This window comes from Flavobacterium franklandianum (assembly GCF_007097365.1).
GTDB classification, from domain to species: Bacteria; Bacteroidota; Bacteroidia; order Flavobacteriales; family Flavobacteriaceae; genus Flavobacterium; species Flavobacterium franklandianum.
The window spans coordinates 115344-230686 of record NZ_VJZR01000001.1; the positions used below are offsets into that span (position 1 = coordinate 115344).

Annotated in this window: 106 protein-coding genes and 3 tRNA genes (2 of these 109 cut by a window edge); 57 read left to right on the forward strand and 52 right to left on the reverse strand. The window is 33.9% G+C overall.

Annotation, left to right across the window (positions count from 1 at the left end):
- Nucleotides 1-1173, forward strand: the 3' portion of a protein-coding gene (locus tag FNW17_RS00560) for a hypothetical protein (RefSeq protein ID WP_144070626.1). It extends 228 nt beyond the left edge of the window; 1173 of the gene's 1401 nt are visible here — the last part of the coding sequence; its start codon lies off the left edge, out of view; it ends in the stop codon at nt 1171-1173.
- Nucleotides 1174-1223: 50 nt separating this feature from the next.
- On the opposite strand, the gene FNW17_RS00565 is transcribed toward FNW17_RS00560, so the two are convergent.
- Entirely contained in the window at nt 1224-1964 is a 741-nt protein-coding gene (locus FNW17_RS00565) for a lysophospholipid acyltransferase family protein (protein ID WP_143390428.1), read from the reverse strand.
- Nucleotides 1965-2139: 175 nt separating this feature from the next.
- Between FNW17_RS00565 and trpS the strand changes: the two genes are divergently transcribed.
- The gene (trpS, locus tag FNW17_RS00570; RefSeq protein ID WP_143390427.1) at nt 2140-3111 is read left to right on the forward strand and encodes a tryptophan--tRNA ligase; all 972 of its coding nucleotides are present in this window, start codon (nt 2140-2142) and stop codon (nt 3109-3111) included.
- Between the two features lie 147 nt (nt 3112-3258).
- On the opposite strand, the gene dprA is transcribed toward trpS, so the two are convergent.
- Entirely contained in the window at nt 3259-4359 is a 1101-nt protein-coding gene (dprA, locus tag FNW17_RS00575; protein ID WP_144070790.1) for a DNA-processing protein DprA, read from the reverse strand.
- 102 nt (nt 4360-4461) lie between these two features.
- Here dprA and FNW17_RS00580 point away from each other — a divergent pair, with 102 nt between their 5' ends.
- Nucleotides 4462-5409 (forward strand): HU domain-containing protein, encoded by a 948-nt coding sequence (locus tag FNW17_RS00580; RefSeq protein WP_143390425.1) that lies wholly within the window; start codon nt 4462-4464, stop codon nt 5407-5409.
- A gap of 42 nt (nt 5410-5451) precedes the next feature.
- Here the strand turns inward: FNW17_RS00580 and FNW17_RS00585 are convergent, their stop codons facing one another.
- Nucleotides 5452-7719 (reverse strand): helix-turn-helix domain-containing protein, encoded by a 2268-nt coding sequence (locus FNW17_RS00585; RefSeq protein ID WP_144070627.1) that lies wholly within the window; start codon nt 7717-7719, stop codon nt 5452-5454.
- 298 nt (nt 7720-8017) lie between these two features.
- On the opposite strand from FNW17_RS00585, the gene FNW17_RS00590 reads away from it, so the two are divergent.
- Together FNW17_RS00590 and FNW17_RS16715 are read left to right on the forward strand one after the other, a co-directional pair.
- Nucleotides 8018-8476 carry a fasciclin domain-containing protein gene (locus FNW17_RS00590; RefSeq protein WP_185965251.1) on the forward strand — a complete coding sequence of 153 codons (459 nt, stop codon included), beginning with the start codon at nt 8018-8020 and terminating at the stop codon, nt 8474-8476.
- A 5-nt stretch (nt 8477-8481) separates the two neighbouring features.
- Nucleotides 8482-8535: a hypothetical protein gene (locus tag FNW17_RS16715; RefSeq protein WP_317129763.1), complete on the forward strand. Its 54-nt coding sequence runs from the start codon at nt 8482-8484 to the stop codon at nt 8533-8535.
- An 83-nt stretch (nt 8536-8618) separates the two neighbouring features.
- Here FNW17_RS16715 and FNW17_RS00595 read toward each other — a convergent pair whose 3' ends face one another.
- From FNW17_RS00595 to FNW17_RS00615, 5 genes are all read right to left on the reverse strand, one after another.
- Nucleotides 8619-9182 (reverse strand): OmpH family outer membrane protein, encoded by a 564-nt coding sequence (locus FNW17_RS00595; RefSeq protein WP_143390422.1) that lies wholly within the window; start codon nt 9180-9182, stop codon nt 8619-8621.
- A gap of 280 nt (nt 9183-9462) precedes the next feature.
- Complete coding sequence (locus FNW17_RS00600; protein ID WP_144070628.1) at nt 9463-10323, reverse strand: class I SAM-dependent methyltransferase; 861 nt, start codon at nt 10321-10323, stop codon at nt 9463-9465.
- A 147-nt stretch (nt 10324-10470) separates the two neighbouring features.
- Nucleotides 10471-12342 carry a tRNA uridine-5-carboxymethylaminomethyl(34) synthesis enzyme MnmG gene (gene mnmG, locus FNW17_RS00605; RefSeq protein WP_144070629.1) on the reverse strand — a complete coding sequence of 624 codons (1872 nt, stop codon included), beginning with the start codon at nt 12340-12342 and terminating at the stop codon, nt 10471-10473.
- Between the two features lie 264 nt (nt 12343-12606).
- Nucleotides 12607-13026 carry an rRNA maturation RNase YbeY gene (ybeY, locus tag FNW17_RS00610; RefSeq protein ID WP_143390419.1) on the reverse strand — a complete coding sequence of 140 codons (420 nt, stop codon included), beginning with the start codon at nt 13024-13026 and terminating at the stop codon, nt 12607-12609.
- Nucleotides 13023-16370: a DUF4175 family protein gene (locus FNW17_RS00615; RefSeq protein ID WP_235893227.1), complete on the reverse strand. Its 3348-nt coding sequence runs from the start codon at nt 16368-16370 to the stop codon at nt 13023-13025. The genes ybeY and FNW17_RS00615 overlap by 4 nt, the downstream gene beginning before the upstream one ends.
- 74 nt (nt 16371-16444) lie before the next feature.
- Between FNW17_RS00615 and FNW17_RS00620 the strand changes: the two genes are divergently transcribed.
- Together FNW17_RS00620 and gltX are read left to right on the forward strand one after the other, a co-directional pair.
- Nucleotides 16445-17254, forward strand: a complete 810-nt coding sequence (locus tag FNW17_RS00620; RefSeq protein WP_144070630.1) for a Fic family protein — start codon at nt 16445-16447, stop codon at nt 17252-17254.
- A gap of 85 nt (nt 17255-17339) precedes the next feature.
- Nucleotides 17340-18872 (forward strand): glutamate--tRNA ligase, encoded by a 1533-nt coding sequence (gene gltX, locus FNW17_RS00625; RefSeq protein ID WP_144070631.1) that lies wholly within the window; start codon nt 17340-17342, stop codon nt 18870-18872.
- A 175-nt stretch (nt 18873-19047) separates the two neighbouring features.
- Here gltX and FNW17_RS00630 read toward each other — a convergent pair whose 3' ends face one another.
- Nucleotides 19048-19686, reverse strand: coding sequence for an outer membrane beta-barrel protein (locus FNW17_RS00630; RefSeq protein WP_144070632.1), 639 nt, complete (start codon nt 19684-19686; stop codon nt 19048-19050).
- An 80-nt stretch (nt 19687-19766) separates the two neighbouring features.
- Here FNW17_RS00630 and FNW17_RS00635 point away from each other — a divergent pair, with 80 nt between their 5' ends.
- Complete coding sequence (locus tag FNW17_RS00635; protein WP_144070633.1) at nt 19767-20738, forward strand: SPFH domain-containing protein; 972 nt, start codon at nt 19767-19769, stop codon at nt 20736-20738.
- A 20-nt stretch (nt 20739-20758) separates the two neighbouring features.
- On the opposite strand, the gene FNW17_RS00640 is transcribed toward FNW17_RS00635, so the two are convergent.
- From FNW17_RS00640 to FNW17_RS00655, 4 genes are all read right to left on the reverse strand, one after another.
- Complete coding sequence (locus tag FNW17_RS00640) at nt 20759-21013, reverse strand: DUF6327 family protein (protein WP_144070634.1); 255 nt, start codon at nt 21011-21013, stop codon at nt 20759-20761.
- A gap of 3 nt (nt 21014-21016) precedes the next feature.
- A complete protein-coding gene (locus tag FNW17_RS00645) occupies nt 21017-21367 on the reverse strand; it encodes a competence protein (protein ID WP_144070635.1) in 351 nt (116 codons plus the stop codon).
- 19 nt (nt 21368-21386) lie between these two features.
- Nucleotides 21387-21737 (reverse strand): YtxH domain-containing protein, encoded by a 351-nt coding sequence (locus FNW17_RS00650; RefSeq protein WP_144070636.1) that lies wholly within the window; start codon nt 21735-21737, stop codon nt 21387-21389.
- Between the two features lie 283 nt (nt 21738-22020).
- Nucleotides 22021-24141 (reverse strand): glutamine--tRNA ligase/YqeY domain fusion protein, encoded by a 2121-nt coding sequence (locus FNW17_RS00655; RefSeq protein WP_144070637.1) that lies wholly within the window; start codon nt 24139-24141, stop codon nt 22021-22023.
- Nucleotides 24142-24259: 118 nt separating this feature from the next.
- Between FNW17_RS00655 and folB the strand changes: the two genes are divergently transcribed.
- On the forward strand, nt 24260-24619 hold the full coding sequence (gene folB, locus FNW17_RS00660) for a dihydroneopterin aldolase (protein WP_144070638.1): 360 nt from the start codon (nt 24260-24262) through the stop codon (nt 24617-24619).
- 116 nt (nt 24620-24735) lie between these two features.
- A tRNA-Cys gene (locus FNW17_RS16225) sits at nt 24736-24806 on the forward strand.
- Nucleotides 24807-25150: 344 nt separating this feature from the next.
- On the opposite strand, the gene FNW17_RS00665 is transcribed toward FNW17_RS16225, so the two are convergent.
- The 4 genes from FNW17_RS00665 to rnr form a co-directional block, all read right to left on the reverse strand.
- Nucleotides 25151-25516, reverse strand: a complete 366-nt coding sequence (locus FNW17_RS00665) for a hypothetical protein (protein WP_143390407.1) — start codon at nt 25514-25516, stop codon at nt 25151-25153.
- 95 nt (nt 25517-25611) lie between these two features.
- Complete coding sequence (locus FNW17_RS00670; protein WP_143390406.1) at nt 25612-26289, reverse strand: LysE family translocator; 678 nt, start codon at nt 26287-26289, stop codon at nt 25612-25614.
- 77 nt (nt 26290-26366) lie between these two features.
- Complete coding sequence (locus FNW17_RS00675; RefSeq protein WP_144070639.1) at nt 26367-27032, reverse strand: head GIN domain-containing protein; 666 nt, start codon at nt 27030-27032, stop codon at nt 26367-26369.
- 36 nt (nt 27033-27068) lie between these two features.
- A complete protein-coding gene (gene rnr / locus FNW17_RS00680) occupies nt 27069-29249 on the reverse strand; it encodes a ribonuclease R (protein WP_144070640.1) in 2181 nt (726 codons plus the stop codon).
- A 108-nt stretch (nt 29250-29357) separates the two neighbouring features.
- On the opposite strand from rnr, the gene FNW17_RS00685 reads away from it, so the two are divergent.
- From FNW17_RS00685 to FNW17_RS00695, 3 genes are all read left to right on the forward strand, one after another.
- Nucleotides 29358-29591, forward strand: a complete 234-nt coding sequence (locus FNW17_RS00685) for a putative signal transducing protein (RefSeq protein WP_143390404.1) — start codon at nt 29358-29360, stop codon at nt 29589-29591.
- A gap of 638 nt (nt 29592-30229) precedes the next feature.
- The gene (rpiB, locus tag FNW17_RS00690) at nt 30230-30658 is read left to right on the forward strand and encodes a ribose 5-phosphate isomerase B (RefSeq protein WP_143390403.1); all 429 of its coding nucleotides are present in this window, start codon (nt 30230-30232) and stop codon (nt 30656-30658) included.
- A gap of 4 nt (nt 30659-30662) precedes the next feature.
- Complete coding sequence (locus FNW17_RS00695; protein ID WP_143390402.1) at nt 30663-31583, forward strand: cation diffusion facilitator family transporter; 921 nt, start codon at nt 30663-30665, stop codon at nt 31581-31583.
- 64 nt (nt 31584-31647) lie between these two features.
- Here FNW17_RS00695 and FNW17_RS00700 read toward each other — a convergent pair whose 3' ends face one another.
- Nucleotides 31648-31932 (reverse strand): DUF1294 domain-containing protein, encoded by a 285-nt coding sequence (locus FNW17_RS00700; protein WP_143390401.1) that lies wholly within the window; start codon nt 31930-31932, stop codon nt 31648-31650.
- A gap of 56 nt (nt 31933-31988) precedes the next feature.
- Between FNW17_RS00700 and FNW17_RS00705 the strand changes: the two genes are divergently transcribed.
- The 3 genes from FNW17_RS00705 to FNW17_RS00715 are packed head-to-tail and all read left to right on the forward strand — an operon-like array spanning nt 31989 to nt 35004.
- Entirely contained in the window at nt 31989-34112 is a 2124-nt protein-coding gene (locus FNW17_RS00705; RefSeq protein WP_144070641.1) for a Tex family protein, read from the forward strand.
- A 20-nt stretch (nt 34113-34132) separates the two neighbouring features.
- Nucleotides 34133-34438: a DUF6922 domain-containing protein gene (locus FNW17_RS00710; protein WP_126563112.1), complete on the forward strand. Its 306-nt coding sequence runs from the start codon at nt 34133-34135 to the stop codon at nt 34436-34438.
- Nucleotides 34393-35004 (forward strand): nucleotidyl transferase AbiEii/AbiGii toxin family protein, encoded by a 612-nt coding sequence (locus FNW17_RS00715; protein ID WP_144070642.1) that lies wholly within the window; start codon nt 34393-34395, stop codon nt 35002-35004. The genes FNW17_RS00710 and FNW17_RS00715 overlap by 46 nt, the downstream gene beginning before the upstream one ends.
- A gap of 5 nt (nt 35005-35009) precedes the next feature.
- Here FNW17_RS00715 and FNW17_RS00720 read toward each other — a convergent pair whose 3' ends face one another.
- On the reverse strand, nt 35010-36392 hold the full coding sequence (locus FNW17_RS00720; RefSeq protein WP_144070643.1) for an alpha/beta hydrolase family protein: 1383 nt from the start codon (nt 36390-36392) through the stop codon (nt 35010-35012).
- A gap of 186 nt (nt 36393-36578) precedes the next feature.
- Nucleotides 36579-36761, reverse strand: a complete 183-nt coding sequence (gene tatA / locus FNW17_RS00725; RefSeq protein WP_126563131.1) for a twin-arginine translocase TatA/TatE family subunit — start codon at nt 36759-36761, stop codon at nt 36579-36581.
- A gap of 204 nt (nt 36762-36965) precedes the next feature.
- Here tatA and FNW17_RS00730 point away from each other — a divergent pair, with 204 nt between their 5' ends.
- The 5 genes from FNW17_RS00730 (at nt 36966) to FNW17_RS00750 (ending at nt 43088) form a co-directional block, all read left to right on the forward strand.
- A complete protein-coding gene (locus tag FNW17_RS00730; protein WP_126563130.1) occupies nt 36966-37469 on the forward strand; it encodes a peptidase in 504 nt (167 codons plus the stop codon).
- A 10-nt stretch (nt 37470-37479) separates the two neighbouring features.
- The gene (locus FNW17_RS00735; RefSeq protein WP_144070644.1) at nt 37480-38967 is read left to right on the forward strand and encodes a GH3 family domain-containing protein; all 1488 of its coding nucleotides are present in this window, start codon (nt 37480-37482) and stop codon (nt 38965-38967) included.
- Nucleotides 38968-38973: 6 nt separating this feature from the next.
- Nucleotides 38974-39855, forward strand: coding sequence for a carboxypeptidase-like regulatory domain-containing protein (locus tag FNW17_RS00740; protein WP_143390397.1), 882 nt, complete (start codon nt 38974-38976; stop codon nt 39853-39855).
- 129 nt (nt 39856-39984) lie between these two features.
- Nucleotides 39985-41667 carry a DUF6909 family protein gene (locus tag FNW17_RS00745; RefSeq protein WP_144070792.1) on the forward strand — a complete coding sequence of 561 codons (1683 nt, stop codon included), beginning with the start codon at nt 39985-39987 and terminating at the stop codon, nt 41665-41667.
- A 68-nt stretch (nt 41668-41735) separates the two neighbouring features.
- A complete protein-coding gene (locus tag FNW17_RS00750; protein WP_143390395.1) occupies nt 41736-43088 on the forward strand; it encodes an exopolysaccharide biosynthesis polyprenyl glycosylphosphotransferase in 1353 nt (450 codons plus the stop codon).
- Here FNW17_RS00750 and FNW17_RS00755 read toward each other — a convergent pair.
- The 6 genes from FNW17_RS00755 to FNW17_RS00780 form a co-directional block, all read right to left on the reverse strand.
- On the reverse strand, nt 43085-44269 hold the full coding sequence (locus FNW17_RS00755) for a glycosyltransferase family 4 protein (RefSeq protein ID WP_143390394.1): 1185 nt from the start codon (nt 44267-44269) through the stop codon (nt 43085-43087). The genes FNW17_RS00750 and FNW17_RS00755 overlap by 4 nt on opposite strands.
- A gap of 99 nt (nt 44270-44368) precedes the next feature.
- Nucleotides 44369-45454 (reverse strand): non-hydrolyzing UDP-N-acetylglucosamine 2-epimerase, encoded by a 1086-nt coding sequence (wecB, locus tag FNW17_RS00760; protein WP_185964802.1) that lies wholly within the window; start codon nt 45452-45454, stop codon nt 44369-44371.
- A gap of 7 nt (nt 45455-45461) precedes the next feature.
- Entirely contained in the window at nt 45462-45992 is a 531-nt protein-coding gene (locus FNW17_RS00765) for an ORF6N domain-containing protein (RefSeq protein WP_143390393.1), read from the reverse strand.
- Between the two features lie 110 nt (nt 45993-46102).
- Complete coding sequence (locus FNW17_RS00770) at nt 46103-47464, reverse strand: phenylacetate--CoA ligase family protein (RefSeq protein ID WP_144070645.1); 1362 nt, start codon at nt 47462-47464, stop codon at nt 46103-46105.
- Complete coding sequence (locus FNW17_RS00775) at nt 47465-47767, reverse strand: HigA family addiction module antitoxin (protein WP_143390389.1); 303 nt, start codon at nt 47765-47767, stop codon at nt 47465-47467. It lies immediately after the preceding gene.
- Between the two features lie 11 nt (nt 47768-47778).
- Nucleotides 47779-48060 (reverse strand): type II toxin-antitoxin system RelE/ParE family toxin, encoded by a 282-nt coding sequence (locus FNW17_RS00780; RefSeq protein ID WP_143390387.1) that lies wholly within the window; start codon nt 48058-48060, stop codon nt 47779-47781.
- A gap of 91 nt (nt 48061-48151) precedes the next feature.
- Between FNW17_RS00780 and purD the strand changes: the two genes are divergently transcribed.
- A complete protein-coding gene (gene purD, locus FNW17_RS00785; RefSeq protein WP_144070646.1) occupies nt 48152-49426 on the forward strand; it encodes a phosphoribosylamine--glycine ligase in 1275 nt (424 codons plus the stop codon).
- A 31-nt stretch (nt 49427-49457) separates the two neighbouring features.
- On the opposite strand, the gene FNW17_RS00790 is transcribed toward purD, so the two are convergent.
- Complete coding sequence (locus tag FNW17_RS00790) at nt 49458-49688, reverse strand: DUF6341 family protein (RefSeq protein ID WP_144070647.1); 231 nt, start codon at nt 49686-49688, stop codon at nt 49458-49460.
- Between the two features lie 135 nt (nt 49689-49823).
- Here FNW17_RS00790 and FNW17_RS00795 point away from each other — a divergent pair, with 135 nt between their 5' ends.
- The gene (locus FNW17_RS00795; protein WP_144070648.1) at nt 49824-50753 is read left to right on the forward strand and encodes a DUF6427 family protein; all 930 of its coding nucleotides are present in this window, start codon (nt 49824-49826) and stop codon (nt 50751-50753) included.
- Here the strand turns inward: FNW17_RS00795 and upp are convergent.
- Nucleotides 50748-51401: a uracil phosphoribosyltransferase gene (gene upp, locus FNW17_RS00800; protein WP_143390381.1), complete on the reverse strand. Its 654-nt coding sequence runs from the start codon at nt 51399-51401 to the stop codon at nt 50748-50750. The two genes, FNW17_RS00795 and upp, sit on opposite strands and share 6 nt — an antisense overlap.
- 125 nt (nt 51402-51526) lie before the next feature.
- Between upp and FNW17_RS00805 the strand changes: the two genes are divergently transcribed.
- Together FNW17_RS00805 and FNW17_RS00810 are read left to right on the forward strand one after the other, a co-directional pair.
- Nucleotides 51527-52132, forward strand: a complete 606-nt coding sequence (locus tag FNW17_RS00805; protein ID WP_144070649.1) for a DUF4254 domain-containing protein — start codon at nt 51527-51529, stop codon at nt 52130-52132.
- Between the two features lie 119 nt (nt 52133-52251).
- Nucleotides 52252-53262: a glycosyltransferase family 9 protein gene (locus tag FNW17_RS00810; RefSeq protein ID WP_144070650.1), complete on the forward strand. Its 1011-nt coding sequence runs from the start codon at nt 52252-52254 to the stop codon at nt 53260-53262.
- A gap of 38 nt (nt 53263-53300) precedes the next feature.
- Here the strand turns inward: FNW17_RS00810 and FNW17_RS00815 are convergent, their stop codons facing one another.
- Complete coding sequence (locus tag FNW17_RS00815; protein WP_185965252.1) at nt 53301-53540, reverse strand: hypothetical protein; 240 nt, start codon at nt 53538-53540, stop codon at nt 53301-53303.
- A gap of 225 nt (nt 53541-53765) precedes the next feature.
- Between FNW17_RS00815 and FNW17_RS00820 the strand changes: the two genes are divergently transcribed.
- Both FNW17_RS00820 and FNW17_RS00825 read left to right on the forward strand, forming a co-directional pair.
- On the forward strand, nt 53766-56549 hold the full coding sequence (locus FNW17_RS00820) for an outer membrane beta-barrel protein (protein ID WP_144070651.1): 2784 nt from the start codon (nt 53766-53768) through the stop codon (nt 56547-56549).
- A gap of 58 nt (nt 56550-56607) precedes the next feature.
- Nucleotides 56608-57369: a GLPGLI family protein gene (locus FNW17_RS00825; protein ID WP_144070652.1), complete on the forward strand. Its 762-nt coding sequence runs from the start codon at nt 56608-56610 to the stop codon at nt 57367-57369.
- Nucleotides 57370-57413: 44 nt separating this feature from the next.
- Here the strand turns inward: FNW17_RS00825 and FNW17_RS00830 are convergent, their stop codons facing one another.
- The 5 genes from FNW17_RS00830 to FNW17_RS00845 all read right to left on the reverse strand — a co-directional run bounded on the left by FNW17_RS00830 (nt 57414) and on the right by FNW17_RS00845 (nt 61359).
- Nucleotides 57414-57722, reverse strand: coding sequence for a hypothetical protein (locus tag FNW17_RS00830; RefSeq protein ID WP_126563227.1), 309 nt, complete (start codon nt 57720-57722; stop codon nt 57414-57416).
- Nucleotides 57723-57789: 67 nt separating this feature from the next.
- Nucleotides 57790-57942 (reverse strand): hypothetical protein, encoded by a 153-nt coding sequence (locus FNW17_RS16230; protein WP_185964834.1) that lies wholly within the window; start codon nt 57940-57942, stop codon nt 57790-57792.
- A gap of 4 nt (nt 57943-57946) precedes the next feature.
- Nucleotides 57947-59128 carry a PAS domain-containing sensor histidine kinase gene (locus tag FNW17_RS00835; RefSeq protein ID WP_144070653.1) on the reverse strand — a complete coding sequence of 394 codons (1182 nt, stop codon included), beginning with the start codon at nt 59126-59128 and terminating at the stop codon, nt 57947-57949.
- Nucleotides 59129-59138: 10 nt separating this feature from the next.
- Nucleotides 59139-59939, reverse strand: a complete 801-nt coding sequence (locus tag FNW17_RS00840) for an alpha/beta fold hydrolase (RefSeq protein ID WP_144070654.1) — start codon at nt 59937-59939, stop codon at nt 59139-59141.
- A gap of 367 nt (nt 59940-60306) precedes the next feature.
- Nucleotides 60307-61359, reverse strand: a complete 1053-nt coding sequence (locus FNW17_RS00845; RefSeq protein WP_143391287.1) for a ferredoxin--NADP reductase — start codon at nt 61357-61359, stop codon at nt 60307-60309.
- A 130-nt stretch (nt 61360-61489) separates the two neighbouring features.
- Here FNW17_RS00845 and FNW17_RS00850 point away from each other — a divergent pair, with 130 nt between their 5' ends.
- The 24 genes from FNW17_RS00850 (at nt 61490) to FNW17_RS00965 (ending at nt 87105) form a co-directional block, all read left to right on the forward strand.
- Entirely contained in the window at nt 61490-61825 is a 336-nt protein-coding gene (locus FNW17_RS00850; protein WP_143391286.1) for a PadR family transcriptional regulator, read from the forward strand.
- A 35-nt stretch (nt 61826-61860) separates the two neighbouring features.
- Nucleotides 61861-62571: a hypothetical protein gene (locus tag FNW17_RS00855; protein WP_143391285.1), complete on the forward strand. Its 711-nt coding sequence runs from the start codon at nt 61861-61863 to the stop codon at nt 62569-62571.
- 63 nt (nt 62572-62634) lie between these two features.
- Nucleotides 62635-62949, forward strand: a complete 315-nt coding sequence (locus FNW17_RS00860) for a GIY-YIG nuclease family protein (RefSeq protein ID WP_126563272.1) — start codon at nt 62635-62637, stop codon at nt 62947-62949.
- Nucleotides 62950-63098: 149 nt separating this feature from the next.
- On the forward strand, nt 63099-64562 hold the full coding sequence (locus tag FNW17_RS00865) for a DUF5687 family protein (RefSeq protein ID WP_143391284.1): 1464 nt from the start codon (nt 63099-63101) through the stop codon (nt 64560-64562).
- A 78-nt stretch (nt 64563-64640) separates the two neighbouring features.
- Nucleotides 64641-65336, forward strand: a complete 696-nt coding sequence (locus FNW17_RS00870; RefSeq protein ID WP_143391283.1) for an ABC transporter ATP-binding protein — start codon at nt 64641-64643, stop codon at nt 65334-65336.
- Nucleotides 65337-65539: 203 nt separating this feature from the next.
- Entirely contained in the window at nt 65540-68356 is a 2817-nt protein-coding gene (gene porW, locus FNW17_RS00875; RefSeq protein WP_235893228.1) for a type IX secretion system periplasmic lipoprotein PorW/SprE, read from the forward strand.
- A gap of 3 nt (nt 68357-68359) precedes the next feature.
- A complete protein-coding gene (locus tag FNW17_RS00880; RefSeq protein WP_143391281.1) occupies nt 68360-68770 on the forward strand; it encodes a bactofilin family protein in 411 nt (136 codons plus the stop codon).
- Nucleotides 68733-68966: an AtpZ/AtpI family protein gene (locus FNW17_RS00885; protein ID WP_143391280.1), complete on the forward strand. Its 234-nt coding sequence runs from the start codon at nt 68733-68735 to the stop codon at nt 68964-68966. The genes FNW17_RS00880 and FNW17_RS00885 overlap by 38 nt, the downstream gene beginning before the upstream one ends.
- 6 nt (nt 68967-68972) lie before the next feature.
- Nucleotides 68973-69371 (forward strand): hypothetical protein, encoded by a 399-nt coding sequence (locus FNW17_RS00890; RefSeq protein ID WP_143391279.1) that lies wholly within the window; start codon nt 68973-68975, stop codon nt 69369-69371.
- 116 nt (nt 69372-69487) lie between these two features.
- On the forward strand, nt 69488-70627 hold the full coding sequence (gene atpB, locus FNW17_RS00895) for a F0F1 ATP synthase subunit A (RefSeq protein WP_143391278.1): 1140 nt from the start codon (nt 69488-69490) through the stop codon (nt 70625-70627).
- Nucleotides 70628-70729: 102 nt separating this feature from the next.
- On the forward strand, nt 70730-70921 hold the full coding sequence (gene atpE, locus FNW17_RS00900; protein ID WP_073367797.1) for an ATP synthase F0 subunit C: 192 nt from the start codon (nt 70730-70732) through the stop codon (nt 70919-70921).
- Nucleotides 70922-71004: 83 nt separating this feature from the next.
- Nucleotides 71005-71505 carry a F0F1 ATP synthase subunit B gene (locus FNW17_RS00905; protein ID WP_143391277.1) on the forward strand — a complete coding sequence of 167 codons (501 nt, stop codon included), beginning with the start codon at nt 71005-71007 and terminating at the stop codon, nt 71503-71505.
- 1 nt (nt 71506) lies between these two features.
- The gene (gene atpH, locus FNW17_RS00910) at nt 71507-72043 is read left to right on the forward strand and encodes an ATP synthase F1 subunit delta (RefSeq protein WP_143391276.1); all 537 of its coding nucleotides are present in this window, start codon (nt 71507-71509) and stop codon (nt 72041-72043) included.
- A gap of 16 nt (nt 72044-72059) precedes the next feature.
- A complete protein-coding gene (gene atpA / locus FNW17_RS00915) occupies nt 72060-73637 on the forward strand; it encodes a F0F1 ATP synthase subunit alpha (RefSeq protein WP_143391275.1) in 1578 nt (525 codons plus the stop codon).
- Nucleotides 73638-73719: 82 nt separating this feature from the next.
- Nucleotides 73720-74580: an ATP synthase F1 subunit gamma gene (gene atpG, locus FNW17_RS00920; RefSeq protein ID WP_143391274.1), complete on the forward strand. Its 861-nt coding sequence runs from the start codon at nt 73720-73722 to the stop codon at nt 74578-74580.
- A 245-nt stretch (nt 74581-74825) separates the two neighbouring features.
- The gene (locus FNW17_RS00925; RefSeq protein ID WP_143391273.1) at nt 74826-77819 is read left to right on the forward strand and encodes a TonB-dependent receptor; all 2994 of its coding nucleotides are present in this window, start codon (nt 74826-74828) and stop codon (nt 77817-77819) included.
- A 154-nt stretch (nt 77820-77973) separates the two neighbouring features.
- Nucleotides 77974-79593 (forward strand): T9SS type A sorting domain-containing protein, encoded by a 1620-nt coding sequence (locus FNW17_RS00930; RefSeq protein ID WP_144070656.1) that lies wholly within the window; start codon nt 77974-77976, stop codon nt 79591-79593.
- Between the two features lie 123 nt (nt 79594-79716).
- Nucleotides 79717-80121 carry a GNAT family N-acetyltransferase gene (locus tag FNW17_RS00935; protein ID WP_144070793.1) on the forward strand — a complete coding sequence of 135 codons (405 nt, stop codon included), beginning with the start codon at nt 79717-79719 and terminating at the stop codon, nt 80119-80121.
- Between the two features lie 94 nt (nt 80122-80215).
- Nucleotides 80216-81679: a lipopolysaccharide biosynthesis protein gene (locus FNW17_RS00940; protein ID WP_143391271.1), complete on the forward strand. Its 1464-nt coding sequence runs from the start codon at nt 80216-80218 to the stop codon at nt 81677-81679.
- Between the two features lie 72 nt (nt 81680-81751).
- A complete protein-coding gene (gene dut / locus FNW17_RS00945; RefSeq protein ID WP_144070657.1) occupies nt 81752-82186 on the forward strand; it encodes a dUTP diphosphatase in 435 nt (144 codons plus the stop codon).
- 225 nt (nt 82187-82411) lie between these two features.
- Nucleotides 82412-83422 carry a sugar phosphate nucleotidyltransferase gene (locus FNW17_RS00950; protein ID WP_144070658.1) on the forward strand — a complete coding sequence of 337 codons (1011 nt, stop codon included), beginning with the start codon at nt 82412-82414 and terminating at the stop codon, nt 83420-83422.
- A 197-nt stretch (nt 83423-83619) separates the two neighbouring features.
- Complete coding sequence (locus FNW17_RS00955) at nt 83620-84969, forward strand: tetratricopeptide repeat protein (RefSeq protein WP_144070659.1); 1350 nt, start codon at nt 83620-83622, stop codon at nt 84967-84969.
- Nucleotides 84970-84977: 8 nt separating this feature from the next.
- The gene (locus FNW17_RS00960) at nt 84978-85775 is read left to right on the forward strand and encodes a DUF4292 domain-containing protein (protein ID WP_144070660.1); all 798 of its coding nucleotides are present in this window, start codon (nt 84978-84980) and stop codon (nt 85773-85775) included.
- Nucleotides 85776-85833: 58 nt separating this feature from the next.
- On the forward strand, nt 85834-87105 hold the full coding sequence (locus FNW17_RS00965; protein WP_235893229.1) for a murein hydrolase activator EnvC family protein: 1272 nt from the start codon (nt 85834-85836) through the stop codon (nt 87103-87105).
- 78 nt (nt 87106-87183) lie between these two features.
- Here the strand turns inward: FNW17_RS00965 and FNW17_RS00970 are convergent, their stop codons facing one another.
- From FNW17_RS00970 to FNW17_RS00980, 3 genes are all read right to left on the reverse strand, one after another.
- Nucleotides 87184-88155, reverse strand: coding sequence for a transglutaminase family protein (locus tag FNW17_RS00970; protein WP_143391266.1), 972 nt, complete (start codon nt 88153-88155; stop codon nt 87184-87186).
- A gap of 4 nt (nt 88156-88159) precedes the next feature.
- Nucleotides 88160-89113: an alpha-E domain-containing protein gene (locus FNW17_RS00975; protein ID WP_143391265.1), complete on the reverse strand. Its 954-nt coding sequence runs from the start codon at nt 89111-89113 to the stop codon at nt 88160-88162.
- A gap of 71 nt (nt 89114-89184) precedes the next feature.
- A complete protein-coding gene (locus tag FNW17_RS00980; protein WP_144070662.1) occupies nt 89185-90621 on the reverse strand; it encodes a circularly permuted type 2 ATP-grasp protein in 1437 nt (478 codons plus the stop codon).
- A gap of 606 nt (nt 90622-91227) precedes the next feature.
- Between FNW17_RS00980 and FNW17_RS00985 the strand changes: the two genes are divergently transcribed.
- Nucleotides 91228-93222: a TonB-dependent receptor family protein gene (locus FNW17_RS00985; protein ID WP_144070663.1), complete on the forward strand. Its 1995-nt coding sequence runs from the start codon at nt 91228-91230 to the stop codon at nt 93220-93222.
- Between the two features lie 114 nt (nt 93223-93336).
- On the opposite strand, the gene FNW17_RS00990 is transcribed toward FNW17_RS00985, so the two are convergent.
- The 10 genes from FNW17_RS00990 to rseP form a co-directional block, all read right to left on the reverse strand.
- On the reverse strand, nt 93337-94461 hold the full coding sequence (locus FNW17_RS00990) for a PQQ-dependent sugar dehydrogenase (RefSeq protein ID WP_144070664.1): 1125 nt from the start codon (nt 94459-94461) through the stop codon (nt 93337-93339).
- 216 nt (nt 94462-94677) lie between these two features.
- Nucleotides 94678-94749, reverse strand: a tRNA-Arg gene (locus tag FNW17_RS00995).
- A 371-nt stretch (nt 94750-95120) separates the two neighbouring features.
- Nucleotides 95121-97982, reverse strand: coding sequence for a type I restriction endonuclease subunit R (locus FNW17_RS01000; RefSeq protein ID WP_144070665.1), 2862 nt, complete (start codon nt 97980-97982; stop codon nt 95121-95123).
- Nucleotides 97982-99517 (reverse strand): Fic family protein, encoded by a 1536-nt coding sequence (locus FNW17_RS01005; protein ID WP_144070666.1) that lies wholly within the window; start codon nt 99515-99517, stop codon nt 97982-97984. Before FNW17_RS01005 ends, FNW17_RS01000 begins: the two co-directional genes overlap by 1 nt.
- 174 nt (nt 99518-99691) lie before the next feature.
- Nucleotides 99692-100984 carry a restriction endonuclease subunit S gene (locus tag FNW17_RS01010; protein WP_144070667.1) on the reverse strand — a complete coding sequence of 431 codons (1293 nt, stop codon included), beginning with the start codon at nt 100982-100984 and terminating at the stop codon, nt 99692-99694.
- Complete coding sequence (locus tag FNW17_RS01015; RefSeq protein ID WP_144070668.1) at nt 100984-101988, reverse strand: virulence RhuM family protein; 1005 nt, start codon at nt 101986-101988, stop codon at nt 100984-100986. The genes FNW17_RS01010 and FNW17_RS01015 overlap by 1 nt, the downstream gene beginning before the upstream one ends.
- 1 nt (nt 101989) lies before the next feature.
- A complete protein-coding gene (locus FNW17_RS01020) occupies nt 101990-103561 on the reverse strand; it encodes a type I restriction-modification system subunit M (protein ID WP_144070669.1) in 1572 nt (523 codons plus the stop codon).
- A gap of 171 nt (nt 103562-103732) precedes the next feature.
- Nucleotides 103733-104974, reverse strand: a complete 1242-nt coding sequence (locus tag FNW17_RS01025; protein WP_144070670.1) for a phage integrase SAM-like domain-containing protein — start codon at nt 104972-104974, stop codon at nt 103733-103735.
- A 224-nt stretch (nt 104975-105198) separates the two neighbouring features.
- Nucleotides 105199-105272, reverse strand: a tRNA-Asn gene (locus FNW17_RS01030).
- Between the two features lie 136 nt (nt 105273-105408).
- The gene (rseP, locus tag FNW17_RS01035; protein ID WP_144070671.1) at nt 105409-106755 is read right to left on the reverse strand and encodes an RIP metalloprotease RseP; all 1347 of its coding nucleotides are present in this window, start codon (nt 106753-106755) and stop codon (nt 105409-105411) included.
- Between the two features lie 199 nt (nt 106756-106954).
- Between rseP and FNW17_RS01040 the strand changes: the two genes are divergently transcribed.
- The 5 genes from FNW17_RS01040 to FNW17_RS01060 all read left to right on the forward strand — a co-directional run bounded on the left by FNW17_RS01040 (nt 106955) and on the right by FNW17_RS01060 (nt 112790).
- Nucleotides 106955-108022 carry an NADH:flavin oxidoreductase/NADH oxidase gene (locus FNW17_RS01040; RefSeq protein ID WP_144070672.1) on the forward strand — a complete coding sequence of 356 codons (1068 nt, stop codon included), beginning with the start codon at nt 106955-106957 and terminating at the stop codon, nt 108020-108022.
- Nucleotides 108023-108090: 68 nt separating this feature from the next.
- Nucleotides 108091-109134, forward strand: a complete 1044-nt coding sequence (locus tag FNW17_RS01045; RefSeq protein WP_144070673.1) for a Gfo/Idh/MocA family oxidoreductase — start codon at nt 108091-108093, stop codon at nt 109132-109134.
- 95 nt (nt 109135-109229) lie between these two features.
- The gene (locus FNW17_RS01050; protein WP_126563074.1) at nt 109230-110441 is read left to right on the forward strand and encodes an MFS transporter; all 1212 of its coding nucleotides are present in this window, start codon (nt 109230-109232) and stop codon (nt 110439-110441) included.
- Between the two features lie 266 nt (nt 110442-110707).
- A complete protein-coding gene (gene hflX, locus FNW17_RS01055; RefSeq protein ID WP_144070674.1) occupies nt 110708-111940 on the forward strand; it encodes a GTPase HflX in 1233 nt (410 codons plus the stop codon).
- A 217-nt stretch (nt 111941-112157) separates the two neighbouring features.
- Nucleotides 112158-112790 carry a hypothetical protein gene (locus tag FNW17_RS01060; RefSeq protein ID WP_144070675.1) on the forward strand — a complete coding sequence of 211 codons (633 nt, stop codon included), beginning with the start codon at nt 112158-112160 and terminating at the stop codon, nt 112788-112790.
- Between the two features lie 287 nt (nt 112791-113077).
- Here the strand turns inward: FNW17_RS01060 and FNW17_RS01065 are convergent, their stop codons facing one another.
- From FNW17_RS01065 to FNW17_RS01085, 5 genes are all read right to left on the reverse strand, one after another.
- The gene (locus FNW17_RS01065) at nt 113078-113581 is read right to left on the reverse strand and encodes a DUF2480 family protein (protein WP_143391251.1); all 504 of its coding nucleotides are present in this window, start codon (nt 113579-113581) and stop codon (nt 113078-113080) included.
- An 84-nt stretch (nt 113582-113665) separates the two neighbouring features.
- Nucleotides 113666-113989: a DUF59 domain-containing protein gene (locus FNW17_RS01070; RefSeq protein ID WP_144070676.1), complete on the reverse strand. Its 324-nt coding sequence runs from the start codon at nt 113987-113989 to the stop codon at nt 113666-113668.
- Between the two features lie 173 nt (nt 113990-114162).
- Nucleotides 114163-114576 carry a GxxExxY protein gene (locus tag FNW17_RS01075; RefSeq protein WP_144070677.1) on the reverse strand — a complete coding sequence of 138 codons (414 nt, stop codon included), beginning with the start codon at nt 114574-114576 and terminating at the stop codon, nt 114163-114165.
- A 110-nt stretch (nt 114577-114686) separates the two neighbouring features.
- On the reverse strand, nt 114687-115112 hold the full coding sequence (locus FNW17_RS01080; protein WP_144070678.1) for a SufE family protein: 426 nt from the start codon (nt 115110-115112) through the stop codon (nt 114687-114689).
- 23 nt (nt 115113-115135) lie between these two features.
- On the reverse strand, nt 115136-115343 hold the end of the coding sequence (locus FNW17_RS01085; RefSeq protein ID WP_144070679.1) for a hypothetical protein. Its footprint extends 227 nt past the window's final position; the window shows 208 of its 435 coding nt (coding positions 228-435); its start codon lies beyond the right edge, outside the window — the gene reads right to left on this strand; the stop codon is at nt 115136-115138.

A 115343-nucleotide genomic window follows, 5' to 3' on the forward strand; every position in this document is an offset into this window, starting at 1 on the left:
ATTGTCTTAACCTCTAAAATTTCAAAAGAATCCTCTAATAAAAAACAAATTGTTAGCAATTCTAAAGATAATTCCAAGTCCAAAAAAGAAATAATTAATACTAATTTTTCAAAATCCATTACTAAAGATGAAAAAAATATTAACTCTTATGGTTCCTCAAAAGTCCTTGTTTACCAAAAAAAGAATCCTAATAATGCTGAAGTTTTTCTACCAAAAAGTAATTTGCCGTTAAAACAATTGGTAACAAATGAAAACAGCAATAATTACAGCTTATTAAATGCCGAGAAAAACAGCGTTACCAATTTAAATTCTTTAGCGAACACACCAAATCATAACCAAGAAAAAAAGGATTTCAAAGAGAAAGAAGGATCTACTAAAGAAGAATCAACAAATCCAGAAACGCCAAACGAATTAGAAGAAATTTTAAAAGCTAAATCTGCACAAAAAAATGCTGTAGCATCTAATTCTAAAAACAAATGGCTAATTACTCCAAACGTTGCCCCAGTGTATCTGAATGCAAATTCTGGTGGCTCTCCTATTGATGAACAACTGTCAGATTACGAAAAAAAATCAGACAAGAGTGTTAGTTTTGGTATAGGAATACAATATGCCGTCGGCAAAAAAACAGTAATTCGAACCGGAATTAATAAAGTAGTTCTAGGTTATAATACGAGTAATGTGTTGTATTCTACAGGATTAACTGCAAATAACTTGAGAAACATCGAATATTCTTCAAAAAATGCCGTCAAATTTGTAAATGAAGCAAATTATAGTTCATTGACAGCAACAGAAAAAGAAATACAAAGCACGAATACAGGCAATTTAAACCAAAAAATGGGCTATTATGAACTGCCAATGGAAGTTTCTTATGCAGTTTTAGACAAAAAATTTGGAATTAATCTAATTGGCGGATTCAGTACTTTATTCCTAAATGAAAATACCATTTCGTTGGAATCATCTCAATCAAATATTGTACTTGGCGAAGCAAAAAACTTGAGTCAAGTCCATTTTAGTTCAAATGTAGGTTTAGGATTTAAATACCAAATTACAAAATCCTTCCAAATTAATATTGAACCGATGGTTAAATATCAATTGAATACATTCTCAAATAACTCAGGCGACTTTAAACCACTATTTATCGGATTGTATTCTGGTATAAGCTATGGCTTTTAATAGGAATCGAAAGGTTTTTTTTCTAGTCGAAATGAATTATTTAGCTACTTTTATCTTCTAAAAACCTGCAATTGTTTGTGGATTATTTCCCAACATTGATCTTTAAGATTGTTTTTGTCTGCCAATGTTTTTCTTTCAGTTTCAACGAAAGAATGTACTTTTACTCTCATCAAACCAGGACTTCCACTCAGAAAAGTAAAGGAGAAACGTTCTTTGTTGTCGCCAAAAGTTATTGGAACAATTGGCAATTGGTGTTCGATAGCCAATCGGAATGCGCCGTCTTTAAAATGGTCTAAAAGTATCGTTTCATCATCTGAAACACCGCCTTCTGGGAAAATACAAATGCTGAGACCTTGATGGATTCTTTTATGGGCACGCTCAAAAACACCGTGTTTGCTTCTAGAATTGGATCTGTCGACCAAAATACAGGTTCGTTTGTAGAAAAATCCGAATATGGGAATTTTGACTAATTCTTTTTTACCAACAAAAACAAATGGTTTTCGAACCGTGACAAGCATCAACATTATATCCACCATCGAAGTGTGATTGGCGATAAACATATAACTTTTGCCTTCTTCAAGCTCCTGCTCTTTCTCGATTTTATAATAAAATCCCATCCCAAAAAGAATAAATTTGCCCCACATTCTCGCCATCTTAAAGAAATACGGATAGCCACTTTCTGTTAAAATAGACAAAACCAAAAAAGGAAACATAACTAAAATAGGAATGGCCATTAAAACACAAAACCAAACCCGCCAAATAGCCCGAAAAATAATTTTTATTCCTCTCATAGATTTCAAATTTACTTTTTTAACCCAAATATTGTGTTTTATTTTAAAAAAAATCTTAAATAATGTAATTTCTCTTCCGTTAAAATGATAAAAATAATATCTCAAAAGAAAGTAATACCGTGCTAATTCTTTATAAAAGCAGTAAATTTGAAAACTTTTTAAGTATAAAATTACAATGGCAAAAATACTCACTGGCGTTCAAAGTACAGGAACACCACATTTAGGAAACTTACTTGGCGCAATCATTCCCGCAATCGAATTATCGAATAATCCTGAAAACGAATCCTTTCTTTTCATTGCCGATTTGCATTCGATAACCCAAATAAAAGACGGAAAAACTTTAAGAGAAAATACCTATAGCACAGCAGCGGCCTGGCTTGCCTGTGGATTAGATGTCAATAAAGTGGTTTTTTACCGCCAGTCTGATGTGCCACAAACGGCTGAATTGTCTTGGTATTTGAGTTGTTTTTTTCCTTTCCAAAGATTGACACTAGCCCATTCTTTCAAAGACAAAGCGGATAGATTAGAAGACGTAAATGCCGGATTATTTTCCTATCCAATGTTGATGGCTGCCGATATTTTATTGTATGATGCCCAGTTAGTTCCCGTTGGAAAAGACCAATTGCAACACTTGGAAATCACTCGTGATGTGGCTTCGCGTTTCAATCACCAAATGGGCGAAACCTTTGTAATTCCTGAAGCCATAATACAAAAAGACAGCAAGTTGATTCCAGGAACCAATGGTGGAAAAATGAGTAAATCAGCCAATAATATCATTAATATTTTCTTGGACGACAAAGCCTTGCGCAAACAAGTAATGAGCATCGAAACCGATAGCACTCCGCTTGAAGCCCCTAAAAATCCAGACACTTGCAATGCTTTTGCCATTTATTCTTTATTGGCTACATCAGAACAACTCGACGCAATGAAAACCAACTATTTGGGTGGAAATTACGGTTACGGTCACGCCAAACAAGCCTTGTTTGAACTGATTGTGGAAAAATTTAAAACCGAAAGAGAGAAATACAATTACTATATAAACAACCTCACAGAAGTAGATGCTCTATTGAAAATTGGAGCCGAAAAAGCAGGAGTTGTTGCAAAAGGTGTTTTGGCAAGAGTTAGAGAAAAATTAGGATTTGAGTAAAAATATAATTAACCATATAAGGCATATAAGTTTATTTAAGACTGTAAATAAATTAGCTAAATGTTAATGGAATTTTTCAACAACTTATAGGAACTTATATGCCTTATATGGTTAAAAATTTAAAAAATGTTTAAATCTTAATTTCTATCAAATCGCCTCAAACAATTTCCCAGGAAGTGGCCTAATCACTCCTTTCAATTCCATATTCAATAACATTCCTGAGATTTTATAAATGGGAAAATCACAACGCAAGGCGATAATATCCATCAATTCTTTTCCGTTTTTTAGGAGGTAATCATATACTTTTTGTTCGTCATTTTCGAGTGTAACAAAAAGTTGTTTTTGAATGGGTTTTGTTTTGCTTTCAATATCCCAATTCAAGATATAAACCAAATCGGCAGCGCTGGTAAGGAGGTTTGCTTTTTGAGTTTTAATCAGGTTGTTGCAGCCTTGACTGTATTTGTCGGTTGTTCGACCGGGAACCGCAAAAACATCACGGTTGTAATCGTTAGCGATATTTGCGGTAATCAAAGATCCACCTCTTTCAGCTGATTCGATGACAATAGTAGCTTCAGAAATTCCGGCTACAATACGATTTCTGCGTACAAAGTTTTCCTTTTCAGGATTAGACGAACTCCAAAATTCGGTCATAAAACCCCCGTTTTGTTCTACTTTAGCAACGTATTTCTTGTGGGTTTTGGGGTAAATTTGGTTCAAACCGTGTGCCACAACTCCGATGGTTTGTAAATCGTGTTCCATCGCCAATTGATGGGCAAAAATATCGACACCATAGGCAAAACCACTAATGATTACAGGATCAAGCGGCGCCAAATCTTCTATCAATTTTCGGCAAAATTCCATTCCGTAGGACGTGATTTGTCGGGTTCCTACAATGCTTATTATTTTTTTGTTTTTTAGGTCAATTTTTCCAGATGTAAACAACAAAACGGGTCCATCGATGCAATGCTTCAGTCGATCTGGGTAATTTTCGTCTTGAAAATACGAAACCTTGATTTCATTTGATTTTATGAATTGAAGTTCCTGTTCCGCTTTTTCGAAAACGGTTTTGTCTTTTATATTTTTCAATAAAACGGATCCAATTCCATCAATGGCAGCCAATTGTGAAGATTTAGTTTTGAAAACTTCAACTGCACTTCCGCAATGATTTATTAGTTTTTTGGCCACAATATCGCCAACTCCTTCTACTTGCTGCAATGCCAATAAATGAAATAATTCTTGTTCAGTCATCATAATTATTTGAGGTTGAAATGTATAAAAATTTATGCGAATTGTTAATAAAAATTGTGAATAAAATTTTGATAACTATTTTCAATGTATAACTTTGTAACTATGAACATCGAACCCTACATCGCACAACTTTTATACCGTTACCAATGTGTAACCGTTCCTGGTTTCGGAGCTTTTTTGACTGAAATCCAGTCGGCTCAATTAATTGAAAGTTCCAATTCCTTTTTTCCTCCGAAGAAAATGATTTCTTTCAATGCTCATCTAAAAAACAACGATGGGTTATTGGCTAATCATATCGCACAAGCCGAAAAAACTTCTTATGAATATGCCATAAGCGCTATTCAATATGAGGTCTTCAATTGGAAAAAAGCGCTTCTTGAAAACGGATTATTCTCTATAAAAAACGTGGGGAATTTTTCGCTTAATGCCGATAAAAATTTGATTTTCACGCCTTATGACCAAACCAATTATTTAACTAATTCTTTTGGGCTGAGTGCCTTTGTTTCGCCATTGGTAAAACGAGAAATTTTCGAACAAAAAATCGAAGCTCTTGAAGAAAATGAAGTAATAGAATTTATTCCTGAAATAAGAAGAACAAGTGCCTATTTGAAATATGTCGCCATTTTTGTTCTTGGATTAGGCATTACAGTAGCTGTTGGTTATCCTGTTTACCAACAACAAATTGCTAATGAAACGATTATTGTAGAGCAATCAGTTCAAAAACAAGTTCAAAACAAAATTCAAGAAGCTACTTTCTTTATAGAAAATCCTGTTCCTGCCAGTCTTCCAGCCGTTACACTTACAGTAAAAGAACAAAAATTATCCTATCACATTATGGCAGGAGCTTTTAGAGAAGAGAAAAACGCACAAAAAGCATTTCAAAAACTTTCAAATGAAGGCTATAAAGCGCGTAGAATTCCACAAAATAAATATGGATTATTCCCTGTTCTTTATGGAAGTTACGCTACTTTTGCCGAAGCTGAAAAAGCCAGTCAGGAAATTCAAAAAACCGATAACCCTGATGCTTGGATTCTGATAGAATCGTTATAAAAAATGAAAGCCTGTTCGAGATGAACAGGCTTTTTTTTTGATTTAATTCAAACTAGCCTTGAACATTCTCAACTCTTCCCAAGTGAATTTATCGCCATATTTTTCTTTTAAAGGCGAAATTGATTCTTCTTTATAACCATAAAAAGCCTCGGTCAGTTCCTGGATTTTATCTTCGGGCAAAACATCATAGATGCTTATAACTTTTTCAATAATTAGCTTGGTTAAATGACTTAAAATGGTTTCTTCGGTAAACTTTCTAATCGCAGCAATTTCTTTAATTGTGTTCTTTTCGAGCCACAATTCATACGTTTCTTGAATAGTCGATTTCTTGGGTTCTTTCGTTTCTTTTTTCTTCTTGGTGTAGCGTTCTACATCAACTTCGTCTTCAATTAAAGTGACATTGATTTCCTTGAATTGACTTTGAATGGCTTCGGTTTTATGAGCAATGTATTTTTTAATCACTTCGGAGGTTAATTTTTCTTTCGAAATTGTTTCTCCTGACACCACGGTTTCAATCAATAATTTGGCTTTCATCAATCGCAAAACGGCCTTGGTTTGCAGTTCTTCCAAAACCATTAATTCATCATAAAAAGCTTTGGCTTTCTTGAGGCGTTTGACTTCTTCTACTTTCCAAAGAATTTCAAAAACCAAATCGTCCATTGGTTTGATAAAATAATTGTAAGCCGCTTGAAATCGCTCCGAAACGTGATTCAAATCGACTGTTTCCGTATTGAAAATTTTATTCAATTGCACAATAAATTTTTGAGATGGATCCAAAAGCCTGTCGATGGCTTCCAATTGTTTTGCAGCCCAATTGGCTTGTTTCGATTTAGTCGAAGCTTCGGAATTATCCAAATAACTAAACTTGTGATTCCGCCATTCTTGTGCCAATTCTGCCCAATCGAAACTATTTATCAAATAGTTATGGATAAAATTCTTGGTTTCAAAGTGCAACGAATTTTTCAATACCTCATCCGAAGCTTTGTTCAATGAATAATCCATCACATCTTGATCGTTCGAAATGCCATTCATTCTGAGCGGAGAAAGTAAAATTAAGCCGTTTAATGAACGTAAACGCGATAAAGCAACATACGCTTGCCCAGGAAGAAAAACCTGTGATACATCAAGCGCAGCTTTATCGAAAGTCAATCCTTGGCTTTTGTGAACCGTGATTGCCCAAGCTAATTTTATGGGATAATGAACAAAAGTCCCCAAAACCTCTTCCTCTATTTCCTTGGTCAATTCATCGACTTTGTAGCGAATGTTTTCCCATTCGTATTTTTCGACTTCGATCGTCAAATTTTCTTCTGGAAAATGAACTAGTATTTCCTTATTTGAAAGTGATTTGATGATGCCCATTTTGCCATTGAAATACTTTTTATCGAAAGACAAATCGTTTTTCACAAACATTACCTGTGCACCAACTTTCAATTTCAATTCCTCGTCAACAGGAAAAATTTTATCTGGAAAATCGCCCACAATTGATGGTTTGTAAACCACCAACTTTCCATCTAAATCTTCCAAAGCCTGAGCATTCATCGAATCGGCTTTGGCATTATGTGTGGTCAAAGTGATGTAGCCTTTGTTCGCTTTCAAATCGAAATCAGGTTTTACATATTGATTCAAAAATTGAACATCGGCAGCTGAAATTTCATTGTTTCGTAAATTGTTTAAAATCGAAATAAAAGTATCATCAGTTTGACGAAAAATCTTGGACAATTCAATATATAAAGGGGGATTTTGCTGAATGACGTGCGAATGGAAAAAGAATTTTCCCTTGTAATACGTTCGTAATGTTCGCCATTCTTCATCCCGAATTACAGGGGGCAACTGCAACAAATCTCCAATATACAAAACCTGAACACCTCCAAATGGACTGCTTTTTTTGCGAACGGTTTGCATCATAAAATCCATAGCGTCCAACAAATCGGCGCGAAGCATACTCACTTCGTCAATGATGAGCAACTCCATATTTCGAATTACCGATTTCTTTAAACCACTCATTTTGAAATGTCTGCGCAAAGTAGCTTTAGTTTCAAACTTGGTATTTTCCGAAAAATGTGGCGATGAAGTATCTGGAATAAATCCGCCGAAAGGCAACTGAAACATAGAATGAATCGTAACTCCGCCAGCATTTAAGGCAGCAATTCCGGTTGGTGCAACAACTACACAATTTTTATGTGTGGTCTGAATAATTTCACGAAGTAGTGTCGTTTTTCCAGTTCCCGCTTTCCCCGTAAGGAAAATAGAACGTTGGGTTTGATTGATAAATCTCAGGGTATAAACAGCGGCTTCGGAAATGGATTGCATAAGGCGTATTAAAAAAACAAATATAAAATATTGTTTGTCAATAGCGTGAAGAAGTGAGGACAAAACTTTTTAGCATTTATATATAAATTTATTTGGTATCAATCTATTTGACAACATAATGATGATTCAAGGTACCTCTTATAGCAATCCAAATACTATTTCACTTGATTTTCAACGAAATGTAATTGTTTAATAGAAATCAAACATCCTATAAATATTTGTTAAACTAAATTTCTCTTTGAATAAATAGCGCAGTTTTGTTTAATAAAATTTACAAAAAATTAAACAAAGTTAAATTATGAAATCTATTAAATTATTAGGTGTAATGTTTTTTACAACTTTAACATCCATTTCCGCATTTGCTCAAAATTCTAAAACAGTGGTTGAAAATACAATCGCGTCTAAAGATCATACCACATTGGTAGCTGCCATAACAGCAGCGGGATTAGTAGAAACTCTTTCGGGAAAAGGTCCATTTACCGTTTTTGCACCAACAAATACAGCTTTTGTAAAACTGCCGAAAGGAACTTTAGAATCCTTACTAAAACCAGAAAACAAGGCAACTTTGCAAGCAATTTTAACTTATCACGTAGTAGCAAGTAATTTAGACAGTAAAGCAGTCATTGCAGCTATTAAAGCTGGAAATGGTTCTGCAATATTGACCACAGTACAAGGCGGAAAATTGATTGGGTCAATCGATGGAAAGAATGTTATTCTAACAGATGAAAAAGCAACAAATCTAAAATTACAGCTGTAGACATTATATCGTCAAATGGTATAATTCACGTTATTGACACTGTTGTGTTGCCAAAATAAAAAATAATGAACTGTTAATTCAGTAAATTGCAAAAAAAACGTTTTCAAAATTTGAAAACGTTTTTTTGTTTTGCTTATGTCTATTACTTTTTAACTTCTTCTTTTACCGCAGGAACTTTGTATTTATCATTCAACAATTTGATAATATCTTTTGTAATGTCTAATTTATCTTCAGCATATAAAATACTGGCGTTAGAATCACCTGTTCCGTATATATAAGTGAAGCCTTTTTCTTTACCGTAGGCTTTGATGGTTTTTTTTACGTTTAAAACTAAACTGTCCATCTCAGTACCTCCTTCTTGTTGCAATTGTTGAGAAAGTGCTTGTTGAGCCTGAGCTAATTGTTGCTCTCGTTTTTGTAATTCAGCTCCTTTTTGTTGTGCCCAAGCTTGTCCATTGGCTTGTGCTTGTGCTTGAAAATTTTGAGCTTCTTGCTTAAATCTGTCTATTTCCGCTTGGAGTTGTCTTCCTTTCTCTTCTCCTTTTGCTTTATACTTGGCATCTAGATCTTTTGTGGCTGTATATTCTTTCATTAAAACCGAAGTGTCCACATAAGCTGTTTTTACTGCTGCAACTTCTGCTGCTTGTTTATTGCAAGAAACAATCGAAATTGCAATTGCAATAATTACTATTATTTTTTTACTCATCTTTTTAATATTTGTTTTTTGGTGTTCGTGAATTTTCAATTTCATTATTATTTTTTTTTCTAATTTTTAAAGATTGACAACAAAAATATAAAAAAATTAGTAGCATTGTTATAAAGTTCGAAAAATGCTACAATATTTATGATATAAGAATTTACTATTAAAACAACAAGTATAATAAACAATCGCTATTAGAAACGAATTTCACAGCTTTCGAATAAGCGATTTTGTAAAAAATCTGAATCATCTACTCCTTTGAACCAAAAACATCGCTTAAAATCGCTTAAAATGAGTTACGCTTGTTTTTCAGGATGTAAATGTGTGACGAATACTCAAAATCTTTCTTCGCTTTCCAATTTGACTGTAATCCTGTAAAAAACGCCTTGATGAAATTCATTTTCCCTGATTTGTATTTTTCAGAAAGCAAACTCACATAAAAGGAATCAAATTTCATTGGAAGCACTTTTTCTAATTTCATTTCTTCTTTTTCGAAAAGTATTTTTATGGCTGTTTTAGAAAAATGCCAAAAGTGAATTGGCACATCAAAAGCTGCCCAAAATTTTCCGTAGTGTTTTGCATCGAAAGATTTAAAATTGGGAACGGCAATAATTAATGTTCCTGTTGGTTTTAATAATCGTTTCAATTCTTTAATTTGTTTGTCCAAATCCGGAACGTGTTCTAAAACGTGCCACATCGAAATCACATCAAAAGAATGACTGTCCAATTCAGATGTTTCTTCTACAAATGAAACGCCTTTGCTTTTTGCAATTGCTTTCGCTCTGTCACTTGGCTCCACTCCTATTGTTTCCCAACCAGCATTTTTTGCCACAGACAAAAAATCTCCTGTTCCTGCTCCAATGTCCAAAATCCTTCCTTTTTGTGGTTGAAGTGAATTGATTAAATTCAGTTTATTTTTTAATGCAATGCCTTTAATAAAATGGTATAATTTTTCAAATAAAGATCTTTTGTTATCCGTATGGGAAATATAATCTTCACTTTCGTAATATTTACCCAAATTTTCTAAACTTGGTTGCGGATGTGTAATTAGCATATCCAAAGTTTCGTCATAATACAAATCGAAAGTTTCTTTCGAAACGGAATAATCTTTTACAATAAGAAAATGTTTTTGGTTTGAAATTTCCATTTTTAGTATTCAGTGGTCAGTTTTCAGTAATCAGCTTAGCACAGCTACCAAAAGGTTTATTTATAAATTTTAACAATAGTTTCACGTGGAACAATTATAATATTCAGTGGTCAGTTAGCTTCTGAAAACTGATTACTGAACACTTTCTCAACGTCCCATATAAATCAACAATACGGAAACATCACTTGGAGAAACTCCGCTTATTCTAGAAGCTTGAGAAATCGTTACAGGCCGAATCTTACTTAATTTCTGTCGTGCTTCAATCGACATCGATTTTATTTTATTATAATCGAAATTATCAGGGATTTTTACATCTTCTAAACGAGTCAATTTATTAGCGTTGTTTCTTTCCTTTTCGATGTAACCTGAATATTTAACCTGAATTTCGGCTTGTTCTAAAATTTCCTGATCCAAATCATTCTCTTCGATATAGGCCGCCACTTTTTCAAATTTGACAATATCTTCCAAATTGATTTGTGGACGAGAGAAGACTTTAAACATTTTATCTCCTTGAGTAATTAGAGCCGTATCCTTTGATTCCAAAATTGGATTGGCTTCAGCAACACTTACACTGGTCTCTTTAAAAAAAGCAACCATTTTTTCGGATTCATTCAACTTGTGCTCCATTCTGCGCAAACGCTTTTCAGAAGCCAATCCAATTTCATAAGACATTGGCGTTAATCTAAAATCGGCATTATCCTGACGCAATAAAGTTCGAAATTCTGCTCGAGAAGTAAACATTCTATAAGGTTCTTCCGTTCCTTTGGTAATTAAATCATCGATTAAAACTCCAATGTACGCTTCATCTCTTTTTAAAATAAGTGGTGATTTTTCTTGAACTTTCAATGCAGCATTAATTCCTGCCATTAATCCTTGAGAGGCCGCTTCTTCATATCCTGTCGTTCCATTTATTTGTCCGGCAAAATACAAACCTTCAACCAACTTTGTTTCCAAAGTATGTTTCAATTGTGTTGGAGGAAAATAATCATATTCGATTGCATATCCGGGACGGAAAAATTTCACCTTCTCGAATCCAACAACAGAACTCAAAGCTTTAAATTGAATGTCTTCAGGAAGGGAAGTAGAAAACCCATTAACATAAACCTCACAAGTTTTCCATCCTTCGGGTTCTACAAATAATTGGTGCCTTTCTTTATCTGCAAAACGATTAATTTTATCTTCAATAGACGGACAATATCTAGGTCCTAGTGATTGAATTCTTCCGTTGAACATTGGCGAACGATCAAAACCCTCTCTCAAAATATTGTGAACTTCAAGTGAAGTGTAGGTCATATGACAAGACCTTTGATGAATCAAAGGAGAAGTTATATCTGAATAAGAAAACTTATCCGGCTTTGCATCCCCTTTTTCTTCATTCATTTTAGAATAATCCAAAGAACGTCCATCAACCCGTGGAGGCGTTCCTGTTTTCATTCTTCCTGATTGAAATCCTGCATTGACTAAATCTTCGGTGATTCCATAAGCGGCACTTTCGCCCGCTCTACCTCCTCCGAATTGTTTTTCTCCAATATGAATCAAACCGTTAAGAAAAGTCCCATTCGTTAAAACAACTGATTTCGATTTAATCTCTATTCCAAGCGATGTTCGAACACCTTTTATTTTTCCGTTTTCGATAATCAAACCTTTGACCATCTCTTGGTAAAAATCAAGATTTGGAGTCCCCTCAAGCATCAATCTCCACTCTTCTGCAAAGCGCATTCGATCACTTTGAACTCTTGGAGACCACATCGCAGGCCCTTTGGATTTGTTCAACATCTTGAATTGAATTGCAGTATTGTCTGAAACAATTCCAGAGTATCCGCCAAGTGCGTCAATCTCACGAACGATTTGTCCTTTGGCAATTCCTCCCATTGCAGGATTGCAAGACATTTGCGCAATGTTTTGCAAACTCATTGTTACCAACAAAGTTTTCGAACCCAAATTGGCAGCAGCAGCAGCAGCTTCACAACCTGCGTGACCTGCTCCAACTACAATTACATCATACTCTTCTAGAAACATTTGATTTTAGATTTCAGATTAACGATTTTTGATTTTAGATTTACAATCCAATCTCATAATCTTTCTTGCATTATTTATTTTTTGTTCCACGTGAAACAAATGATTTTTTGATTCCAACATTCAATCGAAAATCAAAAGCAATTAAAGATTGTTCCACGTGAAACAAAAAATCTAATTAGAATAAGAAAAGAGAATGATAACTAAAAGATTGGATTCTTTACAAACAAATCTAAAATCAGCATTCGTTAATCTACAATCATAGATCTACTGTTCCACGTGAAACATAGCGATTTTTTCATCCTCTTTGCTTCTCATCAAAAGCACGTCTTCTTCTGATTTATCTTTATAGTCACAGTAATGCAACACGCCGTGAACTAAAACTCTCTTGAGTTCTTCTTCAAAAGTCACCTTGAAATCTTGTGCGTTTTCTATAACCCTTTCTATAGAAATAAACATATCTCCGTTGATCTCGTTACCAACAGTGTAATCAAAACTGATGATGTCAGTATAATAATCGTGTTGCAAATGTTCTTTGTTAATCTCTAACAAATACTCATCATCACAAAAGATATAATTGATTTCACCTTCTTTTTTCCCTTCGGATTTAATAACATTAGAAATCCAGTTGCTAATGGCGCTTTCGTTCTCTAGTGTAAATTCGGTTTCGTAATTAAAGTCTATCATTTTTTATTGAAATATTCTTGAACTTTTTGATTAAAATTGGAGCGCAAAGGTAGGGATTGTCTATTTAATATTTCGATACTGTTCAAATAATCTAACAATGCTGATGGTAAGGTTTTAGATTGATTCGAAAACTCCTTTTTATTCGTTTCCGATTGTCGCTTATTTTCTTGTCCTTGTTGCTGAATTGCAGTATTCAATTTTAGTAATTCTTGCTTCACATTCAATATCCTTTGCAAAGTTTCGTTCTTAAAACCTTTGTTCAACAATTGCTTTTCTATCTCCTTCATTTGGTCTAAAGTATTCTGACCGTTTCCTCCAATTCCTTGTTTGTTCAATTGCTTTTGTAATGCTTCACGCAATTGCTTTTGCTCTTTGTAAATTTCCATAATCGCTTTTGCATCACCTTCACCATCTTCTCCATTTTCGCCTTCGGAACCAAGTTTTTTGCCTTCTTTGCCTTTATCTCCTTCTATTCCCTCACCGGGTTTTGGACCTGGCTTCTTCCCTTTAATCATTCCGTCTTTCATTTTCTCCCCAAGACCATCCTGTTTTTTGATAATGTCTGGCAATTGCATTCCCTCTCCTTGACCTGGTTTTGGCTTGCCCTGACCCTCGCCTGCCATAGACATTTGCATATTGTTCAAAATATCAGATAAAAAGTCTGCCAATTTATTTGCCGATGACACGGTGTATTGCTGGTGTGAAACTCCTTTTGGAATTTGAGCATCAGCCAAAGTTTCTAATGATTTGTCCAAATTGTATTGAGCATTTCCTATTTCTTTAGTTATATTTTCACCGATTTTTGGATTACGCAAAGACATTGCAAACAAACTGTCGTCAATATGTTTGAACTGTAATTTTAAGTCTTGTTGGATTTTTAAATTCTTATTAAAAGCTGGAGAACCAATTTTTGAATTTTTGAATTTAGCCATCAAGTCTTCTTGAGAAAAGGAGAACGCTAAAAGATTGTCTAGGATTTGACGCAACATCGCAACATCTTCTTCGAGTTGTTCCATTTCTCCACTTTCCATACTTTGTTCCATTTTCTGGGACATTTGTTTCATTTTTTTAGCAGCACTTTTCTGTTTAGGTTTTGCTGCAGCTTTTTTGTCTTTTTGCAATTCATCTGATGCTTTTTTCAAATCTTCGTCAATGCTTTTTTCCTGATCTTTGTCATTTGGAATATCCAATGGTTTTTTTAACTCCTTATTTTCTTTATTTAAATCTTGTAAATCTTCTTGAATTTTGTCAAATTCCATATTGATTTCATCTTGATTTTCTTTGGTGTTTTCTTTGTCTTTGTTTGATAAATTTTCTTGTTTCGCTGAAAGTTTATCTAATTTATCTTTTAGTTGTTCGGCTTTTTTCTGAACATAATATTTCTTGGTAAGTTCCACCAATTGCTCCAAACTCTTCGATTGGTTTTTTGCATTTTGTTTGAACTTATCCATTTTTTCCATCAAGTCTTCTTGCTTGATTTTGTCATTAAGCTCTTTTAGTTCATCCAATAATTTTTTGTTCTTCTCTAAATCTTTATCCACATTTTCTAATCGCTTTTGCAATTCCTCCTTGAATTCGTCTTTTTTGTCTGTTTTGTTTTTATCCAAATTCTCTTTCATTTTCTCGGCAAATTCTTTCATCATTTTATCCTGCAGACTTTGACGCTTGATAAAATCATTTATTTTTTGTTGGTCTTTAAATTCAAGATTGTCTTTCTCTTTTCCAGATTTTTGTAATTTATCCATCTCTGAAATTTGCTTGTCTTGATTTTTTAATGACTTTTCTAAACCATTAATACTTTCATTTTGCTGTTGAAATTGCTGATCTTCCTTTTCATCATCAGTAGCAATACGATTAGAGAAAACGGAAGACTTTGTGCTTTTGAAATTATGAATAGCATCATTGTCAAAAACCTCAAAATAGTATTCATAAGAAACGCCTTGCTCCACCGGAAGTGAACTTGGAAAAGCAAAAATAAACTGATCGAACAAAGTAGACTTCACGGCAATTGTTCCACGTTTAACCAATTCAGATTTGTTTTTAGGATAATAAACCACCTGAAGCTTAGACAATCCGTAATCATCTGATATTTGTCCTAAAACATAGCTTTTATCGACTTTAAGACTATCTGGGGCGTTGTTTACATTGATAGTCGGAAACTGATCTTTTATTACAGAAATCTGGTAGTTCAATTTCTCATAATTTTTAATTTTAGCATTCGAAGTCAGAATCTGGTATTCTGTATTTTGAGCGATTAGTTTTGATAAAGTAAAATCGTTTTCAGACTTGGCAAAAGAATAGCTAGAAGTCGCATCTTTCCAAACCACATTTTGCGTTGCCAAAGCGTTAATTTTCCAAGTAACACGAGTTCCTTCGGGAAGGATGGCGTTTCCGTTGCCTTTGATAATCTGCTGTTTCTTCTTCAAATACGAAGGGAAATTCAAAATCATTTCAAAATTGGCAATCGATGGAACAGTAACCACATTCAATTCATAATCAGAAGAAGAAACTGAATTTGCCTCCACGTGAAACAATACGTTTAATGAAGGTTTTTCAATTCGATATTGAAACTCTCCCGCTTTGATTGATTCCATAAAATAACTTTCGTCACCAATGAAAATCATCGCGTTTTCAGGAACTATTTTTCCTTGGGTTTTGATGCGTATGATAAAATCTTTGTTTTGTTCCGTTTGCAATTTAGCGTTTAACAACACAAATTGAAAAGGAGCTGGAGGTAAAAATTTTTCTTTGAAATGCACTACCCTATTCAAACTTTGAGAAATAATTTTACTGTTACCTGAAACATAAAAGAAAGCGAAAAGTAAAATAGGCAAAATCGCTAATGGCAAATATTTTCGATTCGCATTGAAATTAATGGCGTTTCCAAAAGGTATTGGCTGCAAAGAATTTGCTTTTTGCTCTATCGAAGCCAACAACAATTCGGATTGATTATGATCATTGGATAATTGAAGGAAATTCGTCAGTTTGTCATTTACTTCTGTGAAATGGTTTCCTATAATAGCCGATGCCTCTTTGTAATCAATTCCTTTTTGGAGTTTGAACAATTTAAAAATTGGAAATAAAATAAATCGGACCAAGAGGAAAATTTCGACAACAATGAAAGTCCAAAACAAAACAGTCCTTCCCATTGGCTTGAGCCAAAGAAAATACTCCACAAAAAGTGTGAACAAGAAATACAACAATCCCAGACCGATGAAGAATATTATTCCCCGAATCAGCTCGTTGGTGTAAAACTTCCTGATGAAAAGTTCCAGCTTTTGATAAATGAAATTTGACTGTTCCAAAATTAATTCATTGATTTTATAACCGCTAAAAGTAACCATTTTTCAATTCTGTTTGATGTTAAAAATTGATTAAAGAAAAAAGCGTATTTTTACAATAGTTAATTTTTAACAAAATGGAAAAACTAATCGAATTATTAAAAAGCTACCAATCCTTAAATGTGATTCCTTCTCTAGAAGAAGAGCAAGCACAATTATTTGAATATGTTTATACCACAAACCGATTAGAAGGCAATCAATTATCACTTTTGCAAACTACCGAATTATTTAAAAGCGACAGCATTTCTGGAAATAACATCCGAAATTCGGATATATTAGAACAAAAAGGGATGTATCGCGCTTTGAAAAGAATGCTATTGGCAGTAAAAAACAAAGAGGAATTGTCTACAAAATTGATTTTAGAATTGAATTGGTTGAGTATTGGAAGCCTTTGGAATGAAGATTATTATAGTAATGCCAAAGAAAAAGGACAACTTCAAAATCAATTCAAAGTTAGCCAAAACGTGATTTCCATAAAACAAAATGGCGTTGAGAAAGAAAAAATAATGCCTTTGAGTTCTACAGATGATGTTCAGAAAAATATGGAAGCTTTAATTGAAAATGTCAATAAAAGTGAGACTTCTGTTTTGGACAAAACTGTTTTCTTGGCACAAGAAATTTGGATTCATCAACCTTTTGTAGATGGAAATAAACGATCAGGACGACTTTTAATCAATTTCCTTTTGATGAAAGAAGGTTTTCCTTTATTCTCTTACGATACCGAAAATCTAAATTATAATAGCTTACTCGTGGAACAATATTATGAATCGAAACCTGATTTAGTAAAAAACTACATTGTGGAAACGCTTTCCAAAAAAATGAGTAATGACATCGAAGCGGTTTCAAAAATCAAAAAAGATTTTAAAGGATTTCGATTGATGTTGTAAAATATCGACTAATTCTCTAAAAAATTCCCACTTCTAACATCTGACTTCTAACTTCTAATTATCTTTGCACCAAAATTTATAAAAAATGTCAAAGCAAGTTCGAGTGCGTTTTGCACCAAGTCCAACGGGACCTTTACATATTGGCGGAGTACGTACTGCCCTATTCAATTATTTGTTTGCCAAGAAAAACAATGGCGTTTTCTTTCTTCGAATTGAAGACACGGATCAAAATCGTTTTGTTCCTGGAGCCGAAGAATATATTATGGAATCCTTGGAATGGTTGGGAATTGCACCAGATGAAACCATTGGAAAGAATGAAAAATTTGGTCCTTACAAACAATCCGAAAGAAAGCATTTGTACCTAAAATATGCTGATGATTTAATTAATTCTGGAAATGCGTATTATGCTTTTGATACTGCAGAAGCATTGGATTTACATAGAAAACAACACGAAGAGCAAGGAAAAACATTTATTTACAACTGGCATAATCGCGAGAAATTAGACACTTCTTTAGTAATTTCAGCAGAGGAAACAGCTAAAAGAATTGCCGCTGGAGAAGAATATGTCATTCGTTTTAAAACTCCAGTTGATGAAACTTTGCAATTGCAAGACATTATTCGTGGCGAAGTAAAATTTGAAACCAATCTTTTGGATGACAAAGTTTTGTTCAAAAGCGACGGAATGCCAACCTATCATTTGGCGAATATTGTCGATGACCATTTAATGGAAACTTCCCACGTGATTCGTGGCGAAGAATGGTTGCCATCGATGCCGTTACACGTTTTGTTGTACCGAGCATTTGGTTGGGAAGCTCCCCAATTTGCACATTTACCATTGATTTTGAAACCTGTTGGAAACGGAAAATTATCAAAACGTGATGGCGATAAATTAGGATTTCCAGTTTTTCCATTAGAATGGAAAACCGAAGATGGTATTTCTTCAGGTTATAGAGAAAAAGGATTTTTCCCAGAAACGGTAATCAATTTCCTGGCTTTATTAGGTTGGAATGATGGAACGGAGCAAGAAATATTTACGTTAGAAGAATTAGTTGATAAATTTGATTTGAATAGAGTTCACAAAGCGGGAGCTAAATTTGACCCGGAGAAAAACAAGTGGTTCAATCATCAATATTTAATGAAACAAAGCGACTCAGATTTGGCAGAAGACTTCGCTCCTATTGTAGCTGAAAAAGGTTTCTCGTCTTTCGACTGCGCTCAAGGTGACACGCTCGAAATGACAAAATTGGAAAAAATAGTTTCTTTAATAAAAGAACGCGCGAATTTCGTTTCAGAATTTTGGGATTTGAGTGATTTCTTTTTTGTGGCACCAACATCTTATGACGAGAAAGCAAGAAAGAACTGGAAGGAAGAAACACCAGCCTTAATGCAGGAATTGATTTCGGTTCTTAGCGAAATAGCCGATTTCACTTCTGTAAACATAGAAACCATCGTAAAAGACTGGATGACAAAAAACGAAATTGGAATGGGAAAAGTAATGCAACCTTTTCGATTGAGTTTGGTTGGTGCTTTAAAAGGACCACATTTATTTGACATCGTAGAACTCATTGGAAAAGAAGAAACGATAAAGAGGATTGAGACAGCGATAGCTACTTTATAAAAATAGCTACTTTATAAAAATAGCTACTTTAAAAGAAGAAGCCCTTTCAAAGTTTAAAACTCTGAAAGGGCTATTTTTTATGGTTCAACTGGAAATGTTGTGAACATTCTTTTTTCTTAACTCTCTTAATGGTTTAAATTATTTGTCTTTCACACAAATATCAGAAGAACCTTTATTATAAATAAATAATCAAATTCCCATTTACTATTCCAGGATTTCCTTTAAAATTATAACCTAAATTTTGGCTGTTCAAATTTCCAAGCATATTATTCAAACCATATTGGTAGGAAACATTCAAGCGAACGTGTCGAACTCCGGCTGTGATTCCAACTGTTGGATAAAAATTAAATTGAGAAATAGCCACAATATCTTTGGCCAATAAAGTAGTTCCAGAAATGATATTATTTTGTTGATCTTTTTCTACATTTAACTTTCCGTTAATTTGTAATAGAGGTCCAAACTCTACACTCAAATGATTTTCGACAATTTTGTAACTCAATTGCAAGGATATTTGAGCAGATGCTAATTTATAATTGGTGTCTTCCGATATAAAAATTCTCTTTGTAGCTACCGAAAAATTGTTTTCGCTAAACTGCATCGCATAAACCATATCCCAATCGTTATAGAAATTTCCTCTCATCGAAAGTCCTCCATTCCAACCTGTTCCTGGTTTTGTTTGAAAATTATTGGTATTTAACGTAAATTGATTAACACCAAAAAAAATCCCAATCCTATTGGCATCTCGATACTGATATTGAGCAAAACCAGCCATCGAAATAAAGATAAAAACTGTTATAAAATATAATCTTTTCATAAAATTAAAACTAAAAAAGAGCAAACCTAAAGTATTTTTGTAATTTAACAGTGATTTTTTTAACTTAAATTAAACTCTTTATGGATCCTTTATTAATTGTTATTATTGTTTTCGGACTATTTATTTTCTTGTCTTCTTTTTTTACTGTTAAACAGCAAACCGCCGTTATCATTGAGCGTTTTGGTAAGTTTTTAAGCATCAGACAATCTGGATTGCAACTCAAAATTCCATTGATTGATAGAATTGCAGGACGTGTAAATTTAAAAATCCAACAATTAGACGTTATCATCGAAACCAAAACCAAAGATAATGTTTTTGTAAAACTAAAAGTATCTGTACAGTTTATGGTCGTAAAAGAAACCGTTTATGATGCTTTCTACAAACTAGAATATCCACACGACCAAATCACTTCTTATGTATTTGATGTGGTTCGTGCCGAAGTTCCAAAACTGAAATTAGATGATGTTTTTGAAAGAAAAGACGATATTGCCATTGCTGTAAAAAGAGAATTGAACGAAGCAATGACGACTTATGGCTATACCATTATCAATACATTGGTTACCGATATTGATCCAGATATTCAGGTAAAAAATGCGATGAATAGAATAAATGCTGCCGATAGAGAAAAAACTGTGGCTGAATTTGAAGCAGAAGCCTCAAGAATTAGAATTGTGGCCAAAGCCCAAGCAGAAGCCGAAAGTAAAAAATTACAAGGGCAAGGAATCGCCGACCAAAGACGTGAAATTGCTCGCGGATTGGTAGAAAGTGTGGATGTTTTGAACAAAGTAGGAATCAATTCGCAAGAAGCTTCGGCATTGATTGTGGTGACACAACATTACGATACTTTACAAGCTATTGGCGCAGACACTAATTCTAATTTGATATTGTTGCCTAATTCGCCACAAGCAGGAAGTGATATGTTGAACAATATGGTAGCGTCCTTTTCAGCTTCGAACCAAGTGGGCGAAATGATGAAAAAAACCAAAAGAATAAAACCCGCAGCCCATCCTACAGATTATGTAGAACCTGAGGAACCCGAAACTGAGGTTTAATATTAAACAAAAAAAGAGGCTTAATCGCCTCTTTTTCTTTTTGTAATCCAATTGATTATCAAAGGTATTGCTATGTTGAGAATAGTACCTGAATAGCCCGATAAGATCGTTTTATAATCTCCAATAAATCCTTTTAACAAGTTTATTGGCAACAGACTTTCTTTTGTCTTTTCAACATTTAAAACAATTCGTTTAAGATTGAGTTCCTTTTCCACTTTCAGAATTTCTAGTTCTAATTCGATTTGTGAGTAGGACGAATATTTTTTAGTCTCCATACTTTAGTCGTTAAAAAAGATTTCTGAAAATTTCTCTAAAATTGGTCCTTCAACGATTTTATCTTTAATTAAAAACAAAAGTCCCGAAATGACTAAATAAATTCCAGCTATAATTAGAAATCCTAATGCATAACTATCCAACGCTGTACCAATAGCAAAAGCTCCTGCAACAGAACAAAAGAATAAAACCATCGTCAATGCCATTGCAATTAACGCAAATTTTAACATCATCGTGGTCGATTTCATCGCCACCTTAAAACCCCATAACTTATAATAAGCTACACTGTTTTCGATATATGCTTGCGCTTCTTTTTGAATGTCTTCGGTATGTTCTTTTAGTTCTTCGAAAGCCATAGATTAGTATTTAGAATATTTAATTTTCGTGATTAGCCATTTGCTTTTTTTGAAGTTTGGCGTTTTGTTCTTTCAAATTAGCCAACTTTGTTTCCAAGAAAGAAATAACATCTTCGGTTTTATGACTCATATTAGAAACCATTTCTTCGTAGGTTTCTTCCATATTGTGTTTTGATCCCGCAAACTTATTTCTCAATTGATGCGTTACATCTTCAAATTTGTGTTTTAAATTATCTTTAGCATCATCTAAACCATCTTTAATTTTTTCTCTGGTTTTTGAACCTTTGTCAGGAGCAAATAAAATTCCTACTCCTGCTCCAATCGCTGCACCTAATAAAAGTGCCAATACTGAATTTGTGTTATTTGACATCGTTTTTAGAATTAAAATTAATAATACCTAAAATTACAAACTTTATCAACACCGCAATGTTAATAAGGCGTTAAAGTGAATTAAATTCGATTCAAAACCCAAATAAGCCACCGTTTTTTAAAGAACTATTTAGAAACAACAAAACACCTGTAAAACTTAAAAAAATCCCTTAAAATCAATTTATGAAAGTCGTTTTTGATTGCTAAAGTTGATGTAATTTACAAAAGCTATCACAAAAACAAATGATAAAAAAAAACGCTCCTAAAAGCGCTTTTGATAGTTTTTATTTATTTAAAACTTGTTCGATAAATTCCGATTCTCTTTCGGTTGTGGTTTTCGTCGGATTGGATTTTAATTTTAAAATTTCGGCTGCAAAGGAATTTACAAAATCCGATTCGTATTCTAAATTCAGTAAATTCAAAAGTGCTCTCGATCGAACAAATGTTGATTCACTTCTAAGAGACATCAAATACAATTTGGTTAAATCTTCTTTTTCAAAATCAGCCGATTTTAAACTGGAATATTTCAAAATAAATTGGGCAAACAACAAAGAAGTTTTATTGTTATTGATATTCTTTTTGAAAGAATTTTGCAATAAACTATAATTAGCAATTCCGGATAAGGTCTCGCCTATCGCTTTTCGTATAACGATACGCTCTTCTCTGGTTCCAACTTTGAAATATTTGTTGATTTCCTTTAAAGCATTATTGATACTGTTTTCTTCTTTTTTTCCTTTTTCTTCCCAAGCATCTTTAAGTCCAACCGTTTTGTTAAACACTAATTTTTCAGCAGTTGAATCTTTATCAACATTAAAATAACCTAAACGTTGAAACTGGAATTTATCTCCAGATTTTGCCGAAGAAAGACTTGGTTCTACAAATCCTTTAATAATTTGCAAAGATTTGGAATTCATAAAATCTAAAAAATCTTTTTCTTTATGACTGTCTGGCGCTTCGTCTATAAAAAGTCGGTCATACAAACGAACTTCTGCTTCCACAGCGTGTTGGATTGAAACCCAATGCAAGGTTCCCGCCACTTTTCTCTTAGCCGCTTCACTCCCACTTCCGCTCAAAGAATCGGTGTCATAAGTGACGTGAATTTCAATACAATTTCCTTCCGAATCTTTTATAATTTTCTCTGCTTTGATAATATACGCATTTTTCAATCGTACTTCATTTCCTAAAGACAAACGGAAAAACTTGGCTGGAGCCACTTCGAGAAAATCTTCTCTTTCGATGTATAATTCTTTCGAAAAAGGTACTTTTCTAAAACCGGCGCCTTCCTCTTCTTGGTTGTTTTCGGCATCCAAAAGTTCTTCCTGTCCAACTGGATAATTGGTAATTATCACTTTTACTGGATCTAAAACCGCCATTACTCTTGGAGCCGTTTTGTTTAAATCTTCACGCAAACAAAACTCCAAAAGTGAAACATCAATGATATTTTCTCTTTTGGCTACACCTATAATATCACAGAATTTACGAATAGAATTGGCTGTATAACCTCTTCTTCTCAATCCAGAAATTGTAGGCATTCTTGGATCATCCCAGCCATTTACAATATTTTCTTTAACCAATTGCAACAGTTTTCGCTTGCTCATTACGGTGTAATTCAAGTTCAAACGGGCAAATTCATATTGGTTCGGTCTTACTTTCTTGTCATCATAAATTTGGTCTAAAAACCAATTGTATAATTCCCTATGCATTACAAATTCCAACGTGCAAATGGAGTGTGAAATTTGTTCGATATAATCACTTTGGCCGTGAGCGAAATCATACATTGGATAGATTTTCCAATCATTTCCTGTTCTGTGATGATGACGGTGCAAAACCCGGTACATCAAAGGATCACGCATCAACATATTAGTTGAAGACATATCAATTTTAGCTCGTAAAACGTGACTTCCTTCTGGGAAATCGCCTTTTTTCATTGCTTCGAACAAAGTCAAATTTTCTTCAACCGAACGATTTCTGTACGGTCCATCCACACCTGGTTGTGTTGGTGTTCCTTTTTGAGTCGCCATATCCTCAGAAGATTGACTGTCAACATAGGCTTTTCCTTTTTTGATCATCAATATAGCCCAATCGTACAACTGCTGAAAATAATCAGAAGCATAACGTTCTTCGGCCCAATTGAAGCCCAACCATTGCAAATCTTCTTTGATAGCATCAACATATTCCTGCTCTTCTTTGGCTGGATTGGTATCGTCAAAACGCAAATTAACTGGCGCATTGTACTTTAGTCCCAAACCAAAATTCAAGCAAATGGATTTGGCGTGACCAATATGTAAATATCCATTAGGCTCAGGCGGAAAACGGAAACGTAATTTATCTTTGGGAAAACCGCTTGCTAGACTGTCTTCAATAATTTGTTCTATAAAATGAAGTGATTTCTCTTCGGTTGACATAATTTTGTTTAATTTTAGCAAAGGTAAAAAAGTTTAAGGTTTAAAGTTTAAAGTTTCATTAGAAACCTATAAAAAGTTAACAACACAACCTTAAACTTTAAACTTTAAACAAAAAATTATGGGAATTATAAAACTAAAAAACATCCGTACTTACTCTTATCACGGTTGCTTAATCGAAGAAGGAAAAATAGGCTCTGATTATTCTGTTGATTTAGAAGTGAAAACCGATTTACGTAAATCAGCTCTGTCCGATAATCTAGAAGATACGGTTGATTATGTGTTTTTGAACCGCATTGTCGAGGAAGAAATGGCTATCAGATCCAACCTTTTGGAAAATGTTGCCCACCGAATTATTAAAAGAATTTTCGATGAAGTGGCGGCTATTTCAAGAATTACTTTAGCAGTTTCTAAACTAAATCCTCCTATTGGTGGTGATGTTGAAGCAGTTACTATAGAAATGGAAGAATACAGGAATTAAGATTTCAGAGTGCAGAATTAATATTTCAGATTGAAGAAAATAGAAAACAAAAATTTTTAAACTTTAAACTTTAAACTTTTAAACTTTTACTTATATTTGCACACCATTAAATAAATGGCGTCGTGGCCGAGCGGCTAGGCTGGGCTCTGCAAAAGCTCCTACTCCGGTTCGAATCCGGACGATGCCTCTAAAACCTTCAAGGAAACTTGGAGGTTTTTTTATGGTTAATTTTTAGTGAAAAATTAGGTAAAGTTATGGTTCGAATCCAGACTATACCTCTGAAACCTTCAAGGAAAATTGAGGGTTTTTTTGTGGTTAATTTTAGAAAAATTAAGTAAAGATAATACTCCGGTTCTCCCGAAGCTTCGGGACGGACGATGCCTCAAGAAGAGATACAGAAATGTGTCTCTTTTTTTGTTTTAGATTAGACAATTTTTAAAAATTTGTCTAATCTTATGGTTGGAATCCAGACAAAGACTCTAAAAACTTCAAGTAAACTTGAGGGTTTTTTAATTTATTTCTATCATTATTTCAATTTTTTAATTCTCTAGAATTAAATCCTGCATTCAATATTTCAATGGTATCTTTGATTTCTTTAGAAAAATCAACAATAATTTTATTTGGATCAATGCTAGAGTATTTTATTGTATAAAATTTATTAATTTTTTCATCATAATTTTCAGGACAAGTTCCATAACTATTTCTGTATGATTTTTTATTGACGTAATATTTAAAAAAACTTGTCGTTGTTTTTGGAGCGTTTTTGCAGTAAACAAATTTACATACAGTTTCCTTTTTATTATTTTCAATTTCTTTTTTATAAAAATATCCCTTGACAAATAAAAGAATTGTTACTAAAAGAATAAGAAATACTAGTAGTTTATATATTTTTTTCACAATTATTATTTAACAAATTGTACGTTTTCATTTTCTCGGTTTTCTGAAATGTCTACTAACTCATAAATATACTCAAGTTGTTTATATTCAAAAACCTATTTATCAATCCTTTCCAAAGCATCTTTCAACTTTTCTTTTTCCTTTGGAAACCAACCTTGAATAATTAAAGCAATCCCGAAAATCATCATAACAATACTGATTCCTTTTTTAATTTTAAGAATATTAGTTGGTGTCATTTTGTTTTTTAACTGTTTAGCTAAAAGTATTTTAATGCAATCAACCAATACATAAGTTACAATTACAGAAGCAAAAAAAGTAAGCATTCTTGAAGTTTGCATTTCTAATTTAGGTCCAACCGAAATAATAATCGCCAACCAAAATCCCAAAACTCCAATGTTGATAATGTTTAAAAAAAAACCTTTTATAAATAAGCCTAGATAATCTTTTCTGATAATTTCGTTCTCTATTTTATGTGTATCAACCTTTTTTTCCTTGTGTAATCCTATATACGAAATAACGCCATAAGCCAGCATCAAGATTCCTCCAAACATAAAAAGTGCCGAGTTATCTTTAATACTTGTTATTAATCGATAACTTCCTAGATAGGCAATGGTGATGAAAATAATATCGCCTAAAACTACACCTAAATCGAAGACTAATGCAGCTCTAAATCCTTTTATAATACTAGTTTCTAGCAATATGAAAAAAACTGGACCAATCAAAAAACTTAAAAAAACTCCCCAAGGAATACCCGATAAAATATCATTAATCATTAAAAAAACTTTAAAAAATTGCTATCAATTATAGAATACAAAAAGAATTCCCCGAAAATTTCTTTCGGGGAATATAATTATTTTTCCGTTATAGATCCACCTGCAAAGGTTTCTTGTTTTATTTCTTTTGGTTTACCGTAAATAGAAATACTTCCACCAGCTTTTACTTTTGCATTTACAAGAGTTGTTGCGTTTACATCGGCACTACCTCCAGCTGAAACACTAACTGATGTTTGAGAAGTTACTAAATCTTTGCCATAAAAAATTCCGCCAGAAGTAATAGTCGTTTTTTGAGTAACTGCTTTCCCTGATAAACTAATTATACCAGCAGAATATAACTTATTCGTAGTATTCTCAACATCAAGTTCTACATCAATCATTGCGCCCTCTTGGGTTGATAATTGTATTGTTGTTTGTTTAAAAATGTGTTTGCTGCTCACAATACTTCCTTCGTTTGCATCTATACTTTGAATATTTTTGAAGTATAATGTTACTTTCGTATCTTCTCCAGACAACATTTTGGTAACTGACATTCTAAGTTTTAAAACTCCATTTTTATTAACTGCTTCGAAGCTGCTTTCGTTTTTTCCACTAACAATTACTTTATTTTCTGTAGATGGAACTAAAGTTACATTCAACTGATCAAAGACTTTCAACTCATCAAAATTATCTAATTTGATAGTTGTTTGACTAAAATTTAATTGTGAAATCATCACAAAAGCGATTAAAATTATCTTTTTCATTTTTATAAAATTTTAAATATTTAACTATAAAATCACTTATTCATTTCTTCTAATAAAATTAAAATCCAATTGTTTTTTAACTAAATCGGCATTTTTAACTTTAACGTAAATCTCATCACCTAATTGCAGCAGTGATTTTGTTGTAGCGCCAACTAAAGCATATTGTTTTTCGTCGAAAGTGTAATAATCATCTTTAATTTCTCGAATTCGAACCATTCCTTCGCATTTATTTTCGATAATTTCAACGAAAATTCCCCATTCGGTTACTCCAGAAATTACACCCAAAAATTCTTGATCGTTATGATTCTGCATATATTTTACTTGCATATATTTAATAGAATCACGTTCAGCATTCGAGGCTAAACCTTCCATTGTAGAAGAATGCAAACATTTTGATTCGTATTTTTCTTCGTCTACAGATTTTCCTCCATCAAGATAAAATTGTAATAATCGATGCACCATAACATCAGGATAACGACGAATTGGCGAGGTAAAATGGCTGTAATAATCAAAAGCTAAACCATAATGACCAATATTATCGGTCGAATATTTAGCTTTACTCATTGTTCTAATAGCTAAAGTATCAATTAAATTCTGCTCTTTTTTTCCATTTACATCCGCCATTAACTGATTCAATGATTTTGAAATATCACCTTTGTTTCTGAAATCAATCTTGTAACCAAATTTTGCAATCACAGTTTGCATCGCAATTAATTTATCTTCATTTGGTTCGTCGTGAATTCTATAAATAAAAGTTTTATTTTGTTTACCAATGTATTCTGCTACTTTTCTATTAGCCAAAAGCATAAATTCTTCAATCAGATGATTGGCATCTTTTGAAACTTTAAAATAAACACCTTCTGGTTCGCCTTCATCATCTAAATTGAATTTTACTTCCACTTTATCGAATGAAATGGCACCATTATTCATTCTATTTCTACGCAGAACTTTAGCTAAATCTTGCATTTTAAGCGTTGCTGCTACAATTTCATCCGAAACCACATAAGAACTTCCTGTGATAGAAGTTTCGGCTGGAATAGTATTATCTTTCGTCTCTATAATGTATTGCGCTTCTTCGTAAGCAAATCGTTGATCTGAATAAATCACGGTTCTTCCAAACCATTGATTGACCACTTGCGCAGTTTCTGTAATTTCGAAAATAGCCGAAAATGTATATTTTTCTTCTTGCGGACGCAATGAACAAGCAAAATTAGACAACACTTCTGGCAGCATTGGTACAACTCTATCTACTAAATACACCGAAGTCGCACGTTGATACGCTTCATCATCTAGAATAGTTCCTTCTTCTAAATAATAAGAAACATCGGCAATATGGATTCCAATTTCGTAATGACCATTTTCTAACTTTTTGAAAGACAAGGCATCATCAAAATCTTTGGCATCTTTTGGATCAATCGTGAAAGTTAAAGTATCGCGCATATCACGACGATTTTTAATTTCTTCTTCAGTAATAGAAGTATCAATTTTTTGAGCAAAAACTTCTACTTCTACTGGAAATTCTGCTGGTAAACCATATTCTGCTAAGATTGCGTGAATTTCAGTATCGTGTTCTCCTGGTTTTCCAAGCACTTTTATTACGGAACCAAAAGGACTATCCGCCCTTTTAGGCCAATCTTCGATATGAACCAAAACAACATCACCTTGTTCTGCTTCGCCTAATTTATCTTTTGGAATAAAAATATCGGTGTACATTTTAGGATTAGCTGTAGATACAAAAGCAAAATTCTTTTGAATATCAATGACACCAACGAAATCAGTTTTGGATCTTTCGACAACTTCAATTACTTCTCCCTCAGGTCTTCTCCCTTTTCTACGATTGTAAACATAAACTTTTACAATATCTTTATCTAAAGCTCGGTTCAAATTATTGGTCGGAATAAAAACATCTTCTTCTAATTCTGGACAAACAAAATAAGCAGTTTTTCGACCGGTCATATCTATTTTTCCTTCGTAATAATCTTGACTTAAAGCTTTGATAAGGTATTTTCCTGGTTCGGATTCAATTATCTTTTTTTGTGAAGCAAGAATTTTTAAATCTCGGATAATTTCGTTCCTGCTTTTAGTATCATCTAAATCTAAAATAGCAGCTATTTGTTTGTGGTTGTAGGCTTTATTGGAATTTTGTGATAGTATTTTTATAATTTTATTAGAAAAATCTTTCTCTTTATTTTCTGGTTTTCTCAAATTTTTACTCATAATTGTTTTCTTAAAAGCCTAAAATTACGAAGAAGTATTAAGATTTAGAGTATTAAGTATTAAGTATTATCTAAAATATAACTTTGTATCTTTATAAAAATTTATAAAATGGAAGATTTTCAAACCATTAGCACATTCAATTTTGCTCACGAAATTATAGTTTTGAAATCCATTTTACAAAATGAAGGAATTCCTTTTTTGTTTCAAAACGAAAATCTAATATCAATTGATCCTTTCGCTAGTATTGCCTATGGAGGAATTCATCTCAAAGTTCACAGAAATGATTTAGAAAAGGTTCAAGCTATTCTTGATAATTTGAATAACAATCTTGAAATAGTTTGAAGTTATCAACATCTATTAAAAACAACAAAAAGAAAAAGAAATTTAAATTATTTTTTTAATGGTTATTATAGCGTGTTAATAGTTACAATAAGTTTAATTTTAAAATAAGGTTTTTATAGTTGTAGGTTTTTATATTGATTTATTAACATAGTTTAGCGACCTTAAAAGGTTCATTCTGAATTTATTTTAAAAAACTATTAACAATGGTTAATAATTAAAAGAAGATTGTTTTTGTAAATAAGTTAGTATTGCAATTTTGTTAATAATACCATTTTTTCTATCAATAACTTTTCTAAAAATTCATCAAACTAAATTTGGTTATTTCATTCCGGTTTTGGATTACGTTTTTATTTAATACAAACAAGAAATACTTCTAATTTTCTATCCAAAGTTATAAACACTCTATGTTAATTTAACATTAACTGAATATCAAGCATTTAGGTTTTACTATTAACAATGTAAAATTTTAACTTTTTAATTATATAGTAATCAATGTTTTATAGAGATTGTTAATTATTATACATTCTTTAAAACACACATTATTAATAGTATAGCTCTAAATAGATTTAATACAATATATTTAAAAAATTAAATAATTCTTTCAGTAAATTTGCAGTTCAAAAATTAATAAAAATAAAATGAAAATCTCCATAGGAAACGACCACGCAGGACCTGAATACAAAAAAGCCATTGTTCAATATTTAGAGTCAAAAGGGCACGAAGTTACCAATTACGGAACGGATACAGATGGTTCTGTTGATTATCCAGATTTTGGTCACCCTGTTGCTACAGATGTTTCGGAAGGAAAAGCTGATTTTGGAATCGTAATTTGTGGTTCAGGAAACGGAATTGCTATGACGGTGAATAAACATCCAAAAGTGAGAGCAGGTTTGTGTTGGATAAAAGAAATAGCTTATTTAACACGTTTGCATAATAATGCGAATGTTGTTTGTATTCCGGCGCGTTATACATCAATTCAACAAGCCATAGAAATTGTAGAAACTTTTTTAACTACCGAATTCGAAGGAGGAAGACATCAAACTAGAGTAGATAAAATTAGTTGTTAATATTTTGGGACACAATCATAACCACGATCACGGACACCATCATCATCAAGTAGAAGGTAAAAATCTACTTTTTTCAATTTTTTTAAATATTGTTATTACTGTAGCACAAGTGATTGGTGGACTTATTTCAGGAAGTTTAGCTTTACTGTCAGATGCTTTACATAATTTTTCCGATGTTCTCTCCTTGGTTTTTAGTTATGTTGCTAATAAATTAGCTAAAAAAGAAGCCTCTGTTAATCAAACTTTTGGATACAAAAGAGCCGAACTTATTGCGGCTTTTGTCAATGCAATGACTTTAATTATTGTGGCTCTGTTTTTAGTTTATGGTGCTATCGAACGTTTTTTCAATCCAGAACACATTAAATCTGGATTAGTAATTTGGCTTTCGCTTTTAGGAATTGTAATGAATGGTTTGTCTGTATTATTATTAAAAAATGATGCCGATAAAAACCTAAATATGAAATCGGCTTATTTGCATTTGTTTACCGATATGTTGGCTTCGGTTGCGGTTTTAGTTGGCGGTTTGTTGATGAAATATTTTCAATGGTTTTGGGTCGATAGCGTTTTGACGTTGGCAATTGCTATTTATTTATTTATTGTTGGCTACTATTTACTCAAGAATTCTACTCAAATTTTGATGCTTTTTACACCTAGCCATATCGACATCAAAGAAATCATTAGCGAAGTGCATAAAATAGAAGGAGCCAATAAATTGCATCACATTCACGTTTGGTATCTCAATGAGGAAGAATTACATCTCGAAGCCCATCTCGATTGTTCCGAAGACATAAAGATGTCTGAATTCAACGAAATATTGCATAAAATTGAGCACGTTTTATTCGATAAATTTCAAATTAACCACATCAATATTCAACCTGAATATAAAAGAGAAGAAGACTCTAAGGATTTTATAGTTCAGGATTAATACAAATTCCGTCAACCAACTGACTGAATTAACGTTTTTTGAGGTGATTAACAAACAGAATTATTTAGATTTTATAGTGTAAAACTCCCAAATAAAATAATCCAAAAACAACTGCAATTTGAATTAAAACAATTCCAAAAAACTTCCACAAATAGGATATTTTCGAAGTCTTATGTCTAAAAATAAGCATTGCTAAACCCGAACCAATTGTTCCTCCAAAAAGCACAAAACATAACAAAGTTCGTTCTGAAATTCTTTGTTTTTGAGCTTTTGCCAAATGTTTGTCATAAGCTATTAACGTAAAAGCCATTCCATTCAAAATCAAAAAATAGTAGAATAAAATATCCATTTAGCATAAATTAAGTTCCAAAGATATTATTTTAGCTGTCCGAAAAAAATCCAAAAATGACTAACATACAATTCATCGCCAAAACTGTTCAAACAGCAGTTATAAATATTCAAAACACGGTTCAATTATTGCAAGAAGATTGCACGATTCCTTTTATTTCCCGTTATCGAAAAGACAAAACAGGAAATCTGGATGAAGTTTTTATAGAACAAATTGCCAAACTCCAAAAAGATTACGAAGTTATCGTAAAGCGAAAAGAAGCGATTTTAAAATCGATTGAAGAGCAAAACGTATTATTACCCGAGTTGGATAAAAAAATACAACAGAGCTTCGATTTACAGGAATTGGAAGATATTTATTTACCTTTCAAAAAGAAGAAAAAAACCAAAGCCGATGTCGCTCGTGAAAATGGATTGGAACCATTAGCCAAAACAATAATGGCGCAAAACAACGACGATGTTGACTTTATTTCCACCAAATATATAAATGAAAACGTCATCAACGAAGAAGCTGCTTTGCAAGGTGCACGTGACATTATCGCCGAATGGATTAACGAAAACATTTATGTTCGTAAACAGTTGCGAAGACTTTTTCAACGAAAAGCAACGATTACAACCAAGGTTGTAAAAACCAAAAAAGACGATCAAGACGCCCAAAAATTCAATCAATATTTTGATTGGTCGGAACCGTTGACAAAAGCACCTTCGCATCGTTTGTTGGCAATTCTTCGTGCCGAAAATGAAGGTTTTATAAAGTTTAAAGTCGAAGTTGATATTAACGAAGCGTATGATATTATTGACGAATTAATATTAAAAAGTCAAAACAAAACTACTCCACACGTACAATTAGCCATCGAAGACTCCTATAAAAGATTGCTAAATCCTGCCATTTCAAACGAAGCTTTGCAAGAAGCCAAAGCCAAGGCTGATGCCAATTCGATTCAGGTTTTTGCTAATAATTTGGGGCAATTATTGTTGGCGCCACCTTTGGGTGAAAAAAGAATTTTGGCTATTGATCCTGGATTTCGTTCGGGATGTAAAATCGTTTGTTTGGACGAAAAAGGCGATTTGCTCTACAACGAAAATATTTATCCGAACGCACCACAAAATGAAACGGCAATGGCGATGAAAAAAATTCGTTCTATGGTCAATGCGTATCAAATTGATGCGATTTCCATCGGAAACGGAACGGCTTCGAGAGAAACCGAATTTTTCATCAAGAAAATCGCTTTCGATAAACCCGTTCAAGTATTTATAGTTTCAGAAGCGGGAGCATCGGTTTATTCGGCATCAAAAATTGCTCGAGAAGAATTTCCAAATTACGATGTGACCGTTCGTGGCTCGGTTTCTATCGGAAGAAGATTGTCTGATCCATTGGCCGAATTGGTAAAAATTGACCCAAAAGCAATAGGAGTGGGGCAGTACCAACACGATGTAGACCAAACCAAACTAAAAGAAGAACTAGACAATACGGTAATTCGTTGCGTGAATTCCGTTGGGATAAATATAAATACGGCGAGCAAACATCTGTTGAGTTACGTGAGTGGAATAGGAGAGAAGTTGGCCGAAAATATCGTGCAATACCGTTCGGAAAATGGTCCGTTTGAAGATAGAAAACAGCTCAAAAAAGTGCCACGATTGGGCGAAAAAGCCTATCAGCAAGGCGTTGCTTTTATACGAATTAAAGAAGGAAAAAATCCGTTAGACAATTCTGCCGTGCATCCCGAAGCCTACGGTATTGTCGAGAAAATGGCGAAAGATTTGAAATTGTCGGTAAACGATTTGATTGCCAATAAAGAAAAAACAGCTTTGATTAAAGCCGAAAATTACATCACACCTGAAATTGGAATTTTAGGTATAAAAGACATCATTAAAGAACTTGAAAAACCAGGATTGGATCCTAGAAAATTAGCCAAGGTTTTCGAATTTGACCCGAATGTAAAAACGATTAAAGATTTGAAAACCGGAATGATTTTACCCGGAATTGTCAACAATATTACCAATTTTGGTTGCTTTGTTGATATTGGTTTAAAGGAAAGTGGTTTGGTTCACATTTCTCAACTCAAAGCAGGATTTGTGAGCGATGTAAATGAAGTGGTAAAACTACACCAACACGTTGAAGTAAAAGTCACTGAAGTGGATGAAGATAGAAAGAGAATCCAGTTGACGATGGTTTTGTAAAAATAGCTACCTTTGTTTTTATGAAGAAAGAAATAACCATAAACGACTTTTCGCAATATCTCTTTTGGGATGTGGATTTGAATGATTTTGACTTCGAAAAGCACAAATCTCATCTCATACAAAAAGTTTTAGAATATGGATTTATGAAAGATTGGAGATTATTAAAAGAACTTTACGGATTAGAAACAATTAAAGAAGTTTCTTTGAATTTAAGAAGTCTTGATGCCGTAACGCTTTCTTACCTATCTGCTATTTTTAAAATCGACAAAACAGAATTTAGATGTTACAAACACAGACAGTTGTACCCGAACTTATGGAACTCTTAAACAAAATTATGTCTGAAAAACTATTTTCAGATTTTAATTTAGTTGGAGGAACATCATTAGCTTTACAAATGGGTCATCGAAATTCCATTGATATTGACTTATTTGGAAATTCCGAAATTAATCCAGAATTATTTATTGAAAAACTTTCAGAATTTGGAGAAGTAAAAGTAGCACAAAGCACCAAAAACATTTTGATTACAAAAATTAACGATGTTAAAGTTGATTTTGTAAACTATAAATACCCATTACTTTCAGACTGTTTGTTTATAGAAAACATTAGAATGCTTTCTAAAAAAGACATCGCTGCTATGAAACTAAATGCAATTGCTGGAAGAGGAAGTAAAAAAGATTTTATCGATTTGTATTTTTTATTGAATGAGTTTACGCTCGAAGATATTTTATCATTTTATGAAAAAAAATATCACGATGGTTCTATTTTTATGGTTCAGAAAAGTTTGACCTATTTTGGAGATGCGGATCTTCAACTACACCCCCAAATGTTCAAAAATTTCAACTGGGAAACCTGCAAGCAAAAAATCATTGAAGAAGTTTTGAAATTAGAATAGGATTTTTATTTCAACCCCAAAATCCAATTACTCATCGTGTCTAAGACGACAGGAGCAATGGTTTGTTCGATTGTAGAATATTCAGCGGTCGATCCTGTTTTAGCTTCTTGGAACAGATGATTGAGTCCAGGAAGTTCTTTTATTGTTGCTTTTTTGTTTCCTGCTTTGGTTAAATAAGCCTGAATACCTGCTAAATTTTCAGTGGCTTTTACTTGTAAATCTAACGATCCGTTTAGTGCCAACACAGGAATTTTCAATTTAGACCAATACAACTCAGGATTGAATTTTAAAAAATAAACATACCACGGACTAGTAATTGAACGAGTTTGTTGGGCTACAAATTCGTCGATTTGAGTTTCTGTAAGTCCTTGTTTTTGGGTCAGTTTTATGAATTCTTCTTTAATGTAAGGTTGAAAATCTGCTTTTAAATTACTGCCATTATAATTAATGATGTAAGCATATACTTTTTTGTTAAATGCTGTACTTGCTTCAATTTGAGCTGATGTAGCGCCTTGCGATTTTGCAATCGATTGGCTTTGCAAAAGCATCATTTGATCAATTGTAATACCTGGACCCGCAAGCGATATAACAAATTGAACTTTTGTGTTTTGAACAACCACCATTGGTGCAATCAATCCGCCTTCGCTATGGCCAATTAAACCAATTTTTTTGAACCCTTTTGCACTCAAAAAATCAACGGCTGCGGTAATATCTGTTGCAAAACTAGCCGAAGTATCTTCAGGAGTCCCTTTGCTAGAACCGCCAACGCCACGATCGTCTAAACGCAAAACCCCAATTCCTTTTTGGGCAAAATCATTCGCAATAACCGCGAAAGGTTTGTGTCCAAAAATTTCTGAATCACGATTTTGCACACCAGAACCCGTGATCAAAATCACCACAGGAAAATCTTTTTTGTTTTTAGGAAGCGTCAAAGTTCCGGCCAAGGTATTTTTATCTTTTGGATTTACAAAAACCACTTCTTCAATTGGATAATCAAAAGGAGGTTTTGGTTCTTGTGGACGTTTTAAGACAGGTGTATCGTTTAATTTCCGTGTTAATACTAGCGGAATACTACCTCCATTTTGTACAAAAATCCCTTCTATTGAGGTTCCGTTAAAGTGTCCACTGAATTTCAAATTAAGATTTGGAGCCGCTAATTGCAATTCATTATTTGCAAAAGTTGTTTCCTTAATCGGAATGCCTTTGGCGCCTTGCATCGGACTGTCTAAAGAGGTTTGGTATAAGTCTCCGTTTTTTTGAATATTAAAAACCAGCGGAAGTTGCGTTCCTTGAATACTTAAGCTTCCTGCCCAAGACCCTTGAATTTCTTGAGAAAAAAGCGATTGGAAGGATACAAAAAGGAAAAAAAGTAGTACTTTGGTTTTCATTTGAAAAGGACTTTGTTAAAATAAAAACTCTAAGGTAATCGAAGCTAGATTAAAAACAGACGATATTGACAAATAACTGTTTCTAAAGATGTAAAAATCGGAATAGTTATAAAAACGAAAATCCCAAATCCTAAACAAATGAATTGTTTAGAATTTGGAATATTAAATTTTAAACCTAAAGAAAATTTATTCTTTGGTTTCCTCTTTAGTTTCTTTTTTATCTGCTGGTTGGTCATCTTTTGCAGCATTTTTGAATTCTTTAATTCCGCTACCTAAACCTTTCATTAATTCTGGAATTTTTTTCCCTCCAAAAAGCAATAAAACAACCGCCAAAATAACAAGGATTTCTGTTAAACCAAATCTTCCCATAATATAATATTTTATTGCCGAAGCAAATTTCTAATAAATCGCACAACAAAGGTATATAGAATTACTTAACATAAAATTAATTAGCGATAATTATTTTAGTTTCTTATGCGTTAAAAATTTGGTAAAAATTCACAACACAAACACAAACAAGAAAACAAGCGAATGATTGCATTAATTATTATATTTGTATCATAAACAAAAAACATGTCTGAAAATAGACTTAAACGAAGAAAACTTCACAATAAATTATTCACAAAAAACCGATTGGTTATTTTGAATGAGGAAACTTTTGAAGAGCTTTTTTCATTCAAATTAAATCTAATGAATGTTTTTGTGGTAGCAACTTCTGGCGCTATTTTATTGATAACTTTTACCACTTTTATCATTGCTTTCACACCTTTGCGAGAGTTTATTCCGGGATATTCCTCTTCTAAACTGAAAAAAGATGCCACTGAACTGGCGCTAAAATCAGATTCTTTATCTTTGGCTTTGAAGAAAAATGAAGCCTACATCAAATCCATCCAAAAAGTATTGACGGGTCAATTGGAATATGCTAAATTCAATAAAGATTCCATTCTTGCCATCAGTGAAGAAACGCCATCTAAATTTGATTTATCCGCTTCAGAAGAAGAACTGGAATTAAGAAAAGAAGTAACCAAAGAAGAAAAAAAATCTCAATCCAACGCGTCTAAAGCGAAAAAAAAATAAAACTCTTATAATGTCTTTAAAACCTTTTTTTGCTAAAATATTTGCACGTAATATCTATCGAAAAACCCAGCTCTGGGCAACAAATCCAATAGAAACTCAGCAAAGAGTTTTCGAGGATTTAATTCGTCAAGCGGAAAAAACCCTATTCGGGATAGATCATCATTTTGACCAAATAAAAACTTTCGAAGATTTCACCAAGAATGTTCCGGTTCGCGATTATGAAGGTTTGAAATCCTATGTTGATAAGGTGGTAAATGGGGAGGAAAATGTGCTCTGGAAAGGCAAACCTTTATATTTTGCCAAAACTTCAGGAACGACATCAGGTGCAAAATATATTCCGCTAACCAAGGAGTCGATGCCTTTTCATATCGAAGCCGCAAGAAATGCTATTCTACATTACATTCACGAAACTGGAAATGCCGATTTTGTCGATGGAAAAATGATTTTCTTGCAAGGAAGTCCAATATTAGAAGAAAAAAACGGTGTAAAATTGGGAAGATTGTCTGGAATCGTGGCTCATTTTATTCCGAAATATTTGCAAAAAAACCGAATGCCTTCTTTGGAAACCAATTGCATCGAGGATTGGGAAACCAAGGTAAACGCCATAGTCGAAGAAACTTTTGACCAAAATATGACCGTGATTTCCGGAATTCCTTCTTGGGTGCAAATGTATTTTGAAAAATTACATCAAAAAGGAGGGAAGCCTGTTGGCGATATCTTCAAAAATTTCAATTTGTTCATTTATGGCGGTGTCAATTACGAGCCGTATCGCGCCAAATTCGAAAATTTGATTGGTCGAAAAGTAGATAGCATTGAATTATTTCCTGCTTCGGAAGGATTTTTTGCCTACCAAGATTCGCAAAAGGAAAAAGGAATGTTGCTGCTGTTGAACTCCGGAATTTTCTACGAATTCATTAAAAGCGAAGAATTTTATATCGAAAACCCCAAAAGACACACCATTGGCGAAGTTGAATTGGGCGTGAATTATGTGTTGATTATTTCAACCAATGCAGGACTTTGGGGTTACAACATTGGAGACACAGTTCAGTTTACGAGTTTGAAACCTTACAGAGTTATTGTTTCGGGCAGAATCAAACATTATATTTCGGCTTTTGGCGAACACGTCATTGGCAAAGAAGTCGAAAGTGCTTTGCAAGAAGCTATAATTGGAACAAATATTCGAATTAACGAATTTACAGTTGCGCCACAAATTACGCCAAACGAAGGATTACCATACCACGAATGGTTTATCGAATTTGAAAACGAACCTGAGGATTTTAATGCTTTTGCTGAAGCTTTAGACAATGCAATGCGCAAACAAAACATCTACTACGATGATTTGATTGTGGGAAATGTGTTGCGAAAAGTGGTTGTTACCAAAGTGGCCAAAAATGGTTTTCAAGATTATATGAAATCCATTGGAAAACTAGGGGGACAAAACAAGATTCCGAGATTGAGCAATGATAGAAAAATTGTGGATTTGCTACAAAGAGAATAGAAAATTATGGTAGAGAAAAGACTTTTATTAGCATTAGTTTTCATCACATTGTCTGTGTCCGCACAAATAAAAGGAATTGTAAAGGACAGCCTTTCCGGAAAACCAATCCCGTTTGTAAACATTTGGGTTCAGAATGAAAATATCGGCTCGACTTCAGAAGAAAATGGAACTTTTTTTATCAATACAATAGCAAACGGGAATAAATTAATTTTTTCAACTTTGGGATTTGAGAAGAAAATTATCAAGGCTTCAGATGCTTCTGTAGTTTATTTGAAACCAGCAGCCTATTTACTTAATGAGGTTGTGATTTCAAAAAGTATTGGAACTAGGGAAACAGAAATTGGGAAAACAAAAACCGAAATTTACCAAGCATTCGACAATGGACCCAAGATTGACACCAAGTTTTTCCCCTATTTACAGTCGTATAAAAAAACTAAATATTTAAAAAAAGTTAGCATTTATAGCGACAGCAGAATCGAAAATGCGAGCATTAAAATTCATTTTTATAATGTAGATTCTAAAGGATATCCTGCCGAAGAATTGACGGATAAAGATTTTGTGGTTTCGGTCAAAAAAGGTACAAGAACCAACTGGTTTGATCTAACAAAGTTTAATTTAAAATTCCCAAAAAACGGACTTTTTGTTGGTTTTGAAAAATTAATGATCGAAAGGAATAAAACCGAAAAATCGATTACCGACTCCAACACAAACATAACACAAATACAAAGGACTTACTTTCCATTTGTCTTGTATAATTATGTCGAAAGGGATTATTTATACACTTTTTCAGGAGGAAAATGGAGTCGACAGCCAAATCAGGAAGCAAGCGGTACAAAAGGGAAAATGATGATAAATGAACCCGTAATAACACTAATTTTATCCAACTAATCTATTAAAATCATACATTTGCAGGTTACAAAACATTTACTAATGAAATCGTAGTAATAAATGGATTTCGTAAACATCAATGAAGATAAGGCGTTTTCGTCTATCTTAAAAAACAATAATTTTCTAAAGATGAAAGAAATTAAAAATATATCAAGATCTAGAGCGCAAGAATCCTCTGCGGCAATTGAAAAAATGTATATTACTATGCGCCATTTGTTTAACCGTGGATTTTATAAGCCAATGGGAGTTTCTGGCGACACATTGAGAGAAGCTTTATTAACATTACGTCCTGAAATTTACGGGAATATTGCCGAAGAAAAAGTGGAATTAAGCGGACTTTTATATGTTATCGAACGACTTCCAACAGGAATTGAAGAATGTCGATTCATCAATTTAACTTCGGACGAAGGCTACTCCAAATCACATTTTCAAGCCATTGTTCCGCCAAAGAGAAAACGCAATTGCTATCGAATTGACGAAGAGCAAATGAATGTTGAAATCACCCGTGGGCGTTCTGACATTTACGATATTCTGACGCATTTGACCTTCATTTTCATCGAATCACACAAGATTAGAAATAGAGTTTTACTAGATGACGCCGGCGAAGTTTCTCGTGATTGGCAAAAATTGGAACAAGCAGTTTCACAAAAGAAGAAGCTAACTCAAATCGAAAAAGAAAAAGCCGTTTCGCACGCAGCAAACATTCTGGGCAGAACATTTATAGAAGTTTTGGACATATACGATGCCTTTGGATCGGAATTATCGCCAGATCGATTCTTGCACGTCATTTATTGGTTGGGAAAATTAGCCATAGAAGAAGTGGTCGACGATAACAAAAGAACTATAACATTCAGTCCTATTTTAAGAGAACGATTAGGACATCATATTCACGGCGAAATTTGGGCAACTAACATCAAGGAAGTATTAAAAGCAAATAATCTTCTAGACCGCCCAATTCACGTAATAAGTGCCAATATGCATAGCGTTATGAATTCCATTTTCGCTACAACGGTTTTGAAAACCAAGTTCAAAGACCAATCGGATTTCTTTATTTATGAAGAATTAAGCAAATCAGGAGCTTATGAGGTTAGAGATAAAGTTGAAGAATTTGCAAAACAACACGGAATGATTTCGCTTCCAGATGCTGCTTCTGGAACCAATATTGACGTGCAAATTTTTGATACAGCCAAAATTAATTGGTCAAAAACATCGTTTCCAACAGCAACTATTGGAGATATAAAACCAGTACTAATTGTGATGGATTATGCCTTTGGGGAACAAGCTTACGAGACTATTGACGAATTATTGAAACCCTTCAAAAAAGACATATTATTGAATGTTGAATCTGTTTCTATAATGGGAAAAGCAGGAATTCTTCAAGGAGGAAAAGGCGATATTATGATTCCAACGGCACACATCAACGAAGGAACTGCTGATAATTATTTCTTTGAAAACGAATTAAATGGAGAAATGTTTAAGGAGGGTGGCATTCCAGTTTTTGAAGGACCAATGGTTACCGTTTTAGGAACTTCCTTGCAAAATAAAGATTTATTAAAGTTTTTCCACGAATCGACTTGGGGTGTAATTGGACTCGAAATGGAAGGTTCTTATTATCAAAAAGCCATTCAATCGGCATCAAAAATCAGGAAAAGTATTCCACAAGATGTGAAAGTCAGATACGCATATTACGCTTCGGATAATCCTTTGGAAACGGGAAGTACATTGGCTTCAGGAGGTTTAGGAACGACGGGTGTGAAACCTACTTATTTGATTACCATTAAAATATTGGAACAAATTTTTAATGTGAAATAGAGGAATTAACCAACAAAGAAAAGACATAATATTTCCTTTGTAAACACTTTAAAATCAAATTTGCGCATTTGAAAACTAAAACGGGAAGATATTCTGGCTATATTAGGCCTTTCTCTTACTTGATCGATTTAATTATCATCAATGTATTGACCATTTATATGTTTCCATTCCATTCTAACGAAATTATTTATTCCATTTTAATAAGTTTGGCTTGGATTGCTATTGCAATTTATCTCGGGTTTTATGAAGTATATCGATATACAAAGGTAATAGCAATTCTAAATTGTGCTTTAAAACAGTTTGTATTATTTTCCTTGTTTTGCTTGGCATTAGAATTATTTTACTCGGATTTTTATTATCAAAAACGAGTTGTTTTTTTTGTAGTACTATCAATTATTTTCATTCTATTAATCAAACTTTCCATTTATTATTTCCTGAGAAAATTCAGGGTTTTATATGGAGGAAATTCGCGAAGTGTTGTTTTGTTAGGAAACAATAAAAACATTAGTCCACTAAAAAACTTTTTTACAGAAAATCCAGATTATGGATACAGACTAATGAAGGTATTCACTTTAGAAAATCATAAAAACGAAAAAATTGATGAATGTTTTTCCTATGTAATTACTACTAAAACCGATGAAATTTATTGTGCAATGGCCGATTTATCGGATAGTCAAATTACCGATATTATTGATTTTGCCGATAATAATCTGAAAACCTTAAAATTTATTCCAGACGAAAAACAAATCCTTTCCAGAACCGCTAAGTTTGAATATTACAACTACATCCCTGTTATTTCTTTGAGGAATATCTTGCAGGATGAAACCATAAACAAAGTCATCAAACGTATTTTTGACCTTCTTTTTTCTTCAATAATAATTATTGGATTAATGTCTTGGATAATGCCAATTTTAGCTATTATAATTAAATTGGAATCAAAAGGCCCCTTGTTTTTTATCCAAAAAAGGAATGGATTAAATTATAAGGAATTCAATTGTTATAAATTTAGATCGATGTTTATAAACGATCAAGCTGATACAGATTTAGCCTCTAAAAATGATGTTCGAATAACCAAAGTAGGCAAGTTTATCCGAAAAACTAGCATAGACGAATTACCTCAGTTTTTCAATGTTTTTTTAGGCGAAATGTCAGTTGTAGGTCCTAGACCACATATGGTAAGTGTTGCCAATTTATATGCTCTAAAAGTAGATAAATTTATGGTGCGTCATTTTGTTAAACCCGGAATTACCGGACTTGCTCAAACAAAAGGCTATCGTGGCGAAGTTGAAACGGACGAGGACATCATTAATAGAGTAAAATACGATATTTTCTATATGGAAAATTGGTCCATTTTATTAGATATTGAAATCATTTTCAAAACCATTTATAATGTTTTAAAAGGCGATGAAAAAGCTTTTTAAAACACGTTTTTATTGATTAAATCTTTAATTTGAAAATCAAGATTGAAATGTTTTTCGGCACTATCAAAAACTTCTTTTTTCATCGTTTGAATTTTATTTTTCCCTGTTTTTGATATTTCAATTAAAGAAGCATTCAAGCTTTCGAAATCGCCAACCGCGGCAACCCAACCCAAATTATTTTCTTTTACAATCGTTTCGCCTTCGCCACCACCACAATAAAGTACAGGAAAACCCAATGCCCCATATTCGAATATTTTCGAAGGCACAGAGCCATAAATTCTTGTCTTTAATGGAATAATAGCAATATCAAAAGTTTTGAGTTTTTCGTGTAAAATATTCCGCTCCAGCATTCCGTGAAAAAAGATTTTTTTCTGTGGATTTTGCTGGATTAAATCTTCGATTTGCGATTTTTCGCCACCATCTCCAAAAATGTGTAATTCGATGTTCAAATTTTCTAATTCAATGTTTTGACACAATTCGAAAACACCTTGAGCCACACCCAATAATCCAGCATAAAACAGTTGTATTGGTTCATTTATATTCGAAACCAACTCCATTTTTGCCACTTGATGATCGGGGAAATTACGGTACAAATGACATTCTTTTTCTGGAAAAATCGAATGAATATGAGTAATGATTTCGTTGGATTGACCAAAAATTAAAGTCGCTTTCGAATAAATAAATCGTTCAAAAAATAAGGAAACCTGATGCGAAAAACTATCTTTTTTCAAGGCTTTCAATTCAATAGCAGCCAATGGCCACAAATCGGAAACATTCAATATTATTTTTTTTCGCATTAGCGAAAGCACCAAAACAGACACGAAAGACAACAACAACGGTGGCGATTGAACAACTACTTTATTGGGCGTTTTTTTGCACAATAAATGAAAAAAAAGCATACTCGAAAACGACAAAACTGAAAGCGTTCGTTTGAAGATGTTTTTGCTCACACTCGGATAAATCCAAAGTCGTTTTACCGTGATATTTTGAAGGTTTTCTGTTATTGAAAATTTGCCTTTATATTCTGGAAACAATTCCCCTTTTGGATAATTCCCTAAGGGACAAATCAGGGAAACTTTGTAATTGTTTTGATGCAATTTTAAGGCTAACTGCTCAATTCTATTGGCTGCAGCGCCTTTTTCTGGCGGATAATAATTCGATATGATGAGGATTTCTTCCATTATTTATAACAGTTGCATTTTTTTGAACCATTAAGATATTAAGAAAATTAAGCGTGATTTTACTTAATGAACCTTAATATCTTAATGGTAAAATATAATTTAATATTTCAAAAGGATTTCGATAATTCGTTCCGAGGATTTTCCATCCCAAAGTTCAGGAATTCCTGCTTCTCGTCCTCCGTTTTGAAGAAATTCTCCAAAATGTTTTTCTAAATTTTCTATCGAAGTTCCCACCAAAGTATTTGTTCCAATGCTTTGTGTTTCGGGTCTTTCGGTGTTGTTTCGCATTGTAAAACAAGGAATTCCCATAACGGTAGTTTCCTCCGAAATCCCTCCAGAATCTGTAATAACCGCAAAACTATTTTTGATGAGGTACATAAAATTCAAATAGCCTTGAGGCTCTACAAAAAGGATGTTTTTCAAGTCTAAATTGGTCTCGCCCAAAATCGCTTTCGTTCTTGGATGAATTGGGAAAATTACTTTTTTGTCGCCAGCTAGTTTATCAATCCCTTGAAGCAATTGAATCAAAGATTGTTCTTCATCCACGTTGGATGGTCGATGTAGGGTCAAAATAATATAATTTCTAGTTTCCAATTCGAATTCATTCCAAAATTTAGGTTCAAAAATTCTGTCCAGATTTTGATATAAAGTATCAATCATCACGTTGCCTACGAAATGAACATTGGCTTTATCAACACCATATTTCAATAAATTCTCAGATGCCGAAGTTGAGGTCGTAAAGAAATAATCGGTAATACTGTCGGTAACGATTCTATTGATTTCTTCGGGCATTGTCATATCGCCAGAGCGAATTCCGGCCTCCACGTGAGCGACTTTTATGTTTTGTTTTTTGGCCACAATGGCACAAGCCATCGTCGAATTGACATCGCCAACTACCAAAACCAAATCACAAGGATTTTGTTGTAATTCTTTTTCAAAAGCCACCATAATGGCTCCCGTTTGTTCTGCTTGCGACCCGCTTTTTACTTCCAGATTGCTGTTGGGTTTTGGAATATTCAATTCCTCGAAAAAAGTATCGCTGAGGTTTTTGTCATAATGCTGACCCGTATGCACCAAACGATAGGAAATAGTAGCTCCTTCGTTTTGCTTTTTTTCAATCGCTTTGATAATGGGTGCGATTTTGATAAAATTAGGTCTTGCGCCTGCGACTATGGTTATTTTCATTATGCTATTATTTTTTGTAACCAATTTTTGTTCTTGGCGTTTCATTTTCTTTTTTATCGGACAACTCATCCAAATAAGAGAAAACCAACTCGATATTCTTGTCGTGATTTTCTAATTTTTTCTGAATTTGAAGAATGTCTATTTTTAAATCGGTGGTGTCCAAAAGCATTTGTCTCACTTTTGAAAATATCCGCATAATTTGAATATTTGTTTGAATAGCTTTATCACTTTTCAAAACGCATGACAACATAAGAACGCCGTGTTCTGTAAATACGGAAGGCAAATATTTTAAATTAGATCCTCTGCCATTCTTCAAGATCACAAATTGTGACCTTGAAGAATCGTATTCTACCTTTGAAAGTTCAAACATAAAATCTTCAGGAAATCTGGATATATTCCTTTTTACAGCTTGTTTTAAAACTCTGGTTTCAATTCCGTAAAGTGATGCTAAATCACTATCAAACATCACTTTTTGGTTTCTAATAAAGTAAATTTTGTTAGAAATTAATTCTTCAGAAAGTAGTATTTCGTTTTCCATAAATTATCTTTTTAGTTTCTTTAAGGTCGCAAATTGCGACCTTGAACGTCTTGATGTCACAATCTGTGACTTCAAGATTCAATTTGAAGGTCGCAATTTGCGACCTTCAATTATTTACTTACAACTCCCTCTTCTTTGGAGAGGGTTGGGGTGAGGTTCGAAACAAACTGTTTCAATTTTCCGCTTTTGCTTCGTTCTAGTTTTTCTTTTCTGATGAATGTAAAAACCAAACCTTTTTCCAAATATAAAGTAATTGCGGCTTCAATTTTCTGGATTTGTTCTCCATTTAATTTGATTTTGCTTACGTATTCAATTTCAAAAGTATCGATTTTAGTTTGTTTGATGATAAATTCTTTTACGTTGCCATCGTCTTCGATGATGCTTTTTGTTACGTAATAAAAAGTCAATCCAGGTGATTTTTTCCCGCTTGGTAAAATGGCTATATCATTGGTGCGACCAATTAATTGCTGAAGAATAGGTTTTTTCGACGTGCTTTTTTTGTCCAAAATGCCAATGTCGCCAATGTCATATCGAATAAACGGATGCGCTTTATTGAACAAAGAAGTGATTACAACGCGACCTGCTACACCATAAGGCAAAACGGTATTGTTTTCGTCCAAAATTTCTACAAAAAGCGTCTCGGAATTCACTTGCCATTCGCCGTTAGTCCCGAAACTTCGGGATTGAAAAGCAATCAAATCCAGTTCCGAAGCACCATATTCATTGACAACAGGAACTCCAAATTGTTTTTCTAATAGGATTTTGTCTTCTTCAAAAAGCATTTCGGAAGTAACCACACAGACTTTTAAAGTCGGACAAATGGTTTTTAAAACAATATTTTTTTGTTGTAAAAATTTGGCAAACAAAACGATTGAACTTGTATATCCGTTGATGTAATCGAATTTTCGAGTCTTGAATTCGTTTAAAAACCCTTCTAAAACTACGTCCGATAAATCGAAAATTGGAAATCGAAAACGGTTACTAAAAAAATCCTTGAAACGTTCTTTTTTGTTACCAATAAAATCCAATGGAATTCCATAAAAACGAGCTTGATAAGACGAATTGAAATCAATTCCGTGCCAGCCAAAACGATTGATGATATTGGCCCAAGTCAAGGCGTGCGAAAATTTGTCTTTGGCAAAAATAAACGGATCGCCACTGGAACCCGATGTTTTATTGACATACACATTTTTCAAAGAAAACCCTTTTGAAAGTCTTTCAATTAATGGTTTCTGAAAGTCTTTCTTAGTCATTATTGGCAAATCGTTCCAAGTATTGAAAGTGGTTTTGCCAACGAGATTTTGATAGGAAGAATTATTTTTTAAATGATAATCAACAATTTCTTGTTTTTTATTTTCAATAAAAGCTTCGAATTCTTGTTCCGGAATAGACTGGATTTTTTGCAATTCGGCTTTGGCTTCCTTCATCGGGAAACCATTTATTTTTAGAGAAAAATCGAAAAGTGGAAACATTTAGGCTACTTTTTGAACATTAAATCGTTTGATGGATTCTAATTCTTGTTTTTTATTTTTGGTTTCTTCTTCTATGTCAAAATCATCTTGGAGACCCAACCAAAATTTGGCAGAATTTCCAAAATATTGACTTAATCGCAAAGCGGTATCGGCTGTTATTCTACGATTTCCCTTGATAATTTCTGAAATTCTAGTTTGCGGAATTTTCAAATCTTTGCACAAACGGTAAGAGGTTATTTCCAAAGGAATGAGAAATTCCTCTAGCAAAATTTCGCCCGGATGTATGTTTTTAAGCTTTTCCATAATTTTTAGTTTTAATGATAATCAACAATTTCGACATTAGTGGCATTTCCGTTTTCCCACATAAAAATAATGCGCCATTGATTGTTGATTCTAATGCTGTAATAATCCTTTAAATTGCCGCTTAATTTCTCTAATGGGTTGGAAGGAGGAATTCTTAAATCAATCAAATCTTGGGAGTTGTTGAGCATTCTTAGCTTTCTTCTGCCCATTTGTTGAATCTCTATCGCTGGTTTTTTTACGACAAAACCGTTCCAGATTTTTTCGGTTTCTTTAGATCCAAATGAAATTATCATACCTTTTGCGTTACTAACGTCAAAAGTAAGTAAAAAAAATTATTATTTCAACTTAAAACAGACTATTTTTGCCAAACTTAAAAACCACACGATGACAATTTTACTTTTAGGTTCTGGAGGAAGAGAACACGCTTTTGCTTGGAAAATGATTCAAAGTCCGCTTTGCGACAAACTTTTTGTAGCACCAGGAAATGCAGGAACGGCTTCGATAGCCAATAATGTTGCTATCAGCCCAACGGATTTTGATGCCATAAAAGCATTTGTACTTCAGGAAAAAGTGGGAATGGTGGTTGTTGGACCCGAAGATCCTTTGGTAAAAGGGATTTTCGACTTTTTTAAAAACGACAATGATTTAAAAGATATCCCAGTTATTGGACCATCAAAATTAGGGGCAACTCTTGAAGGAAGTAAAGAGTTTGCCAAAGAATTTTTGATGAAACACAACATTCCAACGGCGGCTTATGATAGTTTCACTGCCGAAACCGTGGAGAAAGGATGTGATTTCTTGGAAACGTTGCAACCGCCATATGTTTTGAAAGCAGATGGATTGGCAGCAGGAAAAGGAGTTTTGATTATTCACGATCTGGCAGAAGCCAAGCAAGAATTAAGAAATATGTTGGTTGGCCAAAAATTTGGTGCGGCCAGTTCTAAAGTGGTGATCGAAGAATTTTTGGACGGAATTGAATTGAGCTGTTTTGTTTTGACCGACGGGAAAAGTTATAAAATATTGCCAACAGCCAAAGATTATAAACGCATTGGCGAAGGCGACACGGGTTTGAACACAGGCGGAATGGGAGCAGTTTCTCCAGTTCCTTATGTTGACGCTGTTTTGATGGAAAAAATCGAAACACGCATCGTAAAACCTACTATTGAAGGTTTCCAGAAAGATGGAATCGAATATAAAGGATTTGTGTTTATTGGATTGATCAATGTCAACAACGAACCAATCGTAATTGAATACAACGTGCGAATGGGCGATCCAGAAACGGAAGTTGTCGTTCCACGAATGAAATCGGATTTGGTGGAGTTGTTTTTGGCTGTGGCCAATGAAAAACTAGACGAATTCGAACTAGAAATTGACGAAAGAAGTGCCACGACAATTGTGGTGGTTTCTGGCGGTTATCCAGAAGATTTCGAGAAAGGAAAAGTAATTTCAGGATTGGAAACGATAGAAGATTCAATAGTTTTTCACGCAGGAACAAAATTGGATAACGGAAACGTGGTAAGTAACGGAGGAAGAGTTTTGACTGTGACATCCTATGGAGACAACTTCGAAGAGGCCATAAAAAAATCTTACCAAAACATAGACAAGCTATATTTTGATAAGATGTATTTTAGAAAAGATATTGGGAACGATTTAAAATAGTTCCCAATATCGTTCAATTTTTCTTAAAATATTATTTCAAGAAAGAATGTGCGGTAGTGTCTTGGTTTTCCTCTCCTTGATCTTCGTGTAGTTTTAATTGTTTACACCAATATACAATGGCAACAGCACAGATTATCATAAAACCCCAGTTTATAATATTAGCAGCAAACCAGCTTTTTAATTCTAGCGCTCTTAAAAAATCGTGTAGTATGAATAAAATGTTTTCAAATAACCATTGAATTCCTTCAAAAAATGCTTTCATCTTGTTTATTTTATTTGTTTATTGTTTTCGATCGAACTCGCCATTTTATTAATTTGGAAAAATAAAAATTTACTTGGCTCGTTTCATCTTAGTACAAGTATTATATTTACACTCGCAAAAGTATAAAATATCCTTATGATAACAAGTGTTTTTAAAAAATCTACACCATTAAATTTAATTTTGGTTGTAATTTTAATGCTGGTTTTCTTTTTTATTTATCAATTTCAAGATTTGTCTTGGACAAATTCGGTCGTTTCCATTTTAAAAAAAGCAGGTTTGTTCTTGATTTTGTTGGGTTCTGTTTTTATAACAAATTTCATTGCAAAGAAAAACGGATTGAGCAAAGACAGTAGTTACACAATTTTATTCTACTTATTATTTCTCTTATTTTTCCCTACGGTATTGGGTAACACGAATTTAATTTTATCTAATTTCTTTATCTTATTAGCACTTCGAAGATTGATTTCATTGCAATCTCTAAAATCGTCGAAAGAAAAAATATTCGATGCTTCCTTATGGATTTTTGTAGCGTCATTATTTCACTTTTGGAGTATTCTTTATCTGGTATTGGTTTTTATCTCCATAATTTTTCATGTCGCAAGAGATTATAGAAATTGGTTTTTACCGTTTATCGCGTTTTTTGCTGTAGGAATTATTTCGATAGGTGTTTCATTAATTTTCGACAAAGATATTTTAGGATACATTACTGAAAACGCAGTTCTTAACTTTAATATTGATTACTTTACAAATACATATCAGAATATTGCCTTTTCGATATATTTGACGGTTGGCTTGTTTTTTGTTGTTTCGATGTTTGCATCGCTTTCTAGCAAGCCATTACTGTTGCATTCGTCCTTCAAAAAAATTATTACTTCTTTTTTTATTGTGATACTAATCTTTGCAATTTCATCGAACAAAAGCAATGATTTATTGATATATACCATGGCACCTTTGGCTATTATGGCTACGAGCCACATCGAAGTGAAGCAACTTCAACTGAAACAGGAACTGGTTTTAGGTGTACTTATTCTATGTAGTTTGTTTGCGTTTTTCGCTCAATTATAATTTATTTCCGTAAGCCAAATCACCGGCATCGCCAATTCCTGGGACGATATATTTTTTGTCATTTAATTTTTCGTCCAAAGTAGCTACCCAAAGATGACAGGAATCTGGCAAGTGCTTTTCAAGATAGGCAATCCCTTCAGGAGCAGCAATAATTACGGCAATGTGAATCTCTTTTGGAAGTCCTTTTTCCATTAATTTGTTAAAAACAGCTACCATCGATTGTCCTGTGGCAAGCATCGGATCAATTAACAATAAAGTCTTGTTTTCAATATTGGGAACGGCTTGATATTCGACTAAAATATCAAAAAATTCATCATTATTAGGATGATGTCTGTAGGCAGAAACAAATCCATTTTCGGCATTGTCAAAATAATTCAAAAAACCCAAATGAAGAGGCAAACCCGCTCGTAAAATAGAGCACAACACCAATTTATCTTCAATTTCAGTAGTCTTTTTGATGCCAAGTGGTGTTTGAATTTCGATGTTTCTGTAATGCAAATTTTTGCTCAATTCATAAGCCATTACTTCGCCAATTCTTTCAATATTTCTACGAAAACGCATGCTATCGTGTTGCACATTTACGTTTCTAATTTGACCCAAAAAATGATTCAGAATACTATTGGCTTCGGATAAATAATGTGTTTGCATAATGATAATTTAAGATTTGTAATTTAAAATTTAGGAATTTCGCAAAAAACCCGCTAAACTTCTAATGTTTTTTATAGACTATAAAAGTATAAAAAGTATCTTTGTATTTATAAAATATAAAAGATATGTTTTCAAAATTAGCTTATTCCGTTTTTGAACAAAGTATTCGCGATTATCATCAATTTGATAATGTTGACCAACCTATAAATAATCCATTTCCAAAGGAAAAAATAGAGCATTTACTATATTTAAAAAACTGGATTGACACTGTACAATGGCATTTTGAAGATATTATTCGGGACCCCAATATTGACCCAGTTGCAGCTTTGACTTTAAAAAGAAGAATCGACGCTTCGAATCAAGAACGTACCGATATGGTAGAATATATCGACGGTTATTTTCTTCAAAAATATGCTCAGGTTACTGTAAAAAATGAGGCTAAAATCAACTCCGAAAGTCCAGCTTGGGCATTTGATAGATTGTCAATTTTAGCTTTGAAAATTTATCATATGCAAGAAGAAACCACTCGAGAAGAAGCTTCGCAAGATCATAGAGACAAATGCCAGACGAAATTAAATATTTTATTAGAGCAAAGAACCGACTTATCCACAGCAATTGAAGATTTGCTAACCGACATTGAAAACGGTGATAAATTTATGAAAGTGTACAAACAAATGAAGATGTACAACGACGATGATTTGAATCCTGTTTTGTATCAGAATAAAAAATAATAAACACTATTTTAAACCATTAAGGGATTAAGAAAATTAAGTAAAACTTAATGGGCCTTAATCTCTTAATGGTTTTATACATTAAGTAATTGTCCAAAAAAATCAAACATATAGCCGTCATGAGACTTTCCGCAATGGGAGATGTCGCTATGACGGTTCCTGTTTTAAGGGCTTTTGTAAAGCAATATCCGTTGGTAAAAATCACGGTGATTTCACGACCGTTTTTCAAACCTTTTTTTGAAGGAATTCCCAATCTTTCTTTCTTTGCTTTCGACGAAAAAAAGCGCCACAAAGGATTCTTTGGATTGTTGCGATTGTTCCAAGATTTGAATGCTTTACACATCGACGCTTTTGCCGATTTACACAATGTTTTACGTTCTAAAGTCGTTCGAACACTTTTCGCTTTGAGCGGAAAAAAAACGGCGCAGGTTGATAAAGCGAGATCTGAAAAAGCAGCTTTAACACGTTCCGAAAACAAAATCTTTAAACCACTAACAACAATGTTCGAAAGACACACAAAAGTGTTTTCAGCATTGGGTTTCAAAGTAGATTTATCCGATTCAACATTTCCTCAAAAAGCAATTTTAGACACGGAAATACTTCAATTAATTGGAGAAAATAATCAAAAATTAATTGGAATTGCACCTTTTGCCCAATACAATTCTAAGGTTTATCCTTTGGATTTAATGCAAGAAGTAATCAATATAGTAGCTGAAAACAAGAATCATAAAATTTTGCTTTTTGGCGGCGGAAAAAAGGAAATTAAACTTCTAAATACACTTTCTAAAGACAAAAAAAACGTAATGGTTGTTGCTGGGCAACTCAAGTTTCAACAGGAATTGCAACTCATTTCTAATCTCGATGTAATGCTTTCGATGGACTCTGGAAATGCGCATATTGCGGCGATGCTTGGAGTAAAAGTCATTACACTTTGGGGCGCAACGCATCCGTTTACGGGATTTTCGCCTTTCAATCAACCCTTAGAAAATGCTATGGTTTCTGATAGAAATTTGTTCCCCAAATTACCCACTTCAGTTTATGGGAATAAAATTGTAGCAGGTTATGATGATGCAATGCGAACCATTTCAGTTGAAAGTGTAATTGATAAAATCAATTCGATTGTCGAATAAAAATCCGTGTTTGATAATCCGTTTCATCTTCGTTAAATTCACAAATAAATCTTCTCATCCTGACAACGCTTTAAAATATATCTTTTTAGATTCGAAATGGTTGCGGGATAGTCTGGTGCTTCGTACCCAAAACGCTCGTGTTCCGCTTGTTCTTTCTCGATGGCGTTGCAGCCTTTGATGACTTCTTTGAGCATATCGAGCATCACCAATTCTTTGTTGTTGGTTTTCTGAAATTTGAACTCCACGATTTCATCCTGCAATTGCTCGTAATAGTTCAAAAGTTAGTATTTTATTTTGAAGTATTTGTTTTAAATTCATACGAATAATATTATGGATTAATTAACATTTCACTTTAAATAACTTAGGAATATTAATACTATTTTTGATTTTTGTACGTTGTGTTTTACAATTCAAAACTAACTTTATTGAAAGCGGTTAGGTTTTTTTGATACGTTTATTTTATATTTTTTTAAATCACATTAAAGTAAAAACAGAAACTATTTATGTCAAAAACTACACTTTTAATTGCAATTTTATCCTTATTTTCTTTTTCCGTTTTTGCTCAAAAAGCAAACGTTACGGGTGTTTTGACTGATGGTAGCGAAAAAACTCCAGTTTATAATTCGGTTGTTGCCTTACTAACACCCAAAGATTCTATTTTATATACCTTTACCCGATCGGATAAAAAGGGAAACTTTGACCTTAAAAATGTAAAAGCCGGAAACTATATTGTAATGACTTCCCATAGACAATATGCCGATTATTTAGAGGATATAACTGTAAATGAAACCGAAAAAAATTTAGGAACAATTCCTTTGTTAAGCAAAATTAATGCGCTAAGAGAAGTAATAATAAAAACGGGTTCTATAAGAATCAAAGGGGATACCACAAGTTACAGAGCTAGTGATTTTGTTGTAAGTGCGAATGCTAACGTAGAAGAATTATTAAAAAAACTCCCCGGAATACAAGTAGATAAAAATGGTGCTATAAAAGCTATGGGCGAAACGGTGCAAAAAGTATTGGTCGATGGCGAAGAATTTTTTGGAGATGATCCAGGAATGGCAGTGAAAAATTTGCGAGCAGATGCCGTAAAAGAAGTCCAAGTATTTGATAAGAAAAGCGACCAAGCCGAGTTTACAGGAATTGATGATGGCGAAACAAAAAAAACAATTAATCTAAAATTAAAAGAAGACAAAAAGAAAGGGTATTTTGGTAAAATAGATGGTGCAGGAGAACCACTTTCGGGTTCCGACTCGAGATACAACACCAATTTTATGTTTAGCAATTTTAAAGGCAAAAGAAAAATATCGGCATTTTTATTGAATGGTAATACAGGTCAAGATGGACTTAGTTGGCAAGATAGCGATAAATTTGGAGGGGGTAATAATGATGTGAGTATGAGTATGGACGATGATGGTAATGTAGATTATGAATGGACGGGTGGCAATAATGATGAAGAACCTAATGTTGATACTCAAAATGGATTTATCAAAAACACTAATGCGGGTTTGCAGTACAGCAACAAGTGGAACGATAAACAAACATTGAATTTAACACCAAATTATAATAAGCAAATTTATACCAACAACAATAGTAGAAAAACACAAACCCAAGTAGGAGAAACCCAATTAAACGAAAATGCTTCTAAAGTAAGCAATGTTAACAGGAGTAATTTTAAATTGAATGCTATTTACGATGTAAAATTAGATTCTCTAAACAGTTTACGAATAACGGCTAAAACTAATTTTTATACTACAGAAAGTGATGAATTTACATCTGGAAACACTACCGGAAATGATGGATTGTTAAAAAACAAACAGCTAAAAACATTTACTACAGATTCCGACAAAACTTCTATATCGGCCAGTATTTTATATAAACATAAATTCGCCAAACCCCGTCGTACATTTTCTGTAAACGCTACAGGGAACACTTTGAATTCGAATGCAAATAATTTTTTAAAGTCATTGAACGAAAGTTATGAAGGGGGTGATTTTTCCAATAGGGTCGATGTGGATCAAAACAAAATTGGGGAGAAAACAAATCAAAATTTAAATTTAAATGTTACATATTCAGAACCTATTGGTAAGAAATATGCAATGCAATTTGCTTATCAAGTTACTCAAAACAAGGGTGAAAGCGATTATTTGACCTATGATTATTCTGACCTTACAGGAAATTATGATGTGCTTGTAAATTCTTTGTCAAACCAGTTCAACCAGACTATAATAACCAACAAGCCCAACATTAAATTGAGTTATAATTCCAAAAAAATCAATTATAACTTTGGAAGCGGTATTGGATTTACTTCATTTGATTTGGAAGATCAAACTTTAAACAAAGAATACAAACGCAATTACACCAATTTTTTTCCTACTGCGAATTTCTCTTATAAGTACAAAAGCAACAGCAATTTGCGTATCAATTATCAAGGAGCAACAAAACAGCCAACACTCGACCAGTTGCAACCTTTGAGAGACAATCAAGACTTTTTTAATCAAACTTTAGGAAATCCAGATTTAAAGCAATCTTTTACCAACAGTTTTAATCTATTTAATAGCACTTATAGCATTTTGACAGAAACGCAATTTTATCAAAGTTTCTCATACAGAACGACTTCTAATTTAATTTCTTACAGTAGAGTTATAGATCCAGAAAGTGCCCAAACAATTACCAAACCCATAAACACGAATGGTAATTATTCGTTCAATTTGTATGTAGGATATGGTTTTAAGCTAAAAAAACTCGATTTACAAGTGAATATTAATCCAAATATAAACTACAATAAATCTGTAAATAGCATTAATTTAAGTACTAACGATTCTAAAATTCTAAATTCAGGATTTTCAGTGTATTTAAATAAATCTAAAGCAAAGAAATATGACATTAGTTTGAGTAATAATTTTTCAAATAGCAGAAATGCTACTTCACAAAACGATGAAATAAAATCATTTAACACCAATAATTTAGCATTGGATATTGGGGTTTATTTCAGAGAAAAATGGAAACTATCCACAGATTATAACTTGTCTTCTCGACAAAAAACAGTCGATTTTCAGGATAATCTTACCAATCAATTGTGGAATGCAAGGCTACAACGCACTTTCAAAAATGATGAGTTTACGGCTTATATTTTGGTGAATGATATTTTAAATCAAAATATTGGTATCCGAAGATATGTTTATGAAAACTCCATTACAGAGGAACAAAATTCCAGACTCAAAAGATATGCTATGATAGGATTTACCTGGAATTTTAAAAACAAAGGTGAAAAAACAAACAAATAAATTCGTGCTTGCACTAAAATCCAAAAGCTCATTATTGAAAAGCCTAAAATTCACATATATGAAATCAATACTTTTTATTCTCACAACACTAATTTTTGCAACTACAGCAACAGCGCAGCAATTTATAGAAAAAGCAGTAGTTGAATATGAAGTAAATACGAATTTAAAAAAAACAATGAGCAATGATAGTTGGGATGAGATGATGAAAGACAACCTTTCCGACCTAAAAATATCGTATTACAACTATACTTTTGCAGACAACAAAAGCATCTTCAAATTTGATCGATGGAGTCCAAAAACAAGAATTCCAAAATACCAAAAAGACGTTGACGAAGAAAACACTTGGTATTTTGATTTTGGAGCCAAAAAAATGATGATGCAAAAACAAATAGTAGGAACTAATTTTGTCATATCGGACAGCATCCAAAATATTGAATGGAAAATTACAAATGAAAACAGAGAAATAGCAGGTTATAATTGCCGAAAAGCCATTGGCAAAATAATGGATGACGTTTATGTATTTGCTTTTTACACTGATGAAATCACCATTTCTGGAGGTCCTTGTTCTATTCACGGATTGCCAGGTTTGATTTTGGGGCTTTCCATTCCCAGATTATATACCTCATTTGTAGCCACCAAAGTAGATTTGACGATGACTAAAGCCTTCGAAATAAAACCCATCACAGCCAAAAAGACCTATGATTTATTGGGTTTAAAGAAGGAAATGGAAGAAAAAACCAAAGAATGGTTCAGCTATGGAGATGATAAAGAGGAGAACCTAAGACAAAAAAATCTTTTCTTGTGGAATGCTTTTTTATAATTCTTTATCAATAAATAAATTCGTAATATTCGGATAAAAAATTATCACAAATAAATCTTCTCATCCTGACAACGCTTCAAAATATATCTTTTTAGATTCGAAATGGTTGCGGGATAGTCTGGTGCTTCGTACCCAAAACGCTCGTGTTCCGCTTGTTCTTTCTCGATGGCATTGCAGCCTTTGATGACTTCCTTGAGCATATCGAGCATTGCCAATTCTTTGTTGTTGGTTTTCTGAAATTTGAACTCCACGATTTCATCCTGTAATTGCTCGCAATAGTCCAAAAGTTGCGCTACTTCTGGTTCGTCCAGAAGGGAAGGGTTGGTTTTGAATATTTCTCGGGTGGATTTCATTTTAGGTGACTTGGAGGTTTTATTAATCCTGTAATGGCGAGTAGTCATAAACTACTTTTTTGAATTTTTAACGGTTTCGGGCTTGGCGAAGGTGACGATTTTCACCACGAATGATGATGCAAAGAACCAAACTTTGATTAACCACAAAACTGTCTGCGGAACACTGAACCGCCACTTTTTCCGAACCCGTGTTAGCGGTTGTTGCATTCTCTACAGTCATTTATTTAATGTCCACTTTTAAACTTAGTATGAAATGTAGACCCTTTGCCCAAACTGCTTTCGATGTCAATCTGTCCTCCGTTTAGTTTCATGAACTCGTAACTCAACATAAGACCCAACCCAGTACCATTTTCTCCATCTGTCCCATTGGTGTTTTGTTTTTTACTAATAGAGAATAATTCCCTTTTAATTTCATCAGAAATCCCTACTCCGCTGTCTGAAACGGATATTTTAACGAGTCCGTCTGGTAATGATTTAGCCGTCAAACTTACAAAACCGTTTTTATGAGTGAACTTAATAGCATTGTTCACAAGATTTCTAATTATGAATTCTATTTGATTTTTGTCACCAATTATGGTAAGAGAGTCGTCAACCGAGAAACTTACATTTATTCCTTTTTCTAATGCTACCTTTTGATAAACGTCAAATATGTTGGAGGTAATATCTTTAACTTTTATTGTCTCTTCATTGAATTGGGATTCCCCCATTTGTACCATCGCCCAAGTGATTAGATTGTCGGCCATTTTAATTGTACTGTCAACTGAGTCGTTAAGTTGCTTGCTCATAGTCAGAATGTCTTCCTTGTCAAAACTGTCAAAATGGTCAATTAACAAATTTGAGAACGACTTCAAAGAAATAAGAGGGCTTTTTAAGTCATGAGCTACAATACTAAAAAATTTATCCTTAGTAGCATTTAGTTTTTCTAGTTGATGACTTTGTTCTGCAATTACTTGAATATTGCTTGTTAGCGCTGCATTTACTTTTGAGAGTTGCGTCAACAATTCATCAGATTTTCTTTTAGCGTTCATTAATTCCATCTCATACTGCTTACGCTGTGTGATGTCGAGCACAATAAATTGAATATAATTGTGCTGCTTCTCATTGGCACTTTGCTTAATTGCATTGATCAGCACTGGAAAGCGAGTTTCATCCTTTCTAATAAAATCAAAACTAATTTGACTGACCTCTCCTCGCATATGTAGCAAGGGAGCAAAATGCGTTTCGTAGTAAATTTTACCTCCTATGGAAAGAAAGTCTTCGAATCTTTTATTTTCAATGATTTCTTCGCGAGAATAACCAGTGAATGCCAAGAAAGTATCATTCACATCTATCAGGGTGCCATCCTCCATGGTATATAAATAGCCACAAGGTGCATGATGATATAAGGTTTTAAAATCTAATTCCATACATTATTTATTACCGAGCACTTAAGAATTTCTTCATGCTCTGAATGGTTTCTTCCGGTTCGCTCAAATGTGGACAATGTCCTTTTGCTTTCAGTTGGGTTAATTGACTGTCTTTAATGTGTTGTTGTACATAGGTACCCACATGTAGAGGGGCTATCACATCTGACGAACACTGAAGTATTAGGGTAGGTACTGTTACCTTTTCTAAATCTGCTCGATTATCTCCTAAAAAAGTTACGCGGGCAAAATGTTTAGCAATTTCGGGGTTATTGCGGCAAAAACTATTTTTTAATTCTTGTGCTAATGCTGGCCGCTCAGGATTTCCCATAATCACAGGGGTAATGGCACTCGACCATCCAAGGTAATTAGAATCGAGGGCTTCTACCAATTCATCTATACTTTCCTTCGAAAAACCCCCATTATAAGAATGGTCGCTTATATACCGGGGAGAGGGGCCAATCATGATGATGCAATCAAATGCAGCAGGATTTTGTATGGTGGCTAGTGCACCAATCATGGCACTTACAGAATGTCCGACCAACACGACATCTTTTAAGCATAGTTCCTTAATAAGATCAAGAAGATCGTCTGCGTGTGCTTGGAGGGTATTGTATTTGTCAAAATCATAGGCATTAAGATCAGATTGACCTGAACCCACCAAATCAATAAGTACAATTTTGTAAGAAGTTTCAAATGCAGGGGTAATAAATCGCCACATGTTTTGGTCACAACCATAACCGTGAACGAATAGCATTGTCTTTTCTCCTTTCCCTAGAATCTGGGCATTATGTTTTTTCTGTGATTTTGTCATAAAGCAAAAGTTTAATATTGAAAACAAGTCTTCTTTAGACTTCTGCCATGTCTTCACCTATTGACTGGCTGATGAGGATAAGTGTAAAAAATATAGTTTGGGCTATTTTCATTTAGTCAAGTTCGATAGTTTTTAGTCCGTCCTTAAATAACCGCTAACTTGTATATAGGCGATACAAACATTCTTATATACACCCAAAAACAGGTAGCCTGACGAAGGTTTGTTTCACTTTATTATTTATCAAATATATTAATTTTTTCTTACAAATTATCCAATGGAGTTTTATATTAAAACCAAACTCCCTTAAAACAAGAAAACTTACCTTTTCAGAGAAGTTTTCTTTAACTATTTAAATATAGGAATCTGATTAAACATCATCATAATCCACCACAATTTCTGCTGAGGTTGGACACGCTTGGCAAGTAAGAATCAAACCTTCTTCGATTTCGCTGTCAGTAAGAATAGAATTTTTCTTCATTTCGGCAGTTCCTGATTTTACTCGGGCGAGACAGCTGCTGCAAATACCACCTTGGCAGGAATAGGGAGCGTCAATGCCTTGTTTTAGGGCTGCTTCGAGGATGGTTTGTTTTTGCGACATTTCGAAAGTCGTTTCTTCGTCATCAACCGTTATTGTGATTTTGGTGTGACCTTCGTGCGAACTCGCTTCCAAATTTTCGACCGTAGAACTAGAAAACAATTCAAACTTAATAGCAGAATCCTTGATGTTGTGTTCTGTCAAAACTTTAGAAACAGTATTGATCATTTCTTCCGGTCCGCACAAATAGAACTTGTCGAATTCCAATTCCTTGTGTTTGTTATTCAATACAAAATTCACGACCGATTTATCGATTCGACCAAAAAGTGCTCCGTCGGCTTTGGCTTGACTATAGACATAATGTACAAACAATCGTCCGGTATATTTCAGGTGCAAATCGTGTAATTCTTGATGAAAAATAGTTTCTTCGGGTGATTTGTTTCCGTAAACCAAGACAAAAGAACTTTGTGGTTCGCTTTTCAAAACCGATTTTAGGATAGAAATGGCGGGTGTAATTCCGCTTCCAGCTACAAAAGCTACATAGTTTTTTTGGTTGTGACTTTCCGTTTCTAACGTGAATTTTCCTTCTGGTTCTCCCACTTCAAGAACATCTCCTGCTTTTAGTTTGGTGTTGGCAAATTGAGAGAAAGCTCCGTTTTTCACCGCTTTTACGGCAATTCTCAATTCCCCGCTTTCTGGCGAAGCACAAATGGAGTACGCACGACGAATTTCTTTGCCGTCCAGCGTTAATCTCAAATTGACATATTGACCCGCAATAAAAGTATAATGGGATTTGAATTCCTCGGGAACATTAAAAAGAATAGAAACCGCGGCTGCAGTCTCGCGTTTCACTTCTTTTATGATAAGTTTTTTGAATATAGGCATATTATAAATTTTAGCAAAGGTACTAAACCAATTAGTTTTCTAAAAGTGATATGGTTTGAAAATTTTAATACCTAAATTAATTATGTATAAGAATCTTATGTATATTTGTAATTCAAAATATAGAATGAAGATGAAAAACTCACAATTATACAAAGGAAGTCTCAACACCATCATATTGAAATTGCTCGAAGAAAACGGCAAGATGTATGGTTACGAAATTACCCAAAAAGTAAAAGCTATAACACTTGGCGAACTCAATATTACGGAAGGTGCCTTGTATCCTGCTTTACACAAACTCGAAGCCGAAGGTTTGCTGGATGTCGAGATTGAAAGAGTAGATAACCGTTTGAGAAAGTATTATAAATTGACGGAAACGGGAACGAAAGAAACCATGAACCGCTTGAGCGAATTAGAAGATTTTATTAGAAATATGCAGAGTTTGGTGAATCCGAAATTGGAATTTTAATACAAACTACAAAGGTTTTAAAAACCAAGTAAATTATGAAACTCACTCCCCAACAAATAGACCACCTCTACCTTTTCACTCGCCAACATTATGTAGAATGGTATGATTTGCAATCAGAATTAGTCGATCATTTGGCGAATGCCATAGAAACGCAATGGCAAGAAAATCCTAAACTCACTTTTGACGAAGCTTTGAATATTGAGTTTAAAAAATTTGGTGTTTTTGGTTTTATGGGCGTGGTTGAGGAAAAGCAAAAATTCTTAGGAAAGAAATACAATAGGTTGGTGTTATCGCATATTAAGGAGTTTTTCACATTACCAAAAATCCTTTTGACAATTACGGCAACTTGGGCTTTGTTTCTCTTGTTTAAATGGAGTCGTTTCAACGGAGAATTTCTTTTATTTTTTTATGTTTTGTTAATTGGGTTTGCTTTTTACGCCATTATTAAAAACCGCATACAACGTAAACAACAAATAAACAAAAACCAAAAACGATGGCTGTTTGAAGAAATAATGAATCAATACGGCAGTTTTATTGGAGCTATTGTTTTTCCTCTAAATTTCTTATTGAATATTTTTAATCACGGAAATCGTTTTTTGAGTAATGATTACGGCATTGGGTTTACGAGTTTTTTTCTAGTTTTGATGACTTTTTTGCTGTATGTAATGTTTGTTTTAATTCCATCAAAATCTAAAGAATACTTGATCCAAACTTATCCAGAATATGGATTGACAAAGCAACACTAATTTGTCATGCTGAGGAACGAAGTATCACTACAAAATTGATATATCAACTTTTAATAAAATTAAATGATAGAATTTCAAGAAGGGTATCATACTTATTATGTTTATATTTTAACAAATAAAGCTAAAACCGTTTTATATACAGGTGTTACAAATAATTTGAAAATCAGGCTTCAACAGCATAAAGATTCCTTAAATCCAAACTCATTTACAGCCAAATATAACGTTCATTTTTTGTTATATTTCGAAAAGTTTACTTGGATACAAATGGCTATAGCCAAAGAAAAAGAAATTAAAGGATGGAAAAAAGACAAGAAGATCATACTGATAAAAACAATCAATCCCGAGTTAAATTTTCTTCATAACTTGTTTGAAGAATAAAATGGAGATGCTTCGTTCCTCAGCAAGACAAATACAAGGAGTGAACTTAAAGCCTGTTTATCTGAAGTGATTTTTTTAAAATTTCAAAAGCTATTTTGTAACATTTCCTTACATTTAACAACTAATTACAAAACCAAACCACAATTATCATGATTCTAAAATTTCTTTATCTCGAATGGAAGGCTTTTACCCGGTCGGCTTCGTTTGGAACTAATTTGGCACTGAAAATTATTTTGGGTTTTGTATCCGTTTTGTACACAGGTATTTTTTTAATGGCTGGAATTGGTGCATTTTACGGATTACAACAAATGCATCTCGATCCGTTGCAGGAAGTAAACAAATATTTGATTTATTATTTTTTATTGGATTTGGGCATTCGATTATTGTTGCAAAAAATCCCTGTGATGAATATTCGACCGTTGTTGTCCTTACCTTTTACAAGACCTACAATTGTTAACTTTTCGATAGGAAAAACGATGTTGTCTTTTTTCAATTTTCTACACGTTTTTTTCTTTTTGCCTTTTTCGATTGTTTTATTAGTCGAAGGTTACGATGTTTTGAGTGTGATGCTGTGGCATTTGGCAATGGCTGCCTTGGTTTATAGCAATAATTTCCTGAATATTATATTGACCAACAAAGACAATGTGTTTACCATTTTCTTAGCCGCCGTGGTGATTATAGCGGGTTTTCAATACTATCATTATTTCAACATTACCGATTATACTTCAGTATTTTTTGACGGATTATTTCATACGAGATGGATGTTTTTATTTCCAGTTTTGGCTTTGTTGGGCTTGTATTATTACACTTTCACCTATCTGAAAATCAATTTATATCTCGATGCCGGACTTTCTACAAAACATGAAATCGCCAAAACCGAAGATTTAACTTGGTTGAACCAATTTGGAACTTTGGGAACATTTCTTAAGAATGATATCAAACTCATTAAGCGAAACAAACGTTCGAGAACGACAGTGGTAATGAGCATTTTGTTTTTGTTTTATGGATTTATCTTTTTCAGAGAAAATTCAGGTCAGCCAGAAATAATGCGGATTTTTGCCGGAATATTTGTTTCGGGAGGATTTTTATTCACGTTCGGACAATTTGTACCCAGCTGGGACAGCTCGTATTATCCGCTGATGATGTCACAAAACATTTCCTATAAAGGTTACTTGAGTTCAAAGTGGTGGCTTATTGTTATTGCCACATTCATTTCCACCATTTTGTCCTCATTTTATTTGATTTATGGCTGGCAAGTGTATCTAACGATTGTCGTTGGAGCCATTTATAATATTGGGGTCAATTCGCATTTGGTTTTGCTTGGCGGAGCTTTTACCAAAACTCCAATAGATTTACAGTCCACCAAAGGGGCGTTCGGTGACAAAAAAGCATTTAATACAAGCGCAATGTTGCTCTCACTACCCAAATTACTTTTGCCAATATTATTGTATTGGGCGGGTTCTTCGATATTGAATTTTAATTTAGGACTTGCCTTTGTTGCTATTGCAGGTGTTTTGGGCTTTGCTTTTAGAGACAAAGTTTTCTCTAAAATTGAAAAAATATACAAAACCGAAAAATACAAAACCATCGACGCTTACAAACAAAAATCTTAATTCGTAAAGACACGATTAATCGCACCAACGTGCAGACGCGATTAATCGCGTCTCTACAGAAATCAAAAAAACATAAAAATGATACAAGTACAAAACCTTTCGAAATCATACAACGGAACCACCGTATTAAAAATAGACAGTTTAGAAATTCCAAAAGGACAAAGTTTTGGTCTTGTGGGCAATAACGGCGCAGGAAAAACCACTTTTTTCAGTTTGTTATTGGATTTAATTCAACCCTCAACAGGACATATTATCAACAACGAAGTTCAGGTAAATACTAGCGAAAACTGGAAACCGTTTACCGCCTCGTTTCTAGACGAAAGTTTCTTGATTGGCTATCTCACTCCCGAAGAATATTTTTATTTCATTGGCGATTTGCGCGGTCAAAACAAAGCCGACATTGACGCTTTATTGGCTAAACACGAAGAGTTTTTTAACGGCGAAATCCTGAAAAACAAAAAATACCTTCGCGATTTATCCAAAGGGAATCAGAAGAAAGTGGGAATCATCGCCACACTCATCGGCAATCCCGAAGTTATAATTTTGGACGAACCTTTTGCCAATTTAGATCCAACAACCGTTAGTAGACTAAAAAAAATAATCAAAGAACTTGCCGAAAATCCAAATGTGACTGTTTTGGTTTCAAGCCATGATTTGCAGCACACCGTTGAGGTTTGTAGTCGAATAGTTGCTTTGAATAAAGGCGAAGTCGTGAAAGATATTCAAACATCGGCAGAAACTTTGCAAGAATTGGAAATGTTTTTTGCGGTTTAATACTTTAACAGTTTGTATTTTTATCGAATTAATTTTGAAATAATGCTCCCGAGGCTTTGGGATATATTTCATTTAGTCTTATTTTTATGGGCTATTTTAAAATAACTAACGGTATAAATTTCGATATTTCAAAAAGAAACGTATTTTTACCAGTCATTATACTAAAATGCGCTTTTAAAAGTTAAATGATAAACTGTTTCCCATTGAAAACCAAGATATTTAAACACGCTTTCGTTACATTATTTATACTTTTTTTGGTAGCTTGTTCTACTAAGAAAGACACATTTTTAGCTAGAAATTCTCACGCTTTAAGTACCAAAGACAACATTTTGTATAATGGTCAAATCGCATTAGACAAAGGAGTTGTAGGTATAAAAAGTAGCAATAAAGACAATTTTTGGACTCGATTGCCCATCGAGAGAATGCAATTTAAAGAAGATGATTCTCCCAACGGAAATTCCAAAAACCCCGATTTTGAAGCAGCTGAAGCTAAAGCCACCAAAGCCATTCAAAAACATTCAATGTACATTGATGGTCAAGAAAAAAATTACCAAATAGACGAAGCGTATTTACTTTTAGGAAAAGCACGGTATTATGACCAACGCTTTTTTCCAGCACTCGAAGCCTTCAATTATATTTTATACAAATATCCTACGAGCAGCAACATCAATCCTGCCAAAATTTGGCGCGAAAAAACCAATATGCGTTTGGGTAACGATGCTCAAGTTCTAAAAAACATCGCAAAACTTTTAAAAGAGAAGAAACTGAAACCCCAAGTTGTGGCGGATGCCAATGCACTTTTGGCCGAATCGTTTTTGAATTTAGAAGAGAAAGACAGTGCCATTGTAAAATTGAAAATTGCTAAAAACAGTACTAAAATCAATGCCGAGAAGGCTCGTTATCGTTTTATACTTGGGCAATTGTATCAAGAGTTGGGCATAAAAGATACCGCTTTGATTTATTATCAAGAAGTAATTGATATGAATCGAAAAGCCGAAAGAGAATATGTTATTCAAGCGTATGCCAAAAGAGCTCAGTTATTCGATTTTGAAAACGGTGACAAAGAAGCTTTTGTAAAAACCTATAACAAACTCGTTGCCGACAGAGAGAATCGTCCATTTTTAGGAACTATTTATTATGAAATTGGTGTTTTTTATGATAAAAATAACGATCAAGAATTGGCTAAAGAATTTTACAATACATCTTTAAAATCAAAGTCAACCGATAATTATCTATTGGCTTCGAATTATAGGAATATAGGGAATATGCACTTTAAAAACACCGATTATTTCACGGCGGCCAAGTATTATGATAGCACTTTAGTGAAATTGGATGTTAAAACTAGAGAACACATTCACATAAAGAAAGTCCGAAAAGATTTAGACGAAGTGATTGAATTTGAATCTATTGCAAAAACAAACGATAGCATTTTGAAAGTTGTTGCCATGAGCGATGCCAATAGAATTTTATATTATGAAGACTACATTGTAAAATTAAAAAAATCGGATGAAGAGAAACGACTTTTGGCTGAAAAGCAAAAAGAAATCCAGAAAAATATAGATATAAACAATCTGTCCTCGTCAGATGATCCTGCAACAAGAGTTCAACAAGGCGGAAAAGCACTTTCAAAGAAATCTCTTGCACCGCCTTCGATGACCGGTAGTTCAACAGGAAACGCTGCAAATGTTTTCTATTTTTATAATCCATCGACGGTAGCTTTTGGAAAAATTGAGTTTAAGAAAAAATTTGGAAATAGGGCTTTGGGAGGAAATTGGAGAATGCCAGCCAATAGAACGGACGTAGCTACTGATATTACGAACGATGAAAATGAAACACCGGATGAAGAAGTTGTAGTAGCCGAAACACCTCAATACACACCATCATTTTATATCGAAATGTTGCCTAAAACACAAACTGAAATTGACAGTATTGCCAAAGAAAGAAACTTTACCTATTATCAACTTGGGGTGATTTATAAAGAAAAATTCAAGGAATATAAATTAGCCAGCGACAAGTTGGAAAAATTGTTAGAGCAAAATCCAGAAGAAAAACTGGTGCTTCCTTCGATGTATAATTTGTATAAAATTTATCAAATTACAGACGCTGCCAAAGCCGAAGAGATGAAAAACCGAATTTCTAGCCAATATCCAGATTCTCGTTATGCACAAATTATCAATAACAAAAACCCTAATACAGTTACCGAATCTGAAACTACTGAGGCTGAATATAATAAATGGTACAAATCATATCAGGACGAACAATTTGTTATACTTTTAGAAAAAATAGACGGACTTATTATTCAATATTATGGAGATGAAATTGTTCCTAAATACGAATTGCTAAAAGCCAATACCATTGGAAAACTTAGAGGATTAGAAGCCTACAAGAAAGCAATGCTGTTCGTTGCTGATAATTATGCTTCAAGCGAAGAAGGCAAAAATGCTCGTGAAATTTTAACTACTCAAATTCCTTTATTGGAAAGAATGAATTTTACCATATCCGAATCCAAAAACTGGAAAATACTATATAAAGTGGGTCAACAAGCAGACAAAGCCACAAAAAACATTGAAGATAAAATCAATAAATTCATTGCAGGTGAAAACCTCACAAGACTGACTTACACTTTTGATATTTATACCGAAAAAGAAAACTTCATTACCATTCAGGGCATAAAATCAGAAGCCTATGCAAAAAATTTAGCTTCAATTTTGAAGGAAGATAAAAAATTTAAAATCATAGAACCGGCAATCGTAATTTCGAGTGATAATTATAAAGTAGTTCAAATCAAAAAGAATTTAGCCGAGTATTTGACGCCACAAAAAACGGTGGTTGTACCTGCTCAATCAGCAGTTCCGAATCCAGTTGTTCCTGAACCCGCAGTTGTAAGTCCTGAAACTCCAGATAAAGAATCGCCAAAACTCGGATGGCCATCACCTAGCAAAGCGTCTAGAACAAGACCTCCAAGCGGAGTTCCAACGATGGAAGATAATGACAAACCTAGCGCAACTCCAAAACAGTAAATTATGTTTGAAAAAAAGACAAAATCATACACGGAATTTCTGGGGAAAACGAATAGAATTGTCGAAGGAACCATCATAAAAGGAGATATTATTTCCCAAGCCGACTTTAGATTGGACGGAGAATTGACAGGAAATTTTCAAACCAAAGGGAAAATTGTCATTGGTCCAGCCGGAAGTGTTACAGGCGATATTGTTTGCAAAAACGCAGATATCGAAGGGAAATTCAAAGGTAAAATTCAAGTTTTAGAAATTTTGAATGTAAAAAATAAAGCCAGCATTTATGGCGAAGTAATTTGCGAAAAATTATCCGTAGAACCTGGCGCCGATTTTAGTGCTTCTTGTATGATGAAAACCAATTCGAAAATCACGATGCCATATGACGGACAATCAAGACCCGAAGAAGCAAACCAATAATAAATGGTTGGCTCTTATCAATATTCCGATTCAAATGGGAGCAATTATTTTTTTGTTTTCCTATTTTGGAAATTGGCTCGACGAGAAATACCCCAATGCACATACTATATTTGTCAAAATCCTAACATTAGTAGGAATAGCCATTGCTTTTTACAACATCAACAGGCAATTGAAAGACATCAATAAATCTTCTTAAACATCAATGAATTTCAAAAAATACCAACCCTTAATTGAAGTAACTTTGCTATCGATTCTGGTATATTTAGCACACAAATTGGTTTTTTTCTTAAACGAAAACAATCCGAATCTTCAAGGTTTTCATTTTCCAATAGAGGTTCTATATGGGTTTTTCTTTATTTGCTCTCTGCTAATTATTCGTATACTAATTATGGTAAACGAAAAAAACATCAACAATGTGGGTTTTACTTTTCTTTTGGTCACTTTTATCAAAATGGCCTTATCCTATGTTGTTTTATCGCCTATCTTGAATTCAGGAAACCCAAATGTAAGAACAGAAAAAATTGATTTTTTTATCATTTTCGCTTTGTTTTTGACGATAGAAACCATTGTAACAGTCAGAATTCTAAACAATAAGCAATAAAAAGACGTTTAGAAGATAAAATAGTCATTTTTTTTATTTAATGCTTTTGGCATATTAATTTAAAATGTACCTTTGCACCCAATTTCAGAAACTAAAAATTAAGATAATTAACAGTTATGGTGATTTCAAACAAACCACTTCAATTTATAATAGCGATTTTAATAGCCTGTCTTCCAATATTTGGTTTTGCAAATAATCCTACGGAACACACTACATCACAGACTGAAACAACAGCTGTTGCTCACGAAGCTGCTCCAGAGGCTGGAGAAGAAACTTCAGAAATTAAAGAACAAATAAAAGAAGTTATTGGGCACCACGTTCTTGATGGTCACGAATTTTCTCTTTTTTCAGATTCAGAAACAGGAGCTCATTATGGTTTTCCATTGCCAATAATCCTTTGGGATAACGGAGTTCACTTATTCTCTTCTTCGAAATTCGAACACGGAGAAGCCGTTGCCGAATCAGACGGAATTTTCTACAAATTACACCACGAAAAAATATACAAAACGGATGCTACTGGAACATTAACCGGAGACGAGCATCATCCAACAAATATCCAACCTATAGATTTGTCAATCACAAAAGGTGTTTTGACAATAATGGTTGTGGCTTTATTAATGTTTTTATTGTTTACAAGTCTAGCAAAATCGTATGCTAAAAACGGAGGGATTTCTTCTGGAGTTGGAAGACTTTTCGAACCAATCGTATTGTATATTCGTGACGAAATTGCGATTCCAAACATTGGTGAAAAACATTATAAAAGGTATATGAGTTATTTGTTGACCATCTTTTTCTTTGTATGGTTCTTAAATATCTTTGGTTTGACTCCACTAGGAATCAACGTTACAGGAAATATTGCTATTACTTTTGGATTAGCGGTAATTACATTTGTAATCACAACTCTTACAGCAAATAAGAATTATTGGGGACACATTTTCTGGATGCCAGGTGTGCCAACTCCAATGAAAATCATTTTAGCACCTATAGAATTATTGGGAGTGTTTATCAAACCTTTCGCCTTAATGATACGTTTGTATGCAAATATTTTTGCAGGACACGTAGTTTTGATGAGTTTAATAGGATTGATCTTTATTTTCAAAAGTTGGTTGGGAAGTAGCTTGTCATTTATGTTGTCGTTTGCTATTTCAATCATCGAAATATTAGTTGCCTTATTACAAGCTTATATCTTCACAATGTTATCCGCATTGTATTTCGGATCGGCAGTTGAGGAGCATCATCACGAAGAAGCGCACTAGTAAAGTTAGAAATTAGAAATTAGAGGGTAGAAATTATTTCTAACTTCGAACTTCTTACCTCTAACCTCAAAATTGAATGTTTAATTTTTAATACATATTTTTATGGAAATTCCTAAAATCGTTGGAGCAGGATTAGTAGTTATTGGAGCAGGTATTGGTATTGGTAGAATCGGTGGTTCTGCAATGGATGCAATCGCTCGTCAACCAGAAGCTACTGGAAAAATTCAAACAGCTATGCTTATTGCAGCAGCGCTTATTGAAGGTATTGGATTTGCAGCTTTATTCGCTGTATAATGCTGAAAAACAAAAAGCTGTAACGGTTGGTTGCAGCTTTTGTTTTAAAAATTAAATTAAAAGAATACAATTAAAAACACACTATGGAAAAGTTAATAAATGATTTTTCGTTTGGATTATTTATCTGGCAAACAATAATTTTTGTTGGATTGGTTTTGTTGTTGAAAAAATTTGCTTGGAAACCTATTTTGGATGCCGTTAACGAAAGAGAAGAAGGAATAAAAAACGCATTACTTTCTGCTGACAATGCTAGAAAAGAAATGCAAAACCTTCAAAGCGATAACCAACGTATTTTGCAAGAAGCAAGAATGGAACGTGATGCTTTGTTGAAAGATGCACGTGAAATGAAAGAGAAAATGGTTGCTGATGCAAAAACCGAAGCTCAAGCTCAAGGTCTAATAATGATCGAACAAGCAAAAGCAGCTATCGAAAGCGAAAAAAATGCAGCTATGGCAGAATTGAGAGCACAAGTTTCTAATTTGTCTATCGAAATTGCTGAAAAATTATTAAAAGATGAATTGTCTAACAAAGAAGCTCAAGTAAAATTAGTGGAAAAAATGTTAGGTGATGCTAAACTAAACTAATATGATAAGTACAAGAGCAGCAATTCGTTACGCAAAAGCAATTTTAGATATAGCAGATTCTAAATCTGTTGCTACTGAAGTTAGTAATGATATGTCTTTGATAGCTTCAACAATAAAAAGCAATGGGGAATTAAGTGCTTTTATTCTAAAGCCAACAATTACTGTTGAAGTGAAAGAAAGCGCCCTTTTGGAAGTTTTTGCTTCAGTAAATGCAGTGACAAAAAGCCTATTTCATTTATTGTCTGAAAACAAAAGATTTGAAATATTAGACAGCATAGCAATAGAGTATAATAAATTATTTGACATACAGAATGGTGTTGAAGTAGCTAAGGTTACTACAGCAATTCCTATGGATGCAGCTTTAGAAGCAAAAGTTTCTGCAAAAATTGCAAGCATTTCTTCAAGTAAAAAAATTACAATAGAAAACACAGTAGATCCTTCAATCATTGGAGGTTTTATTTTAAGAATAGGCGATAAGCAATACAATGCTTCTATTGCCGACAGATTACAAGTATTAAAGAGAGAATTAAGTAACTAGTTATTTATAAATAATTATGGCGGAAATTAAACCTGCTGAGATTTCAGCAATATTAAAAAAGCAAGTAGAAGGTTTTGAATCTGGTGCTACATTAGAAGAAGTAGGTTCTGTACTTCAAGTTGGAGATGGAATTGCTCGTGTTTACGGACTTTCTAATGTTCAATATGGTGAGCTTGTAGAATTTGACAATGGCCTTGAGGCTATTGTATTGAATCTTGAAGAAGATAATGTGGGTGTGGTACTTTTAGGAGCATCAACAGGCATTAAAGAAGGTTCAACAGTAAAAAGAACCCAACGTATTGCTTCCCTTAAAACAGGAGAAGGAATGGTAGGCCGTGTGGTAAACACTCTTGGTTTTCCTATTGATGGAAAAGGACCAATTACGGGTGAATTATTCGAAATGCCTATAGAAAGAAAAGCTCCTGGAGTTATCTTCCGTCAACCAGTTACAGAGCCATTACAAACTGGTATCAAAGCAGTAGATGCAATGATTCCTGTAGGTCGTGGACAACGTGAGCTAGTTATTGGTGACCGTCAAACAGGTAAATCTACCGTTTGTTTGGATACTATCTTAAATCAAAAAGAATTTTACGATGCAGGAAAACCTGTATTTTGTATCTATGTTGCAATTGGACAAAAAGCGTCAACTGTAGCTGGTATTGCAAAAATGTTAGAAGAAAGAGGTGCAATGGCTTATACGGTTATTGTTGCAGCAAATGCTTCTGATCCAGCTGCAATGCAAGTTTATGCGCCTATGGCCGGAGCTGCAATTGGAGAATATTTTAGAGATTCAGGTCGTCCAGCTTTGATTGTTTATGATGATTTATCTAAACAAGCTGTTGCTTACCGTGAGGTTTCTCTTTTATTAAGAAGACCACCGGGACGTGAAGCATATCCTGGAGACGTTTTTTACTTACACTCTCGTTTATTAGAAAGAGCTTGTAAAGTAATTGCTGATGATGGAATTGCAAAAAACATGAACGATTTACCAGATTCATTAAAAGGTATCGTAAAAGGTGGTGGTTCTTTGACTGCTTTGCCAATTATCGAAACTCAAGCTGGTGACGTTTCTGCATATATCCCAACAAACGTAATTTCGATTACAGATGGTCAGATTTTCCTTGATGGAGATTTGTTTAACTCAGGGGTTCGTCCAGCAATCAACGTAGGTATCTCGGTATCTCGTGTTGGAGGTAATGCTCAAATTAAATCTATGAAAAAAGTAGCAGGTACTTTAAAATTAGATCAAGCTCAATACCGTGAATTAGAAGCGTTTGCTAAATTTGGTTCAGATTTAGATGCCGTAACTTTAAACGTTATTGAAAAAGGAAAAAGAAACGTAGAGATTTTGAAACAAAATCTTAACGATCCTTATACTGTTGAAGATCAAACTGCCATTATCTATGCAGGTTCTAAAAACTTGTTGCGTAATGTTCCTGTAAATAAAGTAAAAGAATTCGAAAAAGATTATTTAGAATTCTTGAACAACAAAAACAGAGCTACACTCGATGCATTGAAAGCAGGAAAACTGACTGACGAAATCACAGATGTGTTAGAAGCAGCAGCAAAAGAAGTTTCAGCGAAATACAACTAAGTGGGAAGTGGGAAGTTAGAAGTGGGAAGTTACATTCCTTTTTCTAACTTCTAACCTCTTACTTCTAACCCCTAACTTTTATATGGCAAATTTAAAGGAAATCCGTAATAGAATTACTTCCGTTTCATCTACGATGCAAATTACATCGGCAATGAAAATGGTTTCTGCTGCAAAGCTAAAAAAAGCACAAGATGCAATTACAGCAATGCGACCTTATGCCGAAAAATTGACGGAATTATTACAAAATCTTTCGGCTACTCTTGACGGAGATGTTGGGGGAGAATTCACAAAACAACGTGAAATCAAAAAAGTTTTAGTGGTTGCTATTACTTCGAATAGAGGTTTGTGTGGCGCTTTTAATAGTAATGTGATCAAAGAAGTTAAAAACCGTGCCGATTACTATGCAGGAAAACAAGTTGATGTTTTTGCCATTGGTAAAAAAGGAAACGACATTTTGACCAAAACCTTAACCGTTGTGGACAATCAAAGTCACGTTTTTGATCATTTGACTTTTGATAATGTGACTGTAATTGCCGAAACATTGACTCGAAAATTTGTATCTGGTGAGTATGACAAAATTGAATTGGTTTACAATCAATTTAAAAATGCTGCGACTCAAATCGTTCAAGTAGAACAGTTTTTACCATTAGCAGCAATTAAAACGGATAAACCAGCTTCAACAGGTGATTATATTTTTGAACCATCCAAAGAAGAAATTGTATTGACTTTGATTCCAAAATCATTGAAAACACAATTATACAAAGGTGTTAGAGATTCATTTGCTTCAGAACACGGAGCGCGTATGACTGCGATGCACAAAGCAACAGACAACGCAACCGAATTGAGAGATCAATTGAAATTAACATACAACAAAGCACGTCAAGCAGCAATTACCAATGAGATTTTAGAGATTGTTGGTGGAGCGGAAGCTTTGAAAGGATAAAATTTTATTCGAAATATATTTAAGAGTCCCGCAAATCGCGGGATTTTTTTTATGCTTTAATGACAGAAAATTTTACATAAAACTTAACTTGGAGAGAAATCAACACATAATTATTGTTTAGCTCACAATAAATTAACATTAGGTGGTTATAACATAAATATGTTAATCTACCATTAACATACAAAATTTAGTTTAAAAGTATTTTTGCGGTGAAATTCTAGCAATTTTTAATCAAAAATATTTCAATGAAATTATCTTATCTTATCGTATTTTTATTTTTTGTAAATTCTGTCTTTTCTCAAGATTTAAAAGGATCAGAATCAACTGATAATTATGTAGCAGATGCCACATTACCAAATAGAATAGACGAAAATTCCATTATTACAGGAACTGTAATAGAGGAATCTACCGGAAAACCATTACCAGGAGTTCTTGTTACAATAAAAGGAACAAAACTGGCCACCCTTTCAGATGCTGAAGGAAAATTTTATTTCAGAAAAATGCCTGCGGGAAAATATGATTTAGAGTTTTCGTTTTTCTCATTTTCAACCAAAATTGTTTCGGATGTTGAAGTTGTAGATAAAGAAGCAACAGTATTAACAGTTTCTTTGGCGGAAATGAGCGGAGTTCTAGATGAAGTAGTAGTCAGAACGGTAAAAGCAAAAGCAGAATCTGTAAAGTCACTTTTAACAATGCAAAAAAACAGCGTTAGAGTTTCTGACGGAATTTCTGCAGAAAGTATCAAAAGAACTCCAGACAAGACGGCTTCAGATGTTTTAAGACGTATTAGTGGAGCTAGTGTTCAAAACAATAAATTTGTTATTATTCGTGGTTTAAATGATAGATACAACACTACCTATTTAAACGGATCACCCTTACCAAGTACGGAGCCAGACAGAAAAGCTTTTTCTTTCGACATTTTCCCATCCAATATGCTTGATAATTTAGTTATTAATAAAACGGCATCTCCAGATTTACCTGGAGAATTTGCAGGGGGTGTTATTGAGATTAACACTAAAATGGCTCCAGACAAAAATTTTCAAACTCTTTCGATAGGTACTGGATATAATACAGTTACAACAGGCAAATCAAAATTAGTTGCTCGTGATGCTAAAGTAGGATTGCCGTCTAATTTTCCAAGCTCGGACGAATTCATTAATTTACAAACTCAAAAGACAGAGAGTAGTATTCTTCAAATAGATAATTTGTCAAAGAATTATCAAACGGATTGGGGTATAAAAGAAGATAAGTTTGACCCAAACACTAGTTTTCAGTTTAGTCTTGGTCGTTATTTTAAATTTAACGGAGAACAAAGTTTAGGTTTATTGGCTTCTGTAACTAATAACACATCCAACGTTTATGCTGAAAGCAATCGAAAATTTTATGACACACCAGGTGCGCTTCTTGAAGATTTTTCGGATAAAAGTTATAGCTCGCAAAGACTTAGTGGAGCTATTTTAAATCTTTCCTTAAAAATAAATTCAAACAACAAATTTAGTTTTAAAAATTTGTATAGCCTTAATACTGAAACAAGATTTACCGACCGAAATGGGACTAAAAGAGTAGAGGAAGAACCTACAATCACTAGTTCTACTAACCGATTTTTTTCTAAAAACAATATTTATACTGGACAATTTATTGGTGAACATTTCTTGTCAGAAAGCAAAATTAAAATTAATTGGGTTGGCTCATATAGCAATGTAAAACGAGATATACCAAGCGAAAGAAGAAACACGTATGAGTATATTCAATATGCAGATGGAACTCAATCAGTCCCAACGGCCTACTTTTTTGCTGGTGTCGTAGGAAAAGATAGTCCAGGTTCTATTTTTACATCTTCAAATAGCGAATATATTTTAAGTTCTAAGATTGATGTTAGCAAAAAAATAAATTTTTCAGATAATTTCTCAGCCGATATAAAAATTGGTGGAATTACTCAATCTCGAAACCGAAAATTTGAAGCTAGACAATTGGGTTACATTCCTTTTAATGGTAGAGTGGGAGGAGTTAGTTATGGATCAGGAACTTTTGGTAATACAACAATTCCAACAATGCCAAATGCCACTATATTCAATGCTTCGAATATGGGTATTTTTACACCTAAATCAAGTGGTTTGACCTTATACGATGGAACAAAAGGAAGTGATTATTATGATGCAGAAGCTAATTTAGATGCGGGTTATTTAATGATTGATAATGTATTTAATAAGTTGAGAGTAGTTTGGGGTGTTCGATTAGAAAATTATTCACAACATTTAAAATCTAAATCTATTGTAGGCGAACCAGTTGTTGTCGATGATTCACAATTAGACCTATTGCCATCTGTAAACTTTATTTATAAACTTACAAAAAATCAAAATTTAAGATTAAGTGGTTCCAAAACATTGAATAGACCAGAATTCAGGGAATTAGCACCTTTTTTATTCTTTGACAATGAAACTCGATTTAACACTTCAGGAACACCAACTCTTAAAATCACTGAAATTTTGAATGCTGATTTGCGATATGAATTTTTTCCAGGAAATGCACAATTGTTTTCTGTCTCAGCTTTTTACAAAGATTTCAAAAATCCAATCGAAATCCAAGCATTGGCAAACAACTCAAATCAATATAAGAATGCCGCTTTTGGAACCGATTACGGTATTGAATTTGAATTTAGAACTTTGTTAAGTACTATTTTTGGAACAAAAGAAACTAAAATTTTAGATGATTTGACACTTTACTCCAATCTTGCTGTTATTCGGTCTAAAGTTGATATTTCTAATTTGTTTGAGACTCCATCAGCCGTTGAAGACACACCAATGCAGGGACAATCTCCTTATGTTTTAAATGCAGGATTACAATATATGAACTCAGAAGCAGGATGGTCAATATCTGCAAATTTGAACAGAATTGGAAATAGAATTACCATTCACGCGAATCAAACCTTGGGTAATCCTACAGCTGGTTATTGGGAAAAAGCGAGAACCTTGTTAGATTTTCAAGTAGCCAAAAGTTTATTTAAAAACAAACTTGAAATTAAGATGAATCTTCAAAACGCATTAGCGCAAGATTTAGTTCTTTACCAAAACAATGATTTGCCAGGAACCCAAGAAATTAAAGGATTTGATGCTTTTGTAAACAAAGTTTTCTTAGGAGATTCTCAAAATAAAAATGGATACAATAGTCAAGAAGATGATTTAACTACGAGAATTAAATTTGGTTCATCCTATTCCTTTTCTTTAACCTACAATTTCTAATAACGAATTTATTGTAAAATGCTAAGAGCTTGATTTTTATAGATCAGGCTCTTAATATTTAGATAACAGTATAGTGTTATTTATATAACTTTTAGTTTACCCAATATTTACATTCCCATCTTAATATTGCTAAATAATTTAAACACACACAAAAATGAAAAAAATTTACTTTTTATTAATGCTAGTTCTAGTAACTTTTACTGGTTTTGCTCAATTTACTACGACAACTTATCGAGGCGCTTTTGCACCAGCTCCAGCTGCAATGTGGACAGATTCTTGGACAGAATATAATCCTCAAAACAAGGTCTATCCAACACCAACAGTAACTATTTCTACTGAAATAACTACCAATACTACTTGGACAGTAGGTAACACCTACACTTTAGCAGGACAAATTTATGTAAAAAACAACGCAACACTTACTATTGAGCCAGGAGTAATTATTCGTAGCACTGCACCAGGAGCAGGTTTGTTTATCACAAAAGGGGCTAAACTTATTGCCGAAGGAACCTCTACTAGCCCAATCGTTTTTACATCTGGTTATTCAGAAGGTAATAGAAACAGAGGTGACTGGGGAGGCGTTATTTTAATGGGTAAAGGAGCTTACAATATCAATGGTGGAGTAAACAATATTGAAGGTATTGCACCAACTGCTGACACACAATATGGTGGTGGAGCTAATCCAGACGATAATGACAACTCAGGTTCTTTGAAATACGTAAGAATAGAGTTTGCAGGTTATACTTATGGAGCTGCAGGAAGTAATACAGAAATCAATGGTTTAACAATGGGAGCTGTTGGTAAAGCAACAACAATTGATTATGTTCAAGTTTCTTATGCCAATGATGATTCTTTTGAATGGTTTGGTGGAGCTGTAAATTGCTCACACCTTGTTGCTTACAGAGGTTTTGATGATGATTTTGATACCGATAACGGTTTTAGTGGTAATGTACAGTTTTGTTTGGCCATTAAAGAACCAGCCATTGCAGACTCTTCAGATTCAAACTGTTTCGAATCAGATAATAATTCAACAAGTACTGCTGGAACTAAATTTACAAGTGCAATTTTCTCAAACTGTACTTTGATAGGACCAACTTACAGAGCAACATTATCAAGTGGAGGTACCTTAGCGGTTAGACACAGAAGAGGAGCTCATTTAAGAAGAAACACACAACTTCAAATTTGGAATTCTATTTTTATGGATTTTGTTGACGGAGTTGTTGTAGATGGAGCAACAACACAAACAAACGCAACAAATGCTACGTTAAAATTCAAAAGTAATATTATTGCAGGAACAGCAGTAGCGAAAGTGGCTACAACAACTCCTGTAGGTTTCGATGTAGCTAATTGGTTTTCTTTAAACAATAACACAAGTCAAACAACAAGCGCAGGAATATTAACAACGCCATACAATGAATTAGACGGAAGTTTATACACAGGATTAGATTACAGGCCAGCAACTAGCTCTATAGCTTTGACAGGCGCTGATTTTACAACACTTAGTAATGATAAATTTGCTTCAAACGCTGAGTTTTCATTAAGAGTTTATCCAAACCCATCTACAGACAGTTTCAAAATCAATTACATTTCTTCGTCTAATGAAGAAGTAAAAGTAACAGCTTATGATATGACTGGGAAAACAATCGAATCACTAAATGTCGATTATGATGCAATCAATAACCAACAAATAGGAAATGATTACGCTCCAGGCGTTTATTTAATCTCATTGAAACAAGGAGATATCAACAAAACAGTTAGAGTAATTAAAAAATAAATAGTTACCCATATCTTACTTTGAAAGTCCCGATTTAATCGGGACTTTTTTTGTTTAAATTTATCCCCTAATTTCAACACCAATACAATTTTGAAAACCCTAGAACTCACCACGATTGAAGAAATGCTGGAACAAATCGAAATAATACGTCATTTGTATCCCAATATTTCCGATGAGAAGTACAAATCCTATCTTGAAGCAATGATACCGAACAACTATACTCAGATTGCGATTTTTGAAAACGAAATCTGTGTTGGACTAACAGGTTTGTGGTATGGAATCAAACTTTGGTCAGGCAAATATATGGAAATAGACAATTTTATAGTTCATCCCGAACATCGTTCCAAAGGAATTGGCAAGCTCTTGACCGATTACGTCAACCAAAAAGCAACAGCATTAGACTGCACAATGATTGTACTCGATGCCTATACCCAAAATTTTACTGCACATCGGTTTTATTACAGTCAAGGCTATTATCCCAGAGGCTTCCATTTTATTAAAACATTAAATGAAGAAGGATTATCATAAGTCTCAAGAATAAACTATTTGGATTGAAATAATAAATTCAGAATTAAACCAAAGAAAAGGTTATTTTTGTGTCATAAAATTAATAGTAACACCCTTGGGATTATATAAAAATCTTTTCAAACAAACTGCCATTTACGGACTCGCAACGGTTTTGCCCAGAATGTTGAGTTTTTTATTGGTACGATTATACACAGGCGTTTTACCTACATCTGATTATGGAGAAGTTTCGATTCTATTGTCTTGGATGGTTTTTTTCAACGTGATTTTGTCTTATGGAATGGAAACGGCCTTTTTTCGTTTTTATAATTCCGAAACTGACAAGCAAAATGTAATTGCTACATCTACTATTTCGATATTTTGGTCCACCATTTTTTTTCTTTTTGGAGCCTTAATTTTTAGAGATTCATTAGCTGCTTATGCAAATGTTGAAGTGCAATTTATTACGTATTCAATTTGGATTTTAGCACTTGATGCTTTGGTTATTATTCCGTTTTCAAAACTCAGAGCCAATCAACGGCCTATGAAGTATGCTGCCATCAAGATAGGAAACGTGATGGTCAACTTGATTCTCAACATTTTCTTTTTGGTTTATTTACCGCAATTGGCAGCGGATAATCCCCATTCGTTTATGGATAATCTATATGTTGAACACTCTGAAATAGCCTATATTTTTATTGCCAATTTACTAGCGAGTTTACTCACATTGGTCGTTCTTTCGCCCAATTATTTCAATTTAGATAGAAGATTCGATAAACTTCTGTGGAAAAAAATGATGAAATACGGCTTGCCAATTCTTGTCGCCGGAATCGCCTTTGCAGTCAATGAACATTTCGATAAAATTCTTTTAGGCTACTTGCTTCCAGAAAATATTGCCAAATCCGAAGTCGGAGCTTATTCTGCCTGTTACAAACTCGGATTGTTTATGGTTTTGTTTGCCACCGCTTTTCGTTTGGGAATTGAACCTTTCTTTTTCAGTCATTCAACTAGCAAAAATGCGCCGCAGACATATGCTGTCATTACAAAATATTTCGTCATATTGGGTTCGTTAATTCTGTTAGGAGTCATTGTTTTTGCCGATATATTGAAGTTCCTTTTGCTCGACAACAAATCCTATTGGCAAGCGATGAAAGTCGTGCCCTTAATCATTTTGGCCAATTTCTGTCTAGGAATTTACAACAATCTTTCGGTTTGGTACAAACTCACCGATAAAACTCAAATAGGTGCTTATATTTCGATTGTTGGTGCCATTTTAACTTTGGTTTTAAACTATCTTTTAATTCCAAAATACAGCTATTACGGGTCGGCAATTGCTACTATTGTCGCTTACGGAAGTATGATGATTATTTCTTATGTTCTAGGAAACAAATATTATCCAATTCCTTATGATATGGAGAAAATAGGCGGTTATATGGGCTTGTCCATCTTGTTTTCTATTATTTCTTTCTATGGATTTAGAGAAAATTATTTCGTTGGAATCCCATTATTAATTGGGTTTATGTATTTTATATATTACAATGAAAAACAAACCATATTGGGCATCCTAAAAAGGAAAAAATAAACATTGACAATTTACGGACAAAGGGCACGGACAAGTCGCGACTTGTCCCTACGTATCCTCAAAATAAATAAAATGAAAATAAAGATCATCAACAAATCGCAACACGACTTGCCTAATTACGAAACCATCGCCTCGGCAGGAATGGATTTGCGTGCCAATTTATCCGAATCCATAACCTTGAAACCCTTAGAAAGAACCATCGTAAAAACAGGACTTTTCATCGAATTACCTATTGGTTATGAAGCGCAAGTGCGACCAAGAAGTGGTTTGGCAGCCAAAAAAGGAATCACAGTTCTTAATTCGCCAGGAACTGTAGATGCCGATTATCGTGGAGAAATTGGAGTGATTTTGGTCAATTTATCCAATGAAGTTTTCGTTGTCGAAAACGGGGAACGCATTGCCCAACTCATTATAGCGAAACACGAAAGAGCCGAATGGATTGAAGTTCAAGAATTATCAGAAACTTCACGAGGAGAAGGCGGTTTTGGAAGTACAGGAGTGAAGTAAGTATTCAGTGTTCAGTCACAGTTAGCAGATAAATACTCAGATAAACAATTAGAAAATCCGTGGAAATCGGTTCAATCCGTTTAATCTGTGGCAAAAAAATTATCAATAACACCTCCTATAACTTTGCGAAAACTTTCGTAAACTTTGCGGTTAAAAAGAATAAATTAATAAGAGGATGAGATTGCTTTGCCACGTGCCTCGCAACTCCTCGCAATGACAAAACAAATGAAAATAATAGTACCAATGGCTGGACGAGGTTCCAGACTAAGACCACACACATTAACAATCCCGAAACCTCTAATTCCTATCGCTGGAAAACCAATCGTACACCGTTTGGTCGAAGATATTGCAGGAGTTTTGAATCAAGATATCGAAGAAGTTGCTTTTATCATTCACGAAAGTTTTGGCAAAAAAGTAGAAGAAGATTTAATCGCCATTGCCGAAAAATTAGGCTCAAAAGGAACTATTTATTACCAAAATGAAGCATTGGGAACAGGTCACGCCATTATGTGTGCCAAAGATTCTTTGAGCGGACCAGCTGTTATTGCGTATGCCGATACTTTGATTCGAGCCGATTTCGATTTAGATCAAAATGCCGATAGTGTGATTTGGGTAAAAAAAGTAGATAAACCAGAAGCTTTTGGTGTAGTTAATTTGAACGAAGCCAATCAAATTATTGAATTGGTCGAAAAACCAAAGGAGTTTGTTTCGGATCTTGCCGTTATCGGGATTTATTATTTCAAAGATGTTGCGGTTCTAAAAGATGAACTTCAATATGTTTTGGATAATAATATAATCAACGGTGGCGAATACCAAATTAATGACGGAATCAAACAAATGATGGCTAAAGGTATGATTTTTGTACCCGGAGAAGTCGCCGAGTGGATGGATTGCGGCAACAAAGACGTTACGGTTGAAACCAATTCCAGAATGTTGGGATTTTTACATAATGATGGCGAACATTTGGTAGATTATGATGTAAAACTAGAGAATTCAACCATCATTCCACCTTGTTATATTGGCAAAGATGTAGTTTTGATTAACGCAACGGTTGGTCCAAATGTATCTTTAGGAGATGGATGTCACGTTGTTGATAGTTCTATAAAAAACAGTCTGGTGCAAACGCATTCGCATATCAAAAACGCTAATTTAGACAACGCAATGATTGGAAGTCACGCTAGTTTTGATGGTAATTTTACCAGCATTAGCATTGGAGATTATTCGGTGTTGGAATAATTCTTGTCATTAATAATTTTAAATTGCCTCCAGCTTTAGCTGGAGTAAAATGAATAAATGTTTAATTGGGCTTTAGCCAAAATTAATTTTATTTTGGCCAAAGCCATTGAAAGCTATCTTTATTTTATTCCTCTAGCTAAAGCTGGAGGCAATTAAAAAGTTGTCAAATCTAGGCTAACAAATCTCAATTTGCATAAATGAAAAAAACGGTTTCATTCTTTTTATTCTTGGTTTTGCTTTGCAATTCAGCTTTGCTATTGGCGCAAGCCGAACCAGAATCTATTGTGCCTGAAACCGACAAATTTCAAGATTATTTTTACGAATCCTTAAAGCAAAAAGGAATCGAAAATTACGATAAAGCCATTACAGCATTGGAATATTGTTTGAAATTAAAACCCAATGATGCCGTAGTTTATTCGGAAATGGGAAAGAATTATTTTGGGCTAAAAAATTATGAACAAAGCTATTCTTCCTATGAAAAAGCGGCACAAATAGATCCGAAAAACAAATGGTATTGGGCAGGAATGTATGAGGTAAGTTATCAAACCAAGAATTATAATCAAGCCATACTCTCAGTTAATAAATTAATTGAGTTTGACAAAATTTATCAAGACGATTTGGTTTCACTTTACATGTACACGCAACAATTTGACAAAGCACTCGTTTTAATTGAAGAGTTGAATGAAAAGGTTGGAAAATCGGATCGACGTGAAATGTATAAAACGCAAATTTTGGCACAAGGGAAATTCCAAAATGCCGAAGTGAATATTTTGATTGAAAAAATCAATAAAAACCCAAAAGAGGAGTCCAATTATGTTGCTTTATTAAAGCTATATTCTGAGAATAATGAAGCTCAAAAAGCATCCGAAATAACAAAAAAACTAGAATTGGAAATTCCAGATTCAGACTGGGCTCAACTGGGATTTTTTCAATTTTATTTAAACCAAAACGAAGCTCAGAAAGCTATAAATGCAATGAATGTAGTTTTGGCAAGTTCCCAAATAGAGGCTAAAATTAAACGGCGTGTTCTGAATGAATTTTTGAATTTTGTTAATAAAAATCCGCAATATTCCCCAGATTTGGAGAAAGCAATGGCTTTTTTTGACAAAGATCCAGATGTAAATGTTGCCAAAGAAATAGGGAAATATTATTACAGTAAAAAGCAATGGGACAAAGCCATTTCCTATTATCAATTATCATTAAAAAATAATTCGGGATCAGACATCGAAACCAATATGCTCTTGCTTCAGTCGTATGTCGAAACCAAACAATTTGAGATGGTGTCAAAAAAATCGGCATCTTTGGTAGAAATTTATCCTACACAGCCTCAGTTTTATTACTTTTCTGGTTTGGCAAACAATCAATTGAAGCAATTCAAAAAAGCAATAGATATGCTAGAAATGGGAATGGATTATGTGGTCGATGATTTACAATTAGAAATTAATTTCAACCTGCAATTGGGCGAGGCCTTCAACGGTTTGGGAGATTTCAAGAAAAAAGAACAGTATTTTACTAAAGCCAATCAATTATTAAAAGCCAAAAAATAAGAAATAAAATGAATAAATTTTCAAAAAACACAAGACTTCTTTTTTTGGTTAGCTTCATCAGCTCATTGGTGCTAGTTTCGTGTAAATCCAAAACAGCAGTGGCCGATGTGTCTAAAAATGAAAACCGAAAGAGTGTCAATAAAATCATTGAAAACTACTACAACAATAAAAATGAGTTTTCGACATTATATATAAAAGCGAGTGTTCAATATGCTACTGAGAAACAAAATCAGAATGTTACAGCCGAAATTAAACTCAAAAAAGACGAACAGATATTGATAAGCATTCGGTTTTTGGGAATTACAATGGCCAAAGCTTCGATTACACCAACCAAAGTAAGTTATTACGAAAAAATAAAAGGAACTTATTATGAAGGCGATTTCAGCGCATTAAGTCAATTGTTAGGAACCGATTTAGACTTCAATAAGGTGCAAAATATGCTGTTGGGAAGAGCCATTGACAATTTGAAAGAAGGGAAATATACAGAAACATTTACCGATCAAGTGTATAGATTGGACGAAGAATCTGATGGAAACACTAAGAAATCGTTCTATATTGATGGAAATAATTTCTCGATAAACAAAGAGGAAATTATACAAACAAAAGAGGAAAGAATGATTCAAGTTGTGTATTCTAACAAAAAAGAATTCAAAGAAATGACCTTGCCTTTGACACTAAATATCGACAGTTATCAAAAGCAAGGTAAAACGGAAATAAACTTAGAATACAACAACGTAACCTTTAATGAAGAACTTTCTTTTCCTTATAGTGTTCCAAATGATTACAAAAGAATTATAATTAAGTAAATTTGCACAAACTTATTTTACTATGCCAAAATTTCTCCTAAGCCTAATATTAATTTTTATGACTTCATTGATGTGGAGTCAAGAATCCCAGCAAGAAAAATTAGAAAAACGAAAAGCTCAAATACAACAAGAAATTAGAGATAACGAAAGGTTGTTGCTATCGGTAAAGAAAAAAGAAAAATCGGCGGTAAGCGTTGTTATTGTTCAAACCAATAAAATAAAGCTGAAAGAAAAACTGATCAATACTACCGAAAAGCAAGCTAGGTTGTTGAGCAACGATATTTATATTAATCAATTAAAAATAAATAAGTTAAATCGGGAACTAGTTGTTCTCAAAGAAGATTATTCAAAGATGATTGTAAAGTCGTATAAAAGCCGTTCTGAACAAAGCCGAGCGATGTTTATCTTGTCCTCTAATAGTTTTTTGCAAGCTTATAAAAGAGCACAGTATATGAAACAATATACAGGCTACAGAAAAATGCAGGGTGTTGAAATTAAATCAAAATCAGATGAGCTTACGGATTACAATGAAAAATTAGGCGTTCAAAAATCAGCCAAACAAAAACTGATTCAAGAAAACGAAAAAGAAAGATTATCACTGCTAAAAGCAAAGCAAGAGCAAGATAAACTGGTCAAATTAATTAAAAAAGACAAGAATAAAATTGCCACTGACATCAAGAAAAAACAACAAGAGGCAAGAGCAATCGACAGACAAATTGATCGTATAATTCGAGAAGCTATAGCCGAAGCCAATAGAAAAGCAGCTCTAGAAAAAGCGATGAGAAAAGCGGAAGCCGAAGCAAAAGCTGGAGATACCAAAGAAGAAATTAAAACACGAGCTAAAGCCATTGTATCTTCAGCACCTGCAGTGTCGTCTTCAAAAATTGTGTTAACCCCTGAAGAAAAAATATTAGCCGATAATTTCAAATCTAACAGAGGGAAATTGCCTTGGCCGGTAGAAAAAGGCTTTGTTTCATTGCCTTATGGAGATCAGCAGCACCCACAATTTCCCACCTTGAGAGTTCATAATAGCGGGGTCGAAATCACAACCGAATCAGGATCTACTGCAAGAGCCGTATTTGCAGGGGAAGTAACGAGTGTTATGGTTTTATCTCCAGTAAATAAAGCCGTAATGATACAACACGGGGACTATTTTACGGTGTATCAAAATTTGAGTTCGGTAAATGTAAGTAAAGGAGATAAAGTCAATATCAAGCAAAGTATTGGAAAAGTAAGAACCAATGGCGAAACGGGAAGAACTGTCCTAAAGTTCACCATTTCTCAGAATACAACCTATAATAATCCAGCCAGTTGGTTGTATAATATGTAATAGAAAAATAAAGTACACATAAAAACAGCGCCATTTTATTTTTAAAATGGCGCTGTTTTTTTATACGAATAAAACTAACTATTGTTGCTGTTGCTGCTGTTGACGTAGTTGTAACTGGAGTTGATATTCTAAAAGATCAAGCTGTCTTTGCACATCATCAGAAATTTTTTGAAGTTTTACATGGTTTACTTCTTCAAACTGTCTTCCATCTTCATATCCTATCGAAACGCTAACCGAAAGCGTTTGTTTAGCAAATCCTTTGAAAGTTCCTTTTACAGGACTACATTCATTAAAATCCCGACCAACCGAAAGTTTGACATGATTGTCCATTGTCCATACATTATTGGTTGGATCTATGCCTAGCCAGCCTTGTGACGGAGTGTAAAATTCTACCCAAGCATGAGTTGCTCCTTCTCCTCTAAATCCAACTGAATTTGGACAAATATAACCACTTACATATCTCGAAGGAATTCCAGCAGTGCGCAAAAATTGCAACAGAACGTGTGCAAAATCTTGACAAACTCCTTTTTTGTGAACTAATATTTCATCAACGGTAGTTTCAATATTTGTAATTCCTTTGGTATACGTAAAGTTTTTAAAGATATATTCACTGCATTTTTGAGCAATTTCTATCACAGAAATGTTAGCTGCATTTATTTTTTTTAAATAGGAATCTATTTTCTTTTGATTTGTAATGACCTCTGGACTACAAAGTCGAAGCAAAGAGCTGTTGTTACCTTTTTCTAATTCTAAATCTTGCACTTTGGTAGTATCTATTTCAGGAATTCTGAGCGAATGATTGACCCGAACTAACATTTGAGATTCGATAATCATCTCTTTGTGTGGTTCCAAAATATTGAAATTACCAACACTATTGCCGTAAAAATCTTTTGAGATTTCGAGATTGGGATTAGTGGTTATCAAAAGCTGATGTTGTAAGACCTCTTGATTATCAAAATTGTGTGGAAACAAACGAATCTCGTTGATGCTCTCTTTGATAGGCCAATTGTATTGGTATTTTGTGATATGAACTATTTTGAATGTAGCCATTTTTTTAGGTATATGAAAAGAATAATTTAGAAAAATCAGTCGAAAACTGAACCAATTGTGTCTTAGTGTCGTTTAAAACATCTTCTAACTGTTGGTTTGTTAAGTTGTGATAATCGGTATATTTAACCATGCTTTTCAGCCTACCAAATTGATTTTGAAGTGTTCTAGATTCAGGTGAAATATTATCTATACACAAGTATTCTAAATATTTATCGATTAATTCTAAAGTGTACATTACGGAATGTGAAAAATCTTTATTGAAAACCACATGCTGAACGATTTTTCGATTGTGAGATATGTTACTATAACTTTTTAAATATTGTTCATAACCAGAAAGCGACAATAACAAACGTCTCCAATACAATAAATCTTCTTCGCCATCCAGGTTATAATTAATGGGTTTATAGTAAGCTTGTGTCATCGAAATGGTTTGTAAACAGCGTTCTATGTTTTTTCCAACACTTGAAAAGCACCACCCTAAGCCTCTTGGCATAGTGACATGAAGGATTCCGTTATACAACAAAAGATCATTTTTGAGTTTGGTAATGATCCCTACCGCCTCATAAGTTTCTAATTTTCGAGGCAATTCAGGCGAATTCATATAATGATACAGAGAGTTTATGTGTTCCCAAAGCTCTTTAGTAATTTTGTCTTGCGAACCTCTGGCATTTTCGCGAGCTTTCCGAACTAAGTTTTTAACAGAATCAACATTATGATTGTCACAAATAATGTATTTCAAAACAAAATTCGAATCATATTGCGATTCAATAATTTGATTTTTAGTCAAATCAGTATAATATTCTAATAACGGTCTGTATCCCTGAGAATCATTCATTTCTTTGTCGAATGACAAGATATAAAAGGTATTAAGAGTTAGCAACATGCCATCTGTTCTTTCCATATATCTGTTGAGCCAAAACATTCCGTCTGCAACTCGGCTGAGCATATTTGTTTTCATTTTATTTGTCATTGCGAGGTACGACCTGTCCGCCGCGGCGAAAGTAATCTCAACCTCTTGTTAATTCAATTTTATTCAATAATCCAAGTGTCCTTGCTACCTCCGCCTTGAGATGAATTGACAACCAACGACCCTTCAGTAAGCGCCACACGAGTAAGGCCGCCAGGAACAATTTTTACGCCATCAGGTCCAAATAAAGCATAAGGTCTTAAATCTACATGTCGCAGTTTTAGTTGTCCATCGATCAGGCAAGGCACTGTACTAAGCTGAATAATGGGTTGTGCAATAAAATTCCTTGGATTGGCAAGAATTGCTTTCTTCCCTTTATCAAGTTCTTCCTCAGTGGCTTTATTGCCCATAATCATTCCATATCCACCACTTTGATTGGTTTCTTTGATGACCATATTCTCCATATCGGCAAATACGAATTCCCGTTCCTCTTTATTTTCCATTTGATAGGTCGGAACATTTTTTAGAATAGGCTCTTCATTTAGATAGTATTTTATCATATCAGGTACATAAGCATATACAGCTTTATCGTCTGCAACCCCATTTCCTACTGCGTTTACTAAGGCAACATTTCCCATTTTGTAAGAGCTAATCAATCCGGGAACTCCCAAAGCACTATCTTGTCTAAAAACCAAAGGATCTAAATAATCGTCATCAAGGCGTCTGTAAATTACATCTACTTGTTCTAAACCAGAAGTGGTTTTCATGTAAACATTATTGTTGTTTACAACCAAATCTCTTCCTTCTACTAACGGAATTCCCATTTGTCTCGCTAAAAAAGTATGCTCATAATAAGCCGAATTGTAAACGCCAGGAGTTAGCAAAACGACATTAGGATTTGAAATGCTTCGAGGCGACATTGAGATTAAAATGTTGTGTAAGACCATAGGATAATTACCCACCATACTTACCCGATTCGAAGTGAGCATTTCCGGAAAAATTCGCTTTGTAATCTCTCTGTTTTCAAGCATATAGCTTACTCCACTAGGACATCGAAGATTGTCTTCTAGCACATAAAACGTGCCGTTTTCACCTCGAATCAAATCGATACCCGCAATGTGAATATGAATATTATGAGGTAATTTTATCCCATGAACTTCTTGAATATAATGAGGACAAGAGGATATTAAAGACGCCGGAATAATACCTTCTTTGATAATAAGTTGTTCGTTGTAAACGTCCTCTAAAAATAAGTTGAGCGCCTTTAATCGCTGCCCAATTCCTTTTTCTACTTCGTCCCAATCTTTATGAGTGATTATTCTTGGTATTATATCAAACGGAAATATTCTCTCTATCCCTTGATTGTCATCGCTGTAAACTGTGAATGTAATTCCTTGGTTCATAAAAAAATCAGAAGCTTGTTTTTGCTTTTGTTCAATGTTTTCGGGACTAAGGTTTTGTAATGTATGTAAAACGTTGCGGTAAGAATTTCGCACTCCTTTACTCGAAAACATCTCGTCCCATCCATTTGGGTTCAATTTGGGAATCAACTTCATCATATTTTACATTATTAAATAGTCAACTTTTTAAATTATTATTTGTTATAATAATTGTTAAAAACAAATTTATTGTTTTATTTTTATCAAAATACCTGTAATGCTGAATAATTAATAATTTATATGATATTCTTTTTTTTGACTTTTATTTTTGACATATTTATTATTTTTTCACTTCAAATTTAGTATTCATCAATATAATAAACTATAAAAATAAGGACTTCTACCCGTTCTTAAATAGGGGGTAAAATTATTAAAAATCTCAATTTTGAACAATAAAAGCTATTAATTAATGGGTGTAGACGCATTTTTTTTAGTTAAATATTGTTGAAGAAATTAGCAATTGGTAAAAATGGAAAGACCTTATATTTCTAAAAAGTATTTCAAGTAGCCCCGACGAGAATCGAAGCCAAATCATTAACATTCAACAATGATTTAAATTTTTAACTAACCCAACATCTTTTGGGGAATCAGAAAGAATAAGTTAATTTTACAAAGGTTTTATTCACCTAAATTTTCTAACAATTGTATAAAAATATATTTTCTTTTTTTCTAATTTTCTTTGGTATCGCTCAGGTTTTTAGTCAGGTAAAAACAGATACAATAACAATGCAAGAAATAATTCTGCAAGCTTCTCCTATCAAAAACACGCTTCAAAATGCAGCTTCGGCTGTCGCTGTTATCACCACAGCCGATATTAATAAAACCGATGGAATTATTCTTACTCCCGTTTTGAATAAAATCCCAGGGGTTTTTATGCAACAGGGCGGTTTGAACACCAATAGAATTACTATTCGAGGCATTGGAGCTCGTTCTCAATATGGAACCAATAGAGTAAAAGGGTATTTTAATTCGATTCCGTTGAGTTCTGGTGAGGGAGAAACTGTCATAGAAGATATTGATGTAGCCGCTATTGAAAAAATCGAAATTACGAAAGGGCCAAATTCAACTAGTTTCGGTTCTGGTTTGGGTGGCGTAATTCATTTGTTTGCAAAGGAAACGCCTTTGATAGAATCTTTTGGCAAAGCAACATCTACTTTTGGCAGCTTTGGTTTGCTTCTACAACGACTCTCGGGCGGATTCAGCGATTCGAATTCTAATTTATTCTCTAGTTATTCGGATTTGCAAAGTGACGGATACCGTGCCAATAGCTCCTACAAGAGAAAATCATTCAACATACACGGAAATCAAAAAATAGGAAATAAAGGGAATTTGACCTTTTTGGGAATTTTCACTCGCTTGAAAGCCTATATTCCTAGCTCTTTGAATGAAAATAATTATAACCAGAACCCTGAAAAGGCAGCTACTACTTGGGCAGCTGCGCAAGGATATGAATCTTATGACAAATTTTTGATAGGTTTGGGATATGACCATCAATTTTCTAAAAAATGGACTTTGAAATCGAGTCTTTTTTCTAATTTTAAGGACGGTTATGAAACAAGACCCTTTGATATTTTGGAGGACAAAACCAATTCGTTGGGACTGCGTTTGCATCTCAATTACAAAGACCGCTTGCTTTCTTTGCCTTTTGAGTTAAGTTTCGGAACGGAACTCGCAACAGAAAAATACCAGTATTCCCTTTTTAAAAATTTATACTTGTCTCAGCCCGGTCAGGGAAGCATTCAAGGAGATCAGTTTAGTGCAATTGAACAAAAACGGAAATACATTAATTATTTTTTTCAAATGGAAGTTTGGCTTTCAAAGAATCTTCATTTAGAAACCGGAATCGCCTTAAATTCAACTCAGTATTCGTTGGAAGATGTTTTCCAAACCAATTCCGAAAATCAAAATAACGACTACACTTTTGGTACTGTTTGGTCGCCCAGAATTGGGTTTTCCTATAAATTGGGAAAAGGGAAAAACATTTATACCTCAGTTAGCAAAGGATTTTCGGTGCCATCAGTTGCCGAAACCTTGACTCCCGAAGGACAAATCAATACCGATTTGAAGCCAGAAACGGGTTGGAACTACGAAATTGGTTTTAAAGGAAATTGGTTCGAAAATAAATTATATACCGAACTCACTTTTTTTAGTACACAAATCGAAAATTTGTTGGTCGCTCGACGCACCTCCGATGACCAATATGTGGGAATTAATGCGGGCTCGAGTTCTCATCCGGGGATTGAGTTTCTGGTGAATTACAAACTATTAGATTCCAATACCTTCCAAATTACTCCTTATTTTTCTGCGACACTAAATAACTTTAAATTCAAGGATTTTGTAGATGCCGAAGCCGATTATTCAGGTAATAAGCTCACGGGTGTACCTAATAAACAATGGAGTTTAGGATTGGATGTAAGCATAAAAAAAGGGTTTGGTGTAAACATTTCCTATCTCACGGTTGGTAATATCCCGATGAATGATTCTAATACAAAATACAGTGATGCCTATTCTTTGCTAGATATTAAAACCACCTATTTATTTACGATTCTTAAAGTGCTCAAAACAGAATTGAGTGCTGGAATCAACAATGCCTTAGACGAAAAATATGCGGCTAGTATTTTGCCAAACGCAGTCGGTTTTGGTGCTGTTCCACCACGATATTATTACCCAGGCAATCCAATAAATTATTATGGAGGTTTTTCGGTTTCTTATGTTTTCTAATACATTTCAATATAAAATTACTGCAAATTACTTGTTCGGAGACTTTTTGTTTGTTACCTCAGGAATTCATGATATAATTCTAAATCTCAATTAAATTTTGGTTATCAACAGCTATTAATTTGGAATTATTTTAAAAATTCCTTTTCCTTCGACAGCGATGTAAATCAAGCCATCTGGACCTTGTGCCACATTTCTTACTCGGCCAATGTCTGTAGCAATTTTTTGACGCTCAATTACTGTATTTCCCTTCAATTTTACTAGTTCCAGATATTGAAATTTTAGAGAACCCACAACCAAATGTCCTTTCCAGTCAGGATAACGGTCGCTGGTAACAAAAGCCATTCCGCTTGGAGCGATAGAGGGTAGCCAATAATAAATAGGATTTTCAATACCCGGTTTTTGGGTCAGTGTGCTTATGGTTGTTCCATCATAATCAATACCATAAGTGACTATTGCCCAACCATAATTGGCCCCTTTTTTTATGATATTGATTTCATCGCCACCCTGAGGGCCATGTTCGTGTGCCCAAATTTCTCCCGTTTCGGGATGTTTTGCCATTCCTTGCGGATTGCGATTACCAAAAGTATAGATGGCTTCTTTTGCCCCTTCCTGACCTACAAAAGGATTGTCTTTTGGGATGCTTCCGTCATCATTCAATCGGTATATTTTTCCGCAATCACGCTTGATATCCTGAGGGTTTTCCTTGTTGTTACCGCGCTCTCCAATCGAGAAAAACAAAAATCCTTCATTGTCAAAAACAATTCTAGAACCAAAATGTTGTCCTTTAGTGGTGTTCGGCGTAGCCTTATACAGAGACTCTATTTGGGTTAAACTTCCATCTTGTAATTTTGTTCGAATGAGTTTGGTATTGCCACCATCTCCATCGCCTTCTTCGGAAGCATAAGTTATATAAATCCAACCATTTTTGGCATAATCGGGGTGAAGGGCGATGTCTAACAAACCGCCTTGTCCTCTGTTGTACACTTTAGGTACATTTTTCACTTCGGTTTTTATGCCATTTTTTATATGAAACAGAATTCCACTTTTTTCGGTGACCAACATACTTCCATCAGGAAGCCACACCATTCCCCAAGGTATTTGAATATCGGACACCACCTTTTCAAGGGTGTAATTTTTGACTTCTTCTTTAATGGGAATATCGTTTGGTTTCTCCTGTGCATCGCAACTTAGCGAAATGACAGAAAAAAACAGAATATAGACAAGTGTGAATTTTTTCATAATTAATGATTTTAAGTCTGTTTGAATGTAAATCTTTTTAAAGTTAATAAAAGAGATTTTATAGAGATACATTTTAGTAAATTATTAACGTATGATTTTATAGGCGTCGTCATTTAATAGTTTGCTGTATAGGTGTTTTTTCAAAAGGGGTATGTTCTTTGAACTTTAATCCAAAGCACTTGAAAAATTCGCTATTATTTGAGGTTTTATATATTGTAGCCCCGTCGGGAATCGAACCCGAATCAAAAGTTTAGGAAACTCCCATTCTATCCGTTGAACTACGGGGCTGAAAAATGAGTACTAAAATAATAACTTAAATGTATTTCTCGAGTAATTTTTTATGATTTCAGGATATCTATTAAGGTTGATATAGATTTTAATAAACGCTGTAATAAAGATTCACATTCAAATATAAACAAAAAAAGCTAGTCTTTCGACTAGCTTTTTGCTCCCTCTCTTGGGCTCGCCCCTCGGGACAGATTAGCAGTTAAATCAAGACTTGACGTTGTTTTACTTCTATTATGATGGCCAATTTGATGCCTATTGATAATTAATTTAATGTTTGTTTGTATACAAAGATAATGATGAATCTTAATTCTGATTTATTAAATGAAGATTATTTTTCAGCGAACTAGTTTTCCTTAATTTCTTCCAAAATCCTACCCCACCTTCGCAAACCCACTCACAAAAGTTTCTACAAATCCAATAATCTTACTCAAGATTCTGTCACCTGTTTTCTTACGTTCCAATACTTTAGGCTTTTCACCTTCTATTAAGTCCAAGAGTTCATCTCTTAAAGGTTCGCGTTCGGCAAAGAGGTAATTTTCTATTAGCTGTTCTGTTTTTTCTTCTGACAAGTTTTCTTCTTGTACCAGTAGTTTAAAGGCTTTTATCTGTTCTTCATTCCAGTATTTTTCAAATTGGTCCGGTAGGTCTTCTGTGTCTTCTATTGCGGGAAGGTTTTCTAGTATGAAACGTTCAATAAGTTCTCGTTTACTTCTCAAGTTGGCTTCTCCAGTAAGTAAATCAATGATTTCTTTTTGCTTCTTATTTTTCTCGTGAGGATCGGCATTTTTAAGGTTTGCCAATAGATGCAAGATGTATGTAACATTGATTTCGTCACGGTGGATTAATTCCAATTCGAAATCGACGTCTTCTAAAATGGAAACCTTTTCTTTTTCGTGATTGCTTTTGACTTTATCGTATAAATCGAGGTATTTGCTTTTGTAATCTTCAAACAATTGCTCGTCCATATCCAAATCTTCCATCTTGAAATCAGAGAATGTGGTTAGCACATTTTTAAGTCGCATAAGTTCACGGAATGCTTTTACAAATTCCAATTCGTCCTTTTCGCTTTGTAAATCGTTCACGCTATTTACCGTTGGAACAATCTTCAAAAGAGCTGTAACTGCTTCTCCAAATTGTTGTACATAATCCTCATATGGCTGCATAATGATAACGTCTATGGCATCTTTGTTTGAGAAGAGTGCTATGGCATCATCTGTAGCTTTTTTGAGGTTACGGAAGACTATTATGTTCCCCTGTGATTTCTGCTCATTAAGAATTCTGTTGGTTCTGGAATAGGTTTGAATCAATCCGTGGTGTTTCAAGTTTTTGTCCACATACATCGTGTTCAGATTTGGACTATCAAAACCCGTTAAAAACATATTGACTACCAACAAAATATCGATCTTTTTGTTTTTTACATTCTTGGAAATATCATTATAATAATTGTAGAACAATACGCTGTCTTTGGTAGAGAATTTTGTGCCAAACATCGTGTTATAATCTCCAATAAATTCATCTAGTTTTTCTCTGGAATGTTTGTTTAAACCATATAAGACTTTTGGTTCTTCAACTACCGATAATTCTTCGGGAATGAAACCATTAGCATCTGCATCGTCTTCATTGGCAGCATAACTGAAAATAGTTGCAATTTTTAAATTGTGTCTTCCTTCTAGTTTCTTAGCTTGAAGAATATCGTAGTATTTAATTAAGGTTTCCACGCTACTTACGCAAAACATAGCGGTAAATTCCTTACTATGGGTTTTACGACTGTGATTGTCTATGATGTAATCGGAAATTTTGTTTAAACGTAAAGGCGATTCCATTAATTCCTTAGTATCAATATCTTCCACCTCAATATCGATGTTGGTTTTGCTGTCGTCCTTTTGTTTGTAACGACCCACATATTCCACGGAGAACTTTAAAACGTTCTCGTCTTTAATAGCATCTGTAATCACATATTTGTGCAAACATTCGCCAAACAACTCTTTGGTGGTGCGTTTCCCTAATTCATTCTTTACCGCATTATCAGCAAAAATGGGCGTACCGGTAAAGCCAAATAATTGAATATTATTGAAAAAAGATTTTATACGAGTGTGTGTTTCTCCAAACTGCGAACGGTGGCATTCATCAAAAATGAATACAATGCGTTCGTCTTTCAGTTTATCCATTTTACTCAAATACTGCTTTTTACTAATGGCTGTATTTAGTTTTTGAATGGTGGTTACAATGAGTTTAGTGTCATCCGAGAACTGATTTACCAATGCTTTTGTATTGTCTGTTCCGTCGATGCTTCCTTTGCTAAAGCTATTGAATTCTTTTGTGGTTTGGTAATCTAAATCTTTTCTGTCCACCACAAAAACCACTTTTTTGACTTGTGGTAAATTCATTAAAATCTGACTGGCTTTAAACGAAGTCAAGGTTTTTCCGGAACCAGTAGTATGCCAGATATAGGCATTTTTGTTTGTGTTCTTTACCGTCTCAACCAATGCTTCTACCGCATAGTATTGGTAGGGGCGAAGCACCATTAGTATTTTGTAGGCTTCACTCAACACAATGTATTTGCATATCATTTTAGAGATATGGCACGGATCTAAAAAGTCCGTGGTGAAACCGTTTAATATGTTCGTCAGGCGATTATTGGCTACATCCGTCCAATAAAAGGTTTGCTTGAACGACTGATTGCGGTTGTTAGCGTAGTATTTTGTGTTTACACCATTACTGATTACAAAAATCTGAACGTACTGGAATAAGGCTGAATTCGCTCCAAAGGAATGGCGTTGGTAGCGGTTAATTTGGTTGAAAGCTTCTTTGAGTTCCAGTCCACGGCGTTTCAATTCGATTTGTACCATTGGCAAACCGTTAATCAACAAGGTAACGTCGTATCTGTTTTTGTAGACACCATCTATAGAAATTTGATGCGTAACTTGAAACTGATTTTGACACCAATGTTCCAAATTGATGAACTCAAAATACAAATCCTCTCCATTATCTTTCAGGATGTGTTGTCTTTCTCGTAGTGTTTTTGCTTTTTCAAAAACAGATCCTTTGTTTAAAATATTAAGCACACGGTCAAACTCTTTGGCAGTAAACTCTTTCTTGTTATGCTTTTCTAGTTGTACTTTTAGATTGGTAAGCAGTTCTTTTTCGTCAACAATAGTTACGCCCGCATAACCCATTGTTTGTAATTGGGCTACTAATTGTTCTTCCAGAATTTGTTCAGGTTGCTTTGCCATTAGTTAAAATATACTTGATAATTTTCTTCTATCTCTTTTACTTCTTCGTCTGTAAGTGTGCCAAACTCTTTTTCTTTGGCTCTTTTGGATAAAGAACCGTTGTTTTGTTCTAGGAATCGAATTAGCAAAGCCACCATTTTATCAGGCATTTGATAGTTGTTGTCTAGCCACAATTTCATAGCATCGTATTTTTGTAAATACGCTACTTCTTCGGGTATTATTTTGTGAATGGTGTAATCTACACATTCGCTTAAGAACTCTGCTTGTAGCGTAGCATCAAAATAACGATAGAAATCTATGGTGTCGTTCAGTACGTTTACGTTATTATCCTTGGTTTTCTCCCATTCAATAAAGTCCAATAGCGGATGCGAATAGTTTTCTAATACTTTTCGATAATCTTCTATTCGTTCTAAAATAGAAGCAGATACTGGAAAAATTATCCCTTGCGGACTGTATTTCATTGCGGACAATAAATGGTGAATTATGTAGCGGTGTATTCTGCCGTTTCCATCAACAAATGGATGGATGAACACAAATCCAAAAGCGATTGCAGTGGCGGTTAATAAGGGATGAAATCCTGTGGCTTCCATTTGTTTGGAAGCTTCCAGCAATCCGTTCATCAGTTTTTCAATATCTGCCTGTTTCGATGAAATGTGTTCTGGAATTGGTTCACCAGTAGTTCTGTCATGTTCACCAACAAACCCGCCTTCGGTACGATACCCCATGGTTACAAACTTGCTGTTTTCAATTACAATTTGTTGTAGTCGATACAATTCTTCTTTGCTTAATGGTTTGCTTCCAGCTTGTCCAATGGCTTTTCCCCAGCGAAGTGCTCTGTTTTGTGTTGGGTTTTCCCCTTCAATGCTAAACGAAGCTTTGGAATCTTTCAACAATAAAAAGGAGGAGGTTCTTAAAAGTACATCCTTGTGTATTCCTTTAATAACGGTGTTAATGTTTTCCGTGCTGTTTTTGTCAAGGTAACTTTCCAGTTTTGGGGTTTTGAAGATTAACGGACAAAAATCAACGGTTCCAGGTAGGTTGTTCTTGATGCGGTGGCGACTTGAATTGATGGGTACAGGCGAAGCGAATTGCAGTTCTTCATCTACCAGCGGAATAAAGTTTTTTATGGTCAGGTCTGGAATAGGGAGTTGTTCCTGCAACAGCCATTCGTATAAAAACCATATTTTTCGGCTGTATTGTCCAGTTGGTTCGCTTTGTATTATGTTTTTAATTTCTTCTTTTGAAACAGATTGAAACAGTTTTTTAAAGAATAACAAGTTTATTCCTTCGTATTTTAATGCAAAAACGAGGTGCTTGTACAGCGTATCTTCAATAGCATTTCGGGAAGAAAACACTTTCCAGTTCTCATTTTCATAACTCCTTCTTTTCTCACTAATAAGCGACAATCTGTTTGGAAAAGGCATAGCCAATCCCAGTCCTTCTATTATAGCACCGTAACCCACTAATATTCCCTCTTCAGGTGCTTTGAGTCCGTGAAATACACTTGTTTTAAGTGAAAAACGCTTATTATTCATAGTATTAGTGAAAAATGGTTATTCAAATATAATGGAAAAATAGGTTTTTTGTTGGAAAAATAGGTTTAATATTTATTATTTAAGGAAAAACAGGTTTTTTAATTTTGGAAAAACAGGTTTTAGTTGTGAAAAACAGGTAAAAAACAACAATTTTTCGGAAAAACAGGTATGCAATCATACAAACATTCCCTGTAATAATCCTTTTTTCCAAACCTCCGTATTCGTTATCTGTGCCTGACACTGATTGATTTTATCATCAATGGTAGATAGAAAAGCAGCTATTTTGGTTTGTTCCTCGAGGCAGGGAACTTTAATTATTATTTTAGCCAAACTAGATCTCGGTAATTGCTTGAGCGCAGAACCTGTTTGTAAAGCTTTAAATTGTGAAATACCCCAACTTGAACATAGATAATTAAGTAGAAACCTAGAGTTTAAATTAACAGCTACCCTTAATAAACATATTTGAGCATTAATATTTGAATTGTTAAACTCCTCACTAACATAAGCTAACATTCCAATATCTCCTCTAGTTGTAACTAGTATGTCACCAGTTTTAAGATGGCCACTTTTGAGTATTTTATGATGTTCAGCATCAATGAATTTCATATCATTCATTGTTAGTTTTAAGTTTTTAATATTGTTCGCTCTTATAAAAGGTACTCCTGATGAAACCATTTGGTCAGCACGGGGGTATAATTCCCCATAATTCCCATCTGAGACATATATGCCCAATTCCCCCAACTTCTTCTCCTCCCAATCCGCAAACGCCTTCCCAGTATCGTCTTTAAACCTTAATTCCTGCGAGAATAACTTTTGCATCACGCCTTTTTTGTATTGCTCTAAAAGGCTTTTCTTTTGCTTCAGGACTTGTAGTTTTTCATCTACTGCCGTGAGGAATGTGGCAATTTTTTGTTGTTCTGGGAGGGTAGGGAAAGAGATTTTAATACCTGAAATCCTTCCAACATTAATACTTAGAACTTTCGAGCCTTGAGATTCTTTTTGAACTTGTAATCTTATATTATTTGACTTAAATAAAAAACCATTGAAACCAATTTTAAAGGTTTTTTCTATTGGTCTTGCTAACAATGTATGTAGTCCAGAAAGTAATTTTTCATTATTCAAGTTAACTATTTCAATACTTTTTCCAACATCATTTAAGTCTTCCGAAGCATCTGCAAAAATTATATCTCCTTCTTTACAATAGAAATCATCTGAAATTCTATTTATTGAAATTTCTTCATTTATAAATGGAACAATTTCTTTTGTAATGTCGAATAATGTTTGAAATTTGGTGTGAATATCACCGTAATGAATATTTTTTACGACACCATTTCCATAATTTAAGTTTTCTCTTGAAAATGAATTTGTGACTTTAAAATTAGCCACTTCGCCAAATTTCTTCAATTCCCAACCTCCCTTAAATTCTGGGAAACGCAAGGCGGGAGTATTATTGTTTGCTGTAGGCATTAGTTGGATTTGTTTTTTAGTTTGTCTTCTAATTGCTTTAACTCTTCTAAATCCTGCTCATCGGCTTTTTGGGCTTCCAGTTGTTTTCGTTGCGTATTGAACTTTTCGTAAATGGCATCCACTTTTTTCTCCATTTGTGGGTGGCTTACTTTTCCTTTATGGTTCAATACTTTTTTATCGTTAAACTCAATAATTCGGTTAATATTTACTTTCCAAAAATTCATAGTAATGTCTTGTCTGTTTTTGGCTCTTAATTCGGCAGTTTCAAGAAACACAACCACAAAGCGGTTTAAGGTGTCAATTTCGTCGCTTGTCAGGTAGTTTTTAGCAATATAAATATCTTGTTTTCTCACAATTGCCCCTTTCCAACTGGTAAGTGCCATAGTAGGATCGTTTGGGTTGGCACGAGAAACTACTAATTCAGCAGCCGTTTTTCCTGTAATGGCATACAGGATTTTATTTTGCGTTTCGGCAAAGAACATTTGGGTTGCTTTATCTGTTTTGTCATAATCGCTACTCAACGAGAATAGGTCACGTACTTTTTGATAAAATCGTTTTTCAGAGGCTCGTATGTCACGAATACGCGTTAGTAATTCATCAAAATGATCTATTCTACCATTCGGATTTTTAAGGCGTTCGTCATCTACAACGAAGCCTTTAATCATGTATTCTTGCAGGTTTTGGTTTGCCCATTGACGGAACTGTGTTCCTCTTTTGCTTCGTACCCTAAAACCTATGGCTAAAATCATGGCAAGAGAATAAAAAGTAACAGAGTAATTTTTACCATCAGAGGCAGTTGTTAAGTAATCCTTAACAACTGAATTTGATTCTAATTCCTTCTCTTTTAATATTTTAGATATGTGCATACTGATGTTTGGCACAGAGGTGTCAAAAAGTTCTGCCAATTGATTTTGGTTCATCCAAGCATCACCGTCTCTAGTAAAAAGTGCTACCGAAGATTTTCCGTCAACCGTATTGTAAATAATAATGTCTTGTTTTTCCATCTTAAAAAGGGGTTACAATATTCAATTGTTTACAGAAATTAGCAAGGATTTTATCGGTATTGGCAATTTTTGTATCCAGTGCTTTTATATCATTCGCAATAGCGTCAATGTCAATGCTGTCTTCCGCTTCAAATGTATCTACATAACGTGGGATGTTCAGGTTGTAATCGTTTATGGCAATTTCTGCCAATGTAGCACGCTTGCTGTATTTATCTTCCTCGGTACGATTGCGGTAGGTTTCAATGATTTTATCAATGTGTTCCTCGCGCAAAATGTTTTGGGTTTTTACCTTTTCAAAATGTTGGCTGGCATCTATAAACAAAACATCTTCCGGGTTTTCACGGCATTTTTTATACACCATAATACAGGTAGGAATGCTCGTGCCATAAAAAATATTGGCAGGCAACCCAATCACTGCATCCATATAATTGCGGTCTTCAATCAAGTATTTACGAATGTGTTGTTCTGCTCCACCACGAAACAAAGCTCCGTGTGGCAATACTAATGCCATAGTCCCGTTTTCAGCAAGATGGTGAATCATGTGTTGTACAAAAGCAAAGTCAGCTTTACTGCTTGGTGCTAACTTACCGTACTGGCTAAAGCGGTCATCACTTGTAAACAAAGGATTTGCGCTCCAATTAGCAGAGAAAGGAGGATTAGCCACAATAGCTTCAAATTGTTTGTCTAAATGTTGAGGGTGTTCCAGAGTGTCTTCTTGCTTAATATCGAATTTTCGGTAATGAACATCGTGCAAAATCATATTCATTCGCGCCAAGTTATAGGTGGTACGGTTCATTTCCTGTCCGTAAAAGTTAGACACTTCACTTACTTCTTTGGCAACTCGTAATAACAATGAGCCAGAGCCACAGGTAGGATCATAAACTGATTTTAGTTTGCTTTTTCCCGTGGTTACAATCTTAGCTAATATTTTACTGACTTCTTGTGGTGTATAGAATTCACCTGCTTTTTTACCTGCTCCACTGGCAAACTGTCCAATGAGGTATTCGTAGGCATCACCCAAAACATCCACCTTGCTATCCTCTAATTTAAAGTCAATTTTATCTAAATGAGAGAGAACTTTGGCTATGATGTCGTTTCTGGCTTCGGGAGTTTTTCCCAGTTTGGTACTGTTCAAATCCATATCCTCAAAGAGATTATCAAAATCATCTTCGCTATCTGTACCCATAGTGCTCAACTGGATATTGATAAGGATTTTTTGAAGGTCTTCAATGATAAAATTGCTAATGCCTTCCACATCACTATTCCCACGTTTGGCAATTTCACTAAAAAGCTCTTTGGGTTTCAGGAAATAGCCTAATTTGTCTAATGATTCTTCTCTAATGGCAGCAATGTATTCAGCTCCTTCGGGAGTAGTATCATCAATATTTCTGAATTTTAATCCGTCTTCTTTTAAAATGGAATTGGCATAAAGCTCCATTTTTTCAGCAAGATATTTAAAGAAAATAAATCCTAATATGTAATCTCGGAACTCGTCTGCATTCATTTTCCCACGAAGGGTGTTGGCTATATTCCAAAGTTGTTGTTCCAACTGCTTTTTCTGATCTTCTGACATTATTTATGGTTAAGTTATTTCTTTCCGCTAAGGTATTGAAAAATAAATCATAGAAAATGAGGAAAACCGTAAATGGGGGAATTATTTTTATATACATCAGGATTGATATAAATAATATGGTTTCAAGATTTATTAAAACAAAAAAAGGCGGTTTTTACACCACCTTTAATTTTAGGAGTACTTCCAAAGAAATCCTCCTGATTGTTCTCTTTCTCCACGACAGCACCTTGCAATACAGGTTTTTGAAAGTCCTGATTTTCTAGATGCTTCTGATGCTGACTCATAGCAAGCTACAATTTCACCATCTAAAGAAATTTGATTAACTGTTTTTCTTCTCAAATCAGAGATTGATTTAGATTCAATTGTACTAGAGTAACTCCAATTATAACCTTTACAAGTTTTGTTGGTATGCAAACAAACATTGCTTATGCTTCTTTTATTTGCATTGACTGCATTAGCTGCACTAACTAAATCAACGTATGAGTTGACCAATTCTCCAGTTTCAACATTATATTTTGGAAGGATTGGAATTGAGATTAGACGTTGTGTTTTTTCTCGTTTCATCTGAATCCAGTTAATGTTATCAAAACCTATTTGGATGTTTTGCTTCTCAAGATTTGTCATTTCGTTATACGCTAATCCTGTGTAACAACAGAAAATGAATAAGTCTTGAATTGTGCTTAATCTTTTTTGTTGCAATACTGCTTTTTCAAGGGTTTTGAGTTCTTCTGTAGTAAGAAAAATAACTGTTTTACGAACTGTTTTGGACTTGTGAAGTATAAACGGATCTCTGTCTAAATACCCTTCTGAAATGGCTTGTTTTATTGGAGTTCTAAGCCTTTGAATGGTTTTGTTAACAGTAATTTGTTCTTGTTTTTTCTCGGTCTTTAAATAGTAGTCAAAATCACTTAGAAACTGCAGACTTAGTTCTTTTAGTGGGTAATCTGTTTTCTTATATTTCCATTTTAGGAAAGCTTCTAAATGGTTGCCTACATAAACGAACTTGCTATAGGTATTGTCTTTGATTTCTCGTCCTACCAGTTTTTCAATTTTGGAGAGATACTGTTTGTAGTAGGAGAGAATAAATTCACTTTTCTTTAGTTCTTTGCCTAAGTATTTGCCGTGAATGTCTTCAATAGAAAAAGGATTTTCCTGTAATTGTAAAATCATGTAGATGCTACTGATCTTGGATTTTATTTTGTCAAGCTGAGAGTTGTATAGAATTGCAGATTTATGGGATTTTAGAATTACTTGGTTCTTGGTATCCCAATGCTCGGACTCAATATTAATGCCTGTGCTAAGCTGTTTTCTATTCCCATTTAGGGTTAGTCGGCAAAATAATGGAGATTGATTCTTCTTGTTTTTTCTATTCTTTCCTTCAATAAATAGAATTTTTAAATTGTCTGTTGTCATAACTTTTTGTTTTAGTCAGACATGCAAATGGTTACGATAAAAAAAGTGATGCCTTTTAGAAAAAGAGATGATGCCTAATATGTTGCCTTTTTTTGCAAAATAAGTTGGCAAGTTGGCAGAAGTCAAAAAATCTCTATTCTCTACTGAATCGCCGTGAAGTCCCGATTTCATTACTGCTTTAAAACAAAAAAGACCTTACATTGCTGTAAAGTCTTTTTAAAAAGCTCCCTCTCTTGGGCTCGAACCAAGGACCCTCTGATTAACAGTCAGATGCTCTAACCAACTGAGCTAAGAAGGAAACTGTATTTATTATTCTTTTTTTGAATGAACGTTTTATGTCGCTTTAACTAGTAATTGTTGTTTGTTTAAGCGGTTGCAAATATAGTGCTAAATTTAATTTTTGCAAACTAAATTGAAAAAAATATTGAAAAAAATTATTTCCCAACAATTGCTTTGTAAATATCATTCCCATTAGCAAACAATAACAAAGTGATAAGTAGAAAGAAACCAATCATTTGGGCGTTCTCTAAGAACTTGTCGCTAGGTTTTCGACCACTAATCATTTCGTATAATAAAAACATAACGTGACCTCCATCAAGAGCCGGAATTGGTAATAAATTCATCACACCAAGCATTATCGACAACAAAGCAGTAATGTTCCAAAATATCTCCCAGCTCCAACTGCTAGGAAAAATATTATAAATGGCCGCAAATCCTCCAACTCCTTTATAAGCACCTGTGTCTGGGTTGAAAATCAATTTCAATTGTTTTCCATAGCCCATCAATTGATCTTTTCCTTTTTCGATTCCTACTGGTATTGACTCTATAAAGCTATAGTTTTCTTTACTGAATTTATAATAGCCCAATTTTTCCAAGTTATCTTCTGTCAAAGAACCCAAACCAACGCGTAGTTTTCCTTCGTTATTAACTTCAACGGTGATAGGAGTTTCTTTTAGATTTCTTAATACAACAGCAGGTATTTTTTTGCCTTTATTGGCATTTAATATCACAGCCGCTTGGTCAAAATATTTTATTGGAGTTCCATTTAGAGAAACGATCATATCTTTTGGTTTTAAAACTTCTTTGTTTTTAGAAGTATCAGAAAGCTCACCCACTACAAATGGCATTCTTAAAGTAATCACGCCTTTTTTATCAGAATCTAAAAATTTGCCAATAAAATTTACGGGCATATTGATGTTTATTTCCTCTCCATTTCTTTTAACAACTACAACTTTTGAAGTTAAAATATCCATAGAAACTGAGGGAACAAATCGTTCTATTTTTTTTCCATCAATCGATACAATTTGATCTCCAGTTTTGATTCCTACACTTTCTACAACAGGACTAGTAACCCAAATTCCATCTTTCAATTCGGAGTTGTTGAGGTAAATATCGCCATAAGCATAAGCCATTCCGATGTAAATGATAAAGGCCAAAATAAAATTTACGGTAACACCACCCAACATAATAATTAAACGTTGCCAAGCTGGTTTCGAACGAAATTCCCAAGGTTGCGGAGGCAAAGCCATTTGTTCTTTGTCCATACTTTCGTCAATCATTCCTGATATTTTTACATAACCACCAAGAGGCAACCAGCCGATTCCGTATTCGGTTTCACCAATTTTCTTTTTAAGCAATGAATATTTTACGTCAAAAAACAAGTAGAATTTTTCCACTCGGGTTTTAAATATTTTGGCAGGAATAAAATGTCCTAATTCGTGTAATATAATCAGTAATGATAAGCTCAATAAAAATTGAGAAAGCTTGATAACTATTTCCATTTCTTGTTTTTAAATTTTGTATAGCGCACAAAAGTAAGGTTTTCTATTTTAGTTCCAAAGGTTTCCTTTTTCCCAGACGATAATTATTTGTTAATAATTGTGCCTTTTCCTTTTTTAGTTTACCAAATGTCCCTTAACTTTACTTTCTGTTACATATTCTAAAGCTACGAAGATTCAATTTCCTAATAAAATAAACAATATGCCTGTCCAATTATTTTCACCTATTCAAATAAAAAACCTCACTTTCAAAAACAGAATTGCGATTTCGCCAATGTGCCAATATTCCTCAGAAGACGGTTTTGCCAACGATTGGCATCTCGTACATTTAGGAAGCCGAGCTAGTGGAGGCGCAGCTTTAATCATTCAAGAGGCAACTTCAGTTTCTCCCGAAGGTCGAATTTCTCCAAGTGATTTAGGCCTTTGGAAAGACGATCATATTGAAAAAATGCAAGCCATAAATCAGTTTATACTTTCCCAAAATGCGATTTCTGGAATTCAATTGGCACACGCTGGAAGAAAAGCAAGTATGTCGGAACCTTGGAACGGCAATAAAAGATTGGACGAATTCAATGGAGGTTGGGATCCAGTTGCTCCAAGTGCGATAAGCAATCATTCGAACGAAAAAGCCCCAATTGCTTTAGACAAAAAAGGAATCCAGAAAGTAATTTCCGATTTTAAATTGGCTACCAAAAGAGCTTTGAAAGCCGGTTTTCAAGTGGTCGAAATTCACGCAGCTCACGGATATTTGTTGCACCAGTTTCTATCACCTCTGACTAACTTTAGAACTGATGAATACGGCGGAAGTTTCGAAAACAGAATTCGTTTTACGTTAGAAGTGCTCGAAGCGGTACAATCCGAATGGCCAGCCAATTTGCCTTTGTTCATTAGAATTTCTGCCACAGATTGGGCGGATGGCGGATGGAACATCGAGGAATCAGTACAACTTTCTCAACTATTGAAAGAAAAGGGCGTGGACTTGATAGACGTTTCTTCGGGTGGATTAGTTTCGCATCAGCAAATTCCGTTGGGACCGAGTTATCAAGTTCCTTTTGCCGGCAGCATCAAAAAAGAAACGGGGATTTTAACGGGAGCAGTCGGTTTAATCACCGATGCCCATCAAGCAGAAGCCATCATTGCTGACGGAAAAGCCGATTTGGTTTTGTTCGCCAGAGAATCTTTAAGAAACCCAAATTTAGCTTTGGATTTTGCCAAAGAACTTGGCGTGAATGTGCCTTGGCCAAAACAATACGAAAGAGCTAAAATTTAAACATAAATTAAGTAATTAGTCATTTAAGTTTAATGTTAAAACTAGAATTAGACATAAAAACAAACAAAATGCAAATAATAAAAACAGCACTGTTATCTTACGGAATGTCGGGAAAAGTTTTTCACGCTCCGTTTCTAGAACTTCATCCTGGTTTTGAACTTTTAGGTTCTTGGGAAAGAAGCAAAAAACTAATTCAAGAAGATTATCCTGAAGTCAAAAGTTTTCCTAGCTTGGAATCTATTTTGGAGGACAAAAGCATCGATTTGGTTATTGTAAACACACCAATCGACACCCATTTTGAGTATGCCAAAAAAGTGTTGCTCGCCGGAAAACATGCCATTGTCGAAAAATCTTTTACATCAAATGTTGCCGAAGCTATTGAATTAGCTGCCTTGGCCAAAGAAAAAGGATTGAAATTGTCTGTTTTTCAAAACAGAAGATGGGACAGTGAACTCAAAACCGTGAAGAAAATTCTGGATTCGAAATTGTTGGGCGAAATTGTCGAAGCCGAATTTCATTTTGACCGTTACAATCCTGTTTTGAGTCCAAAAGTGCACAAGGAAACCGTCAATTCGGGTTCTGGAATTATGAAAGATTTGGGGCCACATATTATCGACCAAGCCTTGTATTTGTTTGGTTTGCCCAATGCCGTTTTTGCTGATATTCGATTCACAAGAGACCAAACCGTAATCGACGATTATTTAGATATTTTACTATTTTATTCGAATCTAAGAATACGATTGAAAGCAGGATTTTTTGTAAGAGAACCCAATCCTTCTTATGTGATTCACGGCAAGAAAGGTTCTTTTCTAAAATCGCGTGGCGATGTGCAAGAAGACGAATTGAAAATAGGAAAAAAACCTAATTTAACCACTTGGGGAACTGAAAAAGAAGGTCATGAAGGACTTTTGCACACTGAAATCGACGGCAAAATTATAAAAGAAAAAGTACCCACGCTTCAAGGAAATTATTACGACTTCTTTGAAGGGGTGCATCAAGCTATTGCAAATGATAAAACCGAGCCTGTAACTGCTCAAGATGGTGTCAATGTGATGCGAATTATTGAAGCGGCTTTTCTAAGTAACGAGCAAAAGAAAACAATCGACTTATAAACAATAACGTTGTAATGTTCGGTTTATAAACGAAATAGCCAATAGGGACGTATTGATTTTGTACTTTTGTAGATTCAATTTTAAAACAAAACGATTTGCAGTATTTTAATTTTATCGGTATTTACAAAGCGAAAGGCAAATACAAGAAAACGTATCGAGACGCCAAACAATCGTATTTAAACCGAATTCGTTGGGCAGTTTCGATGTTTTATTTTGGTATGGGTTTATCTTTTGCCACTTGGGCAAGCCGAATTCCAAACATCAAAGCCGATTTGCAGTTGAGTGATGGCGAACTAGGAACCATTCTTTTTGCATTGCCAGTCGGACAGTTGACAATGATGTTTTTTTCGGGAAAACTAGTTACTCGTTTTGGAAGCGATCGCATTCTCACACTTTCAGCTTTACTATATGCTTTTAGTTTAACCAATATCGGACTGGCACAAAATGCATGGCAATTGGCTCTAGGATTGGTTTTCTTTGGAATCTTTGGCAATTTGACCAACATTTCTATAAATACTCAAGGAATTTATACCGAAGGACTTTTCAGGAGAGCAATTATGTCTTCGTTTCACGGAATGTGGAGTTTGGCAGGATTCACAGGAGCTATAGTTGGACTGGGAATGTTGGCACTAAAAATCACGACTTATATGCACTTTGTTATTGTGGCATTTGTAGTATTAGCTTTGGTGGGCATCAACGTCAAGTATTTAATAAAAGCCAAAGAAAAAGTTCGTGTCGAAAAGAAAAAAACATTCAGAAAACCAGATATGTCTTTGGTTTTGTTGGGTGTTATTGGTTTTTGTAGTATGGCGAGCGAAGGAATTATGTTCGATTGGAGTGGTGTTTATTTCAAAGATGTCGTCAAAGCACCTGGTCCATTAATCATTATTGGTTATACTTCTTTTATGATAATGATGGCTAGCGGACGATTTTTTGGAGACTATTTAATCAATAAATTTGGGCGGAAAACAGTGATGCAAATTAGTGGTGTTATGATTTCTTCGGGCTTGTATATGGCTGTAATTTTCCCTTATATCATTCCGTGTACTATCGCTTTTATGATTGTAGGTTTGGGCGTTTCTACCGTTATTCCTACACTTTACAGCATTGCGGGAAAACATCCAACGATTCCAACAGGCGAAGCTTTGACCGCTGTTTCTAGCGTGAGTTTCCTTGGGTTTTTGATGGGACCTCCCGTTATTGGTCATATTTCGGAACTATTTGGTTTGCAATTTTCATTTGCTTTTATTGGAATGTTCGGAATTTTGATCGCCTTCTTAGTCAAAAGAGTGAAAGCAATGGAATAAAAATACTTGAGTTATTTTACCACAGATTATTTCATCAATTCGCTATCGCTCGGGTCGCTGATTTTAAAAAATATTTCAAAATAAAACGGACTGATTTTAGCTGATTTATTCGAAATCAATCTTTCTGAAATCATAAAATAAAGATTCAAAAAAGAAATCTGTGAATCTGCGGTCAAAGTGAAAATTTATGTTTTAACCCTTAATGATTTCGATGCAATGTCCATAAGTCCCTCGTAAATCATTAAATTTGTTGCTTATTAAAAGTTATGTTAGAAAAAGAAATAATAAATTTTGAAAAAACGGCTATTGTTGGTGTCGTAACTCAAAACCAAAGTGAGGATAAACTCAAAGAATATCTAGACGAATTGGAGTTTTTAACCTTTACAGCTGGTGGTGAAGTGGTGAAACGTTTTTGGCAAAAAATGGATAAACCCAATCCCAAAACATTTCTTGGTACTGGGAAAATTGACGAAATCAATCTTTATGTCAAAGAAAATGACATTTCGAGTTTGGTATTCGATGATGAATTGACGCCTTCCCAACAAAAAAATATTTCCAAAATCATAGATTGTAAAATCCTCGATAGAACCAATCTTATCCTTGATATTTTTGCCCAAAGAGCCGAAACTTCATATGCCAGAACGCAGGTAGAATTGGCACAATGTATCTATTTATTACCAAGATTATCTGGTTTGTGGACACACTTAGAACGTCAAAAAGGGGGAATCGGGATGCGTGGACCTGGAGAAACGGAGATTGAAACCGATAGACGTATTGTTCGTGACCGAATTTCGTTATTGAAAGAAAAAATAAAAGCCATCGACAAGCAAATGGGAACCCAAAGAGGCAATCGTGGCGCAATGGTTCGTTTGGCTTTGGTAGGTTATACCAATGTTGGAAAATCAACTTTGATGAATGCCATTGGCAAAAGCGATGTTTTCGTAGAGAACAAACTTTTCGCCACATTAGATACTACCGTTCGAAAAGTGGTCATCAAAAACTTGCCTTTCTTACTTTCAGATACAGTTGGATTTATTCGAAAATTGCCAACACAATTAGTCGATTCTTTCAAAAGTACGCTCGATGAGGTTCGTGAAGCCGATTTGTTATTGCACGTTGTCGATATTTCGCATCCAGAATTCGAAGATCATATCGCATCTGTAAACCAAACTTTATTGGATATAAAAGCAAATGATAAACCAGTAATTATGGTTTTCAATAAAATTGATGCTTACAAACATTTGACCATTGACGATGACGATTTAATCACCGAAAAGACACCTCGTCACTTCACACTCGAAGAATGGAAAACAACTTGGATGAGTCGTGTGGGCGAAGAAAATGCCTTGTTTATTTCTGCTACAGAGAAAGAAAATTTTGAGGAATTTCGGGAACGTGTATACGAAGCCGTGAGACAAATTCACATCACTCGTTTTCCGTACAACAAGTTTTTGTATCCAGATTATAAGGATGCTGTGGAGAAAGAAGAAAAAGAATAATTTTCCCAAAATATAAAGTACTACAATCCCTTTTGAATTTTTCATCGGGGATTTTTTTTGGAAATGTCCCAGATTTTTTTAGTATTTTGTAAGAAAAAATGAATATATTTGGGAGGAATATAATATAAAACACACCTTTGTGGATCTACTTAATTGAAGGTTCGTCTCGATTATATACGAGTTACAAGCAAACTAAACATATAGCTAAAAACAGAATATGATTAAATATATAACATTCGTAATTCTAATATTACCGTTACTTATTAATAACCAAACAAAGATTGACAACAATGTTGCGGTTAGATTTTTCGGAAAAACAGAAACAATTAATGAAGTTACAAAGGAAGCAAAACTTAGAGCTTTTTATTTGAATTCAAATGAAGATTCATATGTAGCAATGCGTGTGGAAACTTTGGTTAAAAGTCAACTTCCAGAAAGTGAAAAAGAGTTATGGAAAAATTATAAAATAATCGCAAGTTTTCAAATAAAAGCTATGGCAAAAAAAGGATTATTTTTTAAAGATTCAATTCAAATAAAATTTAAAAATTATAATGCTTATAAGCTAATTTTCAAAGAAAAAAAATCAGAAAAAGATAGCGCAGAAACTTTGATTTTATATCTAAATGACATAACATATATTTTTATTTATTCAAAAGTCCAATCCTACGACATAAAAGCTAAAGAAAAGTTTTTTAATTCCATAGAAATTACCAATACCGAAAATTTAAAGCAGATTGAAGAGCCTTATAATTATTGGGTTGCTTTAGTAAAGATATTCTTGGGAGGAGTTTTTATTTTTTTAACTCGTAAGTTTTTAAAAATAGAAAAAAAAAGAAATCTGATAAAATAGTCAGTTGGCAATAGCTGTTTTTGAAATAGTTTATGATTTATTGGAATTATCGTTTCGGATCATATTTTCTATAAAGCAGAAAAATGGAAAGGTTACGAACCACACTTCATCACAAAGAAGCATTCCGTTACACAAACCAAATATCCCTTTTGAACTCCTATTTCAAAATGGATTCTAATATAGATTCTAAAACCCGTAATTAACTCCTAAACCAAAGACTTCTCGGGTTTGAAATCCTTGATAAGCACTGTCGTCGTAAATGGTTAGAATAGGTTTTTATAAGAAGTTTATTTCTTCTTAAAAAGCGGTACTGCCGAACAAGCTTCTCCATACATAATACTTCTGGCAAAAGGTTGTAAATAATGCGCGGCCAAAATATAAGCGCGTATTGGAACTGGTTTTTTCGAACAGCCTTTTATAATTACGGCTTTGTTGGCGTAAACTGAAAAATCTATTTTAGAAAGGAGTTCCTCGTATAATGAAGAGTCTAAATCTTCAATGGTTCCATTCACTATTTTCTTGGCAAAAGGAGCCAGTTGTATAGCAACCAAAACAGAAGCCCAAGCCGGAAAAACAGCATCTGTGCTGCAATTGATGGCGACATATTGATCTTGATATTGCGACCAATCGTGATTTTTGAGATGTTCTCTAAAGTCTTTTTCCTTCAACAAAAATCCTTCCAGAAACCATTGCGAAATATCAATTTGCGCACGAAATCCCTTTGGATAGTAATCTTCTAAATCGAAAACTTCCAAAGCGCTGTTGGCTACTTTATTTATTATTTCCTCCATTTTGAAGAGTTTAAAAGTTTAAAAGTTTAAGAGTTTAAAAGTTTTAAAGTTGCTCAACCTTAAACTTTAAACTTTAAACAAATTTTACAACATTCCCAATTCTAATTTGGCTTCTTCGCTCATTAAATCTTTGCTCCAAGGCGGGTCGAAAGTGATTTCTACCTCAGCTCCTTTGATGTGCTCGATCGATTTTACTTTTTCTTCCACTTCTCTTGGCAAACTTTCTGCCACAGGACAGTTAGGAGAAGTAAGTGTCATCAGGATTTTCACTTCAAAATCAGTGCTGACCATTACGTCATAAATCAATCCTAATTCGTAAATATCGACAGGAATCTCTGGATCGTAGATGGTTTTTAGCTTTGCTACGATTTCAGTTCCTAATTGGTTGGTGTCTACTGCTTGTTCCATAATTTTACTGTTTTTATTTACTGTTTCTGTTTTTAAACATATAAGTCATATAAGTTTTTTTATTGATAAATATAGTTCCTGTTTGTATTGAAAAATAAGGACATATAAGAAAAAGACATTTTTATATAATATTAAAATATTCTTACTACTTATATGACTTGTATGTTAAACATTTATTCTTCTAGCATTCTGTAATAATCATTTACCATAGTTTTTTGTCCTTCATAATAAATGTTTTTCACATTAAAATTAATTAACAAACCCATTGGGGTTTTAAGTAAGTTCATATAAGTTAGTAATTGTGCTTCAAAAATAGAATTAATTTCTGAAACTGATTTTAATTCAACTACAAGTGCATTTTCTATTAATAAATCACATCTTAGTTTTGATTCTAATTCGCATCCTTTATAATTTAATGGAATTTGTAGTTCAGATGAAAAGTTTATTTTTCTTAACTCTAATTCTTTTTTCATGCAACTATGATAAACACTTTCTAAAAGTCCAGGACCAATTTGTTTGTGAACTTCAATTGCCGCTCCATTTACTTGATAAACCAAATCTTTGAGATAACTTCTGGTTATAATCATATCTTAATGAATTAGCTTGCTTTTTTTAATTGTTGAATCTGTTTTAAATCTTTTATGAACTTAGTTTTTATTCTTTTAATAGCTTGAAAATTCTTAAATGACTTATATGTTTAAAGTTGTTTTTTTGCATCGAATGCCAATGCGTACATTTTTATATTTTTTATCATCGAGACCAATCCGTTGGCTCGTGTGGGCGACAAATGTTCTTTGAGTCCGATTTCGTCAATGAAATCCATATCGGCATTCAGAATATCTGTTGCTTTTTGGTTCGAAAAAACTCGAATTAATATGGCTATGATTCCTTTGGTTAAAATGGCATCACTATCGGCGGTGAAGACAATTTTGTCGTCGTTTTGTTCTCCTTTTAGCCAAACTTTCGATTGGCATCCTTTGATGATATTATCGTCGGTTTTGTATTCTTCTTGGATCAAAGGTAAGTTTTTCCCTAAATCGATAATGAATTCATAGCGTTGCATCCAATCATCAAACATCGAAAACTCGTCAATTATTTCGTTTTGTATTTCTTTTATGCTCATATTATGCTGAATTTATTTCAGTATTATTCTTTTTTTGCAAATGTATTTATTTTATCAATTAGTTTTTTGATGGCTTCCGGCGGATAACCGTGATCAAAAGAGGTTGTTTGATATGTTTTATCTTTATACTGAACGTCTAAATTGGCAATGGCAGCACCATCGTGAAAACGTTTTTCGGTTGGTGCTTTTAAAGTCTCCAAACTATCCAAATTGATAGTCTCAAAATAAACC

Excerpts from the sequence above, each read along its gene's own strand:
- FNW17_RS01060 (WP_144070675.1), top strand. The coding sequence starts at position 112,158 with ATGATTAAATATATAACATTCGTAATTCTAATATTACCGTTACTTATT.
- FNW17_RS00950 (WP_144070658.1), top strand. The coding sequence starts at position 82,412 with ATGAAAATAATAGTACCAATGGCTGGACGAGGTTCCAGACTAAGACCA.
- FNW17_RS00645 (WP_144070635.1), bottom strand. The coding sequence starts at position 21,367 with ATGGCTTTCGAAGAACTAAAAGAACATACCGAAGACATTCAAAAAGAA.
- folB (WP_144070638.1), top strand. The coding sequence starts at position 24,260 with ATGGGAATTATAAAACTAAAAAACATCCGTACTTACTCTTATCACGGT.
- FNW17_RS01015 (WP_144070668.1), bottom strand. The coding sequence starts at position 101,988 with ATGGAAAAACAAGACATTATTATTTACAATACGGTTGACGGAAAATCT.
- atpA (WP_143391275.1), top strand. The coding sequence starts at position 72,060 with ATGGCGGAAATTAAACCTGCTGAGATTTCAGCAATATTAAAAAAGCAA.
- FNW17_RS00675 (WP_144070639.1), bottom strand. The coding sequence starts at position 27,032 with ATGAAAAAGATAATTTTAATCGCTTTTGTGATGATTTCACAATTAAAT.
- FNW17_RS00840 (WP_144070654.1), bottom strand. The coding sequence starts at position 59,939 with ATGACAAAATCACAGAAAAAACATAATGCCCAGATTCTAGGGAAAGGA.
- ybeY (WP_143390419.1), bottom strand. The coding sequence starts at position 13,026 with ATGATAGACTTTAATTACGAAACCGAATTTACACTAGAGAACGAAAGC.
- FNW17_RS01070 (WP_144070676.1), bottom strand. The coding sequence starts at position 113,989 with ATGGAACAAGCAGTAGACACCAACCAATTAGGAACTGAAATCGTAGCA.
- FNW17_RS00635 (WP_144070633.1), top strand. The coding sequence starts at position 19,767 with ATGGATCCTTTATTAATTGTTATTATTGTTTTCGGACTATTTATTTTC.
- trpS (WP_143390427.1), top strand. The coding sequence starts at position 2,140 with ATGGCAAAAATACTCACTGGCGTTCAAAGTACAGGAACACCACATTTA.
- FNW17_RS00720 (WP_144070643.1), bottom strand. The coding sequence starts at position 36,392 with ATGAAAACCAAAGTACTACTTTTTTTCCTTTTTGTATCCTTCCAATCG.
- FNW17_RS00745 (WP_144070792.1), top strand. The coding sequence starts at position 39,985 with ATGAAAGAAATTAAAAATATATCAAGATCTAGAGCGCAAGAATCCTCT.
- FNW17_RS00775 (WP_143390389.1), bottom strand. The coding sequence starts at position 47,767 with ATGGAAAAGCTTAAAAACATACATCCGGGCGAAATTTTGCTAGAGGAA.
- wecB (WP_185964802.1), bottom strand. The coding sequence starts at position 45,454 with ATGAAAATAACCATAGTCGCAGGCGCAAGACCTAATTTTATCAAAATC.
- dut (WP_144070657.1), top strand. The coding sequence starts at position 81,752 with ATGAAAATAAAGATCATCAACAAATCGCAACACGACTTGCCTAATTAC.
- atpB (WP_143391278.1), top strand. The coding sequence starts at position 69,488 with ATGGTGATTTCAAACAAACCACTTCAATTTATAATAGCGATTTTAATA.
- FNW17_RS00890 (WP_143391279.1), top strand. The coding sequence starts at position 68,973 with ATGAATTTCAAAAAATACCAACCCTTAATTGAAGTAACTTTGCTATCG.
- FNW17_RS00630 (WP_144070632.1), bottom strand. The coding sequence starts at position 19,686 with ATGAAAAGATTATATTTTATAACAGTTTTTATCTTTATTTCGATGGCT.
- FNW17_RS00925 (WP_143391273.1), top strand. The coding sequence starts at position 74,826 with ATGAAATTATCTTATCTTATCGTATTTTTATTTTTTGTAAATTCTGTC.
- FNW17_RS00585 (WP_144070627.1), bottom strand. The coding sequence starts at position 7,719 with ATGCAATCCATTTCCGAAGCCGCTGTTTATACCCTGAGATTTATCAAT.
- atpH (WP_143391276.1), top strand. The coding sequence starts at position 71,507 with ATGATAAGTACAAGAGCAGCAATTCGTTACGCAAAAGCAATTTTAGAT.
- FNW17_RS00790 (WP_144070647.1), bottom strand. The coding sequence starts at position 49,688 with ATGAAAGCATTTTTTGAAGGAATTCAATGGTTATTTGAAAACATTTTA.
- FNW17_RS00835 (WP_144070653.1), bottom strand. The coding sequence starts at position 59,128 with ATGGAATTAGATTTTAAAACCTTATATCATCATGCACCTTGTGGCTAT.
- FNW17_RS00980 (WP_144070662.1), bottom strand. The coding sequence starts at position 90,621 with ATGATGAAGTTGATTCCCAAATTGAACCCAAATGGATGGGACGAGATG.
- tatA (WP_126563131.1), bottom strand. The coding sequence starts at position 36,761 with ATGGGAAGATTTGGTTTAACAGAAATCCTTGTTATTTTGGCGGTTGTT.
- FNW17_RS01010 (WP_144070667.1), bottom strand. The coding sequence starts at position 100,984 with ATGCCTACAGCAAACAATAATACTCCCGCCTTGCGTTTCCCAGAATTT.
- atpG (WP_143391274.1), top strand. The coding sequence starts at position 73,720 with ATGGCAAATTTAAAGGAAATCCGTAATAGAATTACTTCCGTTTCATCT.
- FNW17_RS00880 (WP_143391281.1), top strand. The coding sequence starts at position 68,360 with ATGTTTGAAAAAAAGACAAAATCATACACGGAATTTCTGGGGAAAACG.
- FNW17_RS00965 (WP_235893229.1), top strand. The coding sequence starts at position 85,834 with ATGACTTCATTGATGTGGAGTCAAGAATCCCAGCAAGAAAAATTAGAA.
- FNW17_RS00770 (WP_144070645.1), bottom strand. The coding sequence starts at position 47,464 with ATGTTTCCACTTTTCGATTTTTCTCTAAAAATAAATGGTTTCCCGATG.
- FNW17_RS01025 (WP_144070670.1), bottom strand. The coding sequence starts at position 104,974 with ATGACAACAGACAATTTAAAAATTCTATTTATTGAAGGAAAGAATAGA.
- FNW17_RS00975 (WP_143391265.1), bottom strand. The coding sequence starts at position 89,113 with ATGAAAACAAATATGCTCAGCCGAGTTGCAGACGGAATGTTTTGGCTC.
- FNW17_RS01080 (WP_144070678.1), bottom strand. The coding sequence starts at position 115,112 with ATGAGCATAAAAGAAATACAAAACGAAATAATTGACGAGTTTTCGATG.
- FNW17_RS00755 (WP_143390394.1), bottom strand. The coding sequence starts at position 44,269 with ATGGAAGAAATCCTCATCATATCGAATTATTATCCGCCAGAAAAAGGC.
- FNW17_RS00715 (WP_144070642.1), top strand. The coding sequence starts at position 34,393 with ATGTTACAAACACAGACAGTTGTACCCGAACTTATGGAACTCTTAAAC.
- FNW17_RS00600 (WP_144070628.1), bottom strand. The coding sequence starts at position 10,323 with ATGGAAATTTCAAACCAAAAACATTTTCTTATTGTAAAAGATTATTCC.
- FNW17_RS00580 (WP_143390425.1), top strand. The coding sequence starts at position 4,462 with ATGAACATCGAACCCTACATCGCACAACTTTTATACCGTTACCAATGT.
- FNW17_RS00820 (WP_144070651.1), top strand. The coding sequence starts at position 53,766 with ATGTCAAAAACTACACTTTTAATTGCAATTTTATCCTTATTTTCTTTT.
- FNW17_RS00655 (WP_144070637.1), bottom strand. The coding sequence starts at position 24,141 with ATGTCAACCGAAGAGAAATCACTTCATTTTATAGAACAAATTATTGAA.
- FNW17_RS00650 (WP_144070636.1), bottom strand. The coding sequence starts at position 21,737 with ATGTCAAATAACACAAATTCAGTATTGGCACTTTTATTAGGTGCAGCG.
- FNW17_RS00930 (WP_144070656.1), top strand. The coding sequence starts at position 77,974 with ATGAAAAAAATTTACTTTTTATTAATGCTAGTTCTAGTAACTTTTACT.
- FNW17_RS00705 (WP_144070641.1), top strand. The coding sequence starts at position 31,989 with ATGACTAACATACAATTCATCGCCAAAACTGTTCAAACAGCAGTTATA.
- FNW17_RS00685 (WP_143390404.1), top strand. The coding sequence starts at position 29,358 with ATGGAAGATTTTCAAACCATTAGCACATTCAATTTTGCTCACGAAATT.
- FNW17_RS00595 (WP_143390422.1), bottom strand. The coding sequence starts at position 9,182 with ATGAGTAAAAAAATAATAGTAATTATTGCAATTGCAATTTCGATTGTT.
- FNW17_RS00985 (WP_144070663.1), top strand. The coding sequence starts at position 91,228 with ATGCAAGAAATAATTCTGCAAGCTTCTCCTATCAAAAACACGCTTCAA.
- rseP (WP_144070671.1), bottom strand. The coding sequence starts at position 106,755 with ATGGAAATAGTTATCAAGCTTTCTCAATTTTTATTGAGCTTATCATTA.
- FNW17_RS00710 (WP_126563112.1), top strand. The coding sequence starts at position 34,133 with ATGAAGAAAGAAATAACCATAAACGACTTTTCGCAATATCTCTTTTGG.
- FNW17_RS00640 (WP_144070634.1), bottom strand. The coding sequence starts at position 21,013 with ATGGAGACTAAAAAATATTCGTCCTACTCACAAATCGAATTAGAACTA.
- FNW17_RS00565 (WP_143390428.1), bottom strand. The coding sequence starts at position 1,964 with ATGAGAGGAATAAAAATTATTTTTCGGGCTATTTGGCGGGTTTGGTTT.
- FNW17_RS00780 (WP_143390387.1), bottom strand. The coding sequence starts at position 48,060 with ATGATAATTTCATTTGGATCTAAAGAAACCGAAAAAATCTGGAACGGT.
- purD (WP_144070646.1), top strand. The coding sequence starts at position 48,152 with ATGACAATTTTACTTTTAGGTTCTGGAGGAAGAGAACACGCTTTTGCT.
- FNW17_RS00700 (WP_143390401.1), bottom strand. The coding sequence starts at position 31,932 with ATGGATATTTTATTCTACTATTTTTTGATTTTGAATGGAATGGCTTTT.
- FNW17_RS01045 (WP_144070673.1), top strand. The coding sequence starts at position 108,091 with ATGCAAATAATAAAAACAGCACTGTTATCTTACGGAATGTCGGGAAAA.
- upp (WP_143390381.1), bottom strand. The coding sequence starts at position 51,401 with ATGCAAACACATTATTTATCCGAAGCCAATAGTATTCTGAATCATTTT.
- rnr (WP_144070640.1), bottom strand. The coding sequence starts at position 29,249 with ATGAGTAAAAATTTGAGAAAACCAGAAAATAAAGAGAAAGATTTTTCT.
- FNW17_RS01075 (WP_144070677.1), bottom strand. The coding sequence starts at position 114,576 with ATGATTATAACCAGAAGTTATCTCAAAGATTTGGTTTATCAAGTAAAT.
- FNW17_RS00860 (WP_126563272.1), top strand. The coding sequence starts at position 62,635 with ATGATAGAATTTCAAGAAGGGTATCATACTTATTATGTTTATATTTTA.
- FNW17_RS00935 (WP_144070793.1), top strand. The coding sequence starts at position 79,717 with ATGCTGGAACAAATCGAAATAATACGTCATTTGTATCCCAATATTTCC.
- FNW17_RS00905 (WP_143391277.1), top strand. The coding sequence starts at position 71,005 with ATGGAAAAGTTAATAAATGATTTTTCGTTTGGATTATTTATCTGGCAA.
- FNW17_RS00885 (WP_143391280.1), top strand. The coding sequence starts at position 68,733 with ATGACGGACAATCAAGACCCGAAGAAGCAAACCAATAATAAATGGTTG.
- atpE (WP_073367797.1), top strand. The coding sequence starts at position 70,730 with ATGGAAATTCCTAAAATCGTTGGAGCAGGATTAGTAGTTATTGGAGCA.
- FNW17_RS01005 (WP_144070666.1), bottom strand. The coding sequence starts at position 99,517 with ATGAATAATAAGCGTTTTTCACTTAAAACAAGTGTATTTCACGGACTC.
- FNW17_RS00955 (WP_144070659.1), top strand. The coding sequence starts at position 83,620 with ATGAAAAAAACGGTTTCATTCTTTTTATTCTTGGTTTTGCTTTGCAAT.
- FNW17_RS00620 (WP_144070630.1), top strand. The coding sequence starts at position 16,445 with ATGGAAAAACTAATCGAATTATTAAAAAGCTACCAATCCTTAAATGTG.
- FNW17_RS00765 (WP_143390393.1), bottom strand. The coding sequence starts at position 45,992 with ATGGAAAACGAAATACTACTTTCTGAAGAATTAATTTCTAACAAAATT.
- FNW17_RS00730 (WP_126563130.1), top strand. The coding sequence starts at position 36,966 with ATGTCTGAAAATAGACTTAAACGAAGAAAACTTCACAATAAATTATTC.
- FNW17_RS00870 (WP_143391283.1), top strand. The coding sequence starts at position 64,641 with ATGATACAAGTACAAAACCTTTCGAAATCATACAACGGAACCACCGTA.
- hflX (WP_144070674.1), top strand. The coding sequence starts at position 110,708 with ATGTTAGAAAAAGAAATAATAAATTTTGAAAAAACGGCTATTGTTGGT.
- FNW17_RS00830 (WP_126563227.1), bottom strand. The coding sequence starts at position 57,722 with ATGAAATCCACCCGAGAAATATTCAAAACCAACCCTTCCCTTCTGGAC.
- FNW17_RS01040 (WP_144070672.1), top strand. The coding sequence starts at position 106,955 with ATGCCTGTCCAATTATTTTCACCTATTCAAATAAAAAACCTCACTTTC.
- FNW17_RS00795 (WP_144070648.1), top strand. The coding sequence starts at position 49,824 with ATGATAACAAGTGTTTTTAAAAAATCTACACCATTAAATTTAATTTTG.
- FNW17_RS00850 (WP_143391286.1), top strand. The coding sequence starts at position 61,490 with ATGAAAAACTCACAATTATACAAAGGAAGTCTCAACACCATCATATTG.
- FNW17_RS01065 (WP_143391251.1), bottom strand. The coding sequence starts at position 113,581 with ATGGAGGAAATAATAAATAAAGTAGCCAACAGCGCTTTGGAAGTTTTC.
- gltX (WP_144070631.1), top strand. The coding sequence starts at position 17,340 with ATGTCAAAGCAAGTTCGAGTGCGTTTTGCACCAAGTCCAACGGGACCT.
- FNW17_RS00960 (WP_144070660.1), top strand. The coding sequence starts at position 84,978 with ATGAATAAATTTTCAAAAAACACAAGACTTCTTTTTTTGGTTAGCTTC.
- FNW17_RS00855 (WP_143391285.1), top strand. The coding sequence starts at position 61,861 with ATGAAACTCACTCCCCAACAAATAGACCACCTCTACCTTTTCACTCGC.
- FNW17_RS00590 (WP_185965251.1), top strand. The coding sequence starts at position 8,018 with ATGAAATCTATTAAATTATTAGGTGTAATGTTTTTTACAACTTTAACA.
- FNW17_RS00970 (WP_143391266.1), bottom strand. The coding sequence starts at position 88,155 with ATGGCTACATTCAAAATAGTTCATATCACAAAATACCAATACAATTGG.
- FNW17_RS00805 (WP_144070649.1), top strand. The coding sequence starts at position 51,527 with ATGTTTTCAAAATTAGCTTATTCCGTTTTTGAACAAAGTATTCGCGAT.
- FNW17_RS00845 (WP_143391287.1), bottom strand. The coding sequence starts at position 61,359 with ATGCCTATATTCAAAAAACTTATCATAAAAGAAGTGAAACGCGAGACT.
- FNW17_RS01020 (WP_144070669.1), bottom strand. The coding sequence starts at position 103,561 with ATGTCAGAAGATCAGAAAAAGCAGTTGGAACAACAACTTTGGAATATA.
- rpiB (WP_143390403.1), top strand. The coding sequence starts at position 30,230 with ATGAAAATCTCCATAGGAAACGACCACGCAGGACCTGAATACAAAAAA.
- mnmG (WP_144070629.1), bottom strand. The coding sequence starts at position 12,342 with ATGTTTCTAGAAGAGTATGATGTAATTGTAGTTGGAGCAGGTCACGCA.
- FNW17_RS00825 (WP_144070652.1), top strand. The coding sequence starts at position 56,608 with ATGAAATCAATACTTTTTATTCTCACAACACTAATTTTTGCAACTACA.
- FNW17_RS00670 (WP_143390406.1), bottom strand. The coding sequence starts at position 26,289 with ATGATTAATGATATTTTATCGGGTATTCCTTGGGGAGTTTTTTTAAGT.
- FNW17_RS00865 (WP_143391284.1), top strand. The coding sequence starts at position 63,099 with ATGATTCTAAAATTTCTTTATCTCGAATGGAAGGCTTTTACCCGGTCG.
- FNW17_RS00810 (WP_144070650.1), top strand. The coding sequence starts at position 52,252 with ATGAGACTTTCCGCAATGGGAGATGTCGCTATGACGGTTCCTGTTTTA.
- dprA (WP_144070790.1), bottom strand. The coding sequence starts at position 4,359 with ATGACTGAACAAGAATTATTTCATTTATTGGCATTGCAGCAAGTAGAA.
- FNW17_RS00735 (WP_144070644.1), top strand. The coding sequence starts at position 37,480 with ATGTCTTTAAAACCTTTTTTTGCTAAAATATTTGCACGTAATATCTAT.
- FNW17_RS01000 (WP_144070665.1), bottom strand. The coding sequence starts at position 97,982 with ATGGCAAAGCAACCTGAACAAATTCTGGAAGAACAATTAGTAGCCCAA.
- FNW17_RS00990 (WP_144070664.1), bottom strand. The coding sequence starts at position 94,461 with ATGAAAAAATTCACACTTGTCTATATTCTGTTTTTTTCTGTCATTTCG.
- FNW17_RS16230 (WP_185964834.1), bottom strand. The coding sequence starts at position 57,942 with ATGACTGTAGAGAATGCAACAACCGCTAACACGGGTTCGGAAAAAGTG.
- FNW17_RS00740 (WP_143390397.1), top strand. The coding sequence starts at position 38,974 with ATGGTAGAGAAAAGACTTTTATTAGCATTAGTTTTCATCACATTGTCT.
- FNW17_RS00615 (WP_235893227.1), bottom strand. The coding sequence starts at position 16,370 with ATGGTTACTTTTAGCGGTTATAAAATCAATGAATTAATTTTGGAACAG.